This window comes from Catenovulum maritimum, from assembly GCF_001050375.1.
In the GTDB taxonomy this organism is placed as follows: domain Bacteria; phylum Pseudomonadota; class Gammaproteobacteria; order Enterobacterales; family Alteromonadaceae; genus Catenovulum; species Catenovulum maritimum.
In genome coordinates this window covers 60,880-176,222 of record NZ_KQ130486.1, presented here as the reverse complement: position 1 = coordinate 176,222, position 115,343 = coordinate 60,880, and the positions used below count along the sequence as shown (strand labels likewise).

The following is a 115,343-nucleotide window of genomic DNA, read 5'->3' as shown; positions in this document are numbered from 1 at the left end:
TTTACTTGGCGATTTAGTTCACGTTGACTTACCAGACGTAGAAGACGGATTTACAGCAGGCGACGAAATTGCTGTGGTTGAATCGGTTAAAGCGGCTTCAGACGTGTACTCACCGGTAGCGGGTGAAGTAGTTGAAATTAACGAAGAGTTAGAAGACTCACCAGAATTAGTCAACACAGACCCATACGGCGACGGTTGGTTATTTAAACTAAAAGTTGAAGACATGGGTGAAGTTGAGTCGTTACACGACGCAGAAAGCTACGGCGAAACTCTGGAAGACGAATAAGTTTTCTCGGTATTAAATAATACCCACTAAAACCACAAAATAACCTCGATTTATCATTCGGGGTTTTTGTTTTTTATAGCAAGTATTTTCTGTTAACTAAAACGAAACAATTTGCTAGCCGCCATTAAGATTGAAAAGTAGGATTATTGATGAGCACACAATTGCCATTAACGCAGTCATTATCAAAGTTACATAACAGCGAAGAATTTATTCAAAGACACATAGGCCCGGATGCCGCAGAGCAGCAACACATGTTAGCGACACTAGGCGCCACTTCGCTGGACGACTTAATAGCGCAAACTGTGCCTGCCGATATTTTGTTACCTCAAAGCAATCAAGACAGAGACAGCAAAGTAACCGCGCAAACAGAAGTCGACGTACTGGCTGACTTAAAAGCAATTGCTAGCCAAAATAAAATCTACAAATCTTATATTGGTATGGGTTACTACCCAAACCATACGCCTAACGTGATTTTACGTAACGTGCTAGAAAATCCAGGTTGGTACACAGCCTATACGCCTTACCAACCAGAAGTTGCGCAAGGTCGCTTACAGTCGTTATTAAATTACCAACAAATGGTGATTGATTTAACTGGCTTAGAAATCGCTAATGCGTCATTACTTGACGAAGCAACCGCAGCTGCCGAAGCGATGGCGATGGCAAAACGTACCAGTAAAAACAAAAAATCGAACTTATTCTTTATTGCCGACGATATTCATCCGCAAACGATTAATGTTGTGGTTACTCGCGCAGAGCAATTCGGTTTTGAAACGGTTGTTGAGCCAGCTGAAAACGTGGTTAATCACAATGTATTTGGTGCTTTATTCCAATACCCAAATACTTACGGTAACGTTTATTCAATTGAAGCTTTAATCAAACAAGTTCAAGACAACAAAGGCTTAGTTGCTGTTGCGACCGACTTATTGGCATTAACTCAATTAAAATCACCAGGTGAGCTTGGCGCTGATATCGCTTTAGGTAATGCTCAGCGTTTTGGTGTACCTATGGGTTATGGTGGTCCACATGCGGCATTCTTTGCAACTAAAGACAAATTAAAGCGCTCATTACCGGGTCGTATTATTGGGGTATCAAAAGATACTCGCGGTAACTTAGCACTCCGTATGGCTTTGCAAACACGTGAGCAACACATTCGCCGTGAAAAAGCGAACTCTAATATTTGTACTGCTCAAGTATTATTAGCCAACATGTCTGTGTTTTATGCAATTTACCATGGCCCAGAAGGCTTAGATCGCATTGCAAAACGTGTTAATCGTGTGGCAAGTATTTTCGCTAATGCATTAAAAGCAAAAGGCGTAAACTTAATCAACCAAGCATGGTTTGATACGATTTGTTTTGAAACCACTGATGCTGGTCAAAATAGCAAAGATGAAATTTTAGCAAGAGCAGATAAAGCTGAAGTTAACCTAAGAGCAGATTTAGCAAACCAAATTGGTGTGAGCTTTGACGAAACGACGACGGCGAAAGACTTAGCTGTATTACTCGACGTAGTATTAGGCGAAGGTCATGGTTTATCAGTTGAAGCATTAGACTCTGAAGCGGTTGGGCAAAGTGGTATTCCAGCTGAATTAGCGCGTGAAACAGACTACTTAAGTCACGAAGTGTTTAACACTCATCACTCAGAAACAGAAATGTTGCGTTACATAAAATCATTAGAGAATAAAGATTTAGCCTTAAATCACTCTATGATTTCACTTGGCTCATGTACCATGAAACTAAACGCAACAGCGGAAATGATCCCAGTCACTTGGCCAGAATTTGGCAACTTGCACCCATTCGTACCATTAGACCAAGCTAAAGGTTATCACCAAATGATGGACCAACTTGGCGAATGGTTAGTTGAAATTACGGGTTACGATGCAATTAGCATGCAACCAAACTCGGGTGCGCAAGGTGAATACGCTGGTTTAATCGCGATTCGTAAATACCACGAAAGCCGCGGCGATCATCACAGAAATATCTGTTTAATCCCAAGCTCAGCGCATGGTACAAATCCAGCATCTGCGCAAATGGCAAGCATGAAAGTTGTGGTTGTGGCTTGTGACGACAAAGGTAATGTTGACTTAAACGACTTACGTCAAAAAGCAGCAGAACTCGCTGACAACTTATCTTGCATCATGATCACTTACCCATCAACGCATGGTGTTTATGAGCAAACCATCCGTGAAATTTGTGACATAGTACATCAGCACGGTGGCCAAGTTTACATGGATGGTGCCAACATGAATGCACAGGTAGAAATCACTTCACCTGGCTTTATGGGCTCTGATGTATCGCATTTAAACTTACATAAAACTTTCTGTATTCCACACGGTGGCGGTGGCCCAGGTATGGGACCAATTGGGGTTAAATCTCACTTAGCGCCATTTATGCCAACACACCCAGTAAATGAAAAAACAGGTGCGGTATCGGCAGCGCCATGGGGTAGTGCAAGTATCTTAACTATCTCTTGGGTTTATATTGCATTAATGGGCAGCGCGGGTTTACGCAAAGCAACTCAAGTGGCTATTTTAAATGCTAATTATATGGCTAAGCGTTTAGCACCACATTACCCAATTTTATACACGGGTCAAAACGACCGAGTTGCACACGAATGTATTATTGATTTACGTCCGTTAAAAGCAAGCTCTGGTATTACCGAATTAGACATAGCAAAACGTTTAATTGATTATGGTTTCCATGCGCCAACTATGTCATTCCCTGTTGCAGGTACTTTAATGGTAGAGCCAACAGAATCAGAGCCTTTATGTGAAATTGATCGCTTTATCGAAGCTATGATTTCAATTCGTAAAGAAATTGATATGGTTGAAACCGGCGCATACACGCTAGAAGACAACCCATTGGTAAATGCACCACACACAACTGCAGACATGGTAGATGTTGAGTGGAACAGAGCTTACAGCCGAGAAAACGCAGTATTCCCAACCGCTGCGACTAAAGCCAATAAATTCTGGCCAACGGTAAACCGCATCGATGATGTATACGGCGACCGCAATCTAATCTGCAGCTGCCCTACGACAGAGAGTTATGCGGAGTAAAATCTGATTTATTCTTCAAATCAAAAAGCGGCTCGTGAGCCGCTTTTTTGTTTATTAGGGTAAAGTAGGTCGGATAAACGGAGTGCCATCCGACGTTGAAATCACCACCTGAGTTGCTTTCGAGCTTCGGTATTCCATACAAATTATTAGTTGCTTTCAGAAATTCACTGAATAAACACCTATAAGAAAATTGTTACACTTTTGTAGGTCTGGTAAGCGAAGCGCCACCTGACGTTATCCAGGGAAGCCCTAGCTGAAGTTGTCAGATATGTATGGAGTATCGGATTAATAAAGAAAATCAGCTTCTACGCGCATTTACATTATATGAAGCGTATATCTAGATATGCTTATTTGCATGGCTTGCTTCTAATTGTTTATTTGATTGCTAGATGGTGATAGATAATAGATTTTGTTATATTCAAATATACTTAATATTTAGCTAAATAATCACTTTAAAATGGAATTTTTATGAAAAGCCAATCATTTAGTAAGTCTGCTTTAGCTCGCTGTTTAATACCTGAGGACTTTTATAACAACGACATGCTTTCTGACGAAAAGCATGGGTCAAAGTTAATTGAAAACGCATTAATAAAGGCAGATTCAACGTTCAAAAATGGAGCTTCATTTGACAGCTTTTATTTTACTGAAAGTGACAAAAAGAAAGGCAAGAAAACCTATTTCTCTGATTCTTTGGAGGAAAAAGTAGTATTACGTAAATGTGTTAAAAATCTTATTAGTTGTTCTAAAGTAAAACTGAAAAGTCGGAGTCAAATAGCCAAAGAAATAAGATCTTATTTCTTTGGCTGAAGGAACTGAATATAGGGTTTATAAACTCGACATCAAATCTTTTTTTGAATCAGTAAATAAAGCACTCATTAAAAAATGCCTACAACAACCTCATTTATCAACTCACACCCAAAATATCTTGCTTGGCTATCTTTCGCACTTTCCTGACTTATTACCAAGGGGACTAGAGTTTTCCCCAATAATTGCTGAACTTATATTGAAGAACTTTGACAAAGAGATAAAAAGAGGCAATGACGTTATCTATTACTCTCGATTTGTCGATGATATTTTGTTGATCACGACCAAATCTGAGGACAAAAAAAGCTTTCTAAAGAAGATAAGCTCTACTTTGCCAGAAGGGATCACTCTCAACTACAACAAAACGAAAATAATCGATGTTGAAAATAGAAGTGCAGGTTCTAATAACCCTGTAGCCGCATTTAATTACTTGGGGTACAAGTTTGAGGTTCAGGATTACCAGATATCATCTAAACAAAAAAATGCACGTTATAGAAAGGTTATTGTTGATCTCTCTGATTTTAAAGTAAAACAGTTTGAATCTAAGCTCTGTAAAGCCTTGGTAAATTATTGCAACACAGGCGACTTTGATTTATTAAATTCTAGAATCAAATTTTTAACAACTAACAGGGATTTGGTTCAAAAATCTACGGGCAATAAGATTCCCACCGGGATTTATTACAACTACAGCTTAATTGACCCAAATAGCTGCGCTTTAAATAGATTGGATGAAAGTTTACGAAAATTTGTAATGAGTTATGACAACCTCTTTCATAAACCGGGCACGCCAACTTTGAGTTTGAACCAAAAGCGCAGATTGTTGCAGTCTTCATTCAAGAGCGGCTTTAAGAACAGGATATATAAGAAGTTTACTCCATATTGGTTAAAGGAAATTACAAGAGTATGGCTATAATTAGAAATCAAAAAATTAAACTAGATAAGAAAGATTACTTTCGAGGTTTACTTACCGATACAGCTCCTAATGATGTACCAATAATTTTTAGTAATGAAGGTTTCTACGTAAACTCCCATAGAGCTAATACTGAAAACGGTGATAGGCTCAATAAGATTGTAAGTTCAATATATGCAAACCATATCGACCCAACTTTAAATAAGCTGAACAATGGAAGTGAGGCACTGCAAAAGAAGCTTAAATATTCATCTCCCTTTAAATACAAAATTATTAAAAATGAATACAGTTTACGCACGCTTTCTCTAACGCACCCTAGGACACAATTAAATTTAGCTGAGTTTTATAGAGATCACAGTCCTGAAATTAACTACCTATGTAGCAAAAGTAATTTTTCTGTACGTGCGCCAGTCAAAGTAGGGAATTCATTTACAGTTAATCGTACTCGCAAAATTTCGTCAGAAGATTATAAGAACATCGATATCGACACCTTAGAGTCAGAGCTTTACAAAAAATCAGCATCGTCATTTTTTACCTATAGGGGTTATACAAGATTATACAAAATATATAACTCTGAGCGCTTTGTTCAACTTGAAAAGAAATACAACCAAATGTGGTTGTTAGACATTGCTAATTGTTTCGACAGTATATATACGCATTCAATTTCTTGGGCTGTTAAAGATAAGCAGTTTATTAAAGATCATGTTACCTATAGCAGTCAGGTATGCCAAAAAATGGATACCATAATGCAGAGAAGTAACAACAACGAAACAAATGGGATATGTATCGGAGCCGAGTTCAGTAGGGTCTTTTCAGAAATTATTTTCCAAAAAATAGATAAAAATATAGAAGAATTTCTAGATATAAAAATGGGCTTAAAGCATGAGATAGACTATGAAGTTATTCGTTACGTTGATGATTATATGATTTTTGCATCATCAGAAAAGGTCGCTAAATCAGTATACAAAGCTATCAGCGACAGTCTTAACGAATATAATCTATATCTTTCAGACTCCAAGACTCATAAATACTCTAGGCCATTTTGCACAGAGAAATCTGCTTTGGTGGTTGGGTTAAATATGGTTTTAAACGAGCTAGAATCCTCTCTATTTGAAGTTCAATATTTCAATAAACAAAGACAATTGTTCCCCAAAAAAATCTACCGTAAGTTTGGATTCAAAAATAACTTCATCGATAAAGTTAAAAAATTATGTATAGAAAACAAAAGTGACTACTCTTTGCCTTCAAACTTTCTAATTTCCGTGTTTAACAAAAGAATTAACGAAGTAATTTTGCATTACCGAGCCTATATGAAGAACATTAGTCAAAAGGCATTAAAAGAAGATAAAAATTTGGAGCAAGAAGTACATGATAGAGTATTAGTTTTTAGAGATGCATTGGAGCTTCTGTTAAATCTGACTTTGTTTTTTTACAGCGTAAAACCTTCGTTAAGTGCTTCAAACAAAGTTTCTCAATCCATAATTAAGATAGATAGATTTGTCTCAGCAGAAATGCCAGAACACCTTGCTTTCATGAGAAGCTTTATAATGGCTAGCATATCTGAAAACCTGTATTTCTCCCATGAGGACAGTTATAGGGAAGGTTTTACTCATATAGAGCAGTTGAACATTCTTTTAGCTACTAGTGAGTTTAACGATAACTACCTTGTTAGTGCCGACCTAATACAACAAATGATTAATAAAAATGAAGAGCCAAGCTATTTTGAAATAGTATCTCTACTATATTATTGTAAGGGACATGAACAATATAAAGAAATAGTTTCTAGGCTCGAAAAGTCAAGCTTACAGAAAGTGTTGAGGGCAGACTTGTCAAAAGATTCCGAAGCTATCCACCTATTTCTTGATTTAATGTGTTGTCCATATATTTCAAAAGAAGTAAGGCAGGCGCTATTAGGTATAGAACGTCAAACAAATACTGAATTAATGGACCTATCTAACACTAATGATGATTACTCCAACGAGTGTGTGCTGGCTGAGTTATTGAAAACCTATTGGTTTGTTAAATGGTCTAGCCTAGATTTATATGAGTTATTAGCTCGGAAGGAGTTGAATCCGGTATACTAAGGCGTTACTATTTCGGTGTGACAAGAGGTCAATATAACTCAAATAACTAATTTCGGTTGGTTATGTTTTCTGTCAAGAAAAACAGCGAACCTGCAAAGTTCGGATGAGTCTTGATAAGAGGAGGCAACTCCACACACCTGACGTTGAGACCTTTTGTTACTCCTTTAAAATCATCTCACGGCAACCAATCTAAGTTAATTTAGGGTCATAAAAAATTCAGGGGCAGGTCTTGTTTTTTGCTTCTTAACCGTTAGTAAATTATTAGAGACAAATGGCAAGACTTGATAACACGAAAGATGCGTTTCATTCTTCAACGGCATCCTACTTTTTTCATGTTTCTTAGTGGTTTGCGGTGTGATTGGATAGCACTGTGTAGGATGCTGTTGACGAAGGAAACGCATCAATCTTGAATCGTGTGCTACTCTGAAGTTAATTGTATAAGGATATAAATTAACATAATGACAAATTATAGAAGAGCACAGATAAAAGGCGGTACTTATTTTTTTACTCTTGCTTGTGCGACGCGAACAAATAATTCAGTGTTAACCGATAACATATCTGCGCTTCGCCATGCTTTTCGAAAAGTTAAATCAACTCATCCGTTTACCATAGATGCAATTGTTATTTTGCCAGAACACTTACATTGTGTATGGACATTACCACCGAATGATGCGGATTTTGGTATTCGTTGGTCGTTGATTAAATCTGGATTTTCTCGACAGCTTGCGCCAAGTGAAAAGTGTTCTCAAAGTCGTCAAAAACGCAAAGAGCGTGGGATATGGCAACGACGATTTTGGGAGCATGTTATCAGGGATGATGAAGATTATGCCCGACATATTGATTATATTCATTGGAATCCTGTTAAACATGGTTTGGTAAAGCAAGTTAAAGATTGGCCTTATTCAAGTTTTCATCAATATGTAAAAAATAATGTTTACCGGCAAGATTGGGCGAGTATTGATGAGTTTTACGGTATTGGCACAGAGTAATCGTTTAAGATTAACGAATGACACGAATGATGCGTTTCATTCTTCAACGGCATCCTACAGAATATTCAGGTTTCTAGCATAATTTAGCGGATCATGGGGATGTGAAGATTCCTGTTAGTTTTTAAGCTAACAGGTATTCTTTTGATCATTTTTAAACTTAATTTTGTTTACCTGCCGCAATCGCTGCGCGTGCTTTGTGCAGTTTTTTGTAGCTTTCAATTAATCTTAGGTGTTTGTCTAAACCTTCTAGCTGCATACTGGTTTTGGTTAAACCGTAGAAAGTTACGTCACCATTAATTGAGCCGACTACTGCTTCAATTACGTCTTCGCCAAACATGCGGCTTAGGTTGTGCTGGTAGTCTTCAAATTCGAGTTCTTCATCTAGTGCAATTTCTAGCACTGTGCTCATAGCTTGATAGAACATACCACGGCCTGGGGCTGTGTTGTCATTGAATTGTAAAAACTCGCCGACTAATTCTTGTGCTTGTTCTAGTGCACCTATCGCAAGATAAATTAAGAGTTTAAGCTCAAGTATGGTGAGTTGACCCCAAGCTGTATTTTCGTCAAATTCAATACCGATTAAGGTTGAGATATCTATATAGTTATCCAGTTGAGTTGCTTCTAATTGTTCAACTAAATCAATTAACTGGTCTTCTTCCAACGAGTGGATATTTAGAATATCTTCACGGTAGTCGAGTGCTTTGTTGGTGTTATCCCAAATCAAATCTTCAACGTCATACACTTCAGAATAATCTGGCACTAAGATACGACATGCTGCGCCAATATCTGTAAATTCAGCAACGTAAGCTTCTTTCCCTAGCTGTTCTAAAATACCAAATAATGCGTCGCATTCTTCTTCGTTGCTGCCAGAAAAATCCCATTCAACAAATTCATAATCGTGTTTAGCGCTAAAGAATCGCCACGAGATTAATCCAGTTGAATCAATAAAGTGCTCAACAAAGTTTTCAGGTTCAGCGACGGCCGCTGAATTAAAGGTTGGTTTTTGTACATCGTTTAGACCTTCAAAACTGCGACCTTGGAGTAGCTCGGTTAAGCTGCGCTCTAGTGCTACTTCAAAGCTTGGGTGCGCACCAAACGAGGCAAATACACCACCTGTTTTAGGGTTCATCAAGGTGACGCACATAACAGGGAACTGGCCGCCTAGCGAACAGTCTTTAACCACAATTGGGAAGCCTTGGGCTTCTAATGCTTCAATCCCTGCGACAATACTTGGGTATTTGTTTAAAACCGCTTGTGGCACATCTGGCATGGTCAATTCATCTTCGATAATTTGACGTTTTACTGCGCGCTCAAAAATTTCAGACAAACATTGTACTTTGGCTTCGGCTAGGTTGTTACCCGCGCTCATGCCGTTACTTAAAAATAGGTTTTCAATCAGGTTAGATGGGATATAAACCGTTTCGCCATCTGAGTGGCGTTGGTATGGAATCGCACAAATACCGCGATCAATATTACCTGAGTTGGTATCAATTAAGTGCGAGCCACATAATTCATCATCTGGGTTATAAATTTCTAAACAGTAATCATCTAACAGGCCAGCCGGTAATGAGTCGTCATCTTCCAGCGGGAACCATTTTTCATTTGGGTAGTGAACAAATTCTGCATTGGCAATTTCTTCACCAAAGAATTGGTCGTTATAAAAGAAGTTACAGCTTAAACGTTCGATAAACTCACCGAGTGCCGAACATAAGGCGCTTTCTTTGGTTGAACCTTTACCGTTAGTAAAACAAAGCTCTGCTGCTGCATCACGAATATGTAACGACCATACATTTGGTACTATATTTCGCCATGAAGAGACATCTATCTTCATACCAAGGTCGGCTAGTTTAGATGTCATATTCGCTATGGTTTGTTCTAGCGGTAAGTCCTTGCCCAAAATGTAGGTTTGTTCTGCGTCATCTGGCGAAATGCTGAGTAATGCTTCTTTGTCGTCATCTAAACTTTCTACTGCGTTAACTTGAAAGGCTAAATCGTTTTCGATAACGCGCTTTACTGTGCATCGTTCGGCCGATTTTAAAATCGCTTTTTTATCTTTTTCAGAAATACTTTCTGGTAGTTCAACATTGATAATAAAGGTTTGTTTGTATCTGTCTTCTGGGTCAACAATATTGTTTTGCGAAATGCGTATGTTGTCGGTCGGAATGTCGCGGTTATTACAGTAAACTTTAATGAAATACGCAGCGCACATGGCCGAAGAAGCCAAAAAATAATCGAATGGTCCAGGTGCAGTACCATCCCCTTTATAGCGAATAGGTTGGTCAGCAATAACGCTGTAATCGTCAAACTTAGCTTCTATACGTAAGTTATCGAGATAATTAACTTTGATTTCCATGATTTAAACTACCCCTGAATTCGGATAATAAGAGCAAGTTGCACTGGCGTAAAACCAGTGAAAAAAATATGGGGGGAATTATCGGCTTTTTTTCGCCATTAGTCTTGGTTAATTTGAGATTTAATCATTAATGATTCATCTGAACCCCGCTTTTATGCCCAATGTAACACTTGATAACATTTGACCACTTGGTTAAATGTTACATTTAAGTCACTAGATAAGTTTAAGTATTGGAATTAGTGATGAATAAGGGATTAGAGTCAATGAACGCCCTAAAGGTTAAATGGCAAACCACTAAGTTTTTGAGCTTAGGGTTGTCAATCTTACTAGCTGCTTGTGGCGGTAGTGTTTCTATTTCTACTGATAATGAAACTCAGCCGACAAACATACCAGAAAATACCATTAGTCAGGTGTCGTTTCGAGATTACGACGGCGCGATTGGGCAAATTGGTGGTAGCGTGCGAATTGGTTTATCTGCAAACGCCCTGCATTCTGCTCAAGACGATTCTAGTCTTGCTAATCAAGTTTGGCTTTATTGGGCTGATGAAACGGGCGATACAATAGGCCCGCCATGGCAAATATACTCATTAACTGAGTTGCCTGATTTGCTTGTACCTGCAAATCAACAAATCCCACCTAATGTTAGTATGATTAAAGCATTTTTAGCGAATGATATAGGCCGAGCGAGTTTAGGTAAGGCGGTGAGGTTTCACGATTTTAGTGGCAATGCTCAATTGTCTGGACCAGGTGGAAATGAACTAGTGTCTTGGTATTACGGCGAAGATCGCCCCAAAATTGCAATTAACCGTGATAACGAATTATGTCAGCTCGACAATGGTTTGGTAAGTGTGGTTGATATGGCAAATGAGAGGGATGAGGCTTGGCACATTAGTGCTGGTAATAATTTACCGAATACGGTTAACGATACCTTATTTCCGCCTTTTTCTTTTAGTTGCACTGCAGACCCTGTGAATACACATGGGCAAATAATAGATGAAATAGGCGTTTGGACTTATTCTAGTTTAAACGACGCTATGTATTACGGCACTCTAGTTTACGATAGTTACCTCAAATATTTAGGTGAACCGCCGCTAAAAGAAAAAATCCGCTTACGAGTTCATTATGCTCACCAGTGGCGAGATTATGTCTATTGGGATGGAGCCTATGCTAACTTCTCTGATGCTTATCCTTATCAATACTCTACTTTGTCATTAGACTCTGTTGCTCACGAGATTGGACATGGTGTACTTAACCGGATTTCGCAATTAAGTCCTTACGATTATGCCCTAAACCATGACGCCAGAACATTGCACGAAGCCTTTGCGGACATAAGTGGCGTGGTTGCTAAATATGAACATACCGGCGAATTAGACTGGCTTCATGGTGGTGAAAATCATGGCTTGGTGCGCCAGCTTGATAAGATACAAACTGAACCGGAAGCGATAGCTAGTTATCTTGATTATGACGACGCCCAAAGCAATTATTACTTACGAATAGGCATGATAACTTACCCATTTTATTTGCTAAGCCAAAAGTGGGGGATTGAACCTGCATACCTAGTTTTTATTAATGCCGCTAAAATTTGTTGGCAGCACGACGGCACATTATTGGCCGCTGCAGAGTGCGTGAAACAGGAAGCTCAGTATGCTGGATTTGCCGAAGATGATGTGGTTTCGGCTTTTAAAACGGTCAAAATTAAATTGTTTGATGAAGGCGTATTAAGTCATTTTGAAATTCAGCAAGATGGCCTTCAATTAAGCTTGCTCGATGCATCTCAAACTACCTCTGAACTGGATACTTGGTTGTGGGATTTGGGAGACGGGAATACATCGACAGAACAAAACCCACAACATATCTATGAGCAAGCCGGAGAGTACAGGGTAAAATTAACCGTAACTGATTTAATGGGCGATTTGGATACCTTTAGTCGGACGATAATAGTTTCAGAATAGTCTCTAAATTTGGACAGTTAATTTCATCTTTTACACTTATTTGTTGTCTTGGCAGTTGTTGCTAACCCATTACCCCAGTAAACTTAGCGACAAAGTCGGTCACTAGAGCTAAATTAGTGGCCGGCGTGAATACAAGATATAGCTGGACAATAGATGAAATTAGAACAGATTTTAGATGCTTTAGTCGACGTGCATGACACTAAGTTACCTATCGAAGGGTTGGAAGCAGCGAAACAAAATTGGTCATCCTTTTACCCTGAATTGATTAAAATTATGGATGCCTTTATCGCAGATCCTGCAAAGGTGAATGAAGAGCAGCGCAGTATTTTATTTTACGGCACTTTGTTGTTAGCTGAACTGAAATATACGCCTGCGCTCGATAAAGTGATGGAGTTATTTGCTTGCCAAGATACGTTATTAACGCCAATTGAAGCAGTTTTTGGCGATGCGTTGACTGAAATATTACCGACTTTGTTTTATATATTAGCCGATGGTAACCCTGAAGTTTTATCTGGTTATATTCTCGATAGTCACCCTGCTATGTACGCCAAAGGCTCGGCGATTGACGCTGTGTTTGCTCAGTACGAATCTGGCATTATTTCGACTGAAATGCTAACGGATTATGTGTCGTTATGGCGCGCTTCGTTTTTAGCTTCTCCGGGTATTACTAATAGCTTTTTATTAACTGTATTAGCCATGTCTTGTATCGATTATGGTTTAGACGGTTTTAAAAATGATTTTGTCGCGCTATGTAATAAAGATGTTTTTGACGAAGAAATGGCATCGTTAGATGAGATCAGAGCATGGAACAACACAGATAGTGTTAAACGTATTGCATCTGGTTTAGTACAGGCTGATTTCAACCTAGTGGAAACTTTTGAGTTTTTGGGCATGACGGGTGGAGGTCAAGATTCAGAAGAGATAGATGTGCAACAAGAAATGACTAAGCTGTTAGCTGAAACAGATTTGTTCAAAAGCACCTTGTACGACGAAAACTATATTTTAGAAAACAGTGTGCCGGTAGCCAGCTTAACTAAAGTGGGCAGAAACGATCCTTGCCCTTGCGGTAGCGGCAAGAAATATAAAAAGTGTTGTTTACATTAATAATAATCGTTTATTTTGGTTTTCTGGTTGCTTATCCCTAAGCTTAAATACAGTTTGGTTGGGCTTAGTTTTATTTTCCTTGAGGGCTTATTGGTAGAGAAATAGTAAATTTTGTCCACTCTTCTAATTTGCTCTCGCAACTGATATGCCCCCCTAAGGATTGGGTGATTAAGTTAAAAACTATACTGAGTCCCAATCCTGTTCCACCTTGTGTTCTGTTGGTTGTGTAAAAGGGGTCGAATATATTTTTTATTTTACTCTCACAAATGCCAACCCCATTATCGGTGAAGGTGATTTTTAACCATTCGTTTTTATGCTCAAATGATATTTTTATTTCACCGTTATTTAGCTCTGGAAAAGCGTGAATAAAGGCGTTGTCGATTAGATTGGTGGTGATTTGAGATAATGCGCCGGGGAAAGTTGTCATATCCAAATTTTCATCGCCATGCAGCGTTATTCGGATGTTCTTTTGGCTCGTTTTTGGTGTCATCGCATTGATAACTTGAGCTAAGTAACTGTATAGATTTAAAGTCCGTTTCTCATCGTGTGTTTGGTCTACCGCTATCATTTTAAAGCTTCTGACTAAATCAGACGCTCTTTCTAAATTTGATAAAGTTAAATCGCTACTCGTTATGATTTGTGAGCAATTTTCAAGGAACTGCTGCCTTGATAAATTGCCTTGCTGAGCGGCTTTGTTGAGTGCTTGGGCTATTTGCTCTAGATGACTGGCACTGGTAACGGCTATACCTAAAGGGGTATTAATTTCGTGTGCTATGCCAGAAACCAGCTTACCGAGTGAAGCCATTTTTTCATTTTCAATCAACTGATGTTGTGCCGATTTTAATTCAGATATGGTTGAGGCGAGTTTGGTGTTTGTTTCTGTTAGTTCTTTGGTTCGCTCTGATACACGTTTTTCTAAAGTACTTTTTGCTTGTTCTAATTCGTGTTGGATCTCTTTTAGCTGAGTGATGTCGTCATAGGTACCAACCACACCAACCACTTTTTCTTGTGGATCAATAATAGGGCGTTTAGAGGTTCGTAACCAAATGGTATTTCCATTTTGATGGGTTTGCGGTTCTTCTGAGCATATTAAGTGCTCTAAGGTAGTCATAGTATTGGCGTCATCCGAGCGATATAACTCAGCCTGATCAGGAAATATGTCGTAGTCAGTTACGCCGACTATATCATCTGGACTTGGCAGTGACGCGTCATCTGAAAATGCTTTATTACATCCAAGATAAATAGATTGGCGGTTCTTCCAAAATACTCGCTGTGGCATTAAATCTAGTACTGTTTGGAACGTTGCGACTTCTATTTTGTGGTTATTGTTCTGACTGGCTGTGGTTAAGGTATTTTTAATCGTGTGATACAAAGCAGGGTATTGATTGATTAAATTGACCGGTTTATCAGATTGTACGATGAGCATGCCGACCAAAACATCATCTGCAAAAAAAGGGGTTAAGTGAAAATTAGTTTGTGTATGCGACTCTTGCGAGTCGGGTGTTAAGCCTAAATATAAGCTCGCTATTTGTTCAAACTGAGTTTCTACTTCGGTTTTCTCTTGGTATATTTTCTTGATGATATTGGGCGTTTCGCTCGCCGGAAATGTCGCTGAAAAATGTTGAGGTAAGCTATCATCTGTCACTTGGCTATAGAGCTGGTGGTTAAACCTATATTCATTATTGTTTTTATCTTTGTAGATATTGGTGTGTATGATGAGCTGTGTGTTTAATAATTCAGATAAGTTTGATAAAGCGAGTTTAAAGAACTCAGATTTTAGGTAAGAGACTTCAGCATCTTTTAAAAAGTCATTAATTATCTCTAATTGTTTTTGATTGTCAGAATGGCTCATTATTGTTCTCAGATCTCTTGCTAATTCTAATGTTAGACGTGCGGTAATTTATCTTCCCTGACTTAAAATTATGCTGTATTAAATTTAGATGTTTTTGTCGTTTTTTGCCACAATTAGGCTAGCTAATTTAGGTTGAACTAAAAATAGTATAAAAAGAAAAGGAGTTTATATGGGGCAACAATTTGAGCAGTTAAACGATAAACATATTGAGTTTATTGGTCAGCAAAAAATATATTTTGTCGCAACAGCGGCGCAAACAGGCAGAGTGAATTTATCACCTAAAGGTGGCGATTCGCTTCGGGTGATTAGCCCGAAGAAAATTGCTTGGTTAAATTTAACCGGTAGCGGTAATGAATCAGCTGCGCATGTGTTATCAGACCCAAGAATGACGATAATGTTTTGTGCGTTTGAAGGTACTCCGCTTATTTTACGAGCTTATGGCACTGCGAAAGCGTTACATAAAGCCGATCCTAACTGGCATGAGTATTTAGCCATGTTTCCACAAAGTGTTGCGGCGCGGCAAATTTTTATTTTAGATATTGATTTGGTGCAATCATCTTGCGGCATGTCAGTCCCTTACTTTGAATATCAGGCGGATAGACAAGATTTAGCAAACTGGTCAGAGCGACAAGGTGAAGCAGGCATCGAAAAATACTGGTTAAAGAAAAACCAAACCAGTATTGATGGTTTTGAAAGTGACATTGCCGAGTTAAGTGGCCTAAGCCAAGTCACCGAGTGATTTGTCCTTGCTAAGCTGTACTAAAGCTTTTTTGAGTTGAGCTAGCTGCTCGTGATTTGGTATGCCGAAACGCAGAGCATCTTGCTCGTCTGTGAGCCTGACATACACAGCTAAGCGGCATAGTGCGTGATACAAGTGTTTTGCTTGGCTGGTTTCAACTCTAATAAATAATGGGCAACTAATTTGTCGGCCAAAACCAAACTCGGTTAACAGCTGGCTTAGTGCTTGTTGTTGCTGAGTTAGTTTGCTTATTTGTGTTTGGTGCCAGAGCTTGTCTTTTAATGCTTGCTCTGCAATATAAAGTGCAGGGCCATTAACCCGCCACGGACCTGTCACTTGGTTAATTAGGTTATGCCATTTTTCTGATGTGCAAATAAAGCCGATTCTAATCCCAGCTAAGCCAAAAAACTTACCGAAAGATCTTAATACCAAAGTATTTTCGGTTAGTTGAGAAACGATTGATTCAGAAGGCTGGATTACATCCATAAAGGCTTCGTCGACAATGAGCAAGCCTTGCTGTTGGTTTACGTTAGCTTGTAACTGGGTTAAATCATTCGCTTTGCGCAGTTGACCGCTCGGATTATTTGGATTGATAACTACAACGACTGAATTGGGCATTAACTCATTAGGGAGATTTTGGTCGTAAAATTTAAGTTGAAACCCAGCAAGTTGCCATGCCCCTTGATGCTCTTTATAGCCAACGCTAGGTAAGTAAACTGTTAAATCGCTAGCAGAAATATCGTGAGATAAGCTACGCATTTGGTTTAACCACAGTGACGGAATTAACTCGATTATTTGTTGGCTACCACTACAAGGTAAGCAGAAGTTAGCTTGATAATATTGTTTGGCGGCTGCTATTAAGCCATCTTGTGCTATTGGTAATTGCTGCCAAAATTGAATTGGAATATTTGGTATTGGATAGCTAAAAGGCGATATGCCAGTGGATAAATCTAACCAAGCATGAGCAGGTATATTATATTGTTTGGCCACTTTTTCTAATTGACCACCATGTTCAAATTTTGTCATTGTCATGTCTTTATCTACTCATTGCTAACAGCTGGGCGCCAGCTTCCACTAACCCAGTCAGTAATATCAAAAGTATGACGGCATGAGTGGCTTTTTTTAAGCTCGAGGCTATATCTATCGCTTCAACCGTTCGACCTTTTCCTAACTCGGGTGAGAAGAGGGTTTTGTTATGGTATACAGCGCGACCACCTAGTTTTATCTTGAGTAAACTTGCGCCGGCAGACATTACCCAGCCGCCATTATGGCTTTTATAATGTTTAGCTTGTTGGTAAGCCAATTTTAAAACCGCGTTAGTTCGAGTAACAGAAAGTAAGGCGTAAAGCAGAGCGGTTAATTTAGCTGGGACAAAGCCGAGTACGTCGTCTGCCCGTGCCGAAAATTTACCAAAATAAATAAAACGGTCATTTTTATAACCCCACATTGCATCTAGGGTATTGGCTAATCTGTGTAAAATAACTAAGGGTGCACCGCCAATTAAGTAACAAATTAAAGTGGCAGTCACAGCATCGTGACTGTTTTCTAGCATGGATTCTACGCAGGCTCTGCTTATTTCTTGTTCTGTTAGTTGGCTGGTATCTCGGCTAACAATATAGCTGCAGTAGCGGCGAGCAAGGGATAAATCTCGCAGCTCTAAAGCATGATAAATTTGCATACCATGTTGATATAAGCTTTTAAAACCAAGTGCGAAATAAATGAAAACTAGATCAAACCCTAGCTGAATGTAAATTGGGTAATGGCTGAGCAAATCTAAGCCAATAAAAATACCTATAGGTAAGGGTAATACCAGTAAGCACCAAGCTAGCATGCCTTTTATAAAGGCTGTTTTGCTTGCAGTTGGGTTCGATTGAGTTTGCTTGGCCGTGTTTAATTTGGCTTCTAGCTTTTGTGCTAGCAAACCAAAGCCAACCAGAGGATGAAATCGTTTCACTTCTCCTAGTAGAGCGTCAATTAACACAGCTAATAACATGGTGAAAGCTAGCATAAAGTGAACATTTGGTTGTGCCTATCAAAGTGCAATTTAATTAACTTCCCATTTTTGAATAGGCTGTAGGCATTTTGGGTTTTGCCGGTTGAATTTAATTTGTTTGAGTTATTTATATTTGCCAGAAAACATCGCATTACATCGCCATGACTGATAACCGCATAGGCTTTGTGATGAGATTTATCTTGATCGGCCGCTAAGTTAATGAGTTCGGTTAATCCTTGTTTAAATCGTTTGGCTGCGGTTATGCCTGTTTCACCTTGAGGGGCACTAAAATCACTTATTTGATGAAATACCTGTTCAAAGTGAACTTGGCTTTTAAGCGAAGATAAAGTTTGCTGCTGCCATTGGCCAAAATGCCTTTCTTGTAGTGCATCAGAAATCGTTAGTTCAGTTTGGTTTATTTCGCGGCATATGTGAGCTGTACTTTTTGCCCGCCCGAGTGGAGAGCTAAAAATATGGCTTACTTTTAGTTTGGCGAGCTGGTGAGCTAGTTTTTCAGCTTGGCGATGACCTAACTGGGTTAAGTCACTGTCGAGCTGACCTTGAATTCTTTGTTCAAGGTTCCACTTTGTTTCACCGTGTCGGGCTAGGTAAATTTGTATCAAGTTAGGCAAGCCAATTACGGGAAGTCGTTTTGCTTGATTCGTTCATCTTATTCATTTCGAATTTAGCTTATTTTACTTGTTCTATGTCTTTCGCAGAGCTTAGCTTGAGTTGAGTTTTTATCACCCAATGCATCATTAGTGCAGGCAACACATAATAAAAAGGTTTTTGAATATAACTCGGGAAATATTGAGCGAAGCGACTTGTGTATTCAAGCCAATTTGGCTCTATATATTGACCAGAAAACCAATAATAACTGCCATTAGAAATCACAAAAGCTAAGCTAGTCGCTAATACTAATAAACCTAGCGTTTTAAGTATTGTGATCAAATTGAACTGGTTTTTAAATAAATCACTGAGTTGAGTGCCAGCATAAAATACAGCACCATAGCTGAAAGCAAGTAAAGGGTAGGTATTTGTAATACAGCTACCAAAAGCTCCACGGCTGTAAGATACTGTTAAATCTATTGTTATGCTGGTTAGGTAAAATAACCAAAATATCTTCACTTTTCGTAGGTAAATACCCGCTAAGAAAAATACCGCGATAGACGCACTCGGTAAATTTATGCTGGTTAAAAAGTGATTTCCGCGTGTTATCAGCATTAGCACCATGAGCAAGCTGATAATGAGAATCGACTTAGAGGTGATGATTCGATTGAGTATTAAAGCCATGTTTTTGCATCCTGTAAATTGGACGATAAACAAGCAACACAGGAAAGACAAGGGGAGTTCCAGCAGCAACAAAGCCCATTGCTATCGCTTTAGATAGTGCTTTACTGTCTGGATTTATTATATGTCGTTCTCTGAAGAAGCCGCCCACCGCAGTCTAGAGTTAATCTTAGGCCGGTCTCCGGACTCCTGTTCATCGCAGTTCAACACCTTCCCATATTATAAAAATACAGTGGTTTTTGTTGATGCTCACAGTTACCGTTGCGGGGGCAGTACAGGCTTTTAACCTGTTTCACGTTTCACCTTTTTTAACCTATTTTTGTTTTCACGATAAAGCTAAAAAAGACACCTAGATTATGCGGCGCACTTTAATAGATTTAATTCAGATTAGCAATTCAGGTACTTAATTTAAGCCGTTCAATTTTAAATGTGATTGTTTTTTGAACTTTTAATATAGGGGGGCTTCTAACCTAACATTATTTTAGAGGGACTACTTATGTTGAAAAAATTCTGTTTGGCCAATTCTCGATTTCTTATTTTTATGGTTTTAATGTTTACCTTTAGAAGTGCTATTGCGGATTGGTATCATGTCCCGACTGGCTCTATGATCCCAACTATAGAAATTGGTGATCAAGTAATAGTTGATAAGGCTGCTTATGATCTAAGAGTACCATTTAGCCGAATCTCTATGGTTAAAACAGGTGAGCCTGACTATAACCATATTATTGTTTTTGAGTCTAAAGCGGCAGATACTCGATTAATTAAACGTGTGATTGGCTTGCCTAACGATATTGTTAGCATGGTCAATGATCAAGTCTATCTAAACGGTAAACCACTTAGGTTAAATCAAAAAGATAAAACAGAGTTGCTTGCGGGTGTGGCGCATTTAATTCAGCTTGATCTAACTCAGCCTGATATTTTAAGTAGTTTCCCTGCCGTTGTAGTGCCTGAAGATCATTATTTAGTTTTAGGTGATAATCGTAGATCAAGTGCTGATTCTAGAGTATATGGCTTTGTGCCAAGGCATGAAATTATAGGTCGGGCAACCAAAACCGCGTTTTCGCTTGATTACGACAAGTGGTTTATGCCGAAATCAGATAGATTTAATAAGCCGCTAGTCTAATCTTAATCAGGAGCTTGTATGAAATATTTGTATTTGTGTCTATTCTGTTTGCAAGTAGAGCAAGCGAATGCTGAAACTTTTAGTCAAAGGTTAGTTAAAGCGGCATTAGAACGAACTCAACATCAAGTTACTTACGACGGCGCTTATGTTTCAATCGCTTACCCTAATGGAGATGTACCGGCTAATACAGGCGTTTGTACTGATGTTATCATTCGAACTTATCGAGCACTGGGCATAGACCTGCAACAACTTGTCCATCAAGATATGAAAGCCAATTTTGCTTTATACCCTTCAGCTCGAATTTGGGGTATGACTCGCACCGACACTAATATAGACCACAGGCGAGTACCTAATTTACAAACCTTTTTTCGCCGCCATGGTACAGAGTTAAGCGTTAGCGCTAAGGCGTCTGATTATAATGCAGGAGATATAGTGACATGGAGTTTACCCGGCAATTTACCCCATATTGGTATTGTGACCGACGGCATTTCTGCTAGTTCAGGCAATCCGCTCATAGTACACAATGTTGGTAGCGGTCCAAAATTAGAAGATTTTTTATTTGATTACCCAATCACAGGCCATTATCGCTTTGACCTTGGTAATTAGTCTCAAGACCCGTATTTGTTCTTATCGTAATTTTTGTCATTTATAAACCTAACGCCAAGCGTTAGGTTTGATTTAATTTTCGAATCATCCCATTTTTTGCCAGAGATTCAGTTATACTCCACGCCAATTTTGAGCCTTAGCTCATAACCTTTAATTTAGTCGCTTTCCATTATGTTTATGTCTTTAAAACAAGCCTTACCTATGAGTGCTTGGTATATGATTTTGTCTGCGCTTGGTTTTTCTTTAATGGCTGCATGTGTAAAGTCAGTTAGTGATGCCGGTATTCCTGTATTAGAAATAGTCGCAGCGCGAGCGATTGTGTCAGGTATTATTAGTTATCTCGATATCAGAAGAAAAAAAATATCTGTCTGGGGGAATAATAAGCCCTTACTCTTTGTTCGAGGCTCGGTCGGTGCGGTCACCCTGATTTTTGTTTATTACTCTGTTAGTACCTTGCCTTTAGCTGAGTCGACGATTTTGCAATATTTGCATCCGGTTTTTACCGCAGTACTGGCAGTATTATTTTTGAAAGAAAGCGTGCAGCGTTCAACCCTAATTTGCATAGTGCTAAGTTTAATCGGGCTGGGCGTTATGGTTGCGCCTAATATGCAATTAAATGATTACCAACAAATGCCTTATGCTTGGTTAAGCGTTGGCGCTGGTGTTTTAGGTGCGATTGGTAGTGCGGTTGCGTATGTGGTGGTAAAAAAGTTAACTAAAACAGACGATAGCTCAGTTATCGTTTTTTACTTTCCGTTTATATCTTTACCTATGTCTGTTGCTTTATTGGGATCTGACTTTGTTATGCCGACCTTGCCTATATTTGGCTTGCTGATACTCGTCGGCATTTTTACTCAAGTGGGACAGGTGGGATTAACTAAGGCGCTCAATTGTGATGATGCAAATAAAGCGACAGCATACGCTTATATTCAAGTTGTTTTTTCAGCTTTGATAGGCTGGTTATATTTTAGTGAAGTACCGACTCTAACCACTATTATGGGCGGTGGTTTAGTTATCGCAGGCGCGTTAGTTAACGTGATGTGGAAGCGTTAAATCGATTTTTATTTGGTTGCTACGCTTTGAATACTAGGTTGACTGCTTTACCTGTTTAGATGACAATTTCATTTATTGGTTAGTGGTTAGGGTCTAATAGGGAATTCATATAAGACCCTAGATAAGTAAACTTGAGAGTGATTAAATGAATCCTATAATTCAAACGTTAAAAGAACATAATATTGGTGAAGAGAAAATTGCGGAGTTATTTCAAACTTTAACGCAAAACCCTATGATGGCAATGGGGACTATTCAATCATTAGGCCTTCCACCTGAAAAATTGCAAGGGTTAATGATGATGGTTATGTCTAACCCTGATTTAATTAAACAAGCCGTAGAAGAGTTAGGTTTAGACTTCTCCAAAGTTGAAGAAGCTAAAGCTAAGTTGAAAGCTAGCCAAGAACAACAGTAGTTAGTATTGAACCAATACTTTTAGTTAAGTATTGGTTCTGCTTGTTGAGCTATCGTTAAATCTGCTTAGCTTGAGACCAAAAGTCGGTCGATATTTTACTGGTTGCATTCGTTTCTGCATTCAACAGTAATGCAAAGCCGATATCTAAATCTGGCGAATAGCCTATATCTGCTCTAAAGCCTGCCACCCAACCTGAGTGATAGATAATCGGAAAATCTTGGAATTGGTAAATTCGCCAACCATAACCGTAATGCGCGTCGGTTAAGTATTCTCGCCAATATCGTTTTTTTAAATCACGCTTCGTTTTTATTCTAGGGGTTGTGAGTTCTGTCAGAAGTGCTTCAGATAACACTTTAGGCTGATAGCCCAAATTAGCGATTAACCATTTTGCTAAATCACTAATACTTGCGTTTACCCCCGCAGCAGGCGCGACTTTGTAAAAATCAGGTTTTACTTTTACCGTTCGCCAAATGTGCTTTTTAATATCTTTACCGTCAGCTGTTTTTTGTCCAGTCTTGACTCTTTTAATTAAAATGTGCGGCTTAGCCACATTTTTTTCTGAGATATAAGGTTTTATACCGACAGACGCATTTTCCATATTCAGCGGCTCGAATATTCGCTCTTGGACCAAGGTATTAAATGATTTGGTTTGGCTTGCTTCAATTGCGGGCTGCACTAAAGCATAAGCAATATTTTGGTAACCGTAACATTTAGCGGGCTGACAAATAGGCGAAACTCTATCAAAGCGCTTAATGATTTTGGTTAAATTCCAGTTCTCATGAAGCAGGTTGTCATAAGCATTAGGCATTAATCCAGAGGAGTGACTGAGCAAGTGTTTTAATTGGATTTGTTCAGCTGCGTTAGGGACTGCTAATTTAAAGTTAGGCACATATTTAGTGACAGGATCGGATAAATCTAAACTTCGCTCTTGCGCCAGCATAGTGGTGATAGTGGCAGCAAAGGTTTTAGATACTGATGCGAGCCTAAATATGGTTTGTTCATTTACGGCTTGTTGTTTAGATTTATCCGTGTGACCAAAGGTTTCTATCGCAATTACTTTTCCACTTTTTACAATGGCATAGGCACCGCCGGGCACGCTTAACTGAACTAATTTTGAATGAACTTGCTTTGCAAAAGATTGGTTGAAGGCGTTAATCTCAGTGCTATAAACGACAGGAAGCTGGAATAAACAAAGTAGGGCTAATAATTGTATTTTGAATTTAGCTAACATTATTTCGCCTCAGAATAAAAGCGACGTATTTTAGCGCTTATCACAGAAAAAGTAATCACTAAGTTTATTTTTGATTGTTATTTGAGCCAATAATCGATTAATGGTCAATTAAAACTAAGTGCATTGATTGATATTAGCTAAACTGAATCCATATAGCTTAATAGACTGTTTGAAATCAGGATAGGGAATAAAAATGAAAAATAAATTAACCGCTGAACAATTAAGAGTTTTAGGCGTTATGTTAGAAAAGCAAGTGACTACGCCTGATCAATATCCCATGTCGATTAACGGCATAACGACAGCTTGTAACCAAAAATCGAACCGCGAACCTATAGTGGATTACAGCGAAAGCCAAGTTCAAAATGTAGTGGATGAATTAGTCAACTTACGTTTGTTGAGTGACACAGGACCTTCTGGTCGAGTGACTAAATATCGTCACCGCTTTTATGGCAGTGATTTTTCTTCGTATCAGTTTAGCCAAGAGCAAGCTGCTATTTTATGTGTACTCTTTTTAAGAGGCCCACAAACGCCAGGTGAATTAAGAACGCGAACCCAGCGCTTAGCAAGCTTTAGTGATGTGCAACAAATCGAATCTTGCCTGCAAGAACTTGCCGAGCATGCAGATGGTTCATTTGTGGTGAAGTTAGAGCGAGAGCCAGGCAAAAGAGAAAGCCGATTTGCTCATTTGTTTGCTGACGTTGAGATTAGCCAAGCCGTGGCCGCGACAACCACTAGCACTTTTGCCTCAAACAATGACTCTGAATTACAGCAGAGGGTTGATGAATTAGAACAAAGCGTGGCTGAACTCAAAGCTGAACTCGCTGAGTTAAAACAGCTGATATTAGATTAGGAAAATTAGGATATGCAGTCAGTTGTTGATTACTTCGTCGAATTAGACCATTTAAAATTGGTTAATCGAAAAACTTATGTCAATGATCAAAGTCGAGTGGAAAACTCGGCTGAGCACTCTTGGCATCTTGCTATGGCTTGTTGGAACCTAGCTGAGTACTTTGAGCTGGAGCTTGATCACGCAAAGCTACTTAAACTCGCATTGGTTCACGATTTAGGCGAGATAGATGCCGGAGATACCTTTTTATATTCAGACAAACGACAGCAAGCTGATAAAGCTGAACGTGAAGGCGTTGAGCGATTAGCGAACCATGAGGGTAACAAGGTAAAAGATATTGTTAGTTTGTGGGATGAGCAAGAGTATGGTGATTCCAAAGAAACTCAATTATTAAAAGCGGCAGACAGGTTGCTCCCGTTAATGATGAATATTCATACTAAGGGCAGGGCTTGGAAAGAACTCAGTGTAAAGAAATCCCAAGTTTTAAAGGCGCACGATTTTATTCAATATACTTTCCCACCAATCCACGACTGGATTAAAACTCAAGCAGAACTAGCTGTTGCCCAAGGTTGGTTGATTGACGATTAGTCATAGAAAATAAGCACTGCTAATTTGAATAGTTAAATAGTTAAATAGTTAAAGCTTAGAGCAAATCTAAGCTTTGACTTGAGATAAGAAATTAGCAAGTTACTGATTAATTAAATACATAGCTTGGTTAGTAGCCAACATAAATTGATGACCTTTCTCAGCTGAGTATCTATGTTTTAAACTTCTCGATGAAGGAAACCCTATTAACTCTGGGCCACTCCAAATTTGTAACCCTTGCGCATTATATTTAGTTAATCGCGAGCTGGAGCTTCTATCATAGTTGTAATATAAGGCATCCGTTGTTAGTAAAAAGAAATTCTGATTTGTATTTGTTGAGTTATCAATGGCGAGATCGACAATCGTTTTGCCGATTGAATATGTCACATACTTAACTAGGGTCGAATTTTCTATTTTATAGACAATGATTTGATTGCTGGAAGTTTGACTGCCAGAATCGATACATAAAACTTCTGGTGTTGAGTCGCTATCTTGGTTAAAAAATGCGACTCTAGAACATTGTTGGTCGACAAAGCTTAACTCTGAAAGTAGGGCCTGATTTTGTTGCATTAGGCGGGTTTTGTTATTTTCACTAACAATTATCCAGGGCGTAGAACCATTATCTGCGATATCAAAATCTAGGATGGCATAATTAAATGTGTGATTCACTAGAGTTAGCTGGTTCTCGATATCCAATATATTTAAAGTTTTATTATCGGCGTAAATCGCATCGATGAATTCGTCACCGTTCATTTCACGAGCCATTATAATTCCTATGTTGGAATCGGAGTCGCCATTAATTTTCCAAATTTCCGACATATCACTCAGTTGCATAGCTGAAAAAGCCCCCATATCGAGGTGTGTCGAAGGTAGGAATATGTCCCCGATGCCATCCTTATTGAAATCAGTTACGGCTGCGTATTGACTCTTATCCCAATTGCTAGATATTTCGTCACTAATACTAAGGTTTCCGTCTGGAGTTATGAAAGCGAGCCTACTACCATCAAATCCAATATTGCTCTCAGGTATAAAAAAGACGGCACTTTCATTACCGGACTCTACCTCAGCCCAGCCTGCAGTCGAATATTTATCTAGTTGAATTCCGCTTCCCTTAGTTTTAAGTGTGGCTGTTTCATTCGCTAAATCAGCTACAATAAGTCGATTAGTTCGTATCCTAGCTTGAAGTGCGCTCCAATGTATCTCTTGTAAACCATCATTATCTGAGTCACCAAAGGTAAGTGATTTTGAATCATATTCTCGTACTGATAATAACCATTTTTCTTCCAGAGTTTGTTCTGCTTTATTCCAATCGTATGCTGTAATATTGCCCCATTGGCAATCACTCAGAACAACTTCTATTTCAGCGTCTTGGTCAATGTTTGTGGCTTCAATGTTACAGGCATTGAACTGATCAAAAGCATAGAGCTGTGTTTTGGTATTTGCAGAAAATACACTGAGATTACCCCAAGTATCCGCACCGATAATTTCGCTAATACCGTCGTTATCTAGATCAGCCGTGGTCACCATGCTTGAGCCAAGTTTGGTACTGCTTATCCATTGGTTTGAGAAGGTTTTTCCGTCATAGATGTGACCGTTATTTGTGATGATTTCTAGCTGGTTGTCATCATCAACATTGGCAATTGCGATATCGGATGCTGAAGCTAGATTTGTACTGAATATTTGCGTGTTCAAATCTTTCATTCGATATGCTTTTAGTATTGAGTTAGAGGTGAGTAACAGTAAAGTTAATTCACCATTATTCTCTAGATCGACTATGTCTATTTTTCGGATCGCTTGATTATCATTTAATTCAAGCAACACTTTTGCCATTTTAGTTTTGTCGTCGATTAAACTGATACCAGTTTCGGTTGCAACTATAATTTCAAGGGGGGCATTTTGATCAATATTTTTGCCAATTACTTGCACAATTGAACCTGAGGTCGGCATTTTAAAAGGATACATCCAAGACTGGGTGTATGACCCCGTTTGTTCTGATATCAAAAATACTCTGTTGTTATTGTCGGTAGATAAAATCTCATTTTTGCCGTCGCCAGTAAAATCACCAATCCAGATTGAATCATTTTGGTTTGGCGCTTCTATACCAGAACGTGCTATCGGCATTGCTTGATCATCTTTAATGAATACAGAGGTCGTATGAGTTTCTTGGCTAATTTCTCCAGCTGGATTTAGCATTGAAAAATTAAAATTGAATGATTGCTCTGGAAAGATAAACTCTGGGCTAGCAGTCCATTCGACAGAACCTTGGTGATTCATAACTGCACCTGTCGGGGCTGCTGTCATTACAAAGTTTAGATTAGGTGTATCATCAAAGGTTAAAAAATCAGGATCTGTGATATCCACAGTAAAGCTTATTTGCTCTTCACTATTGGGGTTAGTCGGTAGGTTGCTAACCGTCAAGGTAGCAGGAGAGTTTAATAAATTGATGTATTGAGGCGGGCCTTCAACTGTATTTAGGCCGTCAAATGCTACTAGTGTTGCCTTTATCTCGTCACCAAACACAGCTTTGTATGCTGGTAAGGTATCACCGTGGATATCTTTAACTAATTCACCATTGATGTACCAATTAAAACTAATAGTAATATCTTCGTTTAGTGTATCTCTATCATGCACATTTCCTGCAGATTTAAGCTGTATTGGCGTGCTTGTGTAATATGTTTTTCCATATGGAATATCAGGAGAGTAAACTTTAGGTGGAATGTTTAAATCTTCAATAGGCTGTAGTTGATAATCATTAATATCTTGGCTATCTAATGGGAAACGAAAATCATCTATGTAAACGCCGCTATCAAGTTCGTCATCATGGTTGGTATCTTCTAAGTATTTGGCAAAGTCCCAATAAGGTTCAAATTGAAATTGAACGGACTTGTCGCCAATGAGTGTAATTGAGCCAGATCTAGGGTTATATAATGATCTATTTTCAAGACTGGATTTTATCTCTACATGGCCAATATCAGATATGTATATATTGCCTTTTGGACTTTCAAAATAGCTACTGAGTTGAGAGAGTATTTGCCTATTGTTAATTGTGGTAAGTAAGTTCTGTTTGAAATCAACCATAGGATAAAATGGATAGGCTTCATCTGTTACATAGTTGATTTGAAAATATCCAGTTGTGCTGAACCTATGAATATTCTCACCAGTTCGATAGTTTTTGATGCTGGAGGCAAGATTGTCAAAGTAGATAACATAATTGAAGTTGTCGAATTTATTTAAACTTACACTAATAGCACCTCTTCCTGAGTTTATATTATTTGAGGTATTTGTTTGGCACTGATCAAGTTCATAAATAATTGTACCTACACCTTGATTGTCTAAGTTAGCTGTGTATCGGATAAAACCTGACCAACCACAGTTTAAAGTACCTGAAACTTTCGATGAAGTTCGGGTTTGGGCCGAACGAGTTAAGCTTTTATTTAATTTTATATCGGATGTAATTACTTGGGCTAAGTTAGCTTGAAGTGGAGCTCTAGCATTATTCGTCAGCTCGGTATAAGGAACTTGCGGTATCTCACTGCTATATTGTCCCCAAAGTAGGTGATATATATCATGTGCTTTGACTATATCTAAATTTACATCCTGTTTTTTACCTTTATATTCAGAATCTACCTTTTCTTCAAATGCGGCTAACAACTCAGTTTGGCTATATTCAATAGGATTATCTATGATTGCTTGATAGTTACTTGCTGACGTTTTGCTATCACCGCCACCGCAAGCGGATAAAATGGCAATAATTGAAGCTGAAACTAATATACTAGAGAGTTTAGACACTTATCGTACTTGATGTTATGTTTTAAAAGGTCATACATTTTACAGTGTTAACATATCTAATACAATTTTATGGTTTTGAAATTTTTATAAACTACACCATAGGTTTTATTGTTTTTAAGTAGTCGATTAATTTTGAGGTGGCTGGTCCTATAAAATCAGTATCTTTAGTGACTAGATAAATGGGTAAAACACGCTTGGCATCTTGAGCTAGGTTAATTTGCTTTAATTGGCCGTTTTTAAGTTCATTTTTGATGAAGCTATGAGGCAAAAAAGCAAACCCTATATTCGCCATAACGGCTTTTATTGAAGTGCTGGGGTTGGTGACTGTCCACCTTTGTTCTGAACCTAACCAGCCCGCATCTTGTTGTCTTCTAATGCCATTGTCTCGAATGACAATTTGTCTGAACTGTTTTAACTCTTCGCTGGTGATTGAGTTGCTGAGTTTAAAAATTGAATTATCTGGATGTGCAACCGCTATCATATCAACCGTGCCGATTGGCGTGCCTAAAAACCCAGGCGGTAATTTGGGGGTGAAAACGATATCTGCTTTTTTCTCTAATAAAGCTTCTTCTGTTGCTGATAATGTGGTTTCTAAAATTTTGATCCTAGTTTGCGGATATTGATTTGAGAATTGAGCTAATTTTTCGAAGATAGGATCCAGATGCACTATGGCATCTATTGCCAGACTGATTTCATTTTCCCAGCCAGTGGCAAGATAAGCCGCTGTTTTTTCAATTGCAGAGGCAGAGTCGAGTAAGTTTTTGGCATGGCGGTATAAGGCTTTGCCTGTGTCGGTTAGCTCAGCTTTGCGGCCTTGTATTTGTAGTACAGGGCTTGGCAATTGAGCCTGTAAGTTATTAATTATGTAGCTAATGCTAGATTGGCTTTTGTGTAAGCATTCTGCTGCCTTGGCAAAGCTGCCTTCATCTACAACGGTTTTAAACGTCGCCCATTGTTCTAGGCTTATTTTTGGTATCTGCATTTTATATCTAAAAAGTTGATTGATTATTGCTAAATATTAGCGCATTTAATCAAAAATATACTTGTATTATTGATGTCAGAAATCAATTTGGAGAAATAATATGAAAACAGTATTAAAAATAGATTCTAGTTTGTTCGGTGAAAATGGGGTTTCGAGCCAATTAAATCAAAAAGTTGTAGCAGAGTTAAGTGAGAAATATTCTGACTTAGCTGTTATTAACAGAAGTTTTTCTGAACAAGCAATCCCACATCTAGATGGTGACTGGATACAAGCTTTATCAACGCCAGAGGCTAGCCGAAGTGCAGAGCAGCAGAAAAAAGTCGATTTTTCTGATGGGTTAATCAATGAGGTTAAACAAGCGGATATTTTAGTAATAGGTTTACCTATGTACAACTTCAATATTCCATCTATGTTAAAAGCTTGGATTGATCATATTGCTAGGGCAGGGGTTACTTTTAAGTATACAGAGCAAGGCCCAGTTGGCTTATTAAATGGTAAACAAGTTTACTTAGTAACGACGAGAGGCGGAGTGCATAAGGATTCAGCAAGAGATACACAGATACAGTTTGTAACTACATTTTTAAACTTTATTGGTTTAACTGAAATTGAAGTTGTTTATGCTGAGGCTTTGAATATGCAAGGTCATAGAGAGCCAAGTATAGCAAGAGCAGAGCAGCAAATAGCTGAGTTAGTGAGGTAAGTATGAGTACGCAAAATAAACCGAGACAGGTTATTGAAAAAATAACGGCTAGAGCTGCGTCCGATGGTGCAGGCGTTAAATTATTGAGAGTTTTTTCTGGGCCAAGGGCTGAAAGGTTCGATCCTTTTTTAATGTTGGATGAATTTGGCTCAGAGTCTGCCGATGATTATATCGCGGGTTTTCCTGCCCACCCACACAGAGGTTTTGAAACTATCACCTATATGTTAGCCGGAAAAATGGAACATCAAGATCATATGGGCAATGTTGGGTTATTATCGGACGGCGGAGTGCAGTGGATGACCGCAGGCAGAGGCGTTATACACTCAGAAATGCCAAAGCAAACACAAGGCAAAATGCACGGTTTTCAGCTTTGGTTGAATCTTGCTGCTGAAGACAAAATGCAGGCCGCTGGCTATCAAGATATACCCGCGAGTGAAATCCCAAACTATGAGTTTGATGGTTTTAAACTTACGGCAATTGCAGGTGAAACGAATGTAAATGATCGCGCTGTTGCTGGCCGTATGCAACAGGTTAAAACTTTACCTATTTATTTAGATTTTGAGGTAGAAGAAACCCTTGATATTGAGGTCGATATTGCTGATGGTTTTAATTGCTTTATTTATTGCTTCCAAGGCGAAGTGAAGATAGGTGCAGATCAGACCATTTTAGCTAGTCAAAATTTAGCTAGGTTGAATCAATCTGGTAAGCTTAAGTTAACTGCTGCCGCTCAATCTCGCTTCTTATGTATTGCAGGCAAGCCTTTAGGCGAAAGCATAGTGCAACATGGCCCATTTGTAATGAATAGCACTGAAGAGATAGAGCAAGCAATTAAGGATTATCAATCAGGTACTTTGGTTGATTAATCAGGGCTAAATTAGCTGATAGAGGAGCAAAACGTGCTAAATGATTATGTCATGAGTTATTGGGGGATATTATGTCTCCTTTTAACTATTTTAATTCAAGGTATTATTGCTTCGAGTGTTAAAGCTCGCCGACAGAATGCAATACCGGGTAAAATTGATGAAAGCTTAGGCCATCAAGATTTTGTTTTTCGAGCGCATAGAACATACCTGAATTCGTTAGAAAATTTTCCCGCTATTTTTGGGGCGATTGTGTTAGCGATATTGGTTGGTGTAGAAGCATTTTGGTTGAGTGTCTTGGTTTGGGGATATGCACTGGCTAGAATTATCCACATGATTTTGTATTACGCGATCGCAACTGAAAAAAATCCTAGTCCGAGAAGCTACTTTTATTTAATTGGCTTGCTTTGTAATATTGGGATTTTTGTTTTGTGCGCTGTTAGGCTTTATCAGGCGTAGCTTCTTTTTTCGCCGTTTTGATTGTCGCGTTTGGTAGTTGGATCTTAAATTCACAACCCATACCTTCAGTGGATATCAGTTGTACTTCTCCATTTAATTGTTGGGTGACCAAATTATATAAAATGGAAAGGCCTAAGCCAGTTCCACCACCAAACCTATTGGTGGTAAAAAATGGTTCAAATATTCGCTGTTGGTTTTCCTGTTTAATCCCTTGGCCGTTATCTTTTACGGCTAAAGTGCAGAATGAGTTAGCTAAAGTTAGTTCAATCGAGAGTTGTTTATTTGTGTGGTGGGAAGTAAAAGCATGATAACAAGCGTTTTGAACTAAAATCGTAATAATTTGAGCTAGTATACCTGGACTGGCATTTAGGATAACGCCTTCTTGAACACTTGTATCTAGTTTGACTTGATGGCTTCTTAGCATGGGTAATAAACTAGATAGGGTGTTGGTTATATAGCTGCCCACATCAAACTGGACTTTTTGTTGAGTGGACTGATCTGCCGCTGTGCGTTTAAAGTTTTGGATTAAGTCTACCGCGCGGTTTAAATTTTGAAAAATAAGCTCGTCGGAGTCTTTGAGGATCTTGATTTGTCTGAGCAATTTTTCTTTTGTTAGCTTTCCTGTATCTAAAAGATCTTCAAGTTCCCTTAAGGCTTCGACATTGTATGTAGTACCTGTTATTGCGACGCTAATCGGGGTGTTTACTTCGTGTGCGACACCTGCGACTAAGTTACCAAGCGATGCCATTTTTTCTATTTCTATTAATTTGGATTGAGTTTGTTTTAAATGTTCAAAACTGGCTTCTAACTCTTCGGTTCTTGCTTGAACAATTTCTTCTAAATTTTTATTTTGTTCTTCTAATTTTGCTTGATATTGGTTTCTTTCGTTTGCAGTTATTGCTCGGCCATATAAATCAGATACAGCGCTGGCAAATGTGATTTCAGCTGAAGTCCAATGTTTTATCTCGCCAATGTTTTCAGCACATATGATGCCTATCATCTTTCCTTTATGCCGAATTGGCATGTCTAGCATAGAGCGTATTTTATGTGGGATTAGGTAAACGTCTTTAAATTCAGCAGTGGCAGAGTCAGTCTCAGCATTGACGGCAACAATAGACCTTTCTGTATCTAAAAATTTAAAATAAGTCGGGAAATCTTTGCGGTAGAGTTTGAGCTCTTCAATTTCAGTTTCATGGTAGGTGTCAATTAATAGCTTACACTCTATAGCAGTGACATCATCATTGGTCAGCCAAATCCCACAGCGTTTTATTTCTAGCCCAGCTAAAATTGACTCAATAATTAGTCTGGCAGCTTGTTGTAAATCGCCAGTGTCGATAACTTCTGATTTAGAGACATTAAGTAGTATGTTTTCAAATTTTAAGTTCATCTTTATTGTGTTTTTTTGACAGACTTAAAATAACTATAGCGGTTTATTTACAACTTGGTAATTAATCTAGTTAGATAGGCAGAATCTTGTTTGGAAGAAGTCAGACAAACGGATTTGTTTGCCTGACTAGTGACTAGGGTGTGTTGAGATAAAAATTAAATGAGGTGCGGTTAAGCACAAGTGCATTTAGCATTTATCACTTCAACTAAACGATCAACAGCTAATGCTAATTCAGCTTCTGATGCATTCGTAAAGTTGAGCCTTAATGCTGGCGTGATTTTAGCGCCTTGTTGGTAAAATACAGAACTTGGTACTACTGCAACATTATTTTCGAGTGCGGCTTTGGCGAGATCAAAAACATCGCAATCAGGAATCGTTAACCAAACAAACATGCCGCCATCTACTGAGTTTAATTCGCAGCCACTAGGTAACTTTTGATTTAAGTTATCACTGAGTACCTGATATCTTTTTTGGTACAAATCTCTTAAATTTTGAATGTGTTTATCAAACTCACCATGGCTTAGTAAATCGAGTAACACAGCTTGCATCGGAATACTTGAATGCAAATCAGCAGATTGCTTAACTTTAATTAATGGGTTTATCCAATCAGTTTTACCTGTAACTAAACCTAAGCGTATGCCAGGTGTCGCAATTTTTGAGAAAGATCTTAATACTAATGAATGATCAGGGCAAAAGCTTGAAACTAAAGGTAAAGCTTCTCCAGTAAATCTTAATTCACGGTATGGCACGTCTTCTATTAAAGTTACGCCATATTTTATACATAAGGCTGCGACTTTTTGGCGTACCTCTAGTGACCAACATACACCCGTTGGGTTATGAAAGTCTGGCACTGCGTAAAACATAACAATTTCTTGTTCAGCGAAGCAGCTTTCTAATTGCTCTAAATCTGGGCCTTCGGCTTGTTGCTCTATACTAACAACGTCAGCTTGCGCTAAGCCAAACACTTGAAGTGCGCCTAAGTAACTTGGTGCTTCCATTACGACTTTGTCGCCAGGATTTAAGAAAGCTCTGGCGATTAAATCTAAGCCTTGCTGTGAGCCAGTACAAACTATAGCGCTTTGGTTTTCAGGTAATTGGTAAGCTTTTTGAAAGTAATCTAATAAAGGGCCAAACCCAGCAGTATGACCGTATTGGAAAAGCTCCGGCTTGGTTGGTAGATCAATTAAAGATTGAGCCATTAACGCGATAGGGAAGTTATCACCATCAGGTAAGCCACCAGCTAAAGAAATGACGCCTTCTGCTTGCGCTGCACTTAAAATTTCACGAATGTAAGAAGGTTGTATTTGTTGTAATGATTTAGCTAGTTTCATAATGATCTACTTTTTTAAAATTTGGCGAATCATACTTAAACTTGTAATTATATTGATGTCCATTTATGCTTTAATTTATGTCCATTTATGCTTTTTTAATTTGGCTTTATTAAATGCTTGATAATCAAAAAATTTCTAGAATCAATGATGTGTTATTTCATATTCATCAAGACATTACTCAGCCACTGCCAGCAAAGCAACTTGCTGCAGTTGCGGCCTATTCAGAACAACATTTTCATCGTATTTTTAAATTAGTCGTTGGCGATTCGGTTCATGCGTATATTCGACGAGCTAGAATGGAATACGCCGCTAATCAGTTGATGTTTGATAGCAAAGCAAGTGTATTAGAAGTCGCCACTAAGTGTGGATTTTCGTCAGTATCTTCTTTTAGCCGAGCATTTAAAGCAACTTTTGGCACTTCTCCTGGTCAGTGGCGAGACACTGAAAGTCAAACTAAAGAAAAGCCTTATTTAAAAGATCCTGAGATAGCAGCTGCTTATCAAAGAGTCGATAAATCTATCATGCCTAAAGCTGAGCTAATAGAGCTACCAGCAAGGCAAGTTGCTTATGTTAGGCATAAAGGTTATGGCCGATCAATTAGTATCGCTTGGCAAATTTTAAAAGCTTGGGCTGAATCAGAAAACCGAGATTTTACTCAGCAATTTGGCTTGCACCATTCTAATCCTGCGGTGACAGAGTTAGATAAGTGTCGTTATGTTGCTTGCTTGGCAATTGATAAACCTTTAACCCGACGAGGCGTCGTTAATAGCTTAACGATTCCGGGCGGTTTATACGCTGTGTTTAAATTGAAGGGAAAGTATGGTGATTTGCTACCCCAGTTAAGTTTGATTTTGGAACAATGGTTACCGACTTCAGGTTTTAAAATGTTATCAACACCTGCATATGTTCATTACCATCAAAACCAATTTTTGGATAATGATGAAAAATTCAGTTTAGATTTTTGCTTACCCGTTTCTTTATTTTTTTAGAGTATTTAGCCTCAGTCCTGACGGATATATTTAAGCTGAATTCTAAGGAAACATAGTAGCCTTAAATAAAGCTTTAAGTCTTTGTTAATAATTACAATGCCTTAGGTGACTTCTTATCCAGAGCTCAAATTACATACAAAAATGGCTGCGAATAAGCAGCCATTTTTATTTAACCTAAGGTTGGGTTGGTTATTAACCTGTATTTCTCATACCGGTTGCGATACCCGCCATAGTAACCATGAGTAATTGTTCATTATCTGGATGCTCTGGCTGCGCACGTAAACGCTTTAATGCCTCAATTTGCATTAGGTGTAGTGGCGCTAAGTAACCTCGGCGTAATTCAAATGAGCTTAAATTCCACTGGTCATATTCGAGCAAATCTTTTTGCTCTAATAACGCAAGTAAAGTGGCCTTATCTTGCTCAAGTTGTGCCCTTAGTTCACTACCCATAAATGCTAAATCTTCACTGACGAGTGCTTTGTCGTATAGCTCAGCAACTTGGCTATCTGATTTAGTGTAAACCATTTCGGTTAATGAAATTCTCGATTTAAAGTAAGGCCAAGCCGTTAGCATTTCTTTCATCAGAGCTTCATTTTTAGCCCAAGCTTGTTTGATTGCACCGCCTAGACCTAACCAACTTGGTACAACTAGACGGTTTTGACTCCAAGCAAATATCCAAGGTATAGCTCTTAAAGATTCTATGCCACCATCCGATTTACGTTTACTTGGTCTTGAACCTAACGGTAAAGAGGCAAGCTCTTGCTCTGGTGTGGCTTGTCTAAAGTATTTAACAAAATTATCGCTAGTTTGAACATACGAACGGTAAATATCACAGCTACTCTGCGCCATTTCATCCATTAAATTGCGCCATTTTTCTGTTGGCACTGGTGGTGGCGTGACTAAGCACTCCAAAATAGCAGAAGCATATAAGTGTAAGCTTCGAGTCGCTAAGTTAGGTAAACCAAATTTAAACCTTATGGTTTCCCCTTGCTCTGTTACTCTTAAACCACCATCTAGTGTACCCGGAGGTTGTGATGCGATTGCTGCATGAGCTGGGCCGCCCCCGCGTCCGATTGTGCCCCCACGGCCGTGGAATAACTTAAGTTCTATATTTTGTTCAACAAAGACTTCAACTAATTTCTCTTGGCACTGATACTGGCCCCAAGTTGCTGCTAGAACACCAGCATCTTTGGCTGAGTCACTATAACCTATCATGACATAGTGCTGTTGATTGCAGTAATCACGGTAGCCATTAATAGCAAAGAGTTCAGACATAACCTGAGGTGCATTGTTTAGATCGTCAAGCGTTTCAAATAATGGCGCTATCGGCATTTTCCAATTAACACCTGCTGCCTTCAGTAATAAATTAACAGTTAAAATATCACTGACTTGACTGGCCATAGAGATAATATAAACCCCAAACAACTCAGCTGGTTGTTCAGCTATCATGGCAAAAGTATCCAACACTTCTTGAGTATCAGGAGACCATTTTTTTGCTGGCAGTAGAGGTCGTGGATTTTTTAATTCTGAAATTAAAAATTCACGACGTTTTTTCTCATCCCAGCTTTCAAAATCACCCATTTGTAGTGCATTGGTGATTTCTGCTAGTGCACTGTCATGTCGTTCGCTGTGTTGGCGTATATCTAGTTTAACTAAAGAGATGCCGAAGCTATTCACTTTGCGGATCATGTCCAGCACCATAGAATTAGCAACGTTCTTTAAACCGACTTCTAGTAAGCTTTCGCGACATTTTATTAAAGGTAAACGTAATTGATCTGAGTGATTTAAGATTTCATCTTGTTTACCGTCTTTTAATTGTTCAATCGTTCTTCTAAGTAATTTTATGACTTTTTGTAATTCAGCTCGGTAAGGACCTAGGTTATCAATATCGGCTTCAAGCAAAGCTTCATTTGCTTTACGCATAGATAATTCAAGGTACAATTTCTCAAAGTCGACTAAATATAATTTAGCTGCAATTAATCTAGCATTGAGTAAAGCCTGTTGGCTTAGCTTAGCGGTTACAAATGGATTACCATCTCGGTCACCCGCCATCCAGCTCGCCATAGTCACAGGCGTATAATCAATCTCGAGTGATTCGCCAGTTAGGTCATTAGATAATTCATCTAGCTCGCGCATAAATTTAGGAACGGCAAACCATAAGCTATTCGCTATTGTGTTTAAACCCCAGCGAGATTCGTCTAGTGGCGTTGGTCTTTGTTGTCTTATCTCGTCGGTATACCAAGCTTGCTCAACAAGTTCAGCAATGCGCGGAGATGAAGCATCATTTTGCTCATCGAGTGCTTTTGCAATTTGGTTGTATTTATGAATAAAAGTTCTTCGATTTACTTCGGTTGGATGTGCTGTTAACACGAGTTCTATGTGTAGTTTATCGAGTGCTGTTTTAAATTTGTCAGCAGATACATTACCTAATTTTTGTTTTAAATCTTGCAATGGATGGGCGAGATCGAGTTCAGCTAAACCTTCTGGGCTGGTTGTATATTGTTGTTCAGCAACATTTGCAAGATTAAGGAATTGGCTGAAAGCTCTAGCATAGAGTAATAAATCGACTTCGCTGCTTTGCTCAATTTCCGCTTGCAGGGCCGTCAAGCTAGAGATGTCGCCATTCGCTATATCACGGCCTTGTAGACGCATTTTTTCGATATTTTCAAGCCATTGTTCACCTTGTTCTGCTGCGATTGTTTGACCGAGCAAAGTGCCCAGCTCGCGAACATTTTGTTGTATGGTTTCTAACATAAAAACTCCTATAAACTTGAAATCAATAGTGCAGCTTGGGTATATAACTCAATGCCCCAAATTACATTAACACTGAAACTAATAGCTAATGAAGCAAATAAAGCTTGGGCTATATTTGCTTCTGGGTAAGCTTGCTCAAATACGGCTGGAACGGCAATATAAGAAGCACTTGCACCTAACACAGCGAGTAAGGTTGCACCACCATGGCTTAAGCCAATGAGCCATGAACAAAATAAAGCAATGCTTGCGCCAATTAATGGCATTATCAAAGCAAAACTCACAATAAACACTTTATTTGAACCTATATCCGAAATCTTTGCCCCCGCTAAAGCGCCCATATGGACTAAATATAAGGCTAGCATGACGCCAAACATAGGCTTTAAATTTTTTACTAGAGGCTCTGATATTTCTCCATAAAGTGCGCCTATCAGCATACCTATAATAATTAAAGCTAGGCTTTTATGGGCTAAAATTGTCTTTACATTAAGCTTGTGTGTCTTATCACTTAACAAATATAAACCTAGAATAATCGCAGGTAACTCTAATAGCGCAACAAACAAATTTAATGTCAGCTCGTAGGGTATTTGGCTGACTTCTAAATAGTTAACCGCAACAGCAAAAGTACCAACACTAACAGATCCATAGTGAGCAGCCAGCGTGACTCTGTCGGCTTTATTTAACTTAGAGAATATTTGAATAATAATCAGGGCAACCAAAGTAATAACTATGCCCATTGTAATAATTAAGCCACTATGACCAATTAATGCCATGCTGGCATTATTAGCGATAGCTTGACCACCTTTGAGACCAATCGTAATCAATAAAATATATGTGATTAATTGATAAGCTGCGTCGGGTAGTCTCAAGTCAACAGATAGTCGCTGTGCAATCAAAGCTGCAATAAAGAAGAAAGCTAAAATATCTGGTAAGAAATGGACCATATTATTTCGTTGCTATTTTTGAATGCAGACATGTTAGATTAGGCTATGTATAATTAAAAATATATGTTTTTTATGGCTGGTATAGGTTTTTATCTATTGTTGGTGTGATTTATTGTCATATTTTATGGTGTGGTGCTGAAATGAATATGAATAGAATGCCTACTTTAAGGCAACTTCAAATTTTATTGTCTCTTGAAGAGCATCGAAATATTTCAAGGGTGGCTGAAGTTTTACATATTTCTCAGCCTTCGGTTTCTATTCAATTAAAAAAATTAGCAGATATATTTGATATTGAGCTATACCACTCTAACGGCCGTGTTATAGAGTTTACCCAAGCAGGGATAGCCGCCATTAAAACTGCGAAAGAAATGTTTACTTCTTTAGATAATTTAAAGATGCAACTTGATGATTTTAACGGCGTTAAATCTGGCATTTTGAAACTGGGGGTTGTGTCTACGGCTAAATATTTTGTGCCTATCTTACTCGGTCAATTTTGTAAGCGTTATCCTCTGATTGATATAGAATTTAATATTGGTAATCGCCAAGAAATAATCACTCGCTTTACCCAAAATAAAGATGACTTTTATATCTTTAGCCAATGCCCTGATTCAGATAATTTAGTCGCTGAAGCCTTTTTAGATAACCCTTTAGTCGTTGTTGCTCCCGAAAATCACGAACTGACTAATCGAATGCCGGTAAGTTTAAATCGTTTATCTCATTACCCTTTTATTCTGCGAGAGAAGGGGTCGGGTACTAGAAGAATAATAGATAGTTTTTGCAAACAGCATAAATTAAAATTAAAACCTAGAATGATTATTGAAAGTAATGAGGCGATAAAGCATTCGGTTGCGGCTGGGTTAGGTTTAGCTATTTTAAGTAGTCATACGCTAGACTATGTTCAAGGGACAGGTTTAGTTAGGTTGGATGTTGAGCAATTTCCAATAAATAGTCAGTGGTTTTTAGTGAGTTCAAAAAATCGAAAAAAGACAGTATTAGCAGAGTTGTTTCATCACTTTTTGCAAAGTGAGGGGCTCGCTATTTTACAAAAGACAGCTAATAAGGAGTAATCAAGATGGAACCTAATTTAATTAAGCAGTCGTTAGCCCAATATTTTGGTTTTGAGGAATTTAGAACCGGCCAGGCCGAAACCATTGCTCAATTACTTAATGGCAACTCATCTTTAGCCATATTTCCAACCGGCTCAGGTAAATCGCTTTGCTACCAATTAACCGCGTTGCACTTACCTAATTTGACCCTTGTTGTATCACCATTACTTGCATTGATGCGAGATCAACTTGATTTTTTAGCGAGCAAAGGAATTTCTGCTGCAAGCTTAGACTCAAGTTTAACCCCAGCAGAATATCAACAAGTATTAGCGGATGTGAATCAGGGGAAAATTAAAATACTCATGATTTCGGTTGAGCGTTTTAAAAATGAACGTTTTCGTCAATTTATACAAGGTGTTGCTATTTCAATGCTGGTGGTTGACGAAGCGCACTGTATCTCTGAATGGGGGCACAACTTTCGTCCAGATTATTTAAAATTGCCAAGCTATTGTGAAGCACTCAATATACCTCTGGTATTACTCTTAACTGCTACAGCGACTAAAAAAGTGAAGTTAGATATGGCCAGCCGGTTTGGCATTGAGTTGAATAATATTGTTCAAACTGGTTTTTATCGTTCTAATTTAGATATCTCGGTTGTGTCAGTTGCTCAAGTTGAAAAAAAGCGAAAGTTGGCAGACTTGATTCAGGCTGAAGTTCAGCAGGCACCCAGTGTTTCCGGCATTATTTATGTAACCTTACAGCAAACCGCAGAAGAGGTTGCTCAATTCTTACGTGATCAGGGCATTAATGCTCAAGCTTATCATGCTGGTTTAGCCGATGATAAACGCAAGACGATTCAACTTGGTTTTATGCAAAATGAAATTAACATTGTTGTTGCGACTATTGCTTTCGGTATGGGAGTTGATAAGTCCAATATACGTTTTGTCATGCATTATGATTTGCCTAAGTCGATAGAGAATTACAGTCAAGAAATTGGTAGAGCAGGGCGAGATGGCTTGCCATCTCGCTGCACAACATTAGCTAATTTAGACGGTTTAAATGTGGTTGAAAACTTTGTTTACGGCGACACCCCAGAGCCTAGCGGGATTGAAGCTATATTAGCTAATATACAGTCTGAAGCGAGCCGGAACTATTCGGGTGACACTGTATGGGAAATGCAAATTAACCAGCTTTCAAGTTTGTCTAATATTCGCCAGTTGCCATTAAAAACTTTGCTTGTTCAGCTTGAGTTAGAATCAGCTATCCAACCTTTATATAGTTATTACGCTGAATTTAAAATTAAATTATTGGTGGATCAAGCTGAGATACTAAGCAAATTTAACCTAGACAGACAGGCCTTCTTAAAGGCGATATTTGAGCATGTTAATTTTAAAAAAGTGTGGGGTGAACTAGATTTTAATGCTTTATATCAGGCATATCACACTCAGTTAAACTGTGAGCGTAGCAGGGTTATTGCCGCATTAGAGTATTTGCAGCAACAAGGGCTAATTGAAGTACAGACTAAGCTGATGACAGAGGTGTTTCAAGTTAATCTAGATAGGCTAGGGCAAGCTGGGTTAGCCCATAATCTAGTGAGTTATTTTACCGATAAAGCAGAGAAAGAGATTAAACGTATTGCGAGCTTGATTCGATTTTTTGAACTTGATCGGTGTTTAAGTCAAAACCTTGCGCGTTACTTTGATGATGACCAAGTGCCCGAAAATTGTGGTCATTGCTCAGTATGTCGTGGTGAGATTGCCCGTTTAACTCATTCCAAGCCAGTTGAGTGGCCTGAAGATGCATTTTTGTTGACTGCCCTTAATGGATTGACCGACCATCTAACGAACAAACTAAATACGGATATTTCGTTAGAAAGCTATTGTCGATTTTTAGCAGGTATTAGCGTGCCTATGTTTAGCCGGTATAAGGTTAGGCAATTGAAAGGCTTTGCTTGTTGTGAAAACTTTAGATATGCCGAGATTAAAGAAAAAGTAATCGCGTTAAATGGTTAGCACGATTACTTAACCTCAATAAACTCTCGGCTAAACGCAACTCTGGCAGCTGCATCTCTTAGTTCAGTTTGTTGTTCAATTAACTTTAATCTAGGTTTTAAGCCTTGGTCATTGGCGACCTGAATGGATAAGCCTGGTCTTGCATTGAGCTCTAATACTAAAGGGCCGATATTTTTGTCTAAGACAATATCCACTCCAAGGTAACCTAAATTGGAGTGGTCATAACATTGGGCTGCTAAAGTTAATAAGTTTTGCCAATCCGGAATTTTTAATTCGTTAAGCTTTTTGTTGGTATCAGGGTGAAACTCGATCGGCTTGCCAAATTGAACGGCATTAAGAGCTTCTCCAGTTGCTATCGAAACGCCCACACCCACTGCACCTTGGTGAAGGTTGGCTTTGCCATCAGATGCTTTAGTGGATAGCCGCATCATCGCCATGATTGGATATCCTTGGAAAATAATGACTCTGATATCCGGTACACCTTCAAAAGAATAGCCATCGAAAATCGGATCAAACTCGATTAAATTTTCAATAAGCGCAACATCATATCGGCCACCTAAACTATAGAGGCCAGCGAGGATATTGGAGCAATGATGTTCAAGTTGTTTAAGCGAGAGCGGTTCGCCGTTCGACTTAGTATAAGTGCCTTCACTTTGTGAAAGTATCACTAGTATCCCTTTACCACCACTACCATGAGCCGGTTTGATTGCAAAGCCACCTTGTTTTGGCAGTAAATCAATTAAGTTGTTAACTTGGATTTGTTGGTGAACTGTCGAGATCAAGCTGGGAACGTTTATTTTGGCATCTGTTAATAGCTGCTTAGTCTGCAATTTGTCATCGACTAAGGGATAAAGCGCTCTTGGATTATATTTCGAAATATAATTTATATTGCGCTCATTCATGCCTAAGATGCCAATCTCGGCGAGCTTAAAGGGATTTGCGAACATATTATTTAACAAAGGACTTAAATCGCTCTAGTTCTAATAAGCGATATCCTGTGTAGTTACCAATCGCTAAAATTGCCGCGAATATAATAAATTGGATACCGATGAAGTTAAATGTTAAGTGTCTTATCCAATCATTTGTCATTGTTAGGTAGGCAATAACGGCTGTGAGTAAGCTACCACCACCTTGAATCAAGACTTCTTTTGGCCCTTCCTCTTCCCATAAAATTGACATTCTTTCTATGGTCCAAGACAAAATGATCATAGGGAAGAAAGTGACTTTTAATCCTTCCGTTAGGCCCACTTGATAACTGATAACACTAAAGATGGCGATTATAGCGATAACGCTGATAATAACCGCGGATATTCGCGACACCAGCAAGAGGTTTAGCCGAGATAAATAGCCTCTGAGTAGTAAGCCAACAAAAACAACGAGTAAAAAGCCAATTAGACCAGTCATTAAGGAGGTTTGAATAAAAGCAATTGCGATCAAAACTGGCATAAAAGTACCAGAAGTACGTAACCCAACTAGTACTCTTAAAATACAAACCACTAATGCGCCAACTGGTAATAGCAGAATAGTTTTGAAGATAGACTGCTCTTCTAAAGGTAAGCTATGGATTGAGAAGTTAATTAACCCTTGGGTTTGATCTGATTGCTGTTTGAGGTTAGCGGCTACAGATTCATTTCTTTTGATAATAGAGAAGCTAACTTGTGAGTTTAATCCGCCGATTACTTCTAGCACAGGACCGGTACTGAGCTGCCATAGCAAGCTGTTATTCGGTAGACCTTTTTTCCCCGTTGTTGGGTTAAATAGTACACTGTCTGTTTCTGACCATACTCGTACAAGCGGAAATAAATCTTGCCTTCTGCGGCCATCTTCCAGCTCTATTGCATAGATAACTTCTGCAGCGATATTCGCTTTATTTAATAGCTCGACTGCCAGTTTTGCTTTGCTTGGCGTTTGATTGAGTAATAAAGATATATTCTGATTTTGCTCTGGCTCTGAAATTTTCTTAAATAACTGCTGAGCATAACTAAACGGATTCGCCGATTGTTGATGTACTTCTGATGAGATTTGTTCAACCGCTGTTTGGTATGGCTCTTCCCAAGCACGATAGGTAATCTCTGGTTTAATTAATGTTGGACTAGCTTGTTGTGGTGTGAGTAGAAAATCACTTCGATAAAATAAGGTTTGGCTACCCGTTGCTTTTCTAATTGTCCATTGCGTTTGGTTTTCAGCCTCTAGATAGCTTACACCATAACCGGGCGATGCAGTCGACTCGCCAATAAGCTTAAAGCCATTTTGGTTACTTGGCCGGCTTAAGTTTATACTGACCGGCTCGCCGATTGCTTCAAATTCAACCCTAGCTTCGATAGACCAAGATGTTAAGCTTTCACCAGCAAACCAAGGTATTTGGTAACTTCTATGATGGTGAATGGATAATATTAAGCCAGTTAATACGAGCACACTGATCAGTGCGTAAAATGGCAGCTTTGGGTTAGATAAATATTTTTGCATTATTTCACACTGTACTTGCTATGAGTGAATGTTCGTCCAACTTCAATTAAGCTGATATCTTGTAAAAACTCACGCCCAAGTAATACTGGGAAATCCATTTCGGAGCGGTTGGTTAGGGTGAATTCTGCGCTTTGTACTAAGGATTGACCTAAATGTAAGTTTAGTTTTATGACTGGTCTGTGCTCAATGCCTGCCGCAGATGCTTGTCTTATACGTGCAACCCTGACAACTGCAGCTTCAATTTGTTTAGGTTTAATTTTTGTATCTTTATGCTCTAAGGTAAAGCGTACCCAAGATTTCCCATTCCTTTCAAAATTAACTATGTTTTTAGCACTGATGGAAGAGGTTGTCGCACCTGAATCGATTCTCGCTTTAAAGTGTTCCTTTACTAGAGGTAGGTAAACCCATTCTAATTCACCCAATATAATCTTACCCTGTAGCTCAAACTGGTTGTCATTGGTTGCTTTACATTCAGGTTGTTGTTCTTCTACGCTGAGTTGCTTGATCAGTTTGTTGGTCGATTTCTCTAAGCTCTTGTTGGCTTTGGTATTTTGATTAACACTAGATGCCAGTTTTTTATAATTTGTACTGCATTGTTTGATTATATTAGCTTCAATCTTTTTTAGTTGTTCAACATTTGAGTTTGTGTTTGTTGATGAAACAGCTTGGGTTAAACTACAAGCGGACAAAAATTGCAGACAAATTAAAGGAATGGATAGTTTTAAATAATGAGAAAACATATGAAATCTTTGGATTATTGTTATTAAAACTAATGATTACACTAACTGAGCCAAGCTGCAACTTTGATATTGTTAATCAAGTCAACTTTTGGCCCATGGCGTGTTTATCTTTGTATTATTTTTATCTAAGTTCAAATTATAAATAAAGATAAACACGATCTATGGAACGCTTGGTTTCCTAGGTGATTATTTAAGCTGCATTTTCTGAGACTTGATCGGGTAAGTAGCGGGCTTTTTTTGCTGATTTAAGCTTTGTAATATCGACTAATACCAAGCCATCAATACAGTCAGCAAAATCAGGATCAACACCAAAGTCTAGAAATTCAACACCGCCGGGTTCACATAGTTCGCTATATTGCTTGTACAGAGTTGGAATGCTGACCCCCATGTTTGCCAACATAGATTTTAGCGTTACAAAATCTTCTTTGTAATCATTGCCGATAAAGGCTTGGCTGAGCTCAGAAATAATATCGTTAGATAAGTGATAAGGTTGTTTTGAACTTGCGATATCGTTACTTGACGAGAAATACAGCTTGTAGAAGTAAACCATCAGATCTTTGGCTGCTTTTGGCATAGTATTACTCATACTGACAGGTCCAAATAAGTATCGGATACTTGGATTTTTACCTAGATATGCACCAATCCCGTACCAAAGGTAATCTAAGCTTCGACGCCCCCAATATTTTGGTTGGACAAAGCTGCGACCTAATTCTAAACCTTGGCTAAAATAAGGCTGCATTGCCTGCTCATAATTAAATAGGGAATGCGTGTATAGACCTTTTTGTGTTTGCTCTGATACGATTTTATCTGTGTTACCTAGTCGGTAAGCACCTACTATCTCTAAATCTACCGCATCCCATAAAATTAGGTGTTCGTAATAGGCATCGTATTTATCTATATCTCGTCGCGAACCAGAACCTTCACCTACGGCCCGAAAAGAAATTTCTCTTAATCGGCCAATCTCACGCATGATGGGAGAGCTGCCGTCAAATTTGTATAAGTAGATGTCTTTTTTATCACTCGTTTGACCAATTTTTTCACATGCCATGATGGCATTCTGCAAGTCTTGTTTGTGCTCTGGGTGGGCGATAGCACTTTCTGTTGTAAAGCAGCCCTTTTTATTTTTACCTATACGATATAAGTGTCTTTGGAATAACCGAACTTTTTCTTTTGGTTTGAGCTGATTTCCTTTGAAGTTCTCATAAGGGATCATTTCACCTATTTTTATCGGTAAACTCTTTTCTTGTTGTTTGAACATTTCTGTTACCAAAAACAAGGTTGAGAGGGGCTTGGATAACATAGACAGGAAGTAAAACGACCAAGAGTTTTTACCTTTGATATGAATTGGTAAAATTGGTGACTCGGTTGCTTGAGCAAGCTTTAAGAAGCCACTGTTCCATTCACCATCTTTTATGCCTGAAGGTTTTAGTCGTGAAACTTCTCCTGCAGGGAAAATAATAATGATGCCTTCATTTCTTAAATGGTTTTGTATGCGCTTGATATTTTCTCTCGCAGTTTGGCCATTCATGTTATTAACCGGTAGCAGTAAACTTTGCATTTGCTTCACTGTCATCAGTAGTTCATTTGCAACGACTTTAAAATCTTTTCTTATTTCACTGACTAGTTTAATCAGTGCCATACCATCTAGCGAGCCGATGGGGTGGTTAGCAATGATGACACAGCGGCCAGAGCTTGGAATTCTCTCTAGCTCTCGGTCTGAAATTGTGTAGCTAAAATTAAAATAATCTAAAACTTGTTCGACAAAATCTAGCCCTGATAGGTGCGGGTATTTTTCTTCAAACTCGATAAATTCTTTTTCATGTAATAAGCGGCGTAATGCGACTTTTGTGCAAGAAGATAAAACCGGATGTTTTTGTAATTGTGGGATATTTTTGGCTACCACTTCGTCGACAGTGAACATAAATTAAAACTCTTGTTAGTGAAACAGAGCTGAATTTAACGCTTTACTGTGACGTTGATGTATCAATTTTATGGCAGTTTTATTTCGCCGGAAGGCGATAAGAGTTGCTATATCAGCAACTCTTAATGGCTTATCTTATGCAGCTTGTTCACTGATAATTGGCACATTAGCTGTACTAATTTGAGTGACAGCACTGGTCCAGCGGATTAACTCAAGTTCGCCTTGTGCGTTTTCTCGAATGAGAGTGCAGTTTTCTACCCAATCACCGTCGTTACAATAAAGTACTTTGTCTATCTCATCCATTTCCGGATGATGTATATGGCCACATATAATGCCATCTGCTTGCTGGGATTTAGCATATTTGATTGCGGCATGTTTATATCTTTCGATGGCTGCATTTGCACCTTTGACTCTCGTTTTGATATACCCAGAGAGAGACCAGTAGTTTAAACCAATTTTTTTTCTTAGCTTAAAGCAGTTCCGATTCAAAAATAGGAGTAAGTCGTATAAGGCATCTCCGATCAAGCTATGCCATTTACCAAGACAAACTTCGCCATCAAAGTCATCACCGTGAGTTATCAGCATTTTTTTGCCTGCTGCTGTGGTATGGAAATATTCACGGTGAATTTCGACATCTGAAAATGTCATACCGACAAATTTTCTTACTTTTTCATCATGGTTGCCAGGGACATAAATCACTTTGGTGCCAGTTTTAGCTTTGCGTAATAGTGTATGGATAACTTGATTATGTGACTCTGGCCAATGGAAGCGTCTTTCTAGTGCCCAGATATCGACAATATCGCCAACTAAATAAAGTGTTTTGCTCTGTATTTTATTTAGCATGTCGAGTAAAAATTCAGCTTTACAATCCTTACTGCCTAAATGTATATCGGATAGCCAAATTGCATTATATTGAGTGTTGTTTGAATGCATGCTTTGCTCCTTTTAACTAGCTGAGCTCAGCATGCGGGTGGTAAGTGAAGTTAAATTGACTGTTTTATGAACATTCGATTAACGGCTGATAAAATAACCAATTACCGAGAATATACCTTTAATTTCGACTATGTCGTATCTTTGGCAATTTTGGTCGCCTTGAATTTCGTTACAAATATAAAGCCAGCGTTGTTGATCGTCTATATTGACTTCTGCATTAGCGTCGAGGAAAAAATCTTTGCTGCCAAAGCGACTCGGTATATAAACGCTTTCTGCGACTATACCTAGTTTTTCATAAACAATCACTTTAGGGTAAGGCAGCACCATTAAAGTTAACAGCAAAAAAGCGAGTAAGTATATTTTTACTTTAGACGATGACTTTTCAGTTGGTTGAGCCTCTATTTCAGCTGTTTCAGCCGCTTGCAGGGCTGCCATTTTTTGCTGAATTAAGGCTTGTTGCCTTGCTATTGCTGCTTGTTGCTGTTTTTTCTTTCGCTCTTTTTCAAACTGAGCCGCATCTAAAAGTTTTGCTTTTTTAGGTTGAACAGCCATTTTAGATTATTGCCCTTATTGTTTGTCACTTGAATTTAGTTTGAACTGCATATCAGAATTTGCAACCATAAAACTAAAAATACTTAGCACAGCCACATTTTGTTGCACAGCATTGAGCTGGACTTTGTCAAAAGTGTCGTTGGCTGAATGTAGGTATTTAAAATAATTTGATGCGTCCTGTACCCAATGAAATACAGGGACTTCATAAGGGATAAAATGCGCTACATTCGTGCTGCTTGTACTATTGTTGTGGCCTCGCTCAACCCCTAAGTCGCTTACTCTAGTATGAACTGCATCCGCAAATTTTAAGCTCGAGCTAGCTATCTTAGTGTCTAAACGCCAGATCAATCCTGAGCCAAAGTCCATTTCTGTTGCTGCGACAATTTGGTTTAGTGAGTCTTTATGGGCTTTAATATATTCTAAAGCGCCATTTTGTTTAAACAAACTATCGGTAAAGAAGACGACTCTTAAGCTACGCTTTAGTTCGACTTCTGCATCGAGTAACTGTTTTAAAGCAGCGATTACAACCCCGACACCCGTTGCATCGTCTAAAGCACCTGTACCTAAATCCCAAGAATCGAGGTGAGCTGCCAGCAGGACAGTTTCTTCAGGTTTTTCTGAGCCTGTAATATCCGCGATTAAGTTGTAAGAGTCTAACCACTTTGTTTCAGTGTTTATCAATTTTAAGTTTAATTTAGGGGTTAGGTTTCGAGAGAAAAGACGATCTAATAGATCGGCATCGGCCGGCGAAATAGCCGCTGCTGGGATTTTGTCGACATCGGCTAAGTACTGCACACTTCCGGTGTGAGCGATACGCGAATTATCAGTTGTAATTGAGCGTATAATGAGTGCTTTTGCGCCTAACTGGGAAGCTACGATTGCACCTTCTAATCGACCTTGAACGGTTTTAATGTAATCGTCACCCGTTTTGTCTTGGATAAGCTTTTTCGCGATGTAGACAATCTTACCTGCTACATCTGATTTTTCTGCTGTTTTCAGATGCTCGATAGAGCTAAAGCGAATAATCTCAGCTTCAATCCCTGTTTCTGGTGTTGGTACGCTGCCGCCTAGTGAGGTGACGACTAATTTATGTGAGTAAGGGGAAGTAACAGTTGCTTCAGCACTGACTCTTTGCCAGTCTCTTACTTTAACTGCTTGTTTTGTAACTTGTGTTACACCTATTTCTAATAATTTTTTTTCTGCCCAGTCTATCGCTTTATTTGATCTATCTGTGCCGACTAACCTAGCACCAACTTCAGTGGTTAATGACTCTATCAAGTGATATGCATGTTCATCTGTTAGTGCCGATTGTTTTATTTTTTCTATGTCTTGTTCGAAATTATTTGCGTGAGCAATCGAAAAAACGAGAAAAAGCGTAAAAGAAATAAGTAAGTGCGGAAAATTTATTGTTTTAGGCATGATAATATGAAGTAAGAAGCATTATTTTAAACTAAACTAGGTTTTGTATTAGAGCAGTTTACTAAGTGCTTTGCCAGTTTGATCACAACTAAATATCAATAAAATTTAGTTTTTATTATTGTCTGCAGGATTGGTTAGTGGAATATATTTTACCAGTTTTATATTTAACATCGATTGCTATCATGCTGATAGCTGCTGCCACCTTGATTTTATTACTGCCCAAAAGTAGTGATAAGCTTCGCATTAATTCGTTAATCGCTTTATGTTTTATTATTTCTGGCTATCAGTTTTTTGTTTATTTATACACTTTTGAAAGTGATATCGATAAGCATATCGCTTATGTTCAAGCTGGATTAGCGATAGCTACTGCCTTCCCCATTGCATTTTATACCTTTGTGTCTAGTTATCTGAAACCCAAAAGGTTTAAATTATTTTTATTGATTAATTTAGCGATTTGTTTGTGTGTCTTTAGCTATAACCTTATTAATCCTTATTCATTCCGCTATGAATCTTTAACTGGGGTGAATTATTTTGAACTTGGTGGCCTTAACGTTTATTACTTAACGGGTAAATTAACCCAAGCTAGTGCCTATATCATGCTTTATATCAGCATTATTTTTGCTTGGGGAATTTATAGTGCGGTTCGGCTATTTAAATACGGACAAAGATTAAATAGCATTTTTCTTTCATGTTATTTTATCGCTCAATTTTCCACCATTTACTATAATCGAAGCTTTATGCAGGATAATGTACCTGGGGTAAACTTAGCTGGCTTCGGTTTCCTCTTTTTAGTGGTTTTTATGGGAATCGCTATGTTACTTAGTTATCTAAAATTAGCGGATTCGATAGCAGCTAAAAATAAGGATTTAGAGTTAGAGGTAGCTCACAGAATTCAAGCAGAAGCTGACAGTTATAAGCTCACTCAAATTATCGAACAAGATCCTATTACAACTCATACTATTAATTTAGATGGGGTGGTAACCAACTCTAATTTAATTAGCCAAAAATTTTGGCAGCAAGATATGCTAGGTGTCAATTTATTCAAAAAAATTGAAGCCCTTCTAGCGCTTAATGGCTATAAAGTAGATTTAAAGCAAACGACACAATCTATTCCAATTGTCAGTTTGAACTTTTCAGGTTTAGACACGCTTTTTGCTAACCTGAACGCGTCATGGCTAAAGTTTTATTTATTTCCAGTATTGGACGAAGATAACCAGTTATTGGAATACTGCATCCGTGTAAAAGATGTTTCTCAGGATGTTTATGTAGAACGAGCTATTAAGCAAATAGCTCAAGGTGTATCTTCAGAAACCGGACAGAATTTTTATAACCAATTAGTTTTGAGCTTGAATAGTATTTTTAATGCTAAATATGCTTTTATTGGAACTTATGATGAAGCTGCTGGCTGTGTCAGCACTATAGCGTTAGCAAACCAAGATACGATTATAGATAATTTTAGTTATGAGCTAGTTGATACGCCTTGCGCTAATGTTATGGGGAATGATATTTGCTGTTACCCAAGAGGTGTTCAATCTTTATTTCCTAAAGACATTTTACTACAAGATATGGAGATTGAAGGCTATATTGGCGCACCTATGTTTGATCAATCTGGCGCGACAGTTGGGATTGTTGTTGTCTTGGATACTAAGGTGCTTAAAGTTAATTCTCAGATTACTGAAATTCTTAAAATATTTTCGGCAAGAGCGGGTTCTGAACTGCAAAAAAATAAAGTAGAGCAAGAAATAAGAGCGATGGCGTATCAGGATTATTTAACCTGTCTGCCGAATCGTGCCAGTTTGTTGTTACAGCTTAAATCAGCCTTGGGGCAAGTACAAAGTAATGGCCAAGCTAGCTTTTTATTACTTGATTTAGATAATTTTAAATATGTAAATGATGCACTTGGGACAGATATTGCTGACGAAGTGTTGAGAACTGTTGGCAGTCGATTAACGCAGTTTAACAATGAATCTTTTATTGCACGTTTTGGCGGTGATGAATTTGCGATTGTCTCTAAGGTTGTTGAAACTGATGCAGCAGAATACTCACAAAAACTGGCAAAAGATATGATTCAGGTTATTGCTAGACCAATACAAGTCGGGGACCGAATTGTGAATGTTGCTGCCAGTATCGGGATTTGTATTTTTCCACTGCATACCTCTACTCAGTTAGATGTTCTTCGTTACGCTGAGACAGCATTATATCAAGCAAAAGATCAGGGCAGGGGACGTTATTTGCTGTTTAACCCTCAAATACAACAGCAAGTTGAAGAGCGAGTTTCTATCGAAAATGATTTGCGTCTGGCCATAAAAAATAAAGAGTTTAGCTTAAATTATCAACCACAAGTTGATGAAACGGGCAAGATTTACGGGGCAGAAGTCTTAATTCGTTGGATCAGCCCAACACGAGGTTTTGTACCGCCAGATAAGTTTATTCCCATTGCAGAAGAGTCAGGTTTGATTCACAGTATAGGCGATTGGGTGATTAGTGCGGCTATTGAAAAGTTGTTAACTTGGCAACAAATAATGCCTAATTTACAGCTATCTATTAATGTATCAGCTTGGCAATTTGCTGAAACTGATTTTATCGATAAACTTAAAACCGTTATTCAAGAATACCAAATAGACTCTCGCTTTCTTACTTTAGAATTAACTGAAACAGGCTTACTGCAAAACCTAGACGATGCAAGAGCCAAATTGATTGAGCTTAGGTTGTTAGGGTTTAAGGTTGCACTAGATGACTTTGGTACAGGTTATTCATCTTTATCTTATTTGAGAGATCTACCCTTAGATGAGTTGAAAATAGACAAAGCTTTCATCGATGAGGTAAATGGCGAATCTAACCAACCCTTAGTTGAATCTATGATATCAATCGCTAAGCATATGCATTTACATGTAATTGCTGAAGGGGTTGAAACTCAAGTTCAACAACATGCGTTACTAGAAATGGGATGTAAGCATTATCAAGGGTACTTTTTTGCTAAACCTTTGCATGAAGCTGACTTTGCAAATTATTTAAAGGATTCTATACTCGAAAAGTAAATTAAAGGATAAAGGAACTATAGGCAGAGTTAAAGTACTAAAGAATTGCTTTACTTGCTTAATATTTATAAGGATATTTATGAATCTAAGTAAACCCACTCAAACAGTAACTCAGCCAGATAAAGCCAGCAAAATTTTAATGTTTATAGTGGCAGGTGTAGCTTTGGCTACTTCGTTCTTTCTGGTTGTTTTTCTGATTCACTTCAAATCTGGCTAACAAATTAACTTTTCCTGAAACTAGATTTAGTCGAAAAATAGATAACCTCAACGCGGGATAACAACTTGCTTTCTTGAGGGCCTTTTTCCTGATAATAGGGTTGGCTAATTTTTTATCCAGAGTTAAGGCTAGATACAAAAAAACCGACACTAGGTCGGTTTTTTATTAACAAGTTTAATTTAAATTAAACTTCTAGGTAATCCAAGATACCTTCGGCTGCTTTACGGCCTTCATCAATTGCTGTTACAACTAAATCAGCGCCACGAACCATATCACCACCAGCGAAGATTTTTTCGTTAGTTGTTTGGTACTTAAATTGGTTTTCAGCAGAAGCTTTAACGCGATCCCATTGGTCTAATTCAACACCGTAGTCAGCTAACCATGGCGCTGGGTTAGGTTGGAAACCAAATGCTACGATAACAGCATCACATGGAATCACATGCTCTGAACCTTCAACTTGCTCAGCACGGCGACGTCCATTTGCATCAGGCTCCCCCATTTGTGTTTTCACAAATTTAACGCCAGTCGCTTTACCGTTTGCATCAACTTCTACACCAATTGGTTGAATGTTGAATAAGAAATCAACACCTTCTTCACGTGCATTTTGAACTTCACGACGTGAACCAGGCATGTTAGCTTCATCACGACGGTAAGCACAAATAACTTCAGTTGCTTGCTGTCTGATAGATGTTCTTACACAGTCCATCGCTGTATCACCACCACCTAACACGATAACTTTTTTGTCTTTCATGTCGATGAATTCTTCTGGCGATTTTTCAAAACCAATTTGGCGATTCGTATTTGCAATCAAGAATGGTAATGCATCATAAACACCTTGAGCATCTTCATTTTCGAAGCCGCCTTTCATGTATTTATAAGTACCCATACCTAAGAATACTGAATCATAGCCGTCGATTAACTCTTGGAACTGTATGTCTTTACCGATTTCAGTATTTAAGACAAATTCGATACCCATGTTTTCAAAGATTTCACGACGTAACGTCATAACGTCTTTTTCTAATTTGAACGCTGGGATACCGAAAGTTAACAAGCCGCCAATTTCAGGGTATTTATCATATACAACGGCTTTTACACCGTTTCTTGCCAGTACGTCAGCTGCGGCCAAGCCAGCAGGTCCTGCACCAACAATTGCAACTTTTTTATCTGTTTTTACAACATCAGATAGGTCAGGGCGCCAGCCTTGTTTAAATGCAGTATCGGTAATGTATTTTTCAACAGAACCGATTGTTACCGCACCAAACTCAGCGTTTAGCGTACATGAGCCTTCACACAGTCTATCTTGTGGGCAAACTCGACCACATACTTCAGGTAAACTGTTTGTTTGATGTGAAAGTTCAGCTGCTTCCCAAATTCGACCTTGATTAGCTAAATCTAACCATTGTGGAATATAGTTGTGAACTGGACATTTCCACTCACAATATGGGTTACCACAATCTAAGCAACGGTCAGCTTGACCTGCTGCTTGTGAATCACTCATTGGCTCGTAAATTTCAACAAATTCAATTTTACGTGTGTCAATCGGCTTTTTCGGCGGATCAATACGTTCAACGTCCATGAACTGATATACATTTTTGCTCATTACTTTCTCCTACTTGATCTCAACTCTTAGCTCATCAGATGAACGGCTGATGTGACCAAGTAAGTTATTTACGTCGTTTGCTTTCGGTTTAATTAACTTGAACTTAGGTAAGTAAGCATTAAAGTTCGCTAAAATTTCTTGAGCGCGCTCACTACCAGTTTCTTCAAAGTGTTGGTTAATTAGACCACGTAGGTGTTCAATTAAGATATTTTTGTCTTCGAAACCTAAAGCTTCGATTAGCTCTTTATTTAGCTTGCCAGCTAGGTCATCGTTTTCGTCAAGGACATAAGCGAAACCGCCTGTCATACCTGCACCAAAGTTAACGCCAACTGAGCCTAAGATAGCCATGATACCACCTGTCATGTATTCACAACAGTTATCACCTGTACCTTCAACTACGGCTGTAGCACCTGAGTTACGAACACCAAAACGCTCACCTGCACGACCAGCTGCAAATAATTTACCACCAGTAGCACCGTATAAACATGTGTTACCTATAATTGCACTCTCGTGCGATTTGTAGCTTACGCCTTTAGGTGGACGAACGACAAGCTTACCACCAGCCATACCTTTGCCTACATAATCGTTGGCATCACCAGTTACGATTAGATTTAAGCCACCTGCATTCCAAACACCGAAACTTTGACCTACGTTACCACTTAAATTAATTGTGATAGGCGCAGTGTTCATGCCTAAGTTTCCATGATGTTGAGCAATGTAACCACTGACTAGCGCACCAACTGAACGATCTAAGTTTGAAACAGGGTAACGGAATACTCCGCCAGACTTGTTTTCGATCGCAGTTTTACAATCAGCAAGCATTTGTGCGTTTAATACAGCTTCATCATAAGGTGGGTTTTTAGCTTCTGTACAGTGACGAGAAGTTGCAGCACCCGGTACGTTATCAAACAATAACGGCGATAAATCTAACTTAGACTGTCTAACTGTTTCGCCTTCTAATACTTCTAGAAGATCCGTTCTACCAATTAAGTCGTTAAATTTAGCAACACCTAGGCTAGCCATTATTTCACGAACTTCTTGCGCGATAAACTTAAAGTAGTTTTCACACATTTCTGGTAAACCGTGGAAATTGTTTTCACGTAATTTCTCGTCTTGCGTCGCAACACCAGTAGCACAGTTATTTAAGTGGCAGATACGTAGGTATTTACAACCTAGTACAACCATAGGGCCTGTACCGAAACCAAAGCTTTCTGCACCTAAAAGTGCTGCTTTAATTACATCTAGACCCGTTTTCAAGCCACCATCTGTTTGTAGACGAACCTTGTGACGTAAGTTGTTTTCAACAAGTGCTTGTTGAGTTTCTGCCACCCCGATTTCCCAAGGTGAACCAGCATATTTAACTGACGTTAATGGACTTGCGGCTGTACCACCGTCGTAACCAGAAACTGTGATTAAATCTGCGTAAGCTTTAGCAACACCTGTTGCAATTGTACCTACACCTGGTTCTGATACTAATTTAACTGAGATAAGTGCAGCAGGATTAACTTGTTTCAAGTCAAAAATTAGCTGAGCTAAATCTTCAATCGAGTAAATATCGTGATGTGGTGGTGGTGATATCAAAGTTACACCCGGTACAGAGAAACGAAGTGTCGCTATGTAAGGATTAACTTTATCACCAGGTAATTGACCACCTTCACCAGGCTTAGCGCCTTGTGCTACTTTAATTTGAATAATTTTTGCATTGACTAAGTAATGTGGTGTTACGCCGAATCGACCAGATGCAACCTGCTTGATATTTGAATTTTTCAATGTACCAAAGCGTTTTGGATCTTCACCACCTTCACCTGAATTTGAGTTACCGCCTAGACGGTTCATTGCAATCGCTAATGCTTCATGCGCTTCAGGGCTCAATGCACCAATTGACATAGCTGCGGTATCAAAACGAGGGAATAAGTTTTCCGCTGGTTCTACTTCATCTATGCTAATTGCTTTTGTTTGTTTTAATTTAAATAAATCACGAATTGACGCGATTGGACGCTTGTTAACCAAGTCAGCAAATTTTTGGTAATCACTATAGTCGCCTGATTTAACAGCTGTTTGTAATGTACCAACAACGTCTGGGTTATATGCGTGATATTCTTCACCGTGAACAAATTTTAATAAGCCACCATGTGTCATTTTCTTACGTGGTAACCATGCAATACGTTCTAGGTTGATAATGTCTTGTTCGAAATCTGCAAAATCTGCACCTTGAAGACGGCTAACAACACCGCGGAAGCAAGATTGCATAACTTCATCATTGATACCAATGGCTTCAAATAATTGTGAACAACGGTAACTCGCAATAGTTGAAATACCCATTTTCGACATGATTTTAAATAAACCTTTGCCGATACCTTTACGGTAGTTATTGATTGCAGTACGAGCATCTAAAGCAACTGCTTTGTTTTCAACAAGCTGTTCAATTGTTTCGTAAGCTAAATATGGGTAAACCGCTGTCGCACCTAAACCAATTAGAACTGCAAAATGATGCGGATCTCTTGCTGATGCTGTTTCAACAATAATATTACTGTCGCAACGTAACTGTGCGTCTAGTAAATTTTGCTGTAAAGCACCAACTGCCATAGCTGCTGGGATTGGTAAAGTGCCCTTAGCGATATCTTTATCAGATAACATAACGATAACTACGTTGCGAGATTTAATCGCTTCAATTGCTTCGTTAGTTAATCTTTGAATTGCTTCTGCTAGCTTCTCTTTAGTTGGATCATAATTTAGGCTGAATGTTTCAGATGCATAATGCGTGTCATCTAAAGATTTTAATTGCGCCATATCTGTATACATTAATACAGGAGATTCAAATAAAACACGATTAGCATGGCTAGTAGTTTCACAGAAAACATTTTGCTCGCGACCAATACAAGTTTGTAGACTCATTACATGATTTTCACGTAATGGATCGATTGGTGGATTGGTTACTTGAGCAAACATTTGACGGAAATAATCATAAACCGTTCTGTGTTTACGCGATAATACCGCCATAGGTGTATCATCACCCATAGAGCCAACCGCTTCTTGACCATTAATCGATAATACTTTTACAACTTGATCAATTTCTTCGTAGCTGTAATTAAATAATTTATGGAAAACATCTAATTTAGCATCGTCAAAGCTACGTTGACCGATTAAGCCAGCTTCACACTGATCAAAAGGTGTTAATCTTTGAACGTTTTCATCTAACCATTCACGGTATGGATGACGGTCTTTAAGATCTTGGTCGATTTCATTACTGCGCCATAACTGACCAGTAGAAGTGTCAACAGCAAGCATTTCACCTGGACCAACGCGTCCTTTTTCAACAACTTCATCTGGTGAATAATCCCAAATACCCACTTCAGAAGCGAGTGTGATGAAACGGTTAGAAGTAATAACGTAACGTGCAGGACGAAGACCATTTCTGTCTAAGTTACATGCAACATGTTTACCATTGGTTAATACGATACCGGCAGGGCCATCCCAAGGTTCCATGTGCTGTGAATTAAATTCATAGAAAGATTTTAACTCTGGTGACATATCAGGGTTGTTTTGCCAAGCTGGCGGCACTAATAAGCGCATTGCACGGAATAAATCCATACCACCTGCAAGTAACAACTCGAGCATGTTGTCTAATGACGATGAATCAGAACCATCGGTATTAACATATGGTGCGGCATCTGTCATGTCAGGTAAAATTGGCGTAGCAAATTTACTTGTACGCGCTAAAGCCCATTGACGGTTTGCTTTAATTGTGTTGATTTCACCATTATGCGCTAGGAAACGGAAAGGTTGTGCCAGTTTCCAACGCGGAGATGTATTAGTTGAGAACCTTTGGTGGAATACACAAATCGCAGATTGCATTCTTAAATCAGCAAGATCAGCATAAAACTCAGGTAAATCAGCAGGCATAACTAAGCCTTTATATACTGTTACTAAGCCTGATAGTGTTGCGATGTAAAAATCTGTGTCTTCTTCACTAATTCGCTTCTCGATACGACGACGCGCTATGTATAAACGACGTTCTAAATCGATTTCTTTCCAACCTGTTGGGGCATTAACGAATATTTGCTCAAAACGAGGTAATTGAGAAGCCGCAATTTCACCCAATATCTCAGGGTTAGTTGGCATTACACGCCAGCCTACAACAGTAAGCGTTTCACGCTCTAGCTCTTCTTCAAATATTTTACGAGCAGCATCAGCTTTGTCAGCATCTTGGCTTAAAAATACAGTACCTACACCATAATTTGCCGCTAATTTCCAATTTAATTCATCTGCGATCGCTCGGTAAAAAGTATCAGGTTTTTGCATAAGCAAACCACAACCATCACCTGTTTTACCATCCGCTGCGATACCGCCTCGGTGCTTCATTCGATCTAAAGCGCCAATTGCGGTACGAACCAACTTGTGGCTCGCTTCACCGTCCATATGCGCGATCAGGCCAAAACCGCAGTTATCTTTAGCTTGGCTAACGTCATATAGTTTCATCAAAACCTCCGGGGCCCATAGTTTTCTTTAACTAGATTGAGCTGTTTTAAATGCTGGAATCTAAATAAACATTGACTATGTATATTCATTCACTAATTTTTTCGACAGAACCTCGTACAATAACGATTTATTGCAAAAAAATCAATCGAAATGCAGTGTATTAAACACAAGAAGACACCCAGTAGGGTGCCCGCATTTGTTGTCAAGTTGTATCCATCTTCGGATAACTTGACGCTATATTCGGATAAATCCGTAAAATCTTCTATCTTAAATATAAAATATTTTATTACCTAAATTTTAAATTAAATTCATTCTTGTTGAATATTTATTCATTTTTACTAAATAATAATTTGTTTTAGTAGGCTTTATAACCGTTTTCAACACCTTTAGTTGAAACACTAACTGCATCATGAGCATGTAATGATTCGTAGTGGTTTACTCTAATCCAAAAATCAGAGTAGCCTGGAATCAAATTTAATGCGTGTTTTAAACGACGACCAGCATCTTCACAGAACATTAAATTTTGTCCATTTAAACGTGCAAATTCTTGCTCATCTTCACGCTTTACTGCTGCTTGTACAGGTGTTTGAAGTGCTTGTTCGATTAAATCAACTAGATCACCGATTGGAAACTCTTCAACCTCAGTGGTTAATTTAACTCTGATTTCAGCAATACTTCTCTGGCTATGAGGTGTTGCAACTATGCCTTCTGTTGTGCCTAACCATTTATGAACTTCTTGCTGAGATACAAACTCTTGCTCAGCAAATTTTGTATTAAATGATTTTTGAATCAGTTGTCTTGCTAATGCAGCTGAACACGGACAAGTTGAAGAGTAGGGTACGTCAACTTTCATTTCGATAGTTGCTTCACCTTCGACAAAATAACCTTTAATTTCGATTGGGTAGGCTTTCCACCCTTGCTTGCCACTAATCAATGATTTTCGGCGCATATGGTAATCGAAGTTAAACTTTACAAAAGCTTTGTCACTTAATTCTTCATGGCTAGAAATAAAGTTATCTAACAATTCAAGTAAACTGGATTTTGTTAAACTGCCTTGAGTTGATAATTGATCAAGCAATAAATACAAGCGAGACATATGTATGCCTTTTGCTGTAGCTTGCATTAAATTAACAAAAGCTTCTACTTTTGCACTGACTGGGCGTTCAGGTTCGCCTTTCGCAGTAATCATTAGAGGAATTTCAATTTCACTCATTCCAACCCAATCCAAAATGCCTTCTGTTTGTGCAGAAGATTGGTTGGCGATGTCAGGCATAGAAGTTGGCATTCATTCTCCAGAGTATTGATAAACTGTTGGGTATTAAAAAAGGGCGCAAGTTATACCATAAAATCGAATTAAAAGGTCTGATTTTTTAAGCACAGTTTCTTACACGTTATTCCGTGCAAATATATCATTTAAGATTTAGCTTGATAAACCCTGTTATAGCAGGGTTTATCAAATTTTCTTGATATATTTACTCTGGTACCTATTTTTTAGTCTTCGCTCGCGGTAAGTTGCTGTAATTGATGGAAATCTGTTTGTCCTTCTAAGACTTTATAAATCCCATCTTGAGCTAGAGTCCGCATACCATCGGCTATTGATTGCGCTTTTAGCTCTGCAAGAGATGACTGTTTGTAGATAAGTTGCCTTAATTTTGGTGTCATCTTCAATAGCTCATGTACGCCCGTTCTACCTTTATAACCAGTATGGGCACAGCTATCACAGCCTGCTGCTTTATGCAGTTTTATCTCAGTTTCATCTATGTTCAGTTCTCTAAAGTAACTTTCTCCGTATTGTCTTTTGAGAAAATTGATTTCATCGTCGCTAGCTTTATAACTGGTTTTACAGTTTTTACATAGAGTTCGGATCAATCTTTGGGCTAAAATTCCGACACAGGCATCAGAAAAATTAATCGGATCTAATCCTAGGTCTAATAATCGAGTAATTGTTTCAGGCGCTGAGTTCGTGTGTAAGGTCGACATAACCATGTGACCGGTTAACGAAGCTTCAACCCCAGCATGCGCTGTTTCTTTATCTCGCATTTCACCAATTAGAATAATATCTGGATCGGCCCGCAAAAATGCTCTAAGTGCGGTTTTAAAATCAAAGCCGATTTTGTTATTCATTTGAACTTGTTGTAGACCGGGTTGGGTTATTTCTACTGGATCTTCCGCCGTCCAAATTTTCTTGTCCGGTGTGTTTAGCTTGCCTAATACCGCATGCAAGGTTGTCGTTTTCCCTGAACCTGTCGGGCCAACTACAAGGATGATGCCGTGCGGATGCTTTATCATTTCGAGCAAAGTGTCGTTATTTCGAGGCGACAAATTTAATGCTTCAAATGGTAAAGCACCACCTGAGGCTAAAACTCGCATGACGACCCCTTCGCCAAACACAGTCGGTATGGTCGCAACCCTGACTTCAACTAGGTTACCAGCTATTTTAACTGAAAACTTACCATCTTGTGGCAGACGCTTTTCTGCAATGTCTAATCTTGCCATGATTTTTATTCTGGCAACGGTTGCTGCATGATGTGACGGCGGTATCTGGATTACGTCCTGACAGACCCCATCTATTCTCATTCTGACTTTGGTCGGGGATTTTCCTTTACTCGGATCAATGTGAATGTCTGATACATCGAGTCGTTTCGCATCTTGTAAAATTTTATTGACTAGCCTGACAACAGCAGGTGCTTCTTCGTTTGGTGCTTCGTCGTCGGATATTTCAGCATCTTCGACACTTTCTTCTATTTCATCTAGTATTTCACCTAACTCACCGGGATTACTTTCTTGCCCCTGATTACCACCAATTAATTTAAGAATATCATCTGGCAAGCCTACGCAAAGTTCATAATTATTTAGCCCTGTGGCGCTTTCTACTTCGAGTAATAAAGTTGCATTGGTCGGTTGGGCCATGACGACAATCGGATCCATTTCAGGATTAGCTAAAATCGTCACTAGATTTTTGCGCCTGTACTGAGGATTTAATTGTTGATTGGCTGGGTGTTCTTGTAGTGGAGTATCGGCCGTCACGCTTTTAACTTGGTAATATACCTCTAGAGACTTAGCGATATCTTTAGTTTTGAGTTTCGAATCTTCTATTAGACTTCGAATGACTTCACTATAATCTTTGGCTTGGATTTCTAGTTTAGATAAGGTTGTTTCACTAATGAGCTGACTGTGGACTAGATATTCAAATGGTGTTTTAGTGCCACCTAGTTCATACCTAAACTTTTGGCCGATAAAGCTAGCAAGCTCTTCAGCTCTGACTAAATCTTCGTCGTCGAAAACATACTTATCTTTATGATTGATGAGCTGGATAATACCGAGTAAAACGTCATTTGCGACAATCGGCATTGCGAGCATATTTCTCGTTTTGAAATTACTTTGCTGATCGAAACGGGCTGCAAATTTTAACTTTGGATGTATTGCTCTGAGTGCGTCAGCGTCATAAGCGTCTTCTATGATTAATGGCTTTTTTGAAAACGCGACATAACCGGCAATTGATTGAGGTCCAATTGGGACTCTAATTTCTTTCAGCTCATTACCCGATTTATAACGAGAGACAATATCGTAGCTGTTTTTATTTCGCTGATAAACTGTCATTCGTTCGCATTCGAATAAGCTTAAAATTTCGTTTTCAAGCTTAGGGAAAATATCCGTAAAGTGGTTGCTTTGATGTATTTCTCTTAGTATTTGAGTGAGTTTTTTATAAAAGAGATCGCCTGTCATAATTAGATATCCTTGCTAGCCACATTATCTATTATTTCCCAGTTTGGGCCGATGCATGTGTAATATAGTCAGTTTTAACTAGTTATCCCGGGTTCAGGCTGGTTAAAACTCTTGCTGAAATTATTTTGAACTCTGTATATATTAATATGCAGTTAGCTCATGTGTTTAAGAATAGAGGATTTTTTTATTTAAATCTCCTGATTAATTTATACAATAGCTAAATTCGATACAAATTTACATTGACGACCGTAAAGACTGTTAATTATCAATCAGAGATAAAATATGAAACCTCAATTAAAGGTCAAAATTGGTGGACAAAGTGTTGCTGGTGTTAAGCCTATTAACCAAGACGCTTTTGCTGCGCAAACCCCTAAAGGACTAGTTTTAGATCACAAAGGGGTTGCTGTTGCCCTTGCAGATGGAGTTAGCAGTAGTAAAAAATCGCATGAAGCGAGCCAGCTTTGCGTGACTCAATTTTTATCTGATTATTATTCGACACCCGATACTTGGAGTGTCAATAAAGCATCGGCAAGGGTTTTAACTGCTTTAAATTCTTGGTTATACAATAAAAACCACAGAACTGAAGAAGATAGTTTAGTTTGTACTTTTACGGCTATGGTTATTAAATCTTGTACCGCACATATTTTTCATGTGGGTGATAGCCGACTATATAAGTTAGATGGTGATGACGTTATTTGTGTTACCAGAGATCATGTTCATCCATCGAGAAAAGAGGCTTTTTTAACCCGAGCTATGGGGATAGATAGCCATTTAGAAGTCGATTATCAAACTCTAGATTTGAAACTTGATGATATTTACATGCTTACTACAGATGGTTTTCATGAATTTATCGATTTAAAGCTAGTAAAGCAGTATATCGAGGAAACCAAAGATCTTAACGAAGCCGCAGAGAAGCTAGTTGAGTTAGCTTTAGCAAATGGTAGTGATGATAACGTTTCCTGTGTGCTTATTCAGATAGAAAAACTTCCACACGAAGATGTGAATGAGGCGCATAGACGTTTATCTAAATTGGTTATCCCGCCAGTGTTAGAAGTTGGACAAAACATCGATGGTTTTAATGTCGTTAGAGTGCTGTTTAGCGGTACTCGCAGCCATGTATTTTTGGTTGAAGATAATGAGGGTAAGCAATATGCGCTTAAAATGCCGTCGGCATACTACCGAGAAGACCCTGAATATCTAGATGGATTCTTGCGTGAAGAGTGGATTGGCAAGCGACTTTCTCACCGAAATATTATGCATATCTATCCAAGGCCAGAAGAAAGTCCATTTATGTACCACTTATGTGAGTATTTAGGTGGACAAAATTTACGCCAGTGGATAGCCGATAATCCATCACCTTCTTTAGACGAAGTCAGAAAAATTATTCAAGAAGTGATACAAGCCATGCGCTATTTTCAGCGTAATGGCATGGTGCATAGAGACTTAAAACCAGAAAATGTCATTATTGATAAATACGGGCAGATTAAGGTTATCGATTTCGGGACAGTTTCGGTTGAAGGTTTAGAAGAAATAAGCACACCATTTAAAGAGTCTTGTCCTGTCGGCTCAGTTGATTATATTGCGCCTGAATATTTAATGGGGAAAAAAGGCACCTTTCAATCTGATTTATACTCAATTGGGGTGATGTTTTACGAGCTGTATTGCGGGAAGTTACCGTTTGAGCTGGGTAATTTACGCAATAACATTCCACAGAATTTTAATTATTGGCAATATAAATCGATGAGTTTGGTTAGGGCTGATACGCCAAAATGGATTGATGTTGCTCTAGAGCGAGCATGTAGTCCAAACCCAGCTACTAGACATCAAGCATTTTCTGAATTTTTAGCCGATTTATCAACGCCTAATCAAGATTTAATGAGTAAGCATGAGTTTAAGCCTTTAGTTGAGCGAGACCCGCTGCAATTTTGGAAAATGGTGAGTATAGGTATGTTTATTTCAAATATTGTACTTATGTATTTGTGGTTATCTTAATCAGGCTTTAACCCTTATCAAAGGCATGTAATGCTACTTGTTTGGTATTCATCTGAGGTATGCGTTATATAGAGCTAAATCAATATAAATAGTGATAATCAGCTGGAGATAAAAGCCATTTAGGCAAGGCAAGTTGGCACAGGCATAGTGGTTCTATGCCAAGCCAACTTAACGCAGAATAAATGGCTTTTAGCCCAGCCTTTCAGGAGCCTCACAGACAGCTCACTTCTGTGTTGTATCATTTTTAAAGGTGCCTACATTCCTGCAATGATACGCCTTGAATTGAGCTGTCTGTGATGGCTCTGATACTCGCAATTTATATTGATTTAGCTCTAGAACAACGTTTACCTTGGGAGCCTACACTTTGTGTTGACAGGCCTAGAATTGAACTGTCTTTGATGGCTCTGATACTCTCAATTTATATCGATTTGGCGCTATGTTTTAGGCTTAGGTAAACATTTTAGCTTTAATGCTGTTTCTATTGGCTGAGGTTTAGCTATGTAATAACCTTGAGCATAGTCGACGCCTATTTCTGCTAACATCTCCAATGTTTCTCTATCTTCCACAAATTCAGCGACAGATACTTTGCCAAGTGATTGGGCTATGTCTTTAATCGCTCTAACTAAAGCGACATCGATTGGGTCGCTCTTCATATCTTGAACGAAAGAGCCATCAATTTTTACGCTTTTAGCGGGTAATTGTTTTAAGTAACTAAAAGTACTAAAGCCAGTGCCAAAATCATCGATTGAAAAGCCACAACCCAGTTGATTCAATTCTTTTATCATACGCATAGTTGCGGAAAGGTTGGTTAAACTGGCACTTTCGGTTAGCTCAAAAATAATTCGCTTAGGATCAACTTGGTATTGCTGGATTTTTTGCGAGATTAAAGGGCTCAGCTTTTCGTCACTAAAAGCATGGGCAGATAGGTTTATTGCTATTCTTTTTAGATCTGGGTATTCAGCGAGCATACTGATTGATTTAGCAACTACTTGATGATCTAGTAGTTTTATATCTTCAGCTCTTTCTAATGCCGGAATAAAGCTGTTTGGGTAAACTAATTCACCATTGATATTGAGCCTAACGAGTGCTTCAAAGTAAGCAAAACTATAATCTTTTATTTTCATCACAGGTTGAAAATGCAGCACTATATTATCATTGGCTATAGCTTGTTGCAGTTCATGTATCCACTCTATAGTGTCGCGAAGCTTTTCACTGTCTTTATCTGTATCTGAATATATATGAACCAGATCGCGGCCTTTGTGTTTAGCGACATATAATGCGATATCGGATTGTTTTAGGTATTCATGAGCGCTCTCAGCTTCGCCGTTAATGCTAGTTACACCTATACTACAGCTTAATTTATATACTTGACCGTCAAATTGATAGTGACCTAGTTTTACGACCTCGCAAATCTCGTCAGCTAGTTCTTTGGCTTGAGTTAAACTGGTGAAAGTGACTAAAACAGCAAATTCATCTCCGCCAATACGGCAAAGCAGATCAGACTTCCGTAATCTAGATTTAATGGTTTTGGATACTTCTTTTAAAACAATGTCACCTTGGTGATGACCTTGAGAATCATTAATAATTTTAAAGTGATCTAAGTCTATGTAGAGTAAAGCGTGAGGACCTTCACCTCTATTTGATAAATGGGTTAGGCGGCTTAGCTCTGTATCAAAGTAGTAGCGATTGTGTAAGTTAGTTAAGGTGTCGTGAAGTGCTAAGTGTTCAAGCTTAGTTTCAATCGTTTTTCGTTTGGTGATATCGTCTAACGTTAAAGTGATAAAGGTCGAGCCATCATTTTGCTTTGCGGCACTTAGCCTAGCTTCCATCCATATATCTAGGTTTTTTTTATGTTTAATTTTAAATTCTAACGTGCACTGAGAAATCGTGTTATTGAATAAATCCTTAATCGTATCTTCAACTAAATTATGCTCTTGTTCAAATTCTGGGCAGATAAAGTGCAGAAAGTCTTTATTTTCTATTTCTGATTCGGTATAGCCAGTTAGCTCAGCCCAGGCTTTATTGTAAAAGTGAATCTTGCCAAGCTCATTGAGTTCTAAAACAGCCGTTGTCATGCTGTCTAATAACTGTTGGTGTGCTTCAGAGATTTTTTTGTATTCGAGCTCTTTTTCTCTCAGACTTTTTACTTTATCTGCAAATTGTTTATTGCTGATCATAAAGTCTTCGCGACGTGAAGCAATCTCACAAACCCTGCGCAGTGGTTCTGCTCTAAAAGGTTTAGTGATGAAATCTGCAGCGCCTTGAATAATCAGCTTTTCTGCCATTTCCATAGTGCCGTGGGCTGTCATTATGATGACGGCTTGTGAAGCACTTTCGTTCAATATCTTTGTGAGTACTTCTTCACCTGAAATACCCGGCAGCATAACATCGAGTAAAACAATTTGATGTCTTTTTTCTAGCCAGAGTTTAAAACCGTCTTCTCCATTGCTTGCGAGTTCTATTTCAAATCTATTACCTAGAATGCGGCTAACAATTTCTTGGATTTCTTCATTATCTTCTATGACAAGTAATGGTACTTTGCTTGAGTGCTCTATTTTGGAAGAAAGGGCGTCAGCTAAAATTGAGGGTAATTTATGTTTTTCTTCAAAGGAGAGTAGTCGGTTGACGGTAAATTCTCTGGCAGTGGTTTCTGCTATATGTTCACACCAAGTAGAAGCAATGATAATAATAGGCACTTGGGCATCACACTGAAAAATACCAGCTCTAACCATTCTCGCAAGCCGCCAACCATCAAATCCGTCAATATCTATATCGGTAATGATGCATTCTATTCTTTGTTCGCGTAACACATTAATAGCTTGTTCACCTGTTTGTACTTCAACCAATTGAAATACTTCAGTTTCCAAGACTAATTTGGCTATGCTTTCTCTATGTTCAGCATGGCTGTTTACTAATAAAAGTTTGATTAAACGACTCATTTATTTTTTACCTAGTAAAGCCATTACTTGTTTATTTGTTGGAGATTGTGTTGTGCGATTTTAATCATAATTTGAGACTAGCAAAATTTTTAACTTATATCATTAATCTAGGTACAAGTTTTTTGAGTTTAATTTAATGAGTATAGTCGATAGTTTTATTATTTAGTTGGAATGATATTTGCTGAGTTAAGTCTATAGACCTTGGTTTTTTATCCGAGTGTTAATTTATTGACGGTATTCACTATGTATTTTAGTTTTAATTTTTTTCATATTTTGAATCTGCGGCAATTTTTGTCTGCAGTGGGTCTGTTATGTTTACTAAATCTTGCCGCTTGCTCTGGTTCATTGAGTTCAGAGAGTGAGACATCTGAAGATGTAGAGCTAAAAGTAGCCATCGGCAGCACAGGTAAATTAGGACAAAATATTCGGATACCTGTCGGAACTGAACAAATTGACATTGTTAGCTCTGTTCGTGGAGAAGATGATACTTATACTTATATTTGGTCAGCTCAACCGGCTTTGTTCCAAGAGGAATTATCAGACACAACAACTGAAACGGTGCAACTTAGCATTCCGGAATCAGTGATTACTGATACTAATATTACACTGACCTTAATTGTGATTGATAGTGATGGGAAGCAGGCTTCAACGAGTATGCTAGTTGAGGTGTTCGCGCCTAATACTAACCCTGAAATTATTAGTTTTGAAATAGATGACAAAGATCAAGTTGTGCATTCAGGTAAAGGCTTTAGTTTTCAATCCGAGTGGATAGATGCTCAAGATGGCCAGAACGTTGCTAGTGCTATTATTTATGTTACGCCTAATGCCGCAGTTGATGGGATTCCGAGTAATGGTGTTTTAACTCAATTTGATACCGCAGAGGTAAGTTTCCCCGCATTATATATAGTGGGAGAAAACCAATTTATTAATAAATCCGATAAAACGGCGAGTTTAACTTTTACTTTATCTGTTACTGACATGAATGGCAAAACAGTGACATCGAGCCCGTTATTTATTGATATTTTACCTGCGAGCTTAACTTCACTGACAATCGATGCTGGCGATGCTCAAACAGTTTATACCGGGCAGTTAGTGAATTTAATTGGAGAGGTGTCTCGCAGTGATAATATTGAATATGCTTGGCTGCAGTCTGATTCGGAAACTAGGCTGGATTTAGATGTAACAGACAGCCTGGCGCTGCAGTTTAACGCACCTTCAGTTGATTCCAAGACTTTGTTTGAATTGAAATTTACGGCGACGGATGTAGTCAGTGGCATTTCTTATAATGATTTCGTTAGTGTGACTGTATTACCTATCGGTATTTTTGATGGCATGAATGATACAGGTATAACTAATTGTGCTAATGAAACCAGCAATTTAGTCAACTGTGGTCAGACTAATTTACCTAGACAAGATGCCGAAATTGGACGAGATTCTGCAGCATTAAATGCCGAATTGGCGAAAGAAGGGGGCGGGGAGCTAGGCTTTGATTTTACCTTGTTAAATCAAAATGGTGAGGAAGATTTTACCAGTACTCCAACTTGCGTACGAGATAATGTCACCGGATTAATTTGGGAAATAAAAACCACAAGTGGTATTAGAGCGCATACTCATACTTTTAGTTGGTTTGACGAATCTGAATTTAATGGTGGGTTCTCCGGAAGTCAAACTTCTAATAGTGCGGCATGCTTTACGGATACTTCTCTAACCGCTTGCAGTACAGCATCCTACATAGAGTATATAAACTCTGTTGGAATGTGCGGCGGCAATGATTGGCGTTTGCCAACAGTGAATGAGCTTGTATCAATTTTAAACTATGCGAACGATGACGATAAATTGGCGTTGGGGGCGAATAACTTTCAAATTTGGTCTAATCATGCCAAAGCAAGCACGCCATATTGGACCAGTGAATCTAGCTTATTTGGCGTAAACGATAGTGAAAGTCCAGAAACACCAAACGCTTGGGCGGTAAATTTATCAACAGGTGATGAACATGCACATAGTAAGTTATTGGCTGGCGCCATTTTACTGGTGAGGTAAAAATGAAAAAGTTTAAAAATTATAAGCTTGCGGTTTCTTTTAGCTTAATTTCAACATTGATGAATCAGAATGCTTTAGCGTTTTGTACGGATTCAATTGCGCCTTCAATAACAGAATCTAATTATATTTTAGATGATGTTAACGGTGTAGTGACAGATGGTTTAACTGGCTTAATGTGGTCTCGTTGTAATTATGGTGAGGTATGGTCGAGTAACAGCATGACTTGTACTGGGACTGCAAAAAGTGCGGTATGGATTGATGCGGTTAAGTTTGCTGCTGAATCTCAATATGCGAGTCATTCTGATTGGCGTTTACCCAATGTAAAAGAGTTAATGGGGTTAATTGAAAGGCAGTGTGCCGAGCCTGCGACAAATATTAATTTATTTGCGAGTACTAAGAATCAAACCTATTGGACAAGCACGCCAGTGTTTAATTTAGAAAAAGTGAATATGGTTTGGGGAGTACAGTTTAAGGAAGGCACAAACAGCCAAAGACCAAAAGGCACAAATACTTTGTTTCGTTTGGTGAGAAAAGTCACTAATTAGATGCTAATTCAATAAATTAGTCGACTAACTTTTCTTTTATTCAATATTTTCGGTATAGTAACGGTATTATTATGAAGCACGTAAATTGGTTTGGGCAAGTCAACGTTGGCACCATACAAGAGGATGTCGGTATAGCTCAACCTCTCAATACTGAGCAGGATCTCACAATGAGCGAAAAGAAAAATCAAAACGGACAACCTATAGTCGAATCCTCATTTGGATTTTGGCTTACTCTAGGTTTAGTCGTTTTGTTGCCAGTCGGCCTTTCATACTTTTTATCTAGTGTTGAAGAAGGCTCGAATAGTTATTTTGCAATTATCTTGCTGGGACTCGTTTTATTACTTGGCCTGCAACTTTTTTGGGCTCATAGCTCAAGTAAATCTAATCGAATGGATGAAAAAGAAGACTTTCCAGAGGACGATTAATTCGTCCTCATTGATTGGTATTAAATACTAAATTATTTTCCGTCGAGTTAAATACATCCCCAAGCAAGTAGCTCTCTCAACACAGTTTCACCTTATTCTCAGATTAGTCGAATTACAAGTTAATGCTTTATTGCCTGACTCTTAGTTAACTTCTGACCTCTAGGTCAGGTTAGTTAGCATTTATTATCGCTGAGCTTTTGATTAGATAGCTTGGTACTTTTATATCCAAGTTAGAGTTAGGACTATTATTAAACATAGCTTTAGGTGTGTAGTTAATATAATCCGTTTGTTTGATGATTTTCAATTCTTGGTCAAACTCGAATAACATCACAGTTTTCCAAGGTCCTAAATCGACCCCATCATATTCAAATGGCATTAAATATCCAACTACAGTTGCATTTAAGCCATCTATCCAAATATTTTCGACAACAAATGCACTTTCCGAGCGCTGGTAGGTTAGCTTTTTATCTTCCCAATTAAAGTAATTTTTTATTTGCTTAATACCTTTAGCCTTATCTCCTTTAATGACATTAATCAGCTGTGCGTCTTGAGCGTAGTAGCCCAGCAATTTATCAAATTCTTGGTGAAGAGCATAGGTCATTAAATAATCTGACAGTTTCAGTTTTACTTCTTGTTTTAAAAATACCTCAGCTTTGTTTTCTTCAGGGGTATTTTTACATGCGTTTAAAGCTATCAGACAAAAACACGCTAATATCAATCGACTAATCAATTTAATTTGCTCCTATATCGCTAAACAAACAGTTCAAGTAAATCATTTAAGTATAAATGACCTTTTGCTGTAACTTGCCAGTTGTTCACACTTTCTTCTATAAAACCTAGCTGTTTTGCTCTGGTTATAGCTGGCTCAATTGTGCTAATGCTTAAACCTGTATATTGCTCGAACTCGTTGATTGGACAAGCTTCCATTAGGCGGAATCGATTCATAAAAAATTCGAATGGTAAATCGTCTTGGCTGACTTGGTGTTGTTTGTAAGTGTAATTTTGAGTTAAATCTAAATAACCTTTTGGATGTTTAATTTTTTCATAGCGAATTATTTTGTCCTCATCGGCTAAAGTAATTTTACCATGTGCACCACAGCCAATTGCTAAGTAATCACCAAAGCGCCAGTAGTTTAAATTGTGCTGGCATTGATGACCTTTTTTGGCATAGCCACTAATTTCGTATTGCTCGTAGCCATGCTCAGATAGTAATTTTTGTCCTTGCTCTTGAATAGACCATAGAGTTGTATCTTGAGGCAAGGTTGGAGGTTTAGAAGCAAATAAAGTGTTTTCTTCTATGGTTAATTGATACCAAGATAAATGAGGTGGGGAAAGCGCAATTGCTTGGGATAAATCGCTCAGTGCATCTTCTATGCTTTGGTCCGGTAAGCCATGCATTAAGTCTAAATTAAACGAGTTTAACTTGAGTGCGCTCGCTACTTTAGCTGCTTTTATTGCTTCATCGGCTTGGTGAACTCGACCTAGGCTAGTTAACTTTTCGTTTTGCAGGCTCTGAACACCTATAGAGAAGCGGTTTACGCCAGCCGATTTAAAACCCGTGAATTTATCTATTTCGAACGTACCTGGATTTGCTTCTAGTGTAATTTCGCAATTTTCACTTAATTTGAGCCTGTGTTTTACCCCATCAATGATGGTTTTAATCCCTTCGGCACTGAAAACACTTGGCGTACCGCCACCAAAGAAAATAGTTTCAATTTCTCTATTTTGTGCCAAGTGAGCATCTTGGGATAAATCATCTAATAAACAGCTGATGTACTCTGATTCAGGTATATTTGATTTAATTGAATGTGAGTTGAAGTCGCAGTAAGGACATTTTTCAATACACCATGGAATGTGTATATATAAGCTTAATGGTGGCAATACCATTGTTAAACTCTTACTTTTTGGCTTTGGAACTGCTGCATCAATTTGACTAAGGCTTGGCCTCTGTGGCTTAATTTATTCTTTAACTCGGCTGGAAGATCGGCTGAAGTGCATTCTTGCTCTTCTAACCAAAAAATAGGATCGTAGCCGAAGCCATTTTCACCTGAGGGCTGGTGTGTGATTGAACCTGTCCAAGTGCCTTGGCATATAATTGGTGTTGGATCGTTTTCATGTTGTAAATAAACTAAAACGCATTGGAATCTTGCTGTGCGGTTTTCTTCGCCTTCTAAGTTAGATAATAGCTTTTCTAAGTTTTGCTTATCTGTCGCATTCTCACCTGCGTAACGAGCTGAATATATGCCAGGTTTGCCGTTTAAACATTCTACTTCAATACCTGAGTCGTCAGCTATTGCAGGCAAGCCTGTATGTTTTGATGCATTTCTTGCTTTTATTAGTGCATTTTCAACAAAAGTTAAACCTGTTTCTGCTACATCAGGAACGTTAAACTCACTTTGTGCTTTTACTTCGTATTCAAAGTTTTTTAGCATTTGATTGAGCTCTTTTACCTTACCTTTGTTACCTGTTGCTAACACAATTTGTCTTGTCATTTGCTACTTCTGTTTACTGAACTTAATAACTGCTTAGTTTACTGTGTCTTAATCCGTTAGTCGATCTAGATCCGTGTTTCAAACGTAAAGTCTAAAAAGATAAGTTGATACCAGATGAAACCACTCGATTGTATATTAATTAGCTCAGCCGGCAGCGATATAGCTGCTTCTTTGTACCTTTATTGGCGAGATCGCTACCCAGATTGTCTATTTGTACTAGTTTCTCGAGCTCCGATATCTTATGACGTCAGATCTCAAGATCTTGTTTTAAAGTGTGATTTATCTCAACCAGACCAAAAAAATATCTTGGTACAGCTTTTAAAAGACAATCAAGTGTCTCCCGATTGGACGATTTGTTGTAGTGGCTTTTTACATGATAATTTAATTAAACCTGAAAAAAGTTTAACTCAATTTTCAATAGATAATTTTATGTGTAACTTGCAGGCTAATTTATTAGTCCAAATTCATTTAAGTCAGGTTTTAAATCTAGTATTAAACAAGCACAAGCCTGCTAAATTTATTTGCTTGTCTGCTCGAGTTAGCAGTATTTCAGATAATCACTTAGGCGGCTGGCATAGTTATAGGATGAGTAAAGCGGCTCTTAATATGTGGCTAAAAAACCTTGCGATAGAATGGCAGAGAAAATTTCCATTACATGCAGTAGCGAGTCTACACCCAGGCACCACAGATACTAAATTGAGTTTACCTTTTCAACAAAATATTAAGCCGGATAAATTATATGCAGGTACTTTGACTGCTGAGCGGATAGACAGGGTATTTAATTTATTAAGCTTGGAAGATTCTGGGGCTTTGCTTAATTGGGATGGCAATAAAATTGCTTGGTAGGGGAGATAATGGTCCTTGTAACGTATTAGGACAAAATTAACGAGCTAGCTGACTAGCTCGTTAACTAGCCAGTGCTCAAGTTAATTAGACCATAAGCACTCAATTAGTGTTTATGATCGCCATCACAGCAATCATCTTCGTGGTGATGATGGCTGCCACAACCGCCTTCAGCATGGACATGACCGTGAGCTAATTCTTCTTCAGTTGCCGCTCTGACAGCAATAATTTCAACATTAAACTCTAAATCGACGCCTGCTAGCGGGTGGTTGCCGTCTACAGTTACGGTTTCATCTGTGATCTCAGTGATGATTACAGATTGTTCACCTTGATCTGTGCTAGCTCTTAATTGCATGCCTTCATGAATTTCTTCAATTGCATCGAAAACGCTAATAGGTAAAGCTTGTACTAATTCGTCATGGTAAACACCATAAGCGTCAGCAGCTTCAATTTTACACTCAAATTTATCACCAACAGTTTTACCTGTTAATTCATTCTCTAAGCCACTGATTAAAAAGCCTTGACCGTGTAAAAATGTCATCGGCTCGCCGTCTCTCGAGCTGTCGATTTCTTCACCGTGACTATTTTTTACTATGTAGTGCATTGTGATGACGCTATCTTTTTCTATATTCATTTTGTTTCCTAATAATCCAGTGAATAAGGTAATGCTTGAATAATAACACAAGTATCTGGAGATTCTTTAACTCTGTATTTCGCTCCAATCTCTATATCAGATGCAAGTACAGCTAACCCAGCAGCGCTGTTATCATGTGTCGTTACTTGAATAATTTGGCCGACTCTTCGCCAGCTTGAATCGGTTTCTACTTCTATCGTATTACCAATCTCTATTTGACTTGATGCTTCTGCCGTAAATGCAAAGCAAGCTCTTTTATTTTTACCTAAATAGCGCATTCTTGCGACCGTTTCTTGGCCCATGTAGCAGCCTTTTTTGAAGCTGATGCCACCAATCGCATGAGAATTAAGCATTTGAGGGACGAACTCTGAAATGTGCTGTTCAGTTATAAAAGGTAAAACTTTTAAGCTTAATTGTTGAGTAAATAAACTTTCGTCAGCAGAATTTAAATTCGTTAGTATAGGTTCAATTTGCTCAGCTTTCGATTTTACATAAAGCTGTAAGCCATCAGACAGTTTACATAAAAAGCCTGTTTCTAATGCTTTAGTTTGATTTAATTCTGTTTCAACTAAATTAGAAATATCGCCTATCACTGCATAAAATTCGTAATTTTCCGATTCTGCTTTAATATTTACTTTTGAGAAGACACCAAACTTGCTTAGCTCTGTTGCTGATTTCGCTAAAGTTGTTTTGTGTTGGAACAATAAAGTTTCACCGTTCGTCGGGATTAAATAAAACTGTGACCATAACTTGCCTTTTGCGTCACAATGACAGCCAAAGCTTGCTTGAGTGTCTGCTAAGCTAGCGAGATCGCAAGTGACTTGGCTGTTTAAATATTTGTTGGTGTCATCACCTGAAACACTAATTGCTTGCCAATTTTCTAGTTTTACTAGTTGAGCTTGTATAGAATGTGTCATGTTATTTGTTAGGTAATTCAATCGATGGCGAGATTGTAGCAAATTTGCTGAATTGAAACCTATAATCATATTTATAATTTTGACAATAAATTAAATTGAGAAATTAATGGAAAACATATCAAGAATAAAATGGGCATGTCGAAGAGGCATGCTTGAGCTCGATGTTATATTGATGCCATTTGTTGAAAACCACTATGCGGATTTACCGCAAGCTGAAAAAGACTTATTTCAAGTACTGTTGGATGGTGATGATCCTGTGCTATTTGCTTGGTTTATGGGCCATGAAGAATGCCCAAATGAAGCTTTAACTCAGTTGATCAAAAAAATCCATAAACTAAACGGCGCATTAGTTTAACGACGACAGTGTATCGTTTTGAACCTAAGCCGAGTGACCTTTGGTTAAAGTTATTTTTTAGCTTTCAGTGTCTGATGGGATTCGTTATAGCTTATGGATTTATTATGCAAGGCAGCGAACTTATTTGGCTCGCTTTGCTTTTGTTTATGCTCACCACTTTGGTCATTTTCTTATCTGTTTCTAAACAGAGCATTAAATTGCCAAAACAATTTATTATTACGGACAATTTCACAATAATAATTGAGCAAGAGAGTTACGAATTTAAAAATCCCTGTTTTTATTGGCGTAGTTATTTTTTATTGTCTTTTGTGCGTTCTAACTTGCCTTTACAGTCGCACAAATATAGGTTTTTATTGCTGGCTCCTGATAGTTTAACAACCACGGAGCAAGCTCGATTAAGGCGAGTGCTAAAAAGGCTTTAAATAAGCTTGGTAGGCGTCATTAATCAATTTAGATTTGCGGTATAGATTCAAAAATAAAGGAGTTTTTATGGATTGTCCAAAATGTCATCAGAGCTTTAACGCTATTACATATCAGGGAATAGAAGTCGATAGATGCTCTGGCTGCCAAGGTTTTTGGTTTGACTTTGCTGAAAAAGATCAGTTAAAAGCAATTGGCGGTGCAGATGCCTTAGATATAGGTGATGCAGAGAAAGGTGCTAAATTTAATCAAAAAACAGAGATTGATTGCCCGAAGTGCCAAATACCTATGACAGTGATGATAGATAAAGATCAGTTTCATATTCAATATGAATATTGCCCTTCATGTCATGGTACATTTTTTGATGCAGGAGAGCTTAAAGATTTTGATGAACATACGTTAGCTGAACGGTTTAACCAGTTTATGGCAACCATAAAGACAAATTTAAAGCTCAGCTAATAGTGATATGCAACTTGAGATAGGGGTTATAGAACTTAACCTAAACTAGGGTTACTTAGGTTGCATGATTTTTTATCGTTTCACTTGCCATCAAAACCAGCATTAATTTAGGTTTTTGATTAATTGTATTTCACTTAATGTTTAACCACTCAATTCCTCTTACCGTAAATTTTAAGCTAGCTTGCTTAATTATTTAGGACTCTCGTTATTTCTACTTCAGCTTTTGCCTTAGCAAAAACTGTAAATAAAGATCAGCCCCTAGCGCAATATCAACAATTAACTGAGCTGATGCTTGTTGGTTTAATTATGCAACCAGCAAGCGGACATTAGTCGTATTCATGTGTATAGATAAACTGAGTTAACTTTTATTTACGTTTTGTAACTAGGGTATACAAAACTTCGCAGGTATACTTTTTGTTAACATATTTTAAGTAAGTTAATGTATTCATTGCTTAGTTTAACGATTGGGGAATAAAAATGAAAACGAGATGGATAAAAGGGCACAGGTTATTAAGCACTATTGCTAGTCTATTTTTGCTCGGGTGTACATGGGGTGGTGCTGTTTATGCTGATGTTTACTCTAGCGCTGAGTTATCCGGTGAGCAACGCAAGTGGCACAAACTCACTTTAACATTCGATGGCCCAGAAACGAGTGAAGCGGACAAAAATAATCCTTTTCTTAATTATAGGTTGAATGTTGAATTCATTCATACTGAAAGTGGCGATAGTTTTTTGGTTCCGGGCTACTTTGCTGCAGATGGAAATGCTGAAAATACTTCTGCAACTGCGGGTAATAAATGGAGAGTTCATTTTACGCCCAATCAAACAGGGCAGTGGCAATGGCATGCTAGTTTTAGAAAAAATCGTTGGGTAGCTATTTCTGATAAACCAGATTCTGGGGTTTCTGCTGGCTTTATGGATAATAAAAAAGGCATCTTTAAAATATCAGAAACCAATAAATCTTTGCCTGATTTCCGTGCGGCAGGCCGCTTAGAATATATTAAACAGCCTTATTTGCGTTTTGCTGAAACAAAAAAGTATTTTATTAAAGCGGGTCCAGATGCGCCTGAAAATTTTTTGGCCTATGCTGATTTCGATGGCACATTTCATAATGATGGTCATAAAGATCATCTCGTAAAAACTTGGGAAGCGCATCTCAAAGATTGGAATAAGCAAGATCCAACATGGCAACAGGGTAAAGGTAAGGCCATTATAGGTGCATTAAATTACCTTCATCATAAAGGCTTGAACGCGGTTTCATTTTTAACCTTGAATATTATTGGCGATGACCAAAATGTATTCCCCTATGTTGACTACGACACCTATGACAGGTTTGATGTTTCTAAATTAGCTCAATGGGAAATTGTTTTTGAGCATGCACAAAAATTGGGTTTATTTTTACATTTTAAAACGCAAGAAATGGAAAATCAGGGGTTATTAGATGGCGGCGGTACGGGAGTACAACGTAAGTTATATTACAGAGAGCTCATTGCCCGCTTTGGTCATCACCTCGCGCTTAATTGGAATCTAGGAGAAGAAAATGGTGAGTGGATTAACAACCACCCATCTATGCCACAAGGGACGAATGAGCGAATCGCTATGGCTAGATATTTTAAAGAACACGACCCATATAATCACCATGTCGTGATTCATAATGGAATTGACTATAAGGATTTAACCGGCGCTGATAGCCATTATACGGGGGCTTCTGTGCAAACTCATCATAGAGACTTCCATACCGTACATGATGAAGTTGTTCGTTTGCGAGATTGGCCTGTTGTAAACGGTCCGTGGGCAATTGCTGTAGATGAACCAGGAGATGCTCAGCACGCCCTCATGCCAGATAATATGAATCCAGAACACAATGATGCCAGAATGAATGGTTTGTGGGGAGCATTAACCGCCGGTGCGTGGGGCACAGAATGGTATTTTGGATATGCTAACCCGCACTCAGATTTAACTGCTCAGGATTATCGCTCAAGGGATAAGTTTTGGGATATGGCTCGATACTCAATTGAATTTTTCGATTTAATAGATGTGCCTTACCACAAAGCTAAAAATGCAGATGAGAGACTATATGGAGCAGATGGTTATGTTTTGGCGCAATTAGGTGAATTTTATATCATTTATTTAAAATCCGTTACGGACACAGCCAAAATTGACTTTAAGCATTTTAGCGGTGAATTCCAAGTTAAGTGGTTTGACCCTCGAAATGGAGGAGATCTACAAGATGGTAGCGTTGAAAAAATAACGGCTTTTTGGAAACATAAGGTGACTAAGCGGAATGCGCACTTGATTGGTCAAGCACCTAGTTCTCAAGATAAAGATTGGGTGGTACTAATTAAAAAGATTTAATACTGATATTCTAGCTGCAGGCTAATTTAGCTCGCAGCTAGATTTTTATTGCTTTGAGTTATATTTTTTGAGCAATTTCAGCAAGTTCTATTTCGAGAGTATCTACTTGCTTAGGGCCTAACTCTAGCACCTCTAATAACTCGTCTCTTATATTTGGCCAATCGCCTTCGTAATGCTGATGCTTAATATGCGTGTATAAATTGGTTGCTAATCTTAAAATGGCGTACATTTCTTTTTGTTCAAATGGCGCTGGATCGAACAAAAAATCTTTATTATGGTGTTGAGCGACTATCTGGCAAATATTCGAGGGTAGTTGCCACTGTTCACAAATGACATACCCAACTTCAGCATGGTCATTACCATGCTTGATTCGCTCAACTGCAGTGAATTGGTGGCTTGATGGATCATTTGCTAACGCTAATGTTTCTTTATAATCCGAATATTCTATTGCCATTGCTGCTATGCCCAAGTTATGGATTAAACCAAGGCAATACATAGTGTCGGTTTCTAATGATGAATTGAGAGAGGCTGCAATGTGTTTACAGAATTGGGCAATCAACAATGACTCATCCCAAAAGCGCTCCAATGAAATTGAAGCAGGCTTAGAGAAACTTTGCTGAATTAGACTTGTGACAGTTATTGAATATACCGTCTTGAAACCCAAGGCGATGACAGCTTGCTTTATGTCGGCTACTTGTCTATTCAAACCAAAAATAGGCGAATTTATGGTTTGAAGGATTATTCCGGCTAAGCCAACATCCGTTTGAATTAAATTTGCCGCCTTCACTATATCTGGGCTTACCTGACTATTGAGGGCTTCTAGCTCTTGAAGCAATTCAGGCTTAGTCGGTACATGAAATGTTTTTTGAATTGTCTCTAAAGTTGCTTTATCTAATGTGAACATACATTGGCTTTTCTTATTGGTTTGCTAAATTTATAGCAGATTGAAAAACAAAGTGACACATAAATAGCGTGTAAATCTGACTTAAAACAGCCTGAGATTAAATATTGAACTGATAGTGGTTGTTTTATAGCTAAATTGACTTAAAAATAATCGAACAGAAAAAATATTAAATTTTTTTACTAAAAGTGTTTGACGTGCCCCCTCATGCTGGGTATTATGCGCCCCGCTGCTGAGGGACACCTCAGCGACAGTCGGTGATTAGCGCAGCTTGGTAGCGCACTTGGTTTGGGTCCAAGGGGTCGCAAGTTCGAATCTTGCATCACCGACCACTCTTTTAAAAAGTGAAGCGCCTATGGTTCTTCGATACGCGTCCTTAGCTCAGCTGGATAGAGCAACGCCCTTCTAAGGCGTGGGTCGTAGGTTCGAATCCTACAGGACGCGCCATTTTTACACCAGTTTTATTATGGTGGCTGTAGCTCAGTTGGTAGAGCCCCGGATTGTGATTCCGGTTGTCGTGGGTTCAAGTCCCATCAGCCACCCCATCTCTTTTATGTTTTCCTTCGGTGATTAGCGCAGCTTGGTAGCGCACTTGGTTTGGGTCCAAGGGGTCGCAAGTTCGAATCTTGCATCACCGACCACTTTCTTTTGCAATTTCATTAAAAAAAACCACCTTTATTGTCTGATACACTCGACTCTGTCCACACTGACCGCTATAATGTCGCGTCATTTTTTTAATGTACAGAATTCAACCTGTTTTAGTTTGTTTGAAATTATTATCATGTTACTAAGCAGGGTAGTGCCATTCTGAGCTCGTTATATTGAACTAATTTCTAATTTTGGCAGTCAGTTAGGGCTGGTTAGAAATTTAACGATAATAAAAATAAGCTCCAAAGAAAAAAGAGCTGATATTGGCTCAACAATTTTGAGGTATAGCAATGCAAGTTTCTGTAGAAACAACTCAAGGCTTAGAACGCCGTGTAACTATTACAGTTCCTGCTGATAAAGTAGAATCTGAAGTAAAAAACCGTTTACAACGTTTAGCAAAAACACAACGTATTGACGGTTTCCGTCCTGGTAAAGTTCCAGTAAGCGTAATCAAAAAACGCTATGGTGCTGCTGTTCGTGGTGAAGTTGCTCAAGAAGTTATGCAACAAAACTTTTATCAAGCTGTTGTTCAAGAAAAATTAAACCCAGCTGGTACGCCACAAATTGAAGACCAAAAAGATACAGATTCTGGTGATTTTCAATTTACAGCTGTATTTGAAGTATACCCAGAAGTTAAAATTGAAGGTTTAGAGTCAATCAAAATTGAAAAGCCAACTGCTGAAGTAACTGATGCAGACTTAGACAATATGATTGAAACTTTACGTAAGCAACATGGCAAATTTGAAGCGGTAGAAAGAGCTGCTGAAGATAAAGACCAAGTTGTTATGGACTTCGAAGGTTCAATCGACGGTGAAGTATTTGAAGGCGGTAAAGCTGAAGACTTCAAATTAGTACTTGGTTCTGGCAACATGATCCCAGGTTTTGAAGACGGTATTATTGGTTTAAGCGCGGGCGATGAGAAAGAAATTAACGTTACTTTCCCTGAAGAGTACCATGCAGAAAACTTAAAAGGTAAAGCAGCTGTATTCAAAATTAATGTAAAATCTGTTGAAGCACAGGTTTTACCAGAAATTGATGCTGATTTCGTTAAATTATTCGGTATTGCAGATGGCGGTATTGAAGAACTTAAAGCTGAAGTTCGTCAAAACATGCAACGTGAACTAAAACAAGCTTTAACTCAAAAAGTTAAAGAGAATGTAATTTCAGGTTTAATTGATACAATTGGTTTAGAAGTTCCTAAAGCTTTAGTTGAGCAAGAAATTTCTGCATTAAAACAGCAAGCATTACAAAGATTTGGTAACGGTAACCAAAACTTACCTGAATTACCAAACGAATTATTCCAAGATCAAGCTGCGCGTCGTGTTAAAACTGGCTTATTGCTTTCTGAGATTGTTCGTTCTAGTGAAATCAAAGTAGATGAAGATAAAGTTAAAGAGACTATCGAAAACTTAGCTTCTGCTTATGAATCTCCTGAAGAAGTTGTAGAGTACTACAACAGCAACAAAGAAATGTTAACTAACATTCAAAATGTTGTTATGGAAGAGCAGGCTGTTGATTTCGTATTAGAACAAGCACAAGTTGAAACTGTAGCTAAGTCTTTTGACGAAATTATGAATAAACACGCTTAATTTATCTATAAAAGATTGACTAAGCAGGGTTTGACTTGTTTAAATGGCTTGGATGAGATTCATTCAAGCCATTTTTATTTTGAGTAAAGGAATTTATGAATACAACAAATTCAACATTTGATCCAATGAGCGCTTTAGTGCCTATGGTTATTGAACAAACTGCCAAAGGTGAGCGTTCGTTTGATATCTATTCTCGATTATTAAAAGAGCGTGTTATTTTTCTAGTGGGGCAAGTTGAAGACCACATGGCGAATTTGATCGTTGCTCAACTTTTATTTTTGGAATCAGAAAATCCAGAAAAAGATATTCATATCTATATTAACTCTCCTGGTGGTTCAGTTACAGCGGGTATGGCCATATATGATACGATGAAGTTTATCAAACCTGATGTTTCAACAGTCTGTATTGGTCAAGCTGCAAGCATGGGCGCATTTTTACTATCAGGTGGCACTAAGGGTAAACGTCATTGCTTACCAAATTCTCGCGTTATGATTCATCAACCACTTGGTGGTTTCCAAGGTCAAGCGTCAGATTTTGAAATACACGCAAAAGAAATTTTAGCGATTAAAGAAAAGTTAAATCGCTTAATGGCAGAACATACAGGTCAAGATTATGAAAAATTGTCTAACGATACAGATCGTGATAATTTTATGACTGCTGATGATGCCCTTGAATATGGTTTAATCGATAGCATATTAGCTCAACGTAACGAAAAATAGACTAAACTAGTCTATTAAATTGTTACTTTTTGAGAATACAGAAGTAGAGGTAATTAAATGACAGATTCCCGCAAAGGTGATGGTAGCGACGATAACAAGCTATTACACTGCTCATTTTGTGGCAAGAGTCAGCATGAAGTACGTAAATTAATCGCAGGTCCTTCTGTGTTTATATGTGACGAATGTGTTGAGCTTTGTAACGATATTATTCGTGAAGAGATTAAGGACATTGCGCCAGAAACAACTTCATCTAAAGAAAAATTGCCAACTCCGGTTGAAATTCATAAGCATTTAGATGATTACGTAATCGATCAAAAATTAGCAAAAAGAGTGCTTTCTGTTGCTGTTTATAATCATTACAAAAGATTACGTAATAGTGAGAAATCTAAGGTTGATGTTGAATTAGGCAAAAGTAACATTTTGCTAATTGGTCCAACAGGTAGTGGTAAAACATTATTAGCTGAAACCTTAGCTAGATTCTTAGATGTACCTTTTACTATGGCTGATGCAACCACGTTAACTGAAGCTGGCTATGTCGGTGAAGATGTTGAAAACATTATTCAAAAATTACTTCAAAAATGTGATTATGATGTTGAACTAGCTCAACGTGGTATTGTTTATGTCGATGAAATTGATAAAATTTCTCGCAAATCAGATAACCCATCGATTACTCGAGATGTGTCTGGTGAAGGCGTACAACAAGCTTTACTTAAGCTAATTGAAGGTACTATTGCCTCTGTTCCACCACAAGGTGGACGTAAGCATCCACAACAAGAGTTCTTACAAGTGGATACTTCAAAGATCTTATTCATATGTGGTGGTGCTTTTGCTGGTTTAGATAAAGTAATTGAGCAAAGAACTGAAGTCGGCTCTGGCATTGGTTTTGGTGCAACAGTTAAAGGTAAATCAGAGCAGAGAACCTTAACTCAAAATCTATCTGACGTTCAGCCAGAAGATTTAGTTAAGTATGGCTTAATTCCTGAATTTATCGGCCGTTTACCAGTTGTTGCAACTTTAACTGAGTTAGATGAAAAAGCGTTAATTCAGATTTTGAGCGAGCCTAAAAATGCATTAACTAAGCAATATTCAGCATTATTCGAAATGGAAGATGTTGAACTAGAGTTTAGAGAAGATGCACTACGTGCTATTGCGAGTAAAGCGATGGAGCGTAAGACGGGTGCGCGTGGATTAAGATCTATCATGGAAAATGTATTATTAGACACTATGTACGAGCTACCTTCAATGGAAGGTGTAAGTAAAGTTGTGGTGGATGATACAGTCATTAATGGTGAGTCTGACCCTATCTTAATTTATGAGAATCCAGAGAAACAAGCTGTCTCTGAATAAAATTTATTCTCTTATTCTAAAAGCGAGCTACGGCTCGCTTTTTTATTTGTTCCAAACTGAACTATCTTGATTCCACTTCGTTTAAACTCAATACTGCTTAAATTTGTAGAAAAAATAATCCATTAGCGAAAAAAGTTGAACAATATCTGTTTTTTCGGATACAAAATATGGTTATTGCTTGATATGCTTATTCCGATCCCCATATTCTTTTAATAATTACATTCAGCCTTGCAAAGAGACGTATTATAATGACGATAGAAAATTCAGGCCGTATCGATATTCCTGTTTTAGCCCTGCGTGATGTTGTGGTTTACCCACACATGGTAATTCCATTGTTTGTTGGTCGTGAAAAATCGATCCGTTGTTTAGAAGCTGCAATGGAAAATGACAAGCAAATATTTTTAGTTGCGCAAAAAGATGCTTCAGTTGATGAACCTGAGCACACGGATATATATGAAATAGGTGCAGTCGCAACTATTTTACAATTGCTTAAATTACCCGATGGTACTGTAAAAGTATTAGTGGAAGGTAATCAGCGCGGCAAAATTAATCGTTATATTCAAACGGATGAATATTTCTATGCTGAAGTTGATATGGTGCCATCACCTGATATCGACGAAAGAGAGCAAGAAGTATTAATTCGCTCTGCAATCAGTCAGTTTGAAGGCTATGTAAAACTGAATAAAAAGATCCCACCAGAAGTTTTAACTTCTCTAAATGGTATTGAAGAGCCTGCAAGGTTAGCTGATACCATGGCTGCACATATGCCACTTAAGTTAAATGATAAACAAACTGTATTGGAAATCGTTGATGTTGCCGAACGCTTAGAGTTTTTAATGGCTCTGATGGAAAGTGAAATCGACTTATTACAGGTTGAAAAGAAAATTCGCAGCCGTGTTAAAAAGCAAATGGAAAAAAGTCAGCGCGAATATTACTTAAATGAGCAAATGAAAGCGATTCAAAAAGAGTTAGGTGAATTAGATGATGCACCTGATGAATTTGAAGTGCTAACTAAAAAAATTACTGAATCAGGCATGACTAAAGAAGCTGAAGAAAAAGCTATGTCTGAATTACAAAAATTGAAAATGATGTCGCCTATGTCGGCTGAAGCTACGGTTGTCCGTGGTTATATCGAAGCGATTACTTCTGTCCCATGGAAAAAGCGTTCTAAAGTTAAAAAAGACTTACCTAAAGCACAAGAAATTTTAGATACAGATCATTATGGCTTAGATAAGGTTAAAGAACGTATTATTGAGTATCTAGCCGTTCAACAAAGAATGAACAAGGTTAAAGGACCAATTTTATGTTTAGTGGGACCTCCAGGGGTTGGTAAAACTTCATTAGGTCAGTCAATCGCTAAATCGACCGGTCGTAAATATGTTCGTATGGCACTCGGTGGTGTCCGTGACGAAGCAGAAATTAGAGGCCATAGAAGAACTTATATTGGCTCAATGCCAGGTAAAATCATTCAAAACATGAGTAAGGTTGGAGTTAAAAACCCACTCTTCTTGTTAGATGAAATAGATAAAATGTCGTCAGATATGAGAGGTGACCCTGCTTCAGCGTTACTTGAAGTGTTAGATCCGGAACAAAATAGTAGTTTTGTCGATCATTACCTTGAGGTGGACTACGATCTTTCTGACATTATGTTTGTGGCAACTTCGAACAGTATGAGAATTCCAGGTCCTTTATTGGATCGTATGGAAGTGATTCGACTATCTGGTTACACAGAAGATGAAAAACTGAATATAGCGACGAGACATTTATTACCAAAACAAATTTCTCGTAATGGCTTGAAATCCCATGAAATTGAAATTGAAGAAGCAGCAATTTTAAATGTCATTCGTTACTATACTCGAGAAGCTGGAGTGCGCAATTTAGAAAGAGAGCTTTCTAAGTTATGTCGTCGAGCGGTTAAGAATATTTTAATGGAAAAAGAGACTAAGAAAGTCACTATCACAGCTGATAATTTATCTGAATTCTTAGGTGTACAACGTTGTGATTATGGTAAGGCAGATAGTGATAATCAAGTCGGTCAAGTGACTGGTTTAGCTTGGACAGAGGTTGGTGGGGACTTACTTACTATAGAAACCTCTGTCGTTTCAGGTAAAGGTAAAATGACATCAACAGGATCACTTGGTGATGTTATGCAGGAATCGATTCAAGCCGCAATGACAGTTGTTCGATCGCGCGCTGAAAAGTTAAGAATCGCCGAAGACTTTTATGAAAAACGTGATATTCATGTTCATGTACCTGAAGGGGCTACGCCTAAAGATGGTCCGAGTGCGGGTATCGCTATGTGTACCGCTTTAGTTTCTAGCTTAACGGGTAACCCTGTACGCTGTGATGTGGCTATGACAGGCGAAATTACCTTACGTGGTGAAGTATTACCTATAGGTGGTTTAAAAGAAAAACTACTTGCTGCGCACAGAGGTGGGATTAAAACTGTCGTTATTCCAAAAGATAATGAAAGAGACTTAAAAGAAATTCCAGAAAATGTAATCGGAAATTTAAGCATACATCCAGTCAAATGGATTGATGAAGTACTAAATATTGCTTTAGAACAGCCTCCAGAGGGCTTTGAAGTAATAAAATAGATAAAAAGACTTGTCATTTGGCAATATCTTATTTATCTTTCGTGTGGGATTTTTGTATAACCGCTAAGCCTTATGTTTAAAGGGCTAGCTCAAAGCTACAAAAATGAAATAATTGGCTTATATTGCTTGATTAGTTTTTATAAGCCTGATATAAATCTTAGACCAATCCAGCCGCAGTCGGCGTTATTAACGATTTAGTGGCAGTATAATAACAATTGAAAGGGGATGAAATCTTGAACAAGTCTCAACTTATCGACAAAATCGCAGCAGGCGCTGATATCTCAAAAGCTTCAGCAGGTCGTGCATTAGATTCATTTATTGATGCGGTATCTGAAGCATTACAAGAAGAAGATCAAGTTGCTTTAGTTGGCTTCGGTACTTTCTCTGTACGTGAGCGTGCTGCAAGAACAGGTCGTAATCCACAGTCTGGTGAGACTATCGAGATTGCAGCTGCTAAAGTTCCAGCATTCAAGCCTGGTAAAGCACTTAAAGACGCTGTAAACAAATAAGCGTTCGAAAAAGTATTAGTATTAAGTAGGCTTCGATGAAAATCGAAGCCTTCTTTATTTTAGGCTTTAAATTTTTATAGTCATTATCTGTTGTAAGAGCTGTAAGTCAGTTTCCATATCAAGTAGAGATTTAGCATGTTAGAAAGAATCCGAGAGGGTAGTCAGGGTCCTGTTGCCAAAAGTATTTTAGGTTTAGTTATTGTGACATTTGCTCTTGCTGGTGTAGGGTCATATATAAACTCAGGTGGCGAAACTCAAGTTGCAGAAGTAAATGGCACTGAAATTAAGCAAAGCGAATTAGAGCGTGCGTATAATAACGAAAAGTCACGCATGGAATCTCAATTTGGCGATATGTTCAGTCGATTAACTGCTGATCCGACTTACTTAGCTAACTTTAAAAATGGGATTTTAGAGAGATTAATCTCAGATCAACTTATCCTTGATTTAGCAAGTAACTTATCTATTCGAGTAAGTGAAGAGCAAATTAAAAAAGCCATATTTGAAATGCCAGAATTTCAAGTAGAAGGTAAATTTAACAATGATAGATTTAATCAGGTCTTAATTCGCGCGGGTTATACTCCGACACAATTCAAATCTATCATGCGTAAAGACATGACTCGCAGACAACTTGTGAGTGCGTTAACAGATTCAGAGTTTGTCTTAGACAACGAAGCGAAGAACTTTCAACAATTACAAATGCAAAAAAGAGCAATTGAATATGTTGAAATCGATGTTAATCAATTTGCTGATAGCGTAACTGTGACAGATGAGCAAATTGAATCACACTATCAATTAAATATTGCGCAGTACGAGACAGAGCAACAATTAGAAGTTGAATATTTAGAACTAGTTATGTCTGATTTAGCCAAAACGGTTGATATTTCAGATTCAGAAATTGAAAATTTCTATAATGAGAATAAAGCGAGCTATTTAAAACCAGAACGTCGCCGCGCTTCTCATATCTTAATTGAAACTGGAGAAGATGAAGCGAAGGCAAAAGAAACCATTGAAGGTTTATTAGCTCAAGTTAAGCAGGGCGCAGACTTTGCTGAATTAGCTAAAACACATTCAAGTGATACTTTCTCTGGTCAAAATGGTGGTGATTTAGATTTCTTTGGCAAAGGCATGATGGATCCTGCTTTTGAAACTGCAGCATATGCATTGGCTAATATTGGTGATGTTTCTGATGTTGTTCAAAGTGGTTTTGGCTTTCATATTATTAAATTAACTGATATTGAAGCTGAACAAATTAAACCGCTTGAAGACGTTAAAGATGAAATTACTTCTAAACTGCAATATGAAGCCGCGTTAGATGTATTTGCTGAGAAGCGTCAATTAGTTGAAGAGTTAGCTTTTGAAATGCCGGACTCACTTACTCAAGCCGCAGAAGAAGCTGAATTAGAAATTAAATCAACAGCATTATTTGATGTAGCGAGTGCACCATACCCATTTTCAGAACAAAAACTGTTAGACGAAGTATTATCTGCTGATGTTTTAGACGAAGGGTTTAACTCTAAGTTAGTTGAAGTTTCTGGTGAGCATTTAGTGGTGGCTAGAGTAAAACAACATAACCCAGCTAGAACCAAACCTTTAGAAGAGGTTAGAGCGGATATTGCAAAAGTGGTTTCTCAAGACTTAGCCAAAGATGTTGCTAAAACTTGGATTCAAACTTTAAGTCAAAAATGGGCTGCTAGTGAAGATATTCAATCTTTATTAGATGAGCATAAGTTAACGATAGAAACGGAAGCTGAATTAGCTCGTTTTGGCTCTGAAGTACCAGGTGCTATTGCACGAAAAGCGTTCGAAATGAGTGCGCCTACTGAGGATAAAACATCAGCTACTTGGCTTGAAGTTAACCAAAATCAGTTAGCCGCGATTAAATTAAATTCGATTACAACAGAAAATGTAGAAAAAGTTGATGAGGCTACTAAGCAAAGATTAAACTCTGCATTAACTGACTATAACTATCAAGCCGTGATTAAAGCATTAAGAGAAGATGCTGATGTTGCGCTTTATAAGGTTAGAACTGGCGCCTAGTTAATCATTTAACTTAATCTTAATAAAAACCGATTGTTTAACAATCGGTTTTTTGGTTTTTAATCTCTTTAAAAAGTGTTCGTTAAGTTTATTTGTTTCACTTTAGCGTTCTTAAGGCATCAGCTAGCTCTGGATAGCTAAACTCAAAGCCTTCATTCAATAACTTTTCAGGATAGACTGCTTGCCCTGTTAATAGTAGATCGGACATTTCGCCAAAGATTAGTTTTAGTACAAAGCTCGGCATTCTAAATAAATTAGGTCTATTTAGTTGTTTGGCCAAGGTTTGACTAAATTCGTTGTTCGAAATTGGGTTAGGAGCTGTTAAATTGTAAACACCCTGGCATTTTTCATTATTGATCAAAAACAGTAAGGCTTTAATATGATCTGCTAAGCTAATCCAAGACATGACTTGCTGACCATGTGAAATCGGACCGCCCAAACCCAACTTGTATGCTGGTCTCATTTTGGCGATCGCTCCACCTTGCTGAGCTAGCACTAAACCTGTCCTAATGATGCAGACCCGACTGTCGTTTTCTGCCTGAAGCGCTAAGCTTTCCCACATACGGCATACTTCATGGGTAAACTCTGGGTGTACCATGTCGTTATTTTCTGTCACTTTAGTTGTACTAGGCTGTCTACCATAATACCCAATAGCAGAGCCTGAGATAAATACACTTGGTTTAACTTTAGCTTGCTTGATGCGAGTGACTAGGTTTTCCGTTATATCCCATCTGCTTCGACAAATCTTTTCTTTTTGCGAATCGGACCAACGTCGGTTTGCAATGGGTTCACCAGCTAAATTTATAATAATGTCAAAATCAAATTTACTATCTTTAGGTAATTTGGTTGTAAGATGAACCTGATCTGGCATATGTTTTTTGGCTTTTCTGACAGACCGAGTGAGCACATGGATTTCATGCTGGTTAATTAACTCGGCGATTAAAGCTTTACCAATTAAACCTGTTCCACCTGTAATCAATATTTTCATCTTAACTTCCTATTTTTAGGAATGAACGAAGTAAATGCTTATTTGGTTCTGCTCAGTGTTAAAGAAACTGAATCAGCAAATCTCAGCGCATGAGGTTTATCTACCTCTGCTTCAGCATAGGTTACCCAGTCATGTTCACAAGCGATATCTAAAATATCATTGGTTAATTTTTCTAAGAGGTAAAAGCGATTGTCTTCGACGAGTTGAATGATACGTTTAGTTATATCGCGGTAGTTTAATGCGTCTTCCATATTATCACTTGCCGCGGCCTGATCTGCACAATAATGAATTACCAGGTTCACAACTACATCTTGCTTATTTTGAATCTCTTCTTCTTTTATTCCAATATAAGTTCTTAATCTTAAATTTTTGACTTGGATTTTTGCGATATTATTTTTATGCATTGTTAACTTTATCTCGTTTTTGTTTTGCCGACTTTTGTTTGAGTATATACTGCCGTTAATTAAATTTATATCAAAGGATAGATACATATATGCCTAATTATAATAACCCAGCAACTCGATTTATTTTGACCTTCGCTGCTTTGGTCATAGTACTCGCTGGGATTAAGGTTTCTCAGCAATTAGTCGTGCCATTTTTATTATCTATCTTTATCGCGATTATTTGCCAGCCTGTTATTTCTTCGCTGGAAAAAATTAAGTTGCCTAAAATGTTAGCGATTAGCTTAGTCGTTATTATTATTTTAACTCTAGGTTTTTCTTTCGCGGGTCTAGTGGGGAATTCGCTGAACAATTTTAGTCAAGACTTACCTATGTATAAGGAAAAGTTACAGCAGGAGATTGGCTGGGTTACTAATCAACTTGCAACATTTAATATCCACTTAAACCGTGAGCAAGTTATGACGCATCTTGATCCCGGTGCAGCTATGTCATTAGCAACCAATATGTTGAGTGGTTTAGGCAATGCGATGGCTAACTTTTTCTTAATATTATTAACGACAGTTTTCATGTTGGTAGAGTCAGGCACAGTTTCAAAAAAACTGCATTTGGCATGGCAAGATCCTAAAATGCACTTAAGTCGAATTGATGACTTTTTGCAATCAGTTAATAATTATTTGGCGATCAAAACCGTTATTAGCTTATTAACTGGTTTGATTGCAGGTTTATTATGTTGGGCTGTTGGTATTGATTATTTTGTGCTGTGGGGCGTTTTAGCATTTCTACTCAATTATATTCCTACTATAGGGTCAATTATTGCAGCTGTGCCTGCTGTGTTATTAGCCTTTATTCAGGTAAGTCCGCTTGCTGCTGGTATTGTCGGCATTGGTTATATATTAATTAATACTATTATGGGTAATGTTGTTGAGCCTAAATACATGGGGAAAGGACTTGGTCTATCTACACTTGTGGTCTTCTTATCTTTAGTATTTTGGGGTTGGCTACTCGGTACTGTTGGTATGCTACTTTCTGTGCCACTTACTATGGTTGTGAAGATAGCGACTGAAGCATCTGAACATACCAGATGGTTTGCTGTTATGTTATCCAATCAAGATGAGGTCGATTTAGCTGTAAAGCAAGACACGATAGAATAACAATTCAAAAAATTATATAAGGTCTATACTTAAATTACAGTCAACAGATACTGTGGGGTTACTGTGATTTTAATTAGGCCTATCCAAGTAACAGATTTCGACGCTTTAGTTGATATTGCTAAAGCATCTGGTCATGGTTTCACCTCACTGCCGGTTGATGAGGCGCTCCTAAAAAACAGAATTAAATCAAGTATTCAAGCTTTTAATCTGGACATTAACACTCAGCCTAACCTTCACTTTAATCACACACCGGCCCATTATCTGTTTGTTGCAGAAGACACGGATACCAAATTGATAGTCGGTACCAGTGCTATTGATGCTGCTGTCGGTTTATCTGATCCATTTTATCATTATCGATTATCAAAAATTGTCCATAGTTCTCATGCTTTAAATGTTTACAAGGTTGTTGAGTTGCTGACATTATGCAATGACTACACAGGGGCGACTGAAATTGGCAGTCTGTTTTTAATGCCAGAATATCGGCAAGGACTAAATGGCAAATTATTGTCTAAGTTTCGTTTTTTATTTATGGCTGAACATAGAAATCGGTTTAGCGATAGAATATTTGCTGAAATGAGAGGGATTTGCGATGAAGATGGTCACTCTCCATTTTGGCGTTGGTTACAGGATAATTTTTTTCAAATAGACTTTCCGACTGCTGATTATCTAAGTGGTATAGGCAACAAAGCTTTTATTGCCGAATTAATGCCGCAGTTACCCATTTACGTTAATTTATTATCTAAAAAAGCCCAAGCCGTAATGGGCAAAGTACACGAACAAACTTTACCCGCATTAAAGTTATTACAGCATGAAGGCTTTAGTTACCGTGGCTATATAGACATTTTTGACGCAGGTCCCACGGTTGAAGCTGAATTAAATCATATTCGAAGTGTTAGAAGCAGCCTTAAGCTGGCAGTTGAAATTACAGATCAGCAAGATGATTTGAGTCAGGCTGAGCTATGTTTACTCGTAAATACACAAGTGAAAAACTTTAGAGCGACACTCCATAGCGTGGTTACTGATAAAGCCGCAGGTAAAGTTTACTTACCAAGTAAACTTGCGAGTTATTTAAAATTGACAGAGAAGGATAGCTGCCGCATTTTATTATTGTGAGGCTAGCCATATGAGATTTCCAAGTGCTTGCATAAATCATAATTGGTTGTTTGGTGAAGGTGAGCAGCTGAGTAAATTCGACTCGACAAAAGGCACTTTGCTTTGGCAAGCTAAAGCTGCTGAACCAAGCCTGATAAATTTAGCGTTAGATACAGCTCGAAGCGCTTTTTATGCTTGGTCACAATTGAGTTATCAAACAAGACTCGATTATTGTTTGGGGTTTGCAGAGAAGGTAGAGCAAAATCGGAACCAGCTGAAACTTATCATTTCACAAGAGACAGGTAAGCCGCTATGGGAAGCTGATACCGAAGTTACCGCTGTTATTAATAAAGTGAAGTTATCAGACCTTTCTTACCAAGCTAGAACCGCTGATATTTTAATCTCAGATACAGAAATTAAAATGATCACCCGACACAAACCAAGAGGAGTTGTTGCAGTACTTGGGCCATTTAATTTTCCTGCTCACTTACCCAATGGTCATATTATTCCAGCTTTACTTGCAGGCAATACTATTGTGTTAAAGCCAAGTGAAAAGGCGCCTTTAACTTCCCATTTTATTCTAGAACTTTGGCTGCAATCGGGTTTGCCAAAAGGCGTTATTAATTTATTGCAGGGAGGAAAAGACACGGCGCAAGTTTTAATTGAGTCACCTAAACTAGATGCTGTGTTTTTCACCGGTAGCTCCAAAACTGGCATTGCAATGCAGCAAGCTTGTTTAAATCAACCGCATAAACTGGTTGCTTTAGAATTAGGAGGCAATAATCCACTAATTATCGGTAAAGTTAAGGATCTGAAGGCTGCTAGCTATTTAACGATACAGTCGGCTTTCTTATCAGCAGGGCAGAGGTGTACTTGCGCTAGAAGATTACTGGTAGAAAAATCCCCTCAAGGTGATGCTTTCTTAACGCAATTAATTAAGGATATTCGAAATATTCAAGTAGGTCATTATGATCAGCAACCATGCGTTTTTTATGGTGCTTTAGTTGATCTTGATGCTGCTCAAAATATACTAAATTCGCAAAAATCACTTGTTAAGCAAGGCGGGAAACTATTAGTTGAGGGGCAGTTGATTGAACCTAAAACCGCTTTGCTCAGCCCAAGTTTAATTGATGTGAGTAATATATCTGAATTACCAGACAAAGAGTACTTTGGCCCTTTACTTCAAGTGATTCGTTATGACAAATTTGAAGCGGCCATTGAGATAGCTAACCATACGCAGTATGGGCTTTCTGCTGGTATTTTGTCCGACCTTGATACCCAATATCTGCAATTTTACCAGCAGAGTAGAGCAGGCATTGTTAATTGGAATCAAGCTTTAACTGGTGCTAGCGGTCAGGCTCCATTTGGTGGTATTGGCCTTAGTGGAAATGCTAGACCAAGTGCTTTCTATGCAGCTGATTATTGCGCTTACCCAGTTGCTTCTATGGAAAGTAAACAATTAAAAATGCCTGAAAAAATAACATCGGGTTTGAAATTTTAGAGGCTGATATGAAGCAAGTAGATAACTTCTTTCATCATCTATGGCTTGATTATATAAAGTTAACACCGAGTGCTATCAAGTTGCAGGCCCTGTTGCAACCATATGGCGAGATAGTCAATGATCATATTGCTCTGAGGACGTTTAATCTAGCGCCGATTAACTTAGCTAGCTTGGTACAATTGCTCGAACCGCTTGGTTATACAGTTCAGGATACGTATCACTTCAAAGAGAAAAAATTAAATGCCTGTTATTTATCATTAGCAGAAAACCCTTACCCTAAAATTTTTATTTCAGAGTTGAACGTTGCAGGTTTTAGTCATCATTTTCAAACTATAATTCGCAAATTGGTCGAACAGAACTTGGCTTCGAACCGAGTTTTAAATTTATCCTTTTTTTATAGTGGTCGACACTGGCAATTGCCCAGCACGGATTATTATACTCTACTTGAAGAATCCGAATATGCAGCTTGGTTGGCCGCACTAGGTTTTCATGCAAATCACTTTACAGTCAGTGTAAATCATTTAGCAGATCTGAATTTAGAGCAGGTGAATCAAGTGATAAAACAAGCAGGATTTAAATTAAACCAAAGTGGCGGAGAGATTAAAGGGGATAGTCAATCTGGATTAAAACAATCTGCAACGCTCGCTGACATGCAGATAGTTGACTTTATTGATACTCAACTTGAATTACCAAGTTGTTTTTATGAATTTGCTGAGCGCTATAGTTTAGTTTCAAACTATGAGCACTCAAATAAAGATGCTTTTTCTAATTTATATCAAGGGTTTGTTCCAAGCTCAGCAGATAAAATATTCCACAGCACAGATATGAAACTGTAAATTTAGATATTTACCCCTAACTCGGGTTATTTATTGCCCCAAATTTTAGCTACGGCTCTATCTGTTCCTAAAGCTCCCACTATTAAACAAATTAAGCCAGTAATCCCAAAAACTGAGACAGGAATTAAGACTCCAGCTTCCCCTTGGGGACTCAAATAAATAACCGCGAGTGTTAAGATTGCAAACAGAACCCCGACAATAATCAAGATTTTTCGATTCAGTGGTTTGTAGTTATATGCTTCTGTACCAGATTCAAAAATATTTAAAATGGGAGAGCAAAGTGTTCTAAAAAAATGTTTCATTTGGGCATTAGCATAAAAATAAGGATAAAGAATTGTGTCATAACTTAGGCTAGCTGAAAAGTATCTGAGGTTTTCTTATTTTTGATTGAGGTTAGTATAGCAAGGTACAAGATTAATAAAGGAAGAAAAATGAAGTCTAAAATTATGTTTATTTGTTTGTTATTCAGCTCATTTAGTTTACATGCAGATATCCAGCACTTGGTATTGTTGTGGTTGAAACCTGAAGCTAATAATAGCGTAAAACAAAATATTATTGACCAGACCCAAGCACTGGATCAATTAACAGATGTTGAGTCTATATGGGTAGGCGCTTCTATCCCTAATCCAAGGCCTATCGCAGATGACTCTTTTGATATTGGGGTTACTATGCTTTTTAAAGACAAAAATGCTTTGGATCGCTTTTTAAAATCAGAAAAACACAGTAATTTTGTGAAATTTCACATAAAACCATATATAAATAAGATTCTGGTCTATGATTTTGAAGTAAAAACCAAGTAAAATAAGGGAAATTTAGACAAGCTTTATATGATGAGCTAGATTTTACATTAGCTAAGGATGTAGGTCATAAAAGTGCCGCTTTAGTAATTTATTATTAGGCAAAGTTTGTTTTTTACAAAACCCTTCATGGTAAAGGAAATTAATGATGAATAAATATTTTAAATTAGCGGCTGTCGCTGCTGCAATCCTATCAACTCAAGCCACAGCTGCAGACGCGGATATTAAAAATGCGTACGTTACTGGTGGTTTAAATATGTTCGCTTTTGATACAGAAGTGCACAATATGGATAAAGCGATAGGTCCTTGGTTTGGTTTTGGTTATCAAATTGATAAGAACTGGGCTGTAGAGTTCGATTATCATATGGCTGATTCAGATATAGATCACCCAGGTATTACAACTAATAAAGGCGTTGATATTAGCTTGATGTCTTTAAGCGGTGTTTATCGTTATGCGCCGGTTGGTCAAAATAGCATTTTGGCTAAAGTCGGCTTAGGTCGTCAAGAATATGATAGCAGCGCAAATGGTTCAGTAACTGAGACTGCTATCCGTGTGGGTGGTGGTTACGAATATTACATACAGCCTAACTTATCAGCTACTTTTATGTGGGATTTATTATACAGTGTTGATGAAACTCTAATTGATAGCTTGCCTAATATCGGCCTTAAATATCAGTTTGGCGATGTTAAATCATCTTATAAAAAGTCGACTAAAGCGACTAAACCTGCTGAGAAACCAGCTAAAGCTAAGCCAGTTGTTATGGATGCCGATTTAGACGGTGTTGAAAACAGTAAAGATATGTGTTCAAACACGCCTAGTGGTGTTCGTGTGAATGCTCAAGGTTGTCCATTCGATCGTGATGCTGATGGTGTTTACGATTATAAAGATGAATGTGTTATGACACCTGCTGGCGCTAAAGTTGACGCTAAAGGTTGTACTGTTAAATTAGAAGAAAAAGTATCAATTCAATTGTATATTTCTTTTGCTAATAACAGCAGCGTAGTGCCTGAAGAATATAGCACTGAAATTAAGAAAGTTGCTGACTTCATGAAATCATACCCTGATACTAAAGTTGCTCTAGTTGGTCACTCTGATTCATCTGGTTCAGCTGCGTACAACCAAATGCTTTCAGAGAAACGTGCTGCTAAAGTTGCAGATTACCTAGTGACTAAATTTGGTGTAGATAGCGCTAGAGTTAGTTCACGCGGTGAAGGTGAAGCGAATCCAATCGCTGATAATACAACTGCGGAAGGTCGTAAGAAAAATAGACGTGTAACAGCTGAAATTACAGCGGTTGTTGCTAAGTAAATCTTACTGACTCAAGATTAATTAAAAAGCGCTTGGCTAATACCCAAGCGCTTTTTTTTGTTTTAACTTGAATTTATTTTTTGTGGATAAAATTACCTACTGCTCTACAGTCATACTCAAATCAATCTAACTTTATTCTAAAATTCCCATCACTGTTTACTTAACCTAACCACGGACAAAAAATTAGCAGAGCCACAAAGGTATAGTCTTGCAACGTGTTCAATAGAGCTATTGGGAAGCTTGGTAATAAGATATCTACCAAACGCGATTAACTTAAACTGTTAATGGAGCTGGAGCTGGAGCTGGAGCTGGAGCTGGAGCTATGGCATTGGAAATGGCTGGGCAGGTAAACAAGGGTGGAATTAAATTCAGGCTGAACAGGTACGGAGAGTAACCTGCCCAGCCTGATTGGCTAAATTGGGCGTTAAATATTAAAGGTTATAGCCACGCTCATCATGGCTAGTAATATCTAAGCCTTGATCTTCTTCTTCTTGATTAATGCGTAACCCTTTAGTTAACACAGAAACTAATTTGAGTAAGATTAAGCTTACAACTGCAGTGTAAGCGAAGACAGCGACTATACCGATTAGTTGAACTGTTAGTTGCTCACCAATTGTTTGGTTATCGCCACCAAAACCGTAACCACTAAAAATTCCCAATTCAGTTGAACAGAATATACCTGCGAGGAAAGTACCTAAAATACCACCCACACCATGGACAGGGAAAACATCTAAAGAATCGTCAATTTTCCATTTCTGTTTAATTAATAAAGTCGCGTAAAAACAAACAATACCAGCACTGACACCGATAACTAAACCTGCGGCAGGTCCAACATAGCCTGATGCTGGCGTTATTGTACCTAAACCAGCAACCATACCTGTCACAATGCCTAGCACAGAAGGTTTACCATATTTTTTCCACTCAATTGCCATCCAGGTTAGTGATCCCGCAGCAGCTGAAATATGTGTCACTAGCATAGCCATAGCTGCATCACCATTCGCTGCAACAGCGCTACCACCATTAAAGCCAAACCAGCCAACCCATAACATGCCTGCACCTGTTACTGTCATAGTTAGGTTGTGAGGTATCATAGAAGCACTGCCATAGCCAATTCTGTTTTTCAGTACTATAGCCGCCACTAATGCACCAACACCTGCTGTTATGTGCACAACTGTACCACCAGCAAAATCAAGTAGGCCCATTTCAGCTAACCAGCCGCCGCCCCAAACCCAATGGCAAACAGGGAAATAAACCAAGATGAGCCAAGCAGTACAGAATAAAACAACAGAACTAAACTTCATTCTCTCTGCAAAACCACCAACAATAAGTGCAGGCGTTATGATCGCGAATGTCATTTGGAACATGAAGAATAATGGCTCAGGTAAGGTTCCTGATAAGCTCTCTTTGGTAACGCCGTTTAAAAAGGCTTTGCTAAAATCACCGATAAATGCATTCCCTTCAGAAAATGCTAGGCTGTAGCCAAAAGCCAGCCAAACAATACTGGCGATACACGCAATGGCAAAGCACTGCATAAGTACAGACAAAACATTTTTTCGTCTGACTAAGCCAGCATAAAACAGCGATAAGCCAGGTAAGGTCATAAACAACACCAACGCTGTCGATGTTAGAATCCAGGCGGTGTCACCTGTATCAAGGGTGTCAGCCATAGCTAATGATGGCATTAGTAGGCACATTAGTGCTAATAAACGCATGGTTTATTCCTCTATAATAAATTTAATTGATTTTTAAACTGCGTCTGGACCTAGTTCGCCAGTACGAATTCGGATGGTTTGACCTACGTCAGAGACAAATATTTTCCCATCGCCAATTTTGTTTGTTCTAGCTGTCTCTATAATACACGCGATAACAGCATCGACTCTGTCATCCGTGACGACAATCTCTAGTTTTGTTTTTAACACGAAATCGACAGCATATTCGGCACCGCGATACAACTCAACATGACCTTTTTGCCGACCAAAACCTTTTACTTCCGTTACTGTAATGCCTTTTACATCTATGTCGCTCAGTGCGGAGCGAACTTCATCTAACTTATGAGGTTTAATAATCGCCGTAATTTTTTTCATATCTTTACCTATAATTCTTGTTTTTAATTTGGCTATTAGCTTTTAGCGGATAGGTTTGGTTCAAATAAACGGTTAAATTTCAACGGTTCAAATGAATGCAGTTCACCATTAAGATGCAATTATATTTGTTTTGGCACAAAAATGGATCAAAAAATGTATTTTTTTTAACAAATAGTAATTTTATGATGCACTGATATGAGATATTTGCTTTGTTGGAGTGAATTATGATATTTTGACAGCGCTGTCATTTTTTGTTTTGATGCTAGTATTATCAATGTATTCACGTTTATAATTGTCAGGATCCGTGAAATTACTTGCGTTAGTATACTTTGGTGGTTTCCAAAAAATTTAATTGACTAGAAAAATATTAATAAAATCAGTTAATTATTCTTAGCTGATAATTACAAGACTAACAAATCTAGGAGTAGTCATGCATAACTCTAAATATCCAATCTTAGAAAACATTAAGGAAAATTGCTTAATTAACAATGAGCAATATCTTGAGATGTACCAAAATTCAATCGATGAGCCGGAATCTTTTTGGGCAGATCAAGGCAAAAGGTTAGACTGGTTTACTCCTTATCAAACAGTTAAAAATACGAGTTATGCCAAAGGTAATATTGATATTCGCTGGTTCGAAGACAGCACTTTAAATGCTTCTTATAATTGTATTGATCGCCATTTAAAAGATAAAGCAGACAAGGTTGCACTTATTTGGGAAGGGGATGAACCGACTCAAGATAAAAAGGTAACCTACCAAGAATTACATGATGAAGTCGCCAAATTAGCCAATGGCTTGCGTAAATTAGGGGTTAAAAAAGGTGATTGCGTTGCGATATACATGCCTATGATCTGTGAGGCTATATATGCGATGCAAGCCTGCGCAAGAATAGGGGCTGTCCATTCAGTTATTTTTGGCGGTTTTTCGCCAAATGCAATCGCAGACCGTATTGTCGATTGCCAAGCTAAAGTCGTTATTACGTCTGATGAAGGGATTCGCGGTGGTCGAGTTATCCCATTAAAAGCGAATGTAGATGAAGCTTTAGCCAGAGAAGACGTTACCTCTGTAACGGCTAATTTAGTCTTTAAACATACAGGCGCTGAGGTCGATTGGAATTCTGAGCTGGATGTTTGCGCAGCTCAGCTAACAGCTGAATTATCACCTGTGTGCGAACCTGAAGTCATGAATTCTGAAGATCCTTTATTCATTCTTTATACATCGGGATCGACGGGGTCGCCAAAAGGGGTAATGCATACAACAGGCGGTTACTTAGTTTATGCAGCTTTAACCCATGAACTAATATTTGACTATCATCAAGATGATATTTATTGGTGTGGTGCTGATGTTGGCTGGATAACAGGGCATAGCTATATTGTTTATGGGCCACTTGCAAATGGTGCAACTCAAGTTATCTTTGAAGGTATACCAACTTACCCATCTTGTTCTCGCATTGGTGATATTGTTGATAAACATCAGGTTAATATCTTATACACAGCGCCGACAGCAATTAGAGCCTTAATGGCAAAAGGGGATGAAGCATACGCAACTAACTCTAGAAAAAGTTTAAGAGTTTTAGGCAGTGTTGGTGAGCCTATCAACCCAGAAGCTTGGGCTTGGTATTACGAGAATATTGGTAACAGTGAATGCCCAATCGTAGATACTTGGTGGCAAACAGAAACAGGCGGGATTTTAATTACGCCTTTACCTGGCGCTACTGTATTGAAACCAGGCTCGGCGACTCGTCCATTCTTAGGGGTAAAACCAGCGTTAGTTGATAATGATGGCAATATATTGACAGGCGCGACGGAAGGTAACCTAGTGATGTTAGATTCTTGGCCTGGTCAAGCCCGAACTATATATGGCGATCATGATCGTTTTGAACAAACTTATTTTTCTACTTATGAGAATATGTATTTCTCTGGTGACGGCGCTCGACGTGACGAAGATGGTTATTACTGGATTACCGGCAGAGTAGATGATGTACTCAATGTTTCTGGGCATAGATTAGGTACGGCTGAAATTGAGAGTTCTTTAGTTGCTCATCCAGCCATAGCTGAAGCAGCAGTTGTTGGTTTCCCGCATGATATTAAAGGCCAAGCTGTATACGCTTATGTGATTCCAATGGAAGGCGTTGAGTTCGACCAAGCATTAACCAAAGAGGTTAGAGATTGGGTTAAGAAAGATTTAAGCCCAATCGCGACGCCCGATATCATTCATTGGACTCTAGGTTTACCTAAAACAAGATCAGGCAAAATTATGCGTCGTATTTTGCGTAAAATAGCCGCAAATGAGCATGAGCAACTGGGTGATACGAGCACATTAGCTGATCCTAGTGTGGTAACAGGGTTAGTTGAAACTCGTCTGAACAAGTAAGCGTTTATACTAAATGCTAGATCATAGCCGAGCTAACTTTGCTCGGCTTTTTTATTTAACACGGCTAACATTAATACCCAAAAGCATAAAATTAAGTTAAATAATGGAATTTGTAAATCTGCAGGCATTAAATAAACGATCGAAACGGCAGGTATCCAAACTATCCAATTTGAAATCACTATGCTGGGAATAGTGACGAAAATAAACTTACGGTCAATTGCTTTGATGGTTTGCGAAAAATTGAAATTGTTTTCCATCCATAAGTAACTAATCGTAATGCTAGGTGCAGCCCATAAAGCACTATAAATAAATTGATCGACACTGGTTTTTGTCACTATCGTTTGCCAATCATTAGCATAACCAAACCACTGACCTTGAAAACGATAGAAAACATCGACTTCTACTCCCTTTATGCCCCAAAAAATCAAATAAAATAGGAATAACCAAATAACCGTATTTTTTTCGCTTAATTGCTTAGTCAAAAATAAATAGCAAAAAGGAACCAAACCTCCAAATATGCTCGTCGAAACAAAAGCATAGCTGAATCCATATTCTTGTTTTAAATCAGAAAAAAAGCTGAACGCAGCTTGGCTACTTGGTACATAAAAATAACTAAGAACCATCATCAAGGCAAAAAATTGGAGTGTTAATGCTGGTTTCAGGTTATGCTTAAACGCATGGGAGATTGCTTTTTTTAGTTCTATGGACAACATATATCATTCAGAAGTGTAAATTTTTGCGTAGTCTAACGACTTTCTGTGTTGGTACAAGCTTGGTTTTGTTAATATCTCTCCAATTAAATTAATAATTAAATAATAAAGGTGTTGCTTGAAACAATTAATGTGTTTGCATTGTGGTGAATTAAATTCAGAAGATGTGAGTAAATGTAAAAACTGCCGCCAGTCTAATCCATTTGAAATCGGGACCTACTATTGTAAACCTTGTGGTGGAACTCAAGCTGATAAAAATAACCAGTGTGTAAAGTGTCACTCTGAGATGACATACAGAGTAGATTTGAAGGCAAGTGCCTTCACAGATGAGCAAAATCAACAAAGCTTTGAATCAATAGAATGGTTTAGAGTTCACTTTTATCGTGTATTGGGCAAAGCTGAGATTAAGGTTGGTGTCACTTTAGGCTTAGTTATGATGCTGATTTTAGGCGGGATTGCGTACAGTACCCCAGATTTTGGCTATTTTGATCTATTTACAGTGGGCTACGCTTTTATCATTTTAGGTGTGTTATTGAATATGGTCTGCCAAGCTATATTTGGCAGAAAAGCATTAGAGTCGACCATACAGAAATTAGAATTACCTAAAGACGCTTATGTTCATATTAACTCGACCCTACCTAAAAATGTGTTGCTAAATATCATTCAAAATCGAGTTGGTTACTTTGTCGGAAAAATGAAAACGCGTCGATTTAAACGCGTGGTGCCTAACTTTATTGAAAAATTTGCAATTTGGGAATCTACCGCTCCTGACATAAATTCAAATTGTCAGTTAAAGAAAAAATAATAACAGTCTAAGTATCCGGGCATAAGGGTAGCAGCTATCTTTCAGCTCTACCTAGTCTTTGTCAATTAGACTCTATAGTAACATCACAAACCGCCTTTCAATATAAATGAACACCCCCCACTAAGACTTTTAATTTACTTATCTTGAGTTCAAGTCAGAGCTAAATCAATATAAATTGCGAGTATCAGAGCCATCACAGACAGTTCAATTCAAGGCGTATCATTGCAGGAATGTAGGCACCTTTCAAAATGATACAACACAGAGGTGAGCTGTCTGTGAGGTTCCTGAAAGGCTGGGCTAAAAGCCATTTATTCTGCGTTAATTTGGCTTGGCATAGAACCACTATGCCTGTGCCAACTTGCCTTGCCTAAATGGCTTTTATCTCCAGCTGATTATCGCTATTTATATTGATTTAGCTCTACTTAAGCTTACGGTGTTTGCAGCATTTCTAACTAATTTACAATTATAAAGTTTTGTAACTTATGTTGATTTTCTTACAAATTAACTGATAAATATTACAAGCTGGTTACATTTTTGTTTGTATACTCAGATTGAATTTTGTGGAGAGTAATAATGCATTTTCTCAATAATATGAAAATAATGACCCGTGTTTTGGTAATTGCTTTGTTACCTTTACTCGTGGTTTGTATTTTATCGTACGAAAAATACCAAGACGCTTCAGATAAAAAAACCAATATCCGCCACCTAAGCTTATTGATGGATTTTGTTAATAAAGGGGCTGTTTTACTGTCAGCATTAGAAGAAGAAAGAGATTTTTCTTTTGGTTACTACCACACGAATAAAAGACAATATTCTAATGAGGTCCGATCCCAGCGCAAAGAAGTCGATAGATTGATTAATGAGTTTAATCATTTTATTGATGCTACACCTGAATTTCAAAAACTGGAAGATTTTTATCGAAAGCTATCGGATTTTAGAACGAATTTATCTGAATTAGAGCTGGCCCGTGATGCGGTCGATAATCTGCAAAATAAATTTGGCGACAAAGGTTTCACTTTCTATAGCTACAAGGCTCGTAACTTCCAACTGATAAATTTAATAGAAGAAATTATCAATCTTTCAGATAATAAACAAGTCTCACTAACTGCAACTTCTCTATACTATTTATTGCAATCAAAAGATATTATCAGTGAGCAACGTGGTCTTATTTTTAGTGCAGCTGTGAAAAAAGGACCGTTCAGTGTAGGTCGTTATTGGCACTATATTACCATTGAATCTACGTTAAATGCCTACAATGGTCTGTTCCAAAGAAATGCATCCTCTTCAGTTAGGGATTTCATCAATGATGGATTTCAGCATGATCATTTTGTTGAATTAAATCAATTTAAGAAACAATTAAAAACCGACTTCCATAAAAATGATTTCAAAATAAAGCTACCAATTACAGCTGAACATTGGTTTGAAATCGCTACCACTGCATTAAATTATTACAATCAAGCACAAAAGATAGTTTTAGATGAAATTAACCAATCTTTAACTGAGCAGTTAGAGCAGGCGGAATCAAATCTGACAACTATAGCCATAGTTTTAGTTTCGTTGCTTTTAGTTATCACAGTCGTTTCTTATCTAATTATTCTGAGTATTAGTAAGCCGTTAGCCCGCCTAGTGAAAGCCTGTCACCATGTATCTCAAACTAAAGATATGAGCTACCGGGTAACAGTTAAAGGAACTGATGAAGTTGCTGAAGTGAATAAAGCGCTGAATTATTTACTTGCTAGTGTAGACCAAGCTTTGCAACAAATTGATAAGCACACGCACTTTGTGGCTGGGATCACAGATAATGTTGCAACAGCCATGCAGCAAACTATGCGCAATACAGACAATCAAAATGAAGCGACAGATAATGTTTCTGTTGCAGTTAATGAAATGACAGCTTCGATTGGTGAAGTTGCACAAAATTCACACCTAACCACCGATGCAGTGCAAAGAGCGCATCAAACGTCAGTACAAAGTGCTGAAGTAGCCAATAGTGGCCGCCACTTAATGGAACAGCTAATTGATGAACTAGGCAAAACCAGCTTAGTGGTCGAAAAGCTGAATGATGAAACCAACACCATAAGTACAGTTTTAAATGTGATCCAAGGCATCGCAGAGCAAACTAATCTATTGGCACTCAATGCTGCGATAGAAGCTGCTAGAGCGGGAGAGCAAGGACGGGGTTTTGCGGTTGTTGCAGATGAAGTTAGAGGGCTAGCAAGCCGTACTCAAGAGTCGACTAAACAAATTCGCGAGCAAATAGAGACCTTACTAGCAGGGTCTAATAGTGCTGTGACCAATATGTTAGCTCTGCAGAGTAAAGGAGAAGAAGCGATTAAAGTGGTTGTGGATAGTGTAGAAGCCTTCTCGGGTTTAAGAGAAGAGCTAGATGCTATCTCTGATATGTCGATCCAAATTGCAACTGCTGCAGAAGAGCAAACGAGTGTGGCAAATGAAATTAATGAAAGGGTTCATGCAATTAAAGCTGATGCACAGCAAATGGCTGGACAGGCTCATGAAAACCAGCAAGCTTGTGAGCAGTTAGTTGAAACTGGTGAGCAATTAAAAACTTGTGTGAATGAATTTAAAATCAGTTAACTAGATTAATCTGACTATCTATAGGAAGTAATAAATTGAAACTAAAATCTTTATCGGCTGCATTAATAGCCTTAGCTGGATTATCGATAGCCGAACCTGTTGTCGCAAATAGTGATAAACCTCTAAACGTTTTGATGATAGCGGTAGATGATTTAAATAATTGGCCAGAATCTTGGGGAGGAAAAGCTAAAACACCTAATATTGATAGTTTAGCAGCTCAAGGCGTTCAGTTTACTAATGCGCATGCGGTTGTACCTGCATGTAATCCTTCTCGTGTTGCAGTGATGACTGGACAAAGACCTGAAGTGACAGGCCAACATAAAAATGAAGGTAATTTTAGAAAAATGCCTGGTGGTCAAAACAGAGTTACGCTACCGCAACTGCTTAGAAAAAACGGCTACTATGCTGCTGGTGCAGGTAAGTTATTTCATCATCCAAGAGGTAGAAGTCAAAATGCTAAGCCTTTATCAGATGATATTTCTTGGAACGAGCAAGCTAAAGTGTTAACTGGAACTGGTGGTGGCCAGCATTACCAAGATAAAGATGGTCATGCAGCTTGGTTAAAAGGTGCTGCAACTTTCGAAGGGAAAAAAATTAGCCCCTATATAAGAGAGCATGGGATCTGGGGGGCTATTCCAGATAAAACGGAGCAAACAGGCGACTGGCAAACGGCAGAGTATTGCTATGACTTTTTACAAAAGTCACACGATAAACCATTCTTCTTAGGCTGTGGTATTTTTAGACCTCATTCACCTCAAAAGTATTTTGATATGTATCCAATTGAATCAATAGAATTACCAGAATCGCCTGCTGATGATATGCAAGACATACCGAAAAGACAGCGTAATAATTGGTCTACTAGTTTTGCTCGTAAAGTGATATCGGATAAGGCTGAATGGAAACGTGCCGTTCAAGCTTACTTAGCCAGCACTACTTTTGCAGATGATTGTATTGGACGTATTTTAGAAGGCTTAGAGCAGAGCAAATATAAAGATAATACGGTTGTCGTATTATGGAGTGATCATGGGTTCCAAGTGGGCACTAAACAAAGATGGGAAAAATTTTCACTTTGGCATCAAGCAACTAATGCGCCTTATATTATTAAAGCACCGGGCGTGAAACCAGCCAGAATAGATCAACCAGTTTCATTATTAAGTGTTTACCCAACCGTAATAGACTTAGTCAATGTGGATGAAGATACGAATCACAAATTGGGTGGCAAAAGCCTAGTCCCTTTGTTAAAGCAACCTAATATGGAATGGCCTTACCCAGCTGTTGTAACTTATTACCCAAAAAACCATTCCATTCGTTACAAAAACTGGAATTACATTCAATACGATGATGGTAGTCGGGAGCTTTATGATCACAATAATGATCCTAGAGAATACAATAATCTTGCCGGGAATAAGAAATACCTGTCAGTTATGTCTGATTTACAAAAATGGATACCTTCATCAGACTAGATAACCTAGAATCAAAGTAAGTATACCAGCCGCTATACGCATATTTAGCGGCTTCTCTATATACCCTCTCATACCCTCGATGCAAGGCCCTAAATGTCGATTGTTGCCCTAGGGTGATGTTTGAAGCCAAGGCGTGCAGGCTAAATCATACGTTTTTCTTTGTTAATGTATTCAATCCCTGCTTTTTATGTACATTATACTGATGACTCATTTTCATTTATCGTTTCTCTGTTGAACAAACGCACTAGCCCCAGTTGACTAATGCGAGATGTTCAAACGAATTAATAACTGAAAATTAAAAATTATAGCCAGAAGATAATTGGGGTTTAGTTAAATTTTGAATTTGGGCGAATCAGATCAATTGACATTGAAGGCTAAGAGGAGGGGATGTCGTCTATTTGCTTAACCGGGCAGGTGAAGTTAGATTTAAATCTCAGACGAGTGGCACAAAACCCTAATTATTCTGCTCTATTAATGAACCAAGCAGCATATTGTTCAAAAATAATCCAAAGACTCACACTGACGGACGCTTTAATTTTTATAAGTTTTTCACTCGTTAGTTTATTTTGATGATATCGAAGCGTAAATTTAAAAATAAAAACTTAACTAGATTAAAAGCAAGCTCATATTTAGACCAGTTATCGCGTGTGAAACAGGGGCTAAAATGCCTAAGTTGAAGTTAAATTGAACAGTTTGCTGAATTTATAAGCGTAATTGGGTTAAATTAAAAATTAATTAAGAAAAAGTGAGAAATTTAGCTAAAAAGGTTTGACAATAATTTCAGATTCTTTAATATGCGCACCCACGAAACGGTGAGATGGCCGAGCGGCCGAAGGCGCTCCCCTGCTAAGGGAGTATAGGGTTTGTAGCTCTATCGAGGGTTCGAATCCCTCTCTCACCGCCATTTCGTAAAATAAATAAAGTGCGCGTGTAGCTCAGCTGGATAGAGTACCTGGCTACGAACCAGGCGGTCGGAGGTTCGAATCCTTCCACGCGCGCCATTATTTATTTAGTTTCAAAGATGCGCGTGTAGCTCAGCTGGATAGAGTACCTGGCTACGAACCAGGCGGTCGGAGGTTCGAATCCTTCCACGCGCGCCACTTCTCAGTTTATCAAAACTTGATTAACAGTAAATGAGCAGTGTTGAATAAATTGTAAAGGCAATAAGTTACTTTTATAAGCCTTAGAGTTAAATAATAGTTAACTCCAATTGAAAACGCTGAATTTGTTTGCAGTTTTAGTCCTAATATTCAATAGACAAATTCTTCGTTGTATATATTTTACCCTTTTCGGTATTTCTGCTTAGCACCTGTAGCTTGCGCTCGCTAGGGTTAATAAGTTTTACCAAGTTAGGTTAATTTTAGTTTTAATAAGCTTAGCGAAGATTTATACTGGCTAAAGTTTATTATCATAATTCTTAGATAGACATTCGAACTTGTTTTACGATTGTAAAATAAAACAATGGTTGAATTTTATACGTTTGAGTGTTATCTGTTGAACATTATTAATTTAGTTGAAGATTATTATGGAAAACAATATAGGCTCAATTTTACTTGAAGCTGCTAACTTACTACTTGTTGGTATGGTTTCAGTATTTTTGTTTTTAGGTTTACTTATTGTCTGTATTAACCTAATGTCGAAACTTGTCGGTGGCGATGCGCCGGCCTCTACATCGGTTAAAACACCTAGTAGAACAAGAAACGTTCAAAAAAATGTCAAAGATGACAAAGTTGTTGCTGCAATATCCGCAGCTGTTCACCAATATCGTCAAGATCATAAATAATTAGGCAGGAGATTTATCATGACTAAACCTCTAGCGATTACCGACGTCGTTTTACGAGACGCTCATCAGTCAATCTTAGCGACTCGCTTTCGCCTTGATGACATGCTTCCTATCGCAGAAAAATTAGACAAATTAGGCTACTGGTCAATAGAAAGCTGGGGTGGCGCAACATTTGACTCATGCATTCGATATCTAGGTGAAGATCCTTGGGTTCGTATTCGCGAACTTAAAAAAGCGATGCCGAACACTAAGCAACAAATGTTGCTACGTGGTCAAAATTTACTTGGTTACCGTCACTATGCTGATGACGTAGTTGAGAAATTTGTTGAACGTGCACACGCTAACGGTGTAGATGTTTTCCGTATTTTTGATGCTATGAATGACGTTCGCAACTTGCAAACTGCTGTAAAAGCGGCAATTAAGCAAGGCGCGCATGCTCAAGGTACAATGTCGTATACAGTAAGCCCTGTTCATACTATGGACATGTGGATTGATATGGCTCGTGAACTTGAAGACATGGGTGTTCATTCAATATGTATTAAAGACATGGCAGGTTTATTAAAACCTTACGTTGTTGAAGAATTAGTAACTCGCTTAAAAGAAACTGTTGATGTGCCAATTGCAATGCAATGTCATGCTACAACAGGTTTAAGCACTGCAACATACATGAAAGCAATTGATGCTGGCATAGATATGTTAGATACAGCAGTCTCATCTATGAGTATGACATATGGCCATTCTGCAACTGAAACGATTGTTTCTATTGTTGAAGGTACAGAGCGTGATACTGGTATTGACCTAGCTGAAATGGAAGAAGTTGCAACTTACTTCCGCGATATTCGTAAAAAATATGCGAAATTTGAAGGCGCATTAAAAGGCGTTGACGCACGTATCCTAACTGCTCAAGTTCCAGGCGGCATGTTAACTAACATGGAAAGCCAGTTAAAAGAGCAAGGTGCAGCGGATAAACTAGATGCAGTGTTAAAAGAAATCCCACGTGTACGTGAAGATTTAGGTTTCATTCCATTAGTTACACCGACTTCACAAATTGTTGGTACCCAAGCTGTATTAAACGTTTTAACGGGTGAAAGATACAAATCTATCACTAAAGAAACAGCTGGTGTATTAAAAGGTGAATACGGCGCAACTGCGGCACCTGTTAATAAAGAATTATTGGAAAGAGTATTAGAAGGCGCAGAGCCTATTACTTGTCGCCCTGCTGACGTGTTAGAGCCTGAATTAGCCGCTTTAACTGCTGAGTTAGAAAAAGAAGCTGCGGCAAAATCACTTACTTTAGCCGATGAAAAAGTAGATGATGTATTAACTTATGCTTTATTCCCGCAAATCGGTTTGAAATTTATCGAAAACCGTAACAACCCAGATGCATTTGAACCAGCTCCAACTGGTGAAGATGAAACAGTTAAAGCTGCTCCAAGTGCTGTAGCTCAACCAGCGGCAGGCGAACCAGCATCATATAGTGTTCGAGTTGACGGTAAAGTTTATAGTGTTGATGTTGCACCAAATGGCGCAATTGAAGATGTTAAAGTCGTTGCAGGCGCAGATGAAACTGTCCCTCAATCAGCTTCTGTATCAGCAGCCGAAACTTTAAATGCGCCATTATCTGGCAACATCTTTACAGTTAATGTAAAACCGGGTGACCATGTTGTTGCTGGCGATGTTGTTATTATTATGGAAGCAATGAAGATGGAAACTGAAATCCGTGCAAGTAAAGACGGTGAAGTTACCGATGTTCATGTTAAAACGGGTGATGCAGTGCAAACTGGCGACCCAATGATCAGTGTAGCGTAAGGGTTGTTAGATGGAAGGTCTTAACATACTTTGGGAATCTACTGGTTTAGCAAACTTCCAATGGGCTCAAATTGTCATGATGCTTGTTGGTTTAGGTTTGCTTTATCTAGCCATCTCAAAGAAATTTGAACCACTGTTATTGTTACCAATTGGCTTTGGTGCAGTATTAACTAATATCCCTGTCGCGGGCCTTGCTGAACCAGGCGGTTTGTTATATTACACATACCAAATTGGTATTGGCTCTGGTATTTTCCCACTGCTTATCTTTATGGGCGTGGGCGCAATGACTGACTTTGGTGCGTTAATCGCTAATCCTAAAATGTTGTTATTAGGTGCAGCTGCGCAAACCGGTATCTTCGCGACTTTATTTGGCGCTATTTTACTTAACTTTATCCCAGGCTTTGATTTTACCTTAGCTGACGCTTCTGCTATCGCGATTATCGGTGGTGCGGATGGTCCTACGGCTATTTTCTTAGCGTCTAAGCTGGCGCCTGATTTACTCGGTGCGATTGCTGTTGCAGCATACTCATATATGGCCTTGGTACCTATTATCCAGCCGCCAATTATGAAAGCTTTAACGAATGAGAAAGAGCGTAAAATTGTGATGGAACAATTACGCCCTGTATCAGCTAAAGAGAAAATGATTTTCCCACTTATGGTATTAATGGGGACTATCTTATTTTTACCAGCTGCTACACCATTAGTTGGTATGTTCTGTTTAGGTAATTTAATGCGTGAGTGTGGTGTGGTTGACCGCTTAAGTAAAACAGCACAAAACGAATTAATTAATATTGTTACTATTTTCTTAGGTTTGTCCGTTGGCTCTAAGCTATCGGCAGAAGAATTTTTAACAGTTGAAACACTTGGTATTTTAGCTTTAGGTGCGGTTGCATTTGCTATTGGTACTGCTTGTGGTGTACTTATGGCCAAATTAATGAGTAAATTATCTGGCGGTAAAATTAATCCACTCATCGGCGCAGCAGGGGTTTCTGCTGTACCTATGGCGGCACGAGTAGTGAACAAGGTCGGCTTAGAAGCAAACCCGCATAACTTCTTGTTAATGCATGCTATGGGCCCTAATGTTGCTGGTGTACTTGGTTCAGCTGTTGCCGCAGGTATATTATTAGCTTTAGTTGCACCACCATTATAGACTGATGTTTGCTTAACTAAAAAAACCGCTCAACGAGCGGTTTTTTTGTATATGGATATACTTAATGCTTATGCTGTGAAGCCGAGGATGGCGAAGTAAGCAGTGTTTGTAATCGTAAATTTAACACGAATTAATAATTTTATAGAGGTTCGCATGGCAATTAACTGGTATCCAGGCCACATGCATAAAGCGCAAAAAGAAATCAAAGAAATTATGTCTGACATAGATTTAATTATAGAAGTTTTAGATGCGCGTATTCCTTACAGCAGTGAAAACCCTATGATAGCGAGTATTCGCCGTGATAAGCCTTGCATTAAATTATTGAATAAATCTGATTTAGCAGATGAAGCAATAACGGCTTTATGGATTGAACATTTTAAAAGCACTAAAAACACTGACGCCATTGCTGTTAATGCTAAAAAAACAGATGCAATGCAAAAATTGATTAAGCTTTGCCAAGAATTAGTACCAAATAAAGGTTCTGAGGGTAAGCCGATTAGAGCTTTAATTGCGGGTATTCCAAATGTTGGTAAATCGACAACCATTAATGCGCTAGCACAGCGAACGATTGCGAAAACGGGTAATGAACCTGCTGTGACAAAGTCTCAACAAAAAATTAATATTGGACACAATATTACGTTGTTCGATACCCCAGGTATGCTGTGGCCTAAAATTGAAAATGAAAATTCAGGTTATAGGCTAGCTGTGACTGGTGCTATTAAAGAGACGGCTTTTGAATTAGATGATATTGCGACTTATGCTGGTGATTACTTACTCGAAGCTTACCCAGATGTTATCCAAAGTCGATATGAAATCGAAGAGCTCGCACCAAACGGTTATGAGTTTTTAGAGCAAGTTGGTAAAAGGAGAGGCTGTTTACGCTCTGGTGGTCGAGTTGAAATTAATAAAGCGGCAAAAATTTTATTAACGGAACTACGTGAAATGGTGTTGGGGCCAATTTCAATGGAAACGCCTGAAATGTGTATTGCTGAGCAGGTTGAAGTTGACAGAATTAAGGCTGAGAAAGCAGAGAAAGACGCACTAAGAAAAACGAAATTTAAGAAGCGTAAGAAGCGTTAATTCAACTTCAACACTGGATAAAAAATACCTATAAATAGCTGCAAAATATGCGGCTATTTAATTTGTATATATTGGCTTTAGTTTAAACACTTTTGGCTATTAACGTAATTTGATTAACTCATGTTCAATGTCTTCATAACGATCTGCTGCAAGTCGCTGCGCTAAATTTAGCTCTCGAGCCGTTAATTTATGCTGAATTTCATTTTTAGCTGCTTTAGCTTCTGACACATCATAAACCTGAGCCAGACTCATCCATACATAACTGTGAATTAAAGACTGTGGAAGCCCTTGTTCTTTGATAAACATCATACCGAGATAGAACATGGCTTTTCCATGTCCAGCCATAGCAGAGCGGCGAAACCATTTAGCCGCGTGTATGTAATCTTTGTTTTTAGCGTAATATACACCTGTCGCGAACATTTTTTGTGCGCTAGGTTTGAGTGAATCAGATTTACTCGGAGTCGGATTTTTTAATTGGTTAACTTGGTTGGTTAATTCAGATACTTGTTCTGTTAAATCTTTAATTACCAATAGCATCTTATCTAGAATCGGTTCAAACTCTGTTACGGATTCAACTCTAGTATCAGCATTTTCCGGTTCAGGGGACTCTAAATTGGCCGTTGTTATATGCGTTTCGGTTTCTGCTAGATCTTCAATTTCTAATTCAGTTAGCTCATCATTTGCATTTAATTCGATGTTAGGAGTAAGCTCAACATCTGGCTCTACTTCTTCATTTAAATCTGCTTCAATCGCGGCAGTAGCATCCAATTCAAGTTCAGAATTTATTTCTAATTCGATGTCTAACTCATCGCCTGTCTCTGCTTCTATATCAAGCGCTAGCTCAGGTGCAAGTTCCGAATCTATTTCTAAGTCGACGTCTAATTCATTATCAGTATCTGCTTCTATATGTAGCGATAGTTCAGGTTCAGAATCTATTTCTAAGTCGATGTCTAGTTCGGCGTCTAATTCATCATCTGTATCTGCTTCTATCTCAAGCGCTAGCTCAGGTTCAGAATCTATTTCTAATTCGATGTCTAGTTCG

Annotated in this window: 89 protein-coding genes, 7 tRNA genes and 1 riboswitch (1 of these 97 running past the window's edge); of the genes, 58 read left to right on the top strand and 38 right to left on the bottom strand. The window is 38.3% G+C overall.

Annotated features, from left to right (window positions below; all coding sequences use genetic code 11):
• The 6 genes from gcvH to XM47_RS07255 form a co-directional block, all read left to right on the top strand.
• Window positions 1-286: the 3' portion of a glycine cleavage system protein GcvH gene (gene gcvH, locus XM47_RS07280; RefSeq protein WP_048691182.1), read on the top strand. Its footprint begins 104 nt before the window's first position; 286 of the gene's 390 nt are visible here — the last part of the coding sequence; its start codon lies off the left edge, out of view; the stop codon is at window positions 284-286.
• Window positions 287-435: 149 nt separating this feature from the next.
• A complete protein-coding gene (gcvP, locus tag XM47_RS07275; RefSeq protein WP_048691181.1) occupies window positions 436-3,342 on the top strand; it encodes an aminomethyl-transferring glycine dehydrogenase in 2,907 nt (968 codons plus the stop codon).
• 468 nt (window positions 3,343-3,810) lie between these two features.
• A complete protein-coding gene (locus XM47_RS07270) occupies window positions 3,811-4,149 on the top strand; it encodes a hypothetical protein (RefSeq protein WP_048691179.1) in 339 nt (112 codons plus the stop codon).
• The gene (gene drt3a, locus XM47_RS07265) at window positions 4,142-5,059 is read left to right on the top strand and encodes an antiviral reverse transcriptase Drt3a (protein ID WP_048691177.1); all 918 of its coding nucleotides are present in this window, start codon (window positions 4,142-4,144) and stop codon (window positions 5,057-5,059) included. The genes XM47_RS07270 and drt3a overlap by 8 nt, the downstream gene beginning before the upstream one ends.
• Window positions 5,050-7,140, top strand: a complete 2,091-nt coding sequence (gene drt3b / locus XM47_RS07260) for an antiviral reverse transcriptase Drt3b (protein WP_048691176.1) — start codon at window positions 5,050-5,052, stop codon at window positions 7,138-7,140. The genes drt3a and drt3b overlap by 10 nt, the downstream gene beginning before the upstream one ends.
• A gap of 458 nt (window positions 7,141-7,598) precedes the next feature.
• Complete coding sequence (locus tag XM47_RS07255) at window positions 7,599-8,129, top strand: REP-associated tyrosine transposase (protein WP_048691174.1); 531 nt, start codon at window positions 7,599-7,601, stop codon at window positions 8,127-8,129.
• 157 nt (window positions 8,130-8,286) lie between these two features.
• On the opposite strand, the gene XM47_RS07250 is transcribed toward XM47_RS07255, so the two are convergent.
• Entirely contained in the window at window positions 8,287-10,482 is a 2,196-nt protein-coding gene (locus XM47_RS07250) for an OsmC domain/YcaO domain-containing protein (RefSeq protein ID WP_048691173.1), read from the bottom strand.
• A gap of 242 nt (window positions 10,483-10,724) precedes the next feature.
• On the opposite strand from XM47_RS07250, the gene XM47_RS07245 reads away from it, so the two are divergent.
• Together XM47_RS07245 and XM47_RS19455 are read left to right on the top strand one after the other, a co-directional pair.
• Window positions 10,725-12,434 carry a PKD domain-containing protein gene (locus tag XM47_RS07245; protein WP_048691298.1) on the top strand — a complete coding sequence of 570 codons (1,710 nt, stop codon included), beginning with the start codon at window positions 10,725-10,727 and terminating at the stop codon, window positions 12,432-12,434.
• Between the two features lie 153 nt (window positions 12,435-12,587).
• A complete protein-coding gene (locus XM47_RS19455; RefSeq protein WP_048691171.1) occupies window positions 12,588-13,538 on the top strand; it encodes a DUF1186 domain-containing protein in 951 nt (316 codons plus the stop codon).
• Between the two features lie 70 nt (window positions 13,539-13,608).
• On the opposite strand, the gene XM47_RS07235 is transcribed toward XM47_RS19455, so the two are convergent.
• A complete protein-coding gene (locus XM47_RS07235) occupies window positions 13,609-15,390 on the bottom strand; it encodes a PAS domain-containing sensor histidine kinase (protein WP_048691169.1) in 1,782 nt (593 codons plus the stop codon).
• A gap of 169 nt (window positions 15,391-15,559) precedes the next feature.
• On the opposite strand from XM47_RS07235, the gene XM47_RS07230 reads away from it, so the two are divergent.
• Window positions 15,560-16,129 (top strand): pyridoxamine 5'-phosphate oxidase family protein, encoded by a 570-nt coding sequence (locus XM47_RS07230; protein ID WP_048691167.1) that lies wholly within the window; start codon window positions 15,560-15,562, stop codon window positions 16,127-16,129.
• Here the strand turns inward: XM47_RS07230 and XM47_RS07225 are convergent.
• The 4 genes from XM47_RS07225 to XM47_RS07210 all read right to left on the bottom strand — a co-directional run bounded on the left by XM47_RS07225 (window position 16,109) and on the right by XM47_RS07210 (window position 19,415).
• On the bottom strand, window positions 16,109-17,155 hold the full coding sequence (locus XM47_RS07225; RefSeq protein WP_048691165.1) for an aminotransferase class I/II-fold pyridoxal phosphate-dependent enzyme: 1,047 nt from the start codon (window positions 17,153-17,155) through the stop codon (window positions 16,109-16,111). The genes XM47_RS07230 and XM47_RS07225 overlap by 21 nt on opposite strands.
• Before the next feature lie 10 nt (window positions 17,156-17,165).
• Complete coding sequence (locus tag XM47_RS07220) at window positions 17,166-18,137, bottom strand: cobalamin biosynthesis protein CobD/CbiB (protein ID WP_048691164.1); 972 nt, start codon at window positions 18,135-18,137, stop codon at window positions 17,166-17,168.
• Complete coding sequence (locus XM47_RS07215; protein ID WP_048691162.1) at window positions 18,131-18,745, bottom strand: histidine phosphatase family protein; 615 nt, start codon at window positions 18,743-18,745, stop codon at window positions 18,131-18,133. Before XM47_RS07215 ends, XM47_RS07220 begins: the two co-directional genes overlap by 7 nt.
• Before the next feature lie 67 nt (window positions 18,746-18,812).
• Entirely contained in the window at window positions 18,813-19,415 is a 603-nt protein-coding gene (locus XM47_RS07210; RefSeq protein ID WP_048691160.1) for a hypothetical protein, read from the bottom strand.
• A gap of 152 nt (window positions 19,416-19,567) precedes the next feature.
• Window positions 19,568-19,780, bottom strand: a riboswitch (cobalamin riboswitch).
• 128 nt (window positions 19,781-19,908) lie between these two features.
• Here XM47_RS07210 and lepB point away from each other — a divergent pair.
• The 4 genes from lepB to XM47_RS07190 all read left to right on the top strand — a co-directional run bounded on the left by lepB (window position 19,909) and on the right by XM47_RS07190 (window position 22,606).
• Window positions 19,909-20,535 (top strand): signal peptidase I, encoded by a 627-nt coding sequence (gene lepB / locus XM47_RS07205; protein ID WP_048691158.1) that lies wholly within the window; start codon window positions 19,909-19,911, stop codon window positions 20,533-20,535.
• Between the two features lie 18 nt (window positions 20,536-20,553).
• Window positions 20,554-21,141, top strand: coding sequence for a DUF1287 domain-containing protein (locus XM47_RS07200; RefSeq protein ID WP_048691156.1), 588 nt, complete (start codon window positions 20,554-20,556; stop codon window positions 21,139-21,141).
• Between the two features lie 171 nt (window positions 21,142-21,312).
• Window positions 21,313-22,194 carry a DMT family transporter gene (locus tag XM47_RS07195; protein ID WP_048691155.1) on the top strand — a complete coding sequence of 294 codons (882 nt, stop codon included), beginning with the start codon at window positions 21,313-21,315 and terminating at the stop codon, window positions 22,192-22,194.
• A gap of 145 nt (window positions 22,195-22,339) precedes the next feature.
• Window positions 22,340-22,606, top strand: a complete 267-nt coding sequence (locus XM47_RS07190) for a DUF2999 family protein (protein WP_048691153.1) — start codon at window positions 22,340-22,342, stop codon at window positions 22,604-22,606.
• Between the two features lie 55 nt (window positions 22,607-22,661).
• Here the strand turns inward: XM47_RS07190 and XM47_RS07185 are convergent, their stop codons facing one another.
• Window positions 22,662-23,837 (bottom strand): serine hydrolase domain-containing protein, encoded by a 1,176-nt coding sequence (locus XM47_RS07185; RefSeq protein WP_048691151.1) that lies wholly within the window; start codon window positions 23,835-23,837, stop codon window positions 22,662-22,664.
• 193 nt (window positions 23,838-24,030) lie between these two features.
• On the opposite strand from XM47_RS07185, the gene XM47_RS07180 reads away from it, so the two are divergent.
• Both XM47_RS07180 and XM47_RS07175 read left to right on the top strand, forming a co-directional pair.
• Complete coding sequence (locus XM47_RS07180; protein ID WP_048691149.1) at window positions 24,031-24,687, top strand: YceH family protein; 657 nt, start codon at window positions 24,031-24,033, stop codon at window positions 24,685-24,687.
• Between the two features lie 12 nt (window positions 24,688-24,699).
• Complete coding sequence (locus tag XM47_RS07175) at window positions 24,700-25,272, top strand: HD domain-containing protein (protein WP_048691147.1); 573 nt, start codon at window positions 24,700-24,702, stop codon at window positions 25,270-25,272.
• 99 nt (window positions 25,273-25,371) lie between these two features.
• On the opposite strand, the gene XM47_RS07170 is transcribed toward XM47_RS07175, so the two are convergent.
• Together XM47_RS07170 and XM47_RS07165 are read right to left on the bottom strand one after the other, a co-directional pair.
• Entirely contained in the window at window positions 25,372-29,058 is a 3,687-nt protein-coding gene (locus tag XM47_RS07170; protein ID WP_048691146.1) for an FG-GAP repeat domain-containing protein, read from the bottom strand.
• Between the two features lie 91 nt (window positions 29,059-29,149).
• A complete protein-coding gene (locus XM47_RS07165; RefSeq protein WP_048691144.1) occupies window positions 29,150-30,040 on the bottom strand; it encodes a LysR family transcriptional regulator in 891 nt (296 codons plus the stop codon).
• Window positions 30,041-30,140: 100 nt separating this feature from the next.
• Here XM47_RS07165 and XM47_RS07160 point away from each other — a divergent pair, with 100 nt between their 5' ends.
• From XM47_RS07160 to XM47_RS07150, 3 genes are read left to right on the top strand one after another with little or no spacing between them, the layout of a single operon-like run.
• Window positions 30,141-30,740, top strand: coding sequence for an FMN-dependent NADH-azoreductase (locus XM47_RS07160; RefSeq protein ID WP_048691142.1), 600 nt, complete (start codon window positions 30,141-30,143; stop codon window positions 30,738-30,740).
• 2 nt (window positions 30,741-30,742) lie between these two features.
• A complete protein-coding gene (locus tag XM47_RS07155) occupies window positions 30,743-31,603 on the top strand; it encodes a pirin family protein (protein WP_048691140.1) in 861 nt (286 codons plus the stop codon).
• 33 nt (window positions 31,604-31,636) lie between these two features.
• Entirely contained in the window at window positions 31,637-32,059 is a 423-nt protein-coding gene (locus XM47_RS07150; protein WP_412731121.1) for an MAPEG family protein, read from the top strand.
• Here XM47_RS07150 and XM47_RS07145 read toward each other — a convergent pair.
• Window positions 32,040-33,446 (bottom strand): sensor histidine kinase, encoded by a 1,407-nt coding sequence (locus XM47_RS07145; RefSeq protein ID WP_048691139.1) that lies wholly within the window; start codon window positions 33,444-33,446, stop codon window positions 32,040-32,042. The genes XM47_RS07150 and XM47_RS07145 overlap by 20 nt on opposite strands.
• 170 nt (window positions 33,447-33,616) lie before the next feature.
• On the bottom strand, window positions 33,617-34,777 hold the full coding sequence (locus tag XM47_RS07140) for an aminotransferase-like domain-containing protein (RefSeq protein WP_048691137.1): 1,161 nt from the start codon (window positions 34,775-34,777) through the stop codon (window positions 33,617-33,619).
• Between the two features lie 113 nt (window positions 34,778-34,890).
• Here XM47_RS07140 and XM47_RS07135 point away from each other — a divergent pair, with 113 nt between their 5' ends.
• A complete protein-coding gene (locus tag XM47_RS07135; RefSeq protein WP_048691135.1) occupies window positions 34,891-35,766 on the top strand; it encodes an AraC family transcriptional regulator in 876 nt (291 codons plus the stop codon).
• Between the two features lie 192 nt (window positions 35,767-35,958).
• Here the strand turns inward: XM47_RS07135 and ppc are convergent, their stop codons facing one another.
• On the bottom strand, window positions 35,959-38,520 hold the full coding sequence (gene ppc, locus XM47_RS07130; RefSeq protein WP_048691134.1) for a phosphoenolpyruvate carboxylase: 2,562 nt from the start codon (window positions 38,518-38,520) through the stop codon (window positions 35,959-35,961).
• A gap of 8 nt (window positions 38,521-38,528) precedes the next feature.
• Entirely contained in the window at window positions 38,529-39,461 is a 933-nt protein-coding gene (locus XM47_RS07125; RefSeq protein ID WP_048691132.1) for a sodium-dependent bicarbonate transport family permease, read from the bottom strand.
• Window positions 39,462-39,601: 140 nt separating this feature from the next.
• Between XM47_RS07125 and XM47_RS07120 the strand changes: the two genes are divergently transcribed.
• Window positions 39,602-40,528: a LysR family transcriptional regulator gene (locus XM47_RS07120; RefSeq protein ID WP_078061859.1), complete on the top strand. Its 927-nt coding sequence runs from the start codon at window positions 39,602-39,604 to the stop codon at window positions 40,526-40,528.
• A 5-nt stretch (window positions 40,529-40,533) separates the two neighbouring features.
• The gene (locus tag XM47_RS07115; RefSeq protein ID WP_048691130.1) at window positions 40,534-42,519 is read left to right on the top strand and encodes a RecQ family ATP-dependent DNA helicase; all 1,986 of its coding nucleotides are present in this window, start codon (window positions 40,534-40,536) and stop codon (window positions 42,517-42,519) included.
• A gap of 5 nt (window positions 42,520-42,524) precedes the next feature.
• Here XM47_RS07115 and XM47_RS07110 read toward each other — a convergent pair whose 3' ends face one another.
• The 7 genes from XM47_RS07110 to XM47_RS07080 form a co-directional block, all read right to left on the bottom strand.
• Entirely contained in the window at window positions 42,525-43,466 is a 942-nt protein-coding gene (locus tag XM47_RS07110) for an alpha-L-glutamate ligase-like protein (RefSeq protein ID WP_048691293.1), read from the bottom strand.
• 1 nt (window position 43,467) lies between these two features.
• Complete coding sequence (locus tag XM47_RS07105) at window positions 43,468-44,985, bottom strand: inactive transglutaminase family protein (RefSeq protein WP_048691129.1); 1,518 nt, start codon at window positions 44,983-44,985, stop codon at window positions 43,468-43,470.
• Window positions 44,985-45,725, bottom strand: a complete 741-nt coding sequence (locus XM47_RS18715; protein ID WP_053084524.1) for an ATP-dependent zinc protease family protein — start codon at window positions 45,723-45,725, stop codon at window positions 44,985-44,987. Before XM47_RS18715 ends, XM47_RS07105 begins: the two co-directional genes overlap by 1 nt.
• Window positions 45,726-45,915: 190 nt before the next feature.
• Window positions 45,916-47,646: a bifunctional ornithine lipid synthase OlsF gene (olsF, locus tag XM47_RS07095; RefSeq protein ID WP_048691127.1), complete on the bottom strand. Its 1,731-nt coding sequence runs from the start codon at window positions 47,644-47,646 to the stop codon at window positions 45,916-45,918.
• 135 nt (window positions 47,647-47,781) lie between these two features.
• Complete coding sequence (locus tag XM47_RS07090) at window positions 47,782-48,579, bottom strand: UDP-2,3-diacylglucosamine diphosphatase (protein ID WP_048691125.1); 798 nt, start codon at window positions 48,577-48,579, stop codon at window positions 47,782-47,784.
• A 78-nt stretch (window positions 48,580-48,657) separates the two neighbouring features.
• Window positions 48,658-49,131, bottom strand: a complete 474-nt coding sequence (locus XM47_RS07085; RefSeq protein WP_048691123.1) for a hypothetical protein — start codon at window positions 49,129-49,131, stop codon at window positions 48,658-48,660.
• Window positions 49,132-49,146: 15 nt separating this feature from the next.
• Complete coding sequence (locus XM47_RS07080; RefSeq protein WP_048691121.1) at window positions 49,147-50,550, bottom strand: M28 family peptidase; 1,404 nt, start codon at window positions 50,548-50,550, stop codon at window positions 49,147-49,149.
• A gap of 137 nt (window positions 50,551-50,687) precedes the next feature.
• Here XM47_RS07080 and XM47_RS07075 point away from each other — a divergent pair, with 137 nt between their 5' ends.
• Window positions 50,688-53,588, top strand: coding sequence for an EAL domain-containing protein (locus XM47_RS07075; RefSeq protein WP_048691119.1), 2,901 nt, complete (start codon window positions 50,688-50,690; stop codon window positions 53,586-53,588).
• Between the two features lie 401 nt (window positions 53,589-53,989).
• Here XM47_RS07075 and XM47_RS07070 read toward each other — a convergent pair whose 3' ends face one another.
• The 4 genes from XM47_RS07070 to XM47_RS07055 all read right to left on the bottom strand — a co-directional run bounded on the left by XM47_RS07070 (window position 53,990) and on the right by XM47_RS07055 (window position 63,610).
• Window positions 53,990-55,405 carry an FAD-dependent oxidoreductase gene (locus tag XM47_RS07070; RefSeq protein ID WP_048691118.1) on the bottom strand — a complete coding sequence of 472 codons (1,416 nt, stop codon included), beginning with the start codon at window positions 55,403-55,405 and terminating at the stop codon, window positions 53,990-53,992.
• Between the two features lie 9 nt (window positions 55,406-55,414).
• Window positions 55,415-59,884, bottom strand: a complete 4,470-nt coding sequence (gltB, locus tag XM47_RS07065) for a glutamate synthase large subunit (protein ID WP_048691117.1) — start codon at window positions 59,882-59,884, stop codon at window positions 55,415-55,417.
• Between the two features lie 355 nt (window positions 59,885-60,239).
• Window positions 60,240-61,169 carry a GTP cyclohydrolase FolE2 gene (gene folE2 / locus XM47_RS07060; RefSeq protein WP_048691116.1) on the bottom strand — a complete coding sequence of 310 codons (930 nt, stop codon included), beginning with the start codon at window positions 61,167-61,169 and terminating at the stop codon, window positions 60,240-60,242.
• A gap of 206 nt (window positions 61,170-61,375) precedes the next feature.
• Complete coding sequence (locus tag XM47_RS07055) at window positions 61,376-63,610, bottom strand: GspE/PulE family protein (RefSeq protein WP_053084523.1); 2,235 nt, start codon at window positions 63,608-63,610, stop codon at window positions 61,376-61,378.
• Window positions 63,611-63,892: 282 nt separating this feature from the next.
• Between XM47_RS07055 and XM47_RS07050 the strand changes: the two genes are divergently transcribed.
• Entirely contained in the window at window positions 63,893-65,602 is a 1,710-nt protein-coding gene (locus tag XM47_RS07050; RefSeq protein ID WP_048691114.1) for a bifunctional protein-serine/threonine kinase/phosphatase, read from the top strand.
• A gap of 434 nt (window positions 65,603-66,036) precedes the next feature.
• Here XM47_RS07050 and XM47_RS07045 read toward each other — a convergent pair whose 3' ends face one another.
• Entirely contained in the window at window positions 66,037-68,541 is a 2,505-nt protein-coding gene (locus XM47_RS07045) for a GGDEF/EAL domain-containing response regulator (protein ID WP_077066503.1), read from the bottom strand.
• A gap of 300 nt (window positions 68,542-68,841) precedes the next feature.
• Here XM47_RS07045 and XM47_RS07040 point away from each other — a divergent pair, with 300 nt between their 5' ends.
• From XM47_RS07040 to XM47_RS07030, 3 genes are all read left to right on the top strand, one after another.
• Window positions 68,842-70,581: an Lcl C-terminal domain-containing protein gene (locus XM47_RS07040; protein WP_245623439.1), complete on the top strand. Its 1,740-nt coding sequence runs from the start codon at window positions 68,842-68,844 to the stop codon at window positions 70,579-70,581.
• Window positions 70,582-70,583: 2 nt separating this feature from the next.
• Entirely contained in the window at window positions 70,584-71,126 is a 543-nt protein-coding gene (locus XM47_RS07035) for an Lcl C-terminal domain-containing protein (RefSeq protein WP_048691110.1), read from the top strand.
• Between the two features lie 71 nt (window positions 71,127-71,197).
• The gene (locus XM47_RS07030) at window positions 71,198-71,551 is read left to right on the top strand and encodes a hypothetical protein (protein WP_048691109.1); all 354 of its coding nucleotides are present in this window, start codon (window positions 71,198-71,200) and stop codon (window positions 71,549-71,551) included.
• Between the two features lie 169 nt (window positions 71,552-71,720).
• Here XM47_RS07030 and XM47_RS07025 read toward each other — a convergent pair whose 3' ends face one another.
• From XM47_RS07025 to XM47_RS07015, 3 genes are read right to left on the bottom strand one after another with little or no spacing between them, the layout of a single operon-like run.
• Window positions 71,721-72,281 (bottom strand): hypothetical protein, encoded by a 561-nt coding sequence (locus XM47_RS07025; RefSeq protein WP_048691107.1) that lies wholly within the window; start codon window positions 72,279-72,281, stop codon window positions 71,721-71,723.
• A 20-nt stretch (window positions 72,282-72,301) separates the two neighbouring features.
• Entirely contained in the window at window positions 72,302-73,438 is a 1,137-nt protein-coding gene (hemW, locus tag XM47_RS07020; protein ID WP_048691106.1) for a radical SAM family heme chaperone HemW, read from the bottom strand.
• A 2-nt stretch (window positions 73,439-73,440) separates the two neighbouring features.
• Window positions 73,441-74,043: an XTP/dITP diphosphatase gene (locus XM47_RS07015; protein ID WP_048691104.1), complete on the bottom strand. Its 603-nt coding sequence runs from the start codon at window positions 74,041-74,043 to the stop codon at window positions 73,441-73,443.
• Window positions 74,044-74,157: 114 nt separating this feature from the next.
• On the opposite strand from XM47_RS07015, the gene XM47_RS07010 reads away from it, so the two are divergent.
• On the top strand, window positions 74,158-74,889 hold the full coding sequence (locus tag XM47_RS07010) for an SDR family oxidoreductase (RefSeq protein ID WP_053084522.1): 732 nt from the start codon (window positions 74,158-74,160) through the stop codon (window positions 74,887-74,889).
• Window positions 74,890-74,992: 103 nt separating this feature from the next.
• Here the strand turns inward: XM47_RS07010 and slyD are convergent, their stop codons facing one another.
• A complete protein-coding gene (gene slyD, locus XM47_RS07005) occupies window positions 74,993-75,520 on the bottom strand; it encodes a peptidylprolyl isomerase (protein ID WP_048691102.1) in 528 nt (175 codons plus the stop codon).
• 8 nt (window positions 75,521-75,528) lie between these two features.
• Window positions 75,529-76,437 (bottom strand): CAF17-like 4Fe-4S cluster assembly/insertion protein YgfZ, encoded by a 909-nt coding sequence (gene ygfZ / locus XM47_RS07000; RefSeq protein WP_048691100.1) that lies wholly within the window; start codon window positions 76,435-76,437, stop codon window positions 75,529-75,531.
• A gap of 106 nt (window positions 76,438-76,543) precedes the next feature.
• Between ygfZ and XM47_RS06995 the strand changes: the two genes are divergently transcribed.
• From XM47_RS06995 to XM47_RS06980, 4 genes are all read left to right on the top strand, one after another.
• Window positions 76,544-76,792, top strand: a complete 249-nt coding sequence (locus tag XM47_RS06995; protein WP_048691099.1) for an FAD assembly factor SdhE — start codon at window positions 76,544-76,546, stop codon at window positions 76,790-76,792.
• An 8-nt stretch (window positions 76,793-76,800) separates the two neighbouring features.
• Window positions 76,801-77,214: a protein YgfX gene (locus tag XM47_RS19505; protein ID WP_412731120.1), complete on the top strand. Its 414-nt coding sequence runs from the start codon at window positions 76,801-76,803 to the stop codon at window positions 77,212-77,214.
• Window positions 77,215-77,281: 67 nt separating this feature from the next.
• Window positions 77,282-77,671, top strand: coding sequence for a TFIIB-type zinc ribbon-containing protein (locus XM47_RS06985; RefSeq protein ID WP_048691096.1), 390 nt, complete (start codon window positions 77,282-77,284; stop codon window positions 77,669-77,671).
• A 477-nt stretch (window positions 77,672-78,148) separates the two neighbouring features.
• The gene (locus XM47_RS06980; protein WP_078061858.1) at window positions 78,149-80,026 is read left to right on the top strand and encodes a DUF5060 domain-containing protein; all 1,878 of its coding nucleotides are present in this window, start codon (window positions 78,149-78,151) and stop codon (window positions 80,024-80,026) included.
• 58 nt (window positions 80,027-80,084) lie between these two features.
• Here XM47_RS06980 and XM47_RS06975 read toward each other — a convergent pair whose 3' ends face one another.
• Complete coding sequence (locus tag XM47_RS06975; RefSeq protein WP_048691094.1) at window positions 80,085-80,930, bottom strand: HDOD domain-containing protein; 846 nt, start codon at window positions 80,928-80,930, stop codon at window positions 80,085-80,087.
• Between the two features lie 252 nt (window positions 80,931-81,182).
• Between XM47_RS06975 and XM47_RS06970 the strand changes: the two genes are divergently transcribed.
• The 10 genes from XM47_RS06970 (at window position 81,183) to XM47_RS06925 (ending at window position 90,373) form a co-directional block, all read left to right on the top strand.
• Window positions 81,183-81,259: transfer RNA gene (locus XM47_RS06970), tRNA-Pro, on the top strand.
• Between the two features lie 38 nt (window positions 81,260-81,297).
• Window positions 81,298-81,374: transfer RNA gene (locus XM47_RS06965), tRNA-Arg, on the top strand.
• A 22-nt stretch (window positions 81,375-81,396) separates the two neighbouring features.
• Window positions 81,397-81,472, top strand: a tRNA-His gene (locus XM47_RS06960).
• A gap of 19 nt (window positions 81,473-81,491) precedes the next feature.
• Window positions 81,492-81,568 (top strand) — tRNA-Pro (locus XM47_RS06955).
• Window positions 81,569-81,865: 297 nt separating this feature from the next.
• Complete coding sequence (gene tig / locus XM47_RS06950) at window positions 81,866-83,164, top strand: trigger factor (RefSeq protein WP_048691092.1); 1,299 nt, start codon at window positions 81,866-81,868, stop codon at window positions 83,162-83,164.
• Window positions 83,165-83,259: 95 nt separating this feature from the next.
• Window positions 83,260-83,883: an ATP-dependent Clp endopeptidase proteolytic subunit ClpP gene (gene clpP, locus XM47_RS06945; RefSeq protein WP_048691091.1), complete on the top strand. Its 624-nt coding sequence runs from the start codon at window positions 83,260-83,262 to the stop codon at window positions 83,881-83,883.
• A gap of 57 nt (window positions 83,884-83,940) precedes the next feature.
• Window positions 83,941-85,230: an ATP-dependent Clp protease ATP-binding subunit ClpX gene (clpX, locus tag XM47_RS06940; protein ID WP_048691089.1), complete on the top strand. Its 1,290-nt coding sequence runs from the start codon at window positions 83,941-83,943 to the stop codon at window positions 85,228-85,230.
• Between the two features lie 248 nt (window positions 85,231-85,478).
• A complete protein-coding gene (lon, locus tag XM47_RS06935; RefSeq protein ID WP_048691088.1) occupies window positions 85,479-87,827 on the top strand; it encodes an endopeptidase La in 2,349 nt (782 codons plus the stop codon).
• 233 nt (window positions 87,828-88,060) lie between these two features.
• Window positions 88,061-88,336, top strand: coding sequence for a nucleoid-associated protein HU-beta (hupB, locus tag XM47_RS06930; protein ID WP_048691086.1), 276 nt, complete (start codon window positions 88,061-88,063; stop codon window positions 88,334-88,336).
• Between the two features lie 135 nt (window positions 88,337-88,471).
• On the top strand, window positions 88,472-90,373 hold the full coding sequence (locus XM47_RS06925) for a SurA N-terminal domain-containing protein (RefSeq protein WP_048691084.1): 1,902 nt from the start codon (window positions 88,472-88,474) through the stop codon (window positions 90,371-90,373).
• A gap of 97 nt (window positions 90,374-90,470) precedes the next feature.
• Here the strand turns inward: XM47_RS06925 and XM47_RS06920 are convergent, their stop codons facing one another.
• Together XM47_RS06920 and folX are read right to left on the bottom strand one after the other, a co-directional pair.
• Window positions 90,471-91,361 carry a TIGR01777 family oxidoreductase gene (locus tag XM47_RS06920; protein ID WP_048691083.1) on the bottom strand — a complete coding sequence of 297 codons (891 nt, stop codon included), beginning with the start codon at window positions 91,359-91,361 and terminating at the stop codon, window positions 90,471-90,473.
• 38 nt (window positions 91,362-91,399) lie between these two features.
• Window positions 91,400-91,765, bottom strand: a complete 366-nt coding sequence (folX, locus tag XM47_RS06915) for a dihydroneopterin triphosphate 2'-epimerase (RefSeq protein WP_048691274.1) — start codon at window positions 91,763-91,765, stop codon at window positions 91,400-91,402.
• An 89-nt stretch (window positions 91,766-91,854) separates the two neighbouring features.
• Here folX and XM47_RS06910 point away from each other — a divergent pair, with 89 nt between their 5' ends.
• The 4 genes from XM47_RS06910 (at window position 91,855) to XM47_RS06895 (ending at window position 96,342) form a co-directional block, all read left to right on the top strand.
• Window positions 91,855-92,913, top strand: a complete 1,059-nt coding sequence (locus XM47_RS06910; RefSeq protein WP_048691081.1) for an AI-2E family transporter — start codon at window positions 91,855-91,857, stop codon at window positions 92,911-92,913.
• A 63-nt stretch (window positions 92,914-92,976) separates the two neighbouring features.
• Window positions 92,977-94,026 (top strand): arginine N-succinyltransferase, encoded by a 1,050-nt coding sequence (astA, locus tag XM47_RS06905; RefSeq protein WP_048691079.1) that lies wholly within the window; start codon window positions 92,977-92,979, stop codon window positions 94,024-94,026.
• A 10-nt stretch (window positions 94,027-94,036) separates the two neighbouring features.
• Window positions 94,037-95,506: a succinylglutamate-semialdehyde dehydrogenase gene (gene astD / locus XM47_RS06900; RefSeq protein WP_048691077.1), complete on the top strand. Its 1,470-nt coding sequence runs from the start codon at window positions 94,037-94,039 to the stop codon at window positions 95,504-95,506.
• Between the two features lie 8 nt (window positions 95,507-95,514).
• The gene (locus XM47_RS06895) at window positions 95,515-96,342 is read left to right on the top strand and encodes a DUF1338 domain-containing protein (RefSeq protein WP_048691075.1); all 828 of its coding nucleotides are present in this window, start codon (window positions 95,515-95,517) and stop codon (window positions 96,340-96,342) included.
• 26 nt (window positions 96,343-96,368) lie between these two features.
• On the opposite strand, the gene XM47_RS06890 is transcribed toward XM47_RS06895, so the two are convergent.
• Window positions 96,369-96,644, bottom strand: a complete 276-nt coding sequence (locus XM47_RS06890; protein WP_048691073.1) for a hypothetical protein — start codon at window positions 96,642-96,644, stop codon at window positions 96,369-96,371.
• A 129-nt stretch (window positions 96,645-96,773) separates the two neighbouring features.
• Here XM47_RS06890 and XM47_RS06885 point away from each other — a divergent pair, with 129 nt between their 5' ends.
• Together XM47_RS06885 and XM47_RS06880 are read left to right on the top strand one after the other, a co-directional pair.
• Window positions 96,774-97,142 carry a Dabb family protein gene (locus XM47_RS06885; protein WP_048691071.1) on the top strand — a complete coding sequence of 123 codons (369 nt, stop codon included), beginning with the start codon at window positions 96,774-96,776 and terminating at the stop codon, window positions 97,140-97,142.
• Window positions 97,143-97,284: 142 nt separating this feature from the next.
• On the top strand, window positions 97,285-98,448 hold the full coding sequence (locus XM47_RS06880) for an OmpA family protein (protein WP_245623436.1): 1,164 nt from the start codon (window positions 97,285-97,287) through the stop codon (window positions 98,446-98,448).
• A gap of 431 nt (window positions 98,449-98,879) precedes the next feature.
• Here XM47_RS06880 and XM47_RS06875 read toward each other — a convergent pair whose 3' ends face one another.
• Together XM47_RS06875 and XM47_RS06870 are read right to left on the bottom strand one after the other, a co-directional pair.
• Complete coding sequence (locus XM47_RS06875; RefSeq protein WP_245623438.1) at window positions 98,880-100,142, bottom strand: ammonium transporter; 1,263 nt, start codon at window positions 100,140-100,142, stop codon at window positions 98,880-98,882.
• Between the two features lie 51 nt (window positions 100,143-100,193).
• On the bottom strand, window positions 100,194-100,532 hold the full coding sequence (locus tag XM47_RS06870; RefSeq protein WP_048691066.1) for a P-II family nitrogen regulator: 339 nt from the start codon (window positions 100,530-100,532) through the stop codon (window positions 100,194-100,196).
• A gap of 430 nt (window positions 100,533-100,962) precedes the next feature.
• Here XM47_RS06870 and acs point away from each other — a divergent pair, with 430 nt between their 5' ends.
• Window positions 100,963-102,906 carry an acetate--CoA ligase gene (gene acs, locus XM47_RS06865; protein WP_048691063.1) on the top strand — a complete coding sequence of 648 codons (1,944 nt, stop codon included), beginning with the start codon at window positions 100,963-100,965 and terminating at the stop codon, window positions 102,904-102,906.
• Window positions 102,907-102,938: 32 nt separating this feature from the next.
• Here acs and XM47_RS06860 read toward each other — a convergent pair whose 3' ends face one another.
• Window positions 102,939-103,619, bottom strand: a complete 681-nt coding sequence (locus XM47_RS06860) for a hypothetical protein (RefSeq protein WP_048691062.1) — start codon at window positions 103,617-103,619, stop codon at window positions 102,939-102,941.
• Between the two features lie 115 nt (window positions 103,620-103,734).
• On the opposite strand from XM47_RS06860, the gene XM47_RS06855 reads away from it, so the two are divergent.
• From XM47_RS06855 to ylqF, 10 genes are all read left to right on the top strand, one after another.
• On the top strand, window positions 103,735-104,421 hold the full coding sequence (locus XM47_RS06855) for a hypothetical protein (protein ID WP_048691060.1): 687 nt from the start codon (window positions 103,735-103,737) through the stop codon (window positions 104,419-104,421).
• Between the two features lie 573 nt (window positions 104,422-104,994).
• Window positions 104,995-107,016 (top strand): methyl-accepting chemotaxis protein, encoded by a 2,022-nt coding sequence (locus XM47_RS06850; protein WP_048691058.1) that lies wholly within the window; start codon window positions 104,995-104,997, stop codon window positions 107,014-107,016.
• A gap of 35 nt (window positions 107,017-107,051) precedes the next feature.
• Window positions 107,052-108,479: a sulfatase gene (locus tag XM47_RS06845; RefSeq protein ID WP_048691056.1), complete on the top strand. Its 1,428-nt coding sequence runs from the start codon at window positions 107,052-107,054 to the stop codon at window positions 108,477-108,479.
• An 811-nt stretch (window positions 108,480-109,290) separates the two neighbouring features.
• Window positions 109,291-109,383: transfer RNA gene (locus tag XM47_RS06840), tRNA-Ser, on the top strand.
• A 20-nt stretch (window positions 109,384-109,403) separates the two neighbouring features.
• A tRNA-Arg gene (locus tag XM47_RS06835) sits at window positions 109,404-109,480 on the top strand.
• Between the two features lie 22 nt (window positions 109,481-109,502).
• Window positions 109,503-109,579 (top strand) — tRNA-Arg (locus tag XM47_RS06830).
• A 425-nt stretch (window positions 109,580-110,004) separates the two neighbouring features.
• Window positions 110,005-110,262 (top strand): oxaloacetate decarboxylase subunit gamma, encoded by a 258-nt coding sequence (locus tag XM47_RS06825; RefSeq protein WP_048691054.1) that lies wholly within the window; start codon window positions 110,005-110,007, stop codon window positions 110,260-110,262.
• 18 nt (window positions 110,263-110,280) lie between these two features.
• A complete protein-coding gene (gene oadA, locus XM47_RS06820; protein WP_048691053.1) occupies window positions 110,281-112,071 on the top strand; it encodes a sodium-extruding oxaloacetate decarboxylase subunit alpha in 1,791 nt (596 codons plus the stop codon).
• 10 nt (window positions 112,072-112,081) lie between these two features.
• Window positions 112,082-113,221 (top strand): sodium ion-translocating decarboxylase subunit beta, encoded by a 1,140-nt coding sequence (locus XM47_RS06815; protein ID WP_048691051.1) that lies wholly within the window; start codon window positions 112,082-112,084, stop codon window positions 113,219-113,221.
• Between the two features lie 153 nt (window positions 113,222-113,374).
• Window positions 113,375-114,301 (top strand): ribosome biogenesis GTPase YlqF, encoded by a 927-nt coding sequence (gene ylqF / locus XM47_RS06810; RefSeq protein ID WP_048691049.1) that lies wholly within the window; start codon window positions 113,375-113,377, stop codon window positions 114,299-114,301.
• Window positions 114,302-114,400: 99 nt separating this feature from the next.
• On the opposite strand, the gene XM47_RS18710 is transcribed toward ylqF, so the two are convergent.
• On the bottom strand, window positions 114,401-115,343 hold a 943-nt coding region (locus XM47_RS18710), incomplete at its 5' end, for a tetratricopeptide repeat protein (RefSeq protein WP_053084521.1).

What these genes read in the sequence shown, in the direction of transcription:
- gcvP (WP_048691181.1), top strand. Translation starts at nt 436, where the DNA reads ATGAGCACACAATTGCCATTAACGCAGTCATTATCAAAGTTACATAAC.
- XM47_RS07270 (WP_048691179.1), top strand. Translation starts at nt 3,811, where the DNA reads ATGAAAAGCCAATCATTTAGTAAGTCTGCTTTAGCTCGCTGTTTAATA.
- drt3b (WP_048691176.1), top strand. Translation starts at nt 5,050, where the DNA reads ATGGCTATAATTAGAAATCAAAAAATTAAACTAGATAAGAAAGATTAC.
- XM47_RS07255 (WP_048691174.1), top strand. Translation starts at nt 7,599, where the DNA reads ATGACAAATTATAGAAGAGCACAGATAAAAGGCGGTACTTATTTTTTT.
- XM47_RS07250 (WP_048691173.1), bottom strand. Translation starts at nt 10,482, where the DNA reads ATGGAAATCAAAGTTAATTATCTCGATAACTTACGTATAGAAGCTAAG.
- XM47_RS07245 (WP_048691298.1), top strand. Translation starts at nt 10,725, where the DNA reads ATGAATAAGGGATTAGAGTCAATGAACGCCCTAAAGGTTAAATGGCAA.
- XM47_RS19455 (WP_048691171.1), top strand. Translation starts at nt 12,588, where the DNA reads ATGAAATTAGAACAGATTTTAGATGCTTTAGTCGACGTGCATGACACT.
- XM47_RS07235 (WP_048691169.1), bottom strand. Translation starts at nt 15,390, where the DNA reads ATGAGCCATTCTGACAATCAAAAACAATTAGAGATAATTAATGACTTT.
- XM47_RS07230 (WP_048691167.1), top strand. Translation starts at nt 15,560, where the DNA reads ATGGGGCAACAATTTGAGCAGTTAAACGATAAACATATTGAGTTTATT.
- XM47_RS07225 (WP_048691165.1), bottom strand. Translation starts at nt 17,155, where the DNA reads ATGACAAAATTTGAACATGGTGGTCAATTAGAAAAAGTGGCCAAACAA.
- XM47_RS07220 (WP_048691164.1), bottom strand. Translation starts at nt 18,137, where the DNA reads ATGCTAGCTTTCACCATGTTATTAGCTGTGTTAATTGACGCTCTACTA.
- XM47_RS07210 (WP_048691160.1), bottom strand. Translation starts at nt 19,415, where the DNA reads ATGGCTTTAATACTCAATCGAATCATCACCTCTAAGTCGATTCTCATT.
- lepB (WP_048691158.1), top strand. Translation starts at nt 19,909, where the DNA reads ATGTTGAAAAAATTCTGTTTGGCCAATTCTCGATTTCTTATTTTTATG.
- XM47_RS07200 (WP_048691156.1), top strand. Translation starts at nt 20,554, where the DNA reads ATGAAATATTTGTATTTGTGTCTATTCTGTTTGCAAGTAGAGCAAGCG.
- XM47_RS07195 (WP_048691155.1), top strand. Translation starts at nt 21,313, where the DNA reads ATGTTTATGTCTTTAAAACAAGCCTTACCTATGAGTGCTTGGTATATG.
- XM47_RS07190 (WP_048691153.1), top strand. Translation starts at nt 22,340, where the DNA reads ATGAATCCTATAATTCAAACGTTAAAAGAACATAATATTGGTGAAGAG.
- XM47_RS07185 (WP_048691151.1), bottom strand. Translation starts at nt 23,837, where the DNA reads ATGTTAGCTAAATTCAAAATACAATTATTAGCCCTACTTTGTTTATTC.
- XM47_RS07180 (WP_048691149.1), top strand. Translation starts at nt 24,031, where the DNA reads ATGAAAAATAAATTAACCGCTGAACAATTAAGAGTTTTAGGCGTTATG.
- XM47_RS07175 (WP_048691147.1), top strand. Translation starts at nt 24,700, where the DNA reads ATGCAGTCAGTTGTTGATTACTTCGTCGAATTAGACCATTTAAAATTG.
- XM47_RS07165 (WP_048691144.1), bottom strand. Translation starts at nt 30,040, where the DNA reads ATGCAGATACCAAAAATAAGCCTAGAACAATGGGCGACGTTTAAAACC.
- XM47_RS07160 (WP_048691142.1), top strand. Translation starts at nt 30,141, where the DNA reads ATGAAAACAGTATTAAAAATAGATTCTAGTTTGTTCGGTGAAAATGGG.
- XM47_RS07155 (WP_048691140.1), top strand. Translation starts at nt 30,743, where the DNA reads ATGAGTACGCAAAATAAACCGAGACAGGTTATTGAAAAAATAACGGCT.
- XM47_RS07145 (WP_048691139.1), bottom strand. Translation starts at nt 33,446, where the DNA reads ATGAACTTAAAATTTGAAAACATACTACTTAATGTCTCTAAATCAGAA.
- XM47_RS07140 (WP_048691137.1), bottom strand. Translation starts at nt 34,777, where the DNA reads ATGAAACTAGCTAAATCATTACAACAAATACAACCTTCTTACATTCGT.
- XM47_RS07135 (WP_048691135.1), top strand. Translation starts at nt 34,891, where the DNA reads ATGCTTGATAATCAAAAAATTTCTAGAATCAATGATGTGTTATTTCAT.
- ppc (WP_048691134.1), bottom strand. Translation starts at nt 38,520, where the DNA reads ATGTTAGAAACCATACAACAAAATGTTCGCGAGCTGGGCACTTTGCTC.
- XM47_RS07125 (WP_048691132.1), bottom strand. Translation starts at nt 39,461, where the DNA reads ATGGTCCATTTCTTACCAGATATTTTAGCTTTCTTCTTTATTGCAGCT.
- XM47_RS07120 (WP_078061859.1), top strand. Translation starts at nt 39,602, where the DNA reads ATGAATATGAATAGAATGCCTACTTTAAGGCAACTTCAAATTTTATTG.
- XM47_RS07115 (WP_048691130.1), top strand. Translation starts at nt 40,534, where the DNA reads ATGGAACCTAATTTAATTAAGCAGTCGTTAGCCCAATATTTTGGTTTT.
- XM47_RS07110 (WP_048691293.1), bottom strand. Translation starts at nt 43,466, where the DNA reads ATGTTCGCAAATCCCTTTAAGCTCGCCGAGATTGGCATCTTAGGCATG.
- XM47_RS07105 (WP_048691129.1), bottom strand. Translation starts at nt 44,985, where the DNA reads ATGCAAAAATATTTATCTAACCCAAAGCTGCCATTTTACGCACTGATC.
- XM47_RS18715 (WP_053084524.1), bottom strand. Translation starts at nt 45,725, where the DNA reads ATGTTTTCTCATTATTTAAAACTATCCATTCCTTTAATTTGTCTGCAA.
- olsF (WP_048691127.1), bottom strand. Translation starts at nt 47,646, where the DNA reads ATGTTCACTGTCGACGAAGTGGTAGCCAAAAATATCCCACAATTACAA.
- XM47_RS07090 (WP_048691125.1), bottom strand. Translation starts at nt 48,579, where the DNA reads ATGCATTCAAACAACACTCAATATAATGCAATTTGGCTATCCGATATA.
- XM47_RS07085 (WP_048691123.1), bottom strand. Translation starts at nt 49,131, where the DNA reads ATGGCTGTTCAACCTAAAAAAGCAAAACTTTTAGATGCGGCTCAGTTT.
- XM47_RS07080 (WP_048691121.1), bottom strand. Translation starts at nt 50,550, where the DNA reads ATGCCTAAAACAATAAATTTTCCGCACTTACTTATTTCTTTTACGCTT.
- XM47_RS07070 (WP_048691118.1), bottom strand. Translation starts at nt 55,405, where the DNA reads ATGAGCAAAAATGTATATCAGTTCATGGACGTTGAACGTATTGATCCG.
- gltB (WP_048691117.1), bottom strand. Translation starts at nt 59,884, where the DNA reads ATGAAACTATATGACGTTAGCCAAGCTAAAGATAACTGCGGTTTTGGC.
- folE2 (WP_048691116.1), bottom strand. Translation starts at nt 61,169, where the DNA reads ATGCCAACTTCTATGCCTGACATCGCCAACCAATCTTCTGCACAAACA.
- XM47_RS07055 (WP_053084523.1), bottom strand. Translation starts at nt 63,610, where the DNA reads ATGACAGGCGATCTCTTTTATAAAAAACTCACTCAAATACTAAGAGAA.
- XM47_RS07050 (WP_048691114.1), top strand. Translation starts at nt 63,893, where the DNA reads ATGAAACCTCAATTAAAGGTCAAAATTGGTGGACAAAGTGTTGCTGGT.
- XM47_RS07045 (WP_077066503.1), bottom strand. Translation starts at nt 68,541, where the DNA reads ATGAGTCGTTTAATCAAACTTTTATTAGTAAACAGCCATGCTGAACAT.
- XM47_RS07035 (WP_048691110.1), top strand. Translation starts at nt 70,584, where the DNA reads ATGAAAAAGTTTAAAAATTATAAGCTTGCGGTTTCTTTTAGCTTAATT.
- XM47_RS07030 (WP_048691109.1), top strand. Translation starts at nt 71,198, where the DNA reads ATGAAGCACGTAAATTGGTTTGGGCAAGTCAACGTTGGCACCATACAA.
- hemW (WP_048691106.1), bottom strand. Translation starts at nt 73,438, where the DNA reads ATGGTATTGCCACCATTAAGCTTATATATACACATTCCATGGTGTATT.
- XM47_RS07015 (WP_048691104.1), bottom strand. Translation starts at nt 74,043, where the DNA reads ATGACAAGACAAATTGTGTTAGCAACAGGTAACAAAGGTAAGGTAAAA.
- XM47_RS07010 (WP_053084522.1), top strand. Translation starts at nt 74,158, where the DNA reads ATGAAACCACTCGATTGTATATTAATTAGCTCAGCCGGCAGCGATATA.
- slyD (WP_048691102.1), bottom strand. Translation starts at nt 75,520, where the DNA reads ATGAATATAGAAAAAGATAGCGTCATCACAATGCACTACATAGTAAAA.
- ygfZ (WP_048691100.1), bottom strand. Translation starts at nt 76,437, where the DNA reads ATGACACATTCTATACAAGCTCAACTAGTAAAACTAGAAAATTGGCAA.
- XM47_RS06995 (WP_048691099.1), top strand. Translation starts at nt 76,544, where the DNA reads ATGGAAAACATATCAAGAATAAAATGGGCATGTCGAAGAGGCATGCTT.
- XM47_RS06985 (WP_048691096.1), top strand. Translation starts at nt 77,282, where the DNA reads ATGGATTGTCCAAAATGTCATCAGAGCTTTAACGCTATTACATATCAG.
- XM47_RS06980 (WP_078061858.1), top strand. Translation starts at nt 78,149, where the DNA reads ATGAAAACGAGATGGATAAAAGGGCACAGGTTATTAAGCACTATTGCT.
- XM47_RS06975 (WP_048691094.1), bottom strand. Translation starts at nt 80,930, where the DNA reads ATGTTCACATTAGATAAAGCAACTTTAGAGACAATTCAAAAAACATTT.
- tig (WP_048691092.1), top strand. Translation starts at nt 81,866, where the DNA reads ATGCAAGTTTCTGTAGAAACAACTCAAGGCTTAGAACGCCGTGTAACT.
- clpP (WP_048691091.1), top strand. Translation starts at nt 83,260, where the DNA reads ATGAATACAACAAATTCAACATTTGATCCAATGAGCGCTTTAGTGCCT.
- clpX (WP_048691089.1), top strand. Translation starts at nt 83,941, where the DNA reads ATGACAGATTCCCGCAAAGGTGATGGTAGCGACGATAACAAGCTATTA.
- lon (WP_048691088.1), top strand. Translation starts at nt 85,479, where the DNA reads ATGACGATAGAAAATTCAGGCCGTATCGATATTCCTGTTTTAGCCCTG.
- XM47_RS06925 (WP_048691084.1), top strand. Translation starts at nt 88,472, where the DNA reads ATGTTAGAAAGAATCCGAGAGGGTAGTCAGGGTCCTGTTGCCAAAAGT.
- XM47_RS06920 (WP_048691083.1), bottom strand. Translation starts at nt 91,361, where the DNA reads ATGAAAATATTGATTACAGGTGGAACAGGTTTAATTGGTAAAGCTTTA.
- folX (WP_048691274.1), bottom strand. Translation starts at nt 91,765, where the DNA reads ATGCATAAAAATAATATCGCAAAAATCCAAGTCAAAAATTTAAGATTA.
- XM47_RS06910 (WP_048691081.1), top strand. Translation starts at nt 91,855, where the DNA reads ATGCCTAATTATAATAACCCAGCAACTCGATTTATTTTGACCTTCGCT.
- astD (WP_048691077.1), top strand. Translation starts at nt 94,037, where the DNA reads ATGAGATTTCCAAGTGCTTGCATAAATCATAATTGGTTGTTTGGTGAA.
- XM47_RS06895 (WP_048691075.1), top strand. Translation starts at nt 95,515, where the DNA reads ATGAAGCAAGTAGATAACTTCTTTCATCATCTATGGCTTGATTATATA.
- XM47_RS06890 (WP_048691073.1), bottom strand. Translation starts at nt 96,644, where the DNA reads ATGAAACATTTTTTTAGAACACTTTGCTCTCCCATTTTAAATATTTTT.
- XM47_RS06885 (WP_048691071.1), top strand. Translation starts at nt 96,774, where the DNA reads ATGAAGTCTAAAATTATGTTTATTTGTTTGTTATTCAGCTCATTTAGT.
- XM47_RS06880 (WP_245623436.1), top strand. Translation starts at nt 97,285, where the DNA reads ATGATGAATAAATATTTTAAATTAGCGGCTGTCGCTGCTGCAATCCTA.
- XM47_RS06875 (WP_245623438.1), bottom strand. Translation starts at nt 100,142, where the DNA reads ATGTGCCTACTAATGCCATCATTAGCTATGGCTGACACCCTTGATACA.
- XM47_RS06870 (WP_048691066.1), bottom strand. Translation starts at nt 100,532, where the DNA reads ATGAAAAAAATTACGGCGATTATTAAACCTCATAAGTTAGATGAAGTT.
- acs (WP_048691063.1), top strand. Translation starts at nt 100,963, where the DNA reads ATGCATAACTCTAAATATCCAATCTTAGAAAACATTAAGGAAAATTGC.
- XM47_RS06860 (WP_048691062.1), bottom strand. Translation starts at nt 103,619, where the DNA reads ATGTTGTCCATAGAACTAAAAAAAGCAATCTCCCATGCGTTTAAGCAT.
- XM47_RS06850 (WP_048691058.1), top strand. Translation starts at nt 104,995, where the DNA reads ATGCATTTTCTCAATAATATGAAAATAATGACCCGTGTTTTGGTAATT.
- XM47_RS06825 (WP_048691054.1), top strand. Translation starts at nt 110,005, where the DNA reads ATGGAAAACAATATAGGCTCAATTTTACTTGAAGCTGCTAACTTACTA.
- oadA (WP_048691053.1), top strand. Translation starts at nt 110,281, where the DNA reads ATGACTAAACCTCTAGCGATTACCGACGTCGTTTTACGAGACGCTCAT.
- XM47_RS06815 (WP_048691051.1), top strand. Translation starts at nt 112,082, where the DNA reads ATGGAAGGTCTTAACATACTTTGGGAATCTACTGGTTTAGCAAACTTC.
- ylqF (WP_048691049.1), top strand. Translation starts at nt 113,375, where the DNA reads ATGGCAATTAACTGGTATCCAGGCCACATGCATAAAGCGCAAAAAGAA.